General features: G+C 67.8%; 101 protein-coding genes, 1 tRNA gene and 1 pseudogene (1 of these 103 running past the window's edge). 69 read left to right on the top strand and 34 right to left on the bottom strand.

The window, feature by feature from the left end:
• The 6 genes from ABID97_RS00515 to ABID97_RS00490 all read right to left on the bottom strand — a co-directional run.
• On the bottom strand, positions 1-900 hold the 5' portion of the coding sequence (locus ABID97_RS00515; protein ID WP_354396650.1) for an SLC13 family permease. 231 nt of this gene lie to the left of the window's left edge; only the first 900 of its 1,131 coding nucleotides appear in the window; it begins with the start codon at positions 898-900; its stop codon lies off the left edge, out of view.
• The gene (locus tag ABID97_RS00510) at positions 881-2,413 is read right to left on the bottom strand and encodes a class I adenylate-forming enzyme family protein (RefSeq protein WP_354401631.1); all 1,533 of its coding nucleotides are present in this window, start codon (positions 2,411-2,413) and stop codon (positions 881-883) included. The genes ABID97_RS00515 and ABID97_RS00510 overlap by 20 nt, the downstream gene beginning before the upstream one ends.
• A 128-nt stretch (positions 2,414-2,541) precedes the next feature.
• The gene (gene lipA / locus ABID97_RS00505) at positions 2,542-3,522 is read right to left on the bottom strand and encodes a lipoyl synthase (RefSeq protein ID WP_354396649.1); all 981 of its coding nucleotides are present in this window, start codon (positions 3,520-3,522) and stop codon (positions 2,542-2,544) included.
• Positions 3,523-3,528: 6 nt separating this feature from the next.
• Positions 3,529-4,230: a lipoyl(octanoyl) transferase LipB gene (gene lipB / locus ABID97_RS00500; protein ID WP_503012732.1), complete on the bottom strand. Its 702-nt coding sequence runs from the start codon at positions 4,228-4,230 to the stop codon at positions 3,529-3,531.
• A gap of 10 nt (positions 4,231-4,240) precedes the next feature.
• The gene (locus ABID97_RS00495) at positions 4,241-4,549 is read right to left on the bottom strand and encodes a YbeD family protein (protein WP_354396648.1); all 309 of its coding nucleotides are present in this window, start codon (positions 4,547-4,549) and stop codon (positions 4,241-4,243) included.
• The gene (locus tag ABID97_RS00490) at positions 4,546-5,439 is read right to left on the bottom strand and encodes a D-amino acid aminotransferase (RefSeq protein ID WP_354396647.1); all 894 of its coding nucleotides are present in this window, start codon (positions 5,437-5,439) and stop codon (positions 4,546-4,548) included. Before ABID97_RS00490 ends, ABID97_RS00495 begins: the two co-directional genes overlap by 4 nt.
• 157 nt (positions 5,440-5,596) lie before the next feature.
• On the opposite strand from ABID97_RS00490, the gene ABID97_RS00485 reads away from it, so the two are divergent.
• From ABID97_RS00485 to ABID97_RS00385, 21 genes and pseudogenes are all read left to right on the top strand, one after another.
• On the top strand, positions 5,597-6,082 hold the full coding sequence (locus ABID97_RS00485) for an ATP synthase subunit I (RefSeq protein WP_354396646.1): 486 nt from the start codon (positions 5,597-5,599) through the stop codon (positions 6,080-6,082).
• A gap of 4 nt (positions 6,083-6,086) precedes the next feature.
• The gene (gene atpB / locus ABID97_RS00480) at positions 6,087-6,956 is read left to right on the top strand and encodes a F0F1 ATP synthase subunit A (RefSeq protein WP_354396645.1); all 870 of its coding nucleotides are present in this window, start codon (positions 6,087-6,089) and stop codon (positions 6,954-6,956) included.
• Between the two features lie 60 nt (positions 6,957-7,016).
• Positions 7,017-7,281: pseudogene (gene atpE, locus ABID97_RS00475) on the top strand (F0F1 ATP synthase subunit C).
• Positions 7,282-7,358: 77 nt separating this feature from the next.
• Positions 7,359-7,829: a F0F1 ATP synthase subunit B gene (locus ABID97_RS00470; protein WP_007830193.1), complete on the top strand. Its 471-nt coding sequence runs from the start codon at positions 7,359-7,361 to the stop codon at positions 7,827-7,829.
• Positions 7,830-7,837: 8 nt separating this feature from the next.
• The gene (locus ABID97_RS00465; protein WP_354396644.1) at positions 7,838-8,368 is read left to right on the top strand and encodes a F0F1 ATP synthase subunit delta; all 531 of its coding nucleotides are present in this window, start codon (positions 7,838-7,840) and stop codon (positions 8,366-8,368) included.
• A gap of 48 nt (positions 8,369-8,416) precedes the next feature.
• Positions 8,417-10,030 (top strand): F0F1 ATP synthase subunit alpha, encoded by a 1,614-nt coding sequence (gene atpA / locus ABID97_RS00460; protein ID WP_354396643.1) that lies wholly within the window; start codon positions 8,417-8,419, stop codon positions 10,028-10,030.
• Between the two features lie 33 nt (positions 10,031-10,063).
• Positions 10,064-10,939 carry a F0F1 ATP synthase subunit gamma gene (atpG, locus tag ABID97_RS00455; protein ID WP_354396642.1) on the top strand — a complete coding sequence of 292 codons (876 nt, stop codon included), beginning with the start codon at positions 10,064-10,066 and terminating at the stop codon, positions 10,937-10,939.
• Between the two features lie 48 nt (positions 10,940-10,987).
• Entirely contained in the window at positions 10,988-12,403 is a 1,416-nt protein-coding gene (gene atpD / locus ABID97_RS00450) for a F0F1 ATP synthase subunit beta (RefSeq protein WP_354396641.1), read from the top strand.
• A 129-nt stretch (positions 12,404-12,532) separates the two neighbouring features.
• Positions 12,533-12,952, top strand: a complete 420-nt coding sequence (locus ABID97_RS00445) for a F0F1 ATP synthase subunit epsilon (protein ID WP_354396640.1) — start codon at positions 12,533-12,535, stop codon at positions 12,950-12,952.
• A 240-nt stretch (positions 12,953-13,192) separates the two neighbouring features.
• The gene (locus ABID97_RS00440; RefSeq protein WP_354401629.1) at positions 13,193-14,362 is read left to right on the top strand and encodes an ROK family protein; all 1,170 of its coding nucleotides are present in this window, start codon (positions 13,193-13,195) and stop codon (positions 14,360-14,362) included.
• Complete coding sequence (locus tag ABID97_RS00435; protein ID WP_354396639.1) at positions 14,359-15,897, top strand: sugar ABC transporter ATP-binding protein; 1,539 nt, start codon at positions 14,359-14,361, stop codon at positions 15,895-15,897. The genes ABID97_RS00440 and ABID97_RS00435 overlap by 4 nt, the downstream gene beginning before the upstream one ends.
• Entirely contained in the window at positions 15,860-16,885 is a 1,026-nt protein-coding gene (locus ABID97_RS00430; RefSeq protein WP_354396638.1) for an ABC transporter permease, read from the top strand. The genes ABID97_RS00435 and ABID97_RS00430 overlap by 38 nt, the downstream gene beginning before the upstream one ends.
• Before the next feature lie 44 nt (positions 16,886-16,929).
• The gene (locus tag ABID97_RS00425; RefSeq protein ID WP_354396637.1) at positions 16,930-17,892 is read left to right on the top strand and encodes a substrate-binding domain-containing protein; all 963 of its coding nucleotides are present in this window, start codon (positions 16,930-16,932) and stop codon (positions 17,890-17,892) included.
• Between the two features lie 72 nt (positions 17,893-17,964).
• Positions 17,965-19,128, top strand: coding sequence for a Gfo/Idh/MocA family protein (locus ABID97_RS00420; protein WP_354396636.1), 1,164 nt, complete (start codon positions 17,965-17,967; stop codon positions 19,126-19,128).
• 180 nt (positions 19,129-19,308) lie between these two features.
• Positions 19,309-19,902: a hypothetical protein gene (locus ABID97_RS00415; RefSeq protein WP_354396635.1), complete on the top strand. Its 594-nt coding sequence runs from the start codon at positions 19,309-19,311 to the stop codon at positions 19,900-19,902.
• On the top strand, positions 19,899-20,318 hold the full coding sequence (locus tag ABID97_RS00410; RefSeq protein WP_354396634.1) for a hypothetical protein: 420 nt from the start codon (positions 19,899-19,901) through the stop codon (positions 20,316-20,318). Before ABID97_RS00415 ends, ABID97_RS00410 begins: the two co-directional genes overlap by 4 nt.
• A 96-nt stretch (positions 20,319-20,414) precedes the next feature.
• Complete coding sequence (locus ABID97_RS00405; protein ID WP_354396633.1) at positions 20,415-22,499, top strand: NAD(+) synthase; 2,085 nt, start codon at positions 20,415-20,417, stop codon at positions 22,497-22,499.
• A gap of 13 nt (positions 22,500-22,512) precedes the next feature.
• Positions 22,513-23,040, top strand: a complete 528-nt coding sequence (locus ABID97_RS00400; RefSeq protein WP_354396632.1) for a DUF3617 domain-containing protein — start codon at positions 22,513-22,515, stop codon at positions 23,038-23,040.
• A 68-nt stretch (positions 23,041-23,108) separates the two neighbouring features.
• Positions 23,109-24,161 carry a ligase-associated DNA damage response exonuclease gene (locus ABID97_RS00395; protein ID WP_354396631.1) on the top strand — a complete coding sequence of 351 codons (1,053 nt, stop codon included), beginning with the start codon at positions 23,109-23,111 and terminating at the stop codon, positions 24,159-24,161.
• Complete coding sequence (locus ABID97_RS00390) at positions 24,158-25,813, top strand: ATP-dependent DNA ligase (protein ID WP_354396630.1); 1,656 nt, start codon at positions 24,158-24,160, stop codon at positions 25,811-25,813. The genes ABID97_RS00395 and ABID97_RS00390 overlap by 4 nt, the downstream gene beginning before the upstream one ends.
• Complete coding sequence (locus tag ABID97_RS00385; RefSeq protein ID WP_503012731.1) at positions 25,810-28,719, top strand: ligase-associated DNA damage response DEXH box helicase; 2,910 nt, start codon at positions 25,810-25,812, stop codon at positions 28,717-28,719. Before ABID97_RS00390 ends, ABID97_RS00385 begins: the two co-directional genes overlap by 4 nt.
• Before the next feature lie 10 nt (positions 28,720-28,729).
• On the opposite strand, the gene trxC is transcribed toward ABID97_RS00385, so the two are convergent.
• On the bottom strand, positions 28,730-29,179 hold the full coding sequence (trxC, locus tag ABID97_RS00380) for a thioredoxin TrxC (RefSeq protein WP_354396629.1): 450 nt from the start codon (positions 29,177-29,179) through the stop codon (positions 28,730-28,732).
• Between the two features lie 77 nt (positions 29,180-29,256).
• Between trxC and pdeM the strand changes: the two genes are divergently transcribed.
• The gene (pdeM, locus tag ABID97_RS00375; RefSeq protein WP_354396628.1) at positions 29,257-29,943 is read left to right on the top strand and encodes a ligase-associated DNA damage response endonuclease PdeM; all 687 of its coding nucleotides are present in this window, start codon (positions 29,257-29,259) and stop codon (positions 29,941-29,943) included.
• A 37-nt stretch (positions 29,944-29,980) separates the two neighbouring features.
• Here the strand turns inward: pdeM and ABID97_RS00370 are convergent, their stop codons facing one another.
• Genes ABID97_RS00370 through ABID97_RS00360 form a run of 3 tightly spaced genes read right to left on the bottom strand, consistent with a single transcriptional unit; the run spans position 29,981 to position 32,046 of the window.
• Positions 29,981-30,499 (bottom strand): TPM domain-containing protein, encoded by a 519-nt coding sequence (locus tag ABID97_RS00370; RefSeq protein WP_354396627.1) that lies wholly within the window; start codon positions 30,497-30,499, stop codon positions 29,981-29,983.
• Between the two features lie 2 nt (positions 30,500-30,501).
• A complete protein-coding gene (locus ABID97_RS00365; RefSeq protein WP_354396626.1) occupies positions 30,502-31,431 on the bottom strand; it encodes a TPM domain-containing protein in 930 nt (309 codons plus the stop codon).
• Positions 31,432-31,443: 12 nt separating this feature from the next.
• On the bottom strand, positions 31,444-32,046 hold the full coding sequence (locus ABID97_RS00360; protein ID WP_354396625.1) for a LemA family protein: 603 nt from the start codon (positions 32,044-32,046) through the stop codon (positions 31,444-31,446).
• 46 nt (positions 32,047-32,092) lie between these two features.
• Here ABID97_RS00360 and ABID97_RS00355 point away from each other — a divergent pair, with 46 nt between their 5' ends.
• Genes ABID97_RS00355 through ABID97_RS00340 form a run of 4 tightly spaced genes read left to right on the top strand, consistent with a single transcriptional unit; the run spans position 32,093 to position 34,954 of the window.
• The gene (locus ABID97_RS00355) at positions 32,093-32,869 is read left to right on the top strand and encodes a hypothetical protein (protein WP_354396624.1); all 777 of its coding nucleotides are present in this window, start codon (positions 32,093-32,095) and stop codon (positions 32,867-32,869) included.
• A 46-nt stretch (positions 32,870-32,915) separates the two neighbouring features.
• Complete coding sequence (locus ABID97_RS00350; RefSeq protein WP_354396623.1) at positions 32,916-33,368, top strand: YybH family protein; 453 nt, start codon at positions 32,916-32,918, stop codon at positions 33,366-33,368.
• A 21-nt stretch (positions 33,369-33,389) separates the two neighbouring features.
• Positions 33,390-34,400 carry a YheT family hydrolase gene (locus tag ABID97_RS00345; RefSeq protein ID WP_354401627.1) on the top strand — a complete coding sequence of 337 codons (1,011 nt, stop codon included), beginning with the start codon at positions 33,390-33,392 and terminating at the stop codon, positions 34,398-34,400.
• Positions 34,401-34,405: 5 nt separating this feature from the next.
• Positions 34,406-34,954, top strand: coding sequence for a DUF2946 family protein (locus tag ABID97_RS00340; RefSeq protein ID WP_354396622.1), 549 nt, complete (start codon positions 34,406-34,408; stop codon positions 34,952-34,954).
• 70 nt (positions 34,955-35,024) lie between these two features.
• Here ABID97_RS00340 and ABID97_RS00335 read toward each other — a convergent pair whose 3' ends face one another.
• The 4 genes from ABID97_RS00335 to ABID97_RS00320 form a co-directional block, all read right to left on the bottom strand.
• Positions 35,025-35,651, bottom strand: coding sequence for a c-type cytochrome (locus ABID97_RS00335; protein ID WP_354396621.1), 627 nt, complete (start codon positions 35,649-35,651; stop codon positions 35,025-35,027).
• Between the two features lie 115 nt (positions 35,652-35,766).
• Positions 35,767-37,191, bottom strand: coding sequence for an efflux transporter outer membrane subunit (locus ABID97_RS00330; protein ID WP_354396620.1), 1,425 nt, complete (start codon positions 37,189-37,191; stop codon positions 35,767-35,769).
• The gene (locus tag ABID97_RS00325) at positions 37,188-40,349 is read right to left on the bottom strand and encodes an efflux RND transporter permease subunit (RefSeq protein ID WP_354396619.1); all 3,162 of its coding nucleotides are present in this window, start codon (positions 40,347-40,349) and stop codon (positions 37,188-37,190) included. Before ABID97_RS00325 ends, ABID97_RS00330 begins: the two co-directional genes overlap by 4 nt.
• A 16-nt stretch (positions 40,350-40,365) precedes the next feature.
• A complete protein-coding gene (locus tag ABID97_RS00320; protein WP_354396618.1) occupies positions 40,366-41,655 on the bottom strand; it encodes an efflux RND transporter periplasmic adaptor subunit in 1,290 nt (429 codons plus the stop codon).
• A gap of 176 nt (positions 41,656-41,831) precedes the next feature.
• Between ABID97_RS00320 and ABID97_RS00315 the strand changes: the two genes are divergently transcribed.
• The 3 genes from ABID97_RS00315 (at position 41,832) to ABID97_RS00305 (ending at position 46,749) form a co-directional block, all read left to right on the top strand.
• Entirely contained in the window at positions 41,832-42,506 is a 675-nt protein-coding gene (locus ABID97_RS00315; RefSeq protein WP_354396617.1) for a TetR family transcriptional regulator, read from the top strand.
• A 43-nt stretch (positions 42,507-42,549) separates the two neighbouring features.
• Positions 42,550-42,624 (top strand) — tRNA-Arg (locus tag ABID97_RS00310).
• A gap of 300 nt (positions 42,625-42,924) precedes the next feature.
• Complete coding sequence (locus ABID97_RS00305; protein WP_354396616.1) at positions 42,925-46,749, top strand: RNA-directed DNA polymerase; 3,825 nt, start codon at positions 42,925-42,927, stop codon at positions 46,747-46,749.
• A gap of 224 nt (positions 46,750-46,973) precedes the next feature.
• Here ABID97_RS00305 and ABID97_RS00300 read toward each other — a convergent pair whose 3' ends face one another.
• The gene (locus ABID97_RS00300) at positions 46,974-47,216 is read right to left on the bottom strand and encodes a helix-turn-helix domain-containing protein (protein WP_354396615.1); all 243 of its coding nucleotides are present in this window, start codon (positions 47,214-47,216) and stop codon (positions 46,974-46,976) included.
• Between the two features lie 286 nt (positions 47,217-47,502).
• On the opposite strand from ABID97_RS00300, the gene ABID97_RS00295 reads away from it, so the two are divergent.
• A complete protein-coding gene (locus ABID97_RS00295; protein ID WP_354396614.1) occupies positions 47,503-47,871 on the top strand; it encodes a hypothetical protein in 369 nt (122 codons plus the stop codon).
• 95 nt (positions 47,872-47,966) lie between these two features.
• Positions 47,967-48,707, top strand: coding sequence for a glutathione S-transferase (locus ABID97_RS00290; RefSeq protein WP_354396613.1), 741 nt, complete (start codon positions 47,967-47,969; stop codon positions 48,705-48,707).
• Positions 48,708-48,709: 2 nt separating this feature from the next.
• On the opposite strand, the gene rsmI is transcribed toward ABID97_RS00290, so the two are convergent.
• A complete protein-coding gene (gene rsmI / locus ABID97_RS00285; RefSeq protein ID WP_354396612.1) occupies positions 48,710-49,663 on the bottom strand; it encodes a 16S rRNA (cytidine(1402)-2'-O)-methyltransferase in 954 nt (317 codons plus the stop codon).
• Positions 49,664-49,708: 45 nt separating this feature from the next.
• Between rsmI and ABID97_RS00280 the strand changes: the two genes are divergently transcribed.
• The 3 genes from ABID97_RS00280 to ABID97_RS00270 all read left to right on the top strand — a co-directional run bounded on the left by ABID97_RS00280 (position 49,709) and on the right by ABID97_RS00270 (position 51,551).
• Complete coding sequence (locus ABID97_RS00280; RefSeq protein ID WP_354396611.1) at positions 49,709-50,086, top strand: YraN family protein; 378 nt, start codon at positions 49,709-49,711, stop codon at positions 50,084-50,086.
• A gap of 65 nt (positions 50,087-50,151) precedes the next feature.
• Complete coding sequence (locus ABID97_RS00275; protein WP_354396610.1) at positions 50,152-50,796, top strand: SIS domain-containing protein; 645 nt, start codon at positions 50,152-50,154, stop codon at positions 50,794-50,796.
• Positions 50,793-51,551, top strand: a complete 759-nt coding sequence (locus tag ABID97_RS00270; RefSeq protein WP_354396609.1) for a BON domain-containing protein — start codon at positions 50,793-50,795, stop codon at positions 51,549-51,551. Before ABID97_RS00275 ends, ABID97_RS00270 begins: the two co-directional genes overlap by 4 nt.
• Before the next feature lie 48 nt (positions 51,552-51,599).
• Here ABID97_RS00270 and ABID97_RS00265 read toward each other — a convergent pair whose 3' ends face one another.
• Genes ABID97_RS00265 through ABID97_RS00255 form a run of 3 tightly spaced genes read right to left on the bottom strand, consistent with a single transcriptional unit; the run spans position 51,600 to position 54,757 of the window.
• Complete coding sequence (locus tag ABID97_RS00265; protein WP_354396608.1) at positions 51,600-52,508, bottom strand: NAD(P)-dependent oxidoreductase; 909 nt, start codon at positions 52,506-52,508, stop codon at positions 51,600-51,602.
• 41 nt (positions 52,509-52,549) lie between these two features.
• Positions 52,550-53,686, bottom strand: a complete 1,137-nt coding sequence (locus ABID97_RS00260; RefSeq protein ID WP_354396607.1) for a PilT/PilU family type 4a pilus ATPase — start codon at positions 53,684-53,686, stop codon at positions 52,550-52,552.
• Positions 53,687-53,713: 27 nt separating this feature from the next.
• Entirely contained in the window at positions 53,714-54,757 is a 1,044-nt protein-coding gene (locus ABID97_RS00255) for a type IV pilus twitching motility protein PilT (protein WP_354396606.1), read from the bottom strand.
• 51 nt (positions 54,758-54,808) lie between these two features.
• On the opposite strand from ABID97_RS00255, the gene ABID97_RS00250 reads away from it, so the two are divergent.
• Positions 54,809-55,495, top strand: coding sequence for a YggS family pyridoxal phosphate-dependent enzyme (locus tag ABID97_RS00250; protein ID WP_354396605.1), 687 nt, complete (start codon positions 54,809-54,811; stop codon positions 55,493-55,495).
• Here the strand turns inward: ABID97_RS00250 and ABID97_RS00245 are convergent.
• Entirely contained in the window at positions 55,492-55,965 is a 474-nt protein-coding gene (locus ABID97_RS00245; protein WP_354396604.1) for an Lrp/AsnC ligand binding domain-containing protein, read from the bottom strand. The genes ABID97_RS00250 and ABID97_RS00245 overlap by 4 nt on opposite strands.
• Positions 55,966-56,053: 88 nt before the next feature.
• On the opposite strand from ABID97_RS00245, the gene ABID97_RS00240 reads away from it, so the two are divergent.
• The 14 genes from ABID97_RS00240 to ABID97_RS00175 all read left to right on the top strand — a co-directional run bounded on the left by ABID97_RS00240 (position 56,054) and on the right by ABID97_RS00175 (position 70,623).
• On the top strand, positions 56,054-59,026 hold the full coding sequence (locus ABID97_RS00240) for an L-glutamate gamma-semialdehyde dehydrogenase (RefSeq protein ID WP_354396603.1): 2,973 nt from the start codon (positions 56,054-56,056) through the stop codon (positions 59,024-59,026).
• Between the two features lie 138 nt (positions 59,027-59,164).
• Positions 59,165-60,439, top strand: coding sequence for a Glu/Leu/Phe/Val family dehydrogenase (locus tag ABID97_RS00235; protein WP_354396602.1), 1,275 nt, complete (start codon positions 59,165-59,167; stop codon positions 60,437-60,439).
• Between the two features lie 33 nt (positions 60,440-60,472).
• Positions 60,473-61,126, top strand: a complete 654-nt coding sequence (locus tag ABID97_RS00230; RefSeq protein WP_354396601.1) for a nucleoside/nucleotide kinase family protein — start codon at positions 60,473-60,475, stop codon at positions 61,124-61,126.
• Positions 61,127-61,214: 88 nt separating this feature from the next.
• Positions 61,215-61,943 carry a DUF2242 domain-containing protein gene (locus tag ABID97_RS00225; RefSeq protein ID WP_354396600.1) on the top strand — a complete coding sequence of 243 codons (729 nt, stop codon included), beginning with the start codon at positions 61,215-61,217 and terminating at the stop codon, positions 61,941-61,943.
• Between the two features lie 132 nt (positions 61,944-62,075).
• Entirely contained in the window at positions 62,076-62,591 is a 516-nt protein-coding gene (locus tag ABID97_RS00220; RefSeq protein WP_354396599.1) for an RDD family protein, read from the top strand.
• Between the two features lie 21 nt (positions 62,592-62,612).
• The gene (locus ABID97_RS00215; protein ID WP_354396598.1) at positions 62,613-63,335 is read left to right on the top strand and encodes an RDD family protein; all 723 of its coding nucleotides are present in this window, start codon (positions 62,613-62,615) and stop codon (positions 63,333-63,335) included.
• Positions 63,332-64,324, top strand: coding sequence for a stage II sporulation protein M (locus tag ABID97_RS00210; RefSeq protein ID WP_354396597.1), 993 nt, complete (start codon positions 63,332-63,334; stop codon positions 64,322-64,324). The genes ABID97_RS00215 and ABID97_RS00210 overlap by 4 nt, the downstream gene beginning before the upstream one ends.
• A complete protein-coding gene (locus ABID97_RS00205; protein WP_354396596.1) occupies positions 64,314-65,045 on the top strand; it encodes a hypothetical protein in 732 nt (243 codons plus the stop codon). Before ABID97_RS00210 ends, ABID97_RS00205 begins: the two co-directional genes overlap by 11 nt.
• Positions 65,032-65,814: a DUF4129 domain-containing protein gene (locus ABID97_RS00200; RefSeq protein WP_354396595.1), complete on the top strand. Its 783-nt coding sequence runs from the start codon at positions 65,032-65,034 to the stop codon at positions 65,812-65,814. Before ABID97_RS00205 ends, ABID97_RS00200 begins: the two co-directional genes overlap by 14 nt.
• Positions 65,811-67,064, top strand: a complete 1,254-nt coding sequence (locus tag ABID97_RS00195; RefSeq protein ID WP_354396594.1) for a DUF4350 domain-containing protein — start codon at positions 65,811-65,813, stop codon at positions 67,062-67,064. Before ABID97_RS00200 ends, ABID97_RS00195 begins: the two co-directional genes overlap by 4 nt.
• Positions 67,065-67,077: 13 nt before the next feature.
• Complete coding sequence (locus ABID97_RS00190) at positions 67,078-68,073, top strand: AAA family ATPase (RefSeq protein WP_354396593.1); 996 nt, start codon at positions 67,078-67,080, stop codon at positions 68,071-68,073.
• Positions 68,074-68,098: 25 nt separating this feature from the next.
• Positions 68,099-69,460 carry a DUF58 domain-containing protein gene (locus tag ABID97_RS00185; protein ID WP_354396592.1) on the top strand — a complete coding sequence of 454 codons (1,362 nt, stop codon included), beginning with the start codon at positions 68,099-68,101 and terminating at the stop codon, positions 69,458-69,460.
• Between the two features lie 47 nt (positions 69,461-69,507).
• Positions 69,508-70,062: a DUF805 domain-containing protein gene (locus tag ABID97_RS00180; protein WP_354396591.1), complete on the top strand. Its 555-nt coding sequence runs from the start codon at positions 69,508-69,510 to the stop codon at positions 70,060-70,062.
• 18 nt (positions 70,063-70,080) lie between these two features.
• Positions 70,081-70,623 (top strand): DUF805 domain-containing protein, encoded by a 543-nt coding sequence (locus ABID97_RS00175; RefSeq protein WP_354396590.1) that lies wholly within the window; start codon positions 70,081-70,083, stop codon positions 70,621-70,623.
• On the opposite strand, the gene rocF is transcribed toward ABID97_RS00175, so the two are convergent.
• Together rocF and ABID97_RS00165 are read right to left on the bottom strand one after the other, a co-directional pair.
• Positions 70,620-71,543 (bottom strand): arginase, encoded by a 924-nt coding sequence (rocF, locus tag ABID97_RS00170; RefSeq protein WP_354396589.1) that lies wholly within the window; start codon positions 71,541-71,543, stop codon positions 70,620-70,622. The genes ABID97_RS00175 and rocF overlap by 4 nt on opposite strands.
• The gene (locus ABID97_RS00165) at positions 71,540-73,597 is read right to left on the bottom strand and encodes a prolyl oligopeptidase family serine peptidase (RefSeq protein WP_354396588.1); all 2,058 of its coding nucleotides are present in this window, start codon (positions 73,595-73,597) and stop codon (positions 71,540-71,542) included. Before ABID97_RS00165 ends, rocF begins: the two co-directional genes overlap by 4 nt.
• Before the next feature lie 174 nt (positions 73,598-73,771).
• Between ABID97_RS00165 and ABID97_RS00160 the strand changes: the two genes are divergently transcribed.
• The 5 genes from ABID97_RS00160 to ABID97_RS00140 all read left to right on the top strand — a co-directional run bounded on the left by ABID97_RS00160 (position 73,772) and on the right by ABID97_RS00140 (position 78,227).
• Positions 73,772-75,466, top strand: coding sequence for a WS/DGAT/MGAT family O-acyltransferase (locus tag ABID97_RS00160; RefSeq protein ID WP_354396587.1), 1,695 nt, complete (start codon positions 73,772-73,774; stop codon positions 75,464-75,466).
• A gap of 133 nt (positions 75,467-75,599) precedes the next feature.
• Positions 75,600-76,151, top strand: a complete 552-nt coding sequence (locus ABID97_RS00155) for a hypothetical protein (RefSeq protein WP_354396586.1) — start codon at positions 75,600-75,602, stop codon at positions 76,149-76,151.
• Positions 76,152-76,168: 17 nt separating this feature from the next.
• Positions 76,169-76,690, top strand: a complete 522-nt coding sequence (locus ABID97_RS00150; RefSeq protein ID WP_354396585.1) for a phasin family protein — start codon at positions 76,169-76,171, stop codon at positions 76,688-76,690.
• Positions 76,691-76,731: 41 nt separating this feature from the next.
• Positions 76,732-77,367 (top strand): TetR/AcrR family transcriptional regulator, encoded by a 636-nt coding sequence (locus ABID97_RS00145; RefSeq protein WP_354396584.1) that lies wholly within the window; start codon positions 76,732-76,734, stop codon positions 77,365-77,367.
• A gap of 86 nt (positions 77,368-77,453) precedes the next feature.
• Complete coding sequence (locus ABID97_RS00140; RefSeq protein ID WP_354396583.1) at positions 77,454-78,227, top strand: esterase/lipase family protein; 774 nt, start codon at positions 77,454-77,456, stop codon at positions 78,225-78,227.
• Positions 78,228-78,246: 19 nt separating this feature from the next.
• On the opposite strand, the gene ABID97_RS00135 is transcribed toward ABID97_RS00140, so the two are convergent.
• From ABID97_RS00135 to ABID97_RS00125, 3 genes are all read right to left on the bottom strand, one after another.
• A complete protein-coding gene (locus ABID97_RS00135) occupies positions 78,247-81,471 on the bottom strand; it encodes a bifunctional cytochrome P450/NADPH--P450 reductase (RefSeq protein WP_354396582.1) in 3,225 nt (1,074 codons plus the stop codon).
• A gap of 120 nt (positions 81,472-81,591) precedes the next feature.
• On the bottom strand, positions 81,592-82,857 hold the full coding sequence (locus tag ABID97_RS00130) for a branched-chain amino acid ABC transporter substrate-binding protein (protein ID WP_354396581.1): 1,266 nt from the start codon (positions 82,855-82,857) through the stop codon (positions 81,592-81,594).
• A gap of 62 nt (positions 82,858-82,919) precedes the next feature.
• The gene (locus ABID97_RS00125; RefSeq protein WP_354396580.1) at positions 82,920-83,606 is read right to left on the bottom strand and encodes a TetR/AcrR family transcriptional regulator; all 687 of its coding nucleotides are present in this window, start codon (positions 83,604-83,606) and stop codon (positions 82,920-82,922) included.
• 86 nt (positions 83,607-83,692) lie between these two features.
• Here ABID97_RS00125 and ABID97_RS00120 point away from each other — a divergent pair, with 86 nt between their 5' ends.
• From ABID97_RS00120 to ABID97_RS00105, 4 genes are all read left to right on the top strand, one after another.
• Entirely contained in the window at positions 83,693-85,306 is a 1,614-nt protein-coding gene (locus ABID97_RS00120) for an AMP-binding protein (RefSeq protein ID WP_354396579.1), read from the top strand.
• Between the two features lie 11 nt (positions 85,307-85,317).
• A complete protein-coding gene (locus ABID97_RS00115) occupies positions 85,318-88,623 on the top strand; it encodes a carboxyl transferase domain-containing protein (protein ID WP_354396578.1) in 3,306 nt (1,101 codons plus the stop codon).
• Positions 88,624-88,688: 65 nt separating this feature from the next.
• A complete protein-coding gene (locus ABID97_RS00110; protein WP_354396577.1) occupies positions 88,689-90,011 on the top strand; it encodes an SGNH/GDSL hydrolase family protein in 1,323 nt (440 codons plus the stop codon).
• A gap of 119 nt (positions 90,012-90,130) precedes the next feature.
• Positions 90,131-90,508 (top strand): YXWGXW repeat-containing protein, encoded by a 378-nt coding sequence (locus ABID97_RS00105; RefSeq protein WP_354396576.1) that lies wholly within the window; start codon positions 90,131-90,133, stop codon positions 90,506-90,508.
• Between the two features lie 18 nt (positions 90,509-90,526).
• On the opposite strand, the gene purU is transcribed toward ABID97_RS00105, so the two are convergent.
• A complete protein-coding gene (gene purU, locus ABID97_RS00100) occupies positions 90,527-91,384 on the bottom strand; it encodes a formyltetrahydrofolate deformylase (RefSeq protein ID WP_354396575.1) in 858 nt (285 codons plus the stop codon).
• A 68-nt stretch (positions 91,385-91,452) separates the two neighbouring features.
• On the opposite strand from purU, the gene aptA reads away from it, so the two are divergent.
• The gene (aptA, locus tag ABID97_RS00095; protein ID WP_354396574.1) at positions 91,453-92,787 is read left to right on the top strand and encodes an omega-aminotransferase AptA; all 1,335 of its coding nucleotides are present in this window, start codon (positions 91,453-91,455) and stop codon (positions 92,785-92,787) included.
• A 16-nt stretch (positions 92,788-92,803) separates the two neighbouring features.
• Here the strand turns inward: aptA and ABID97_RS00090 are convergent, their stop codons facing one another.
• Positions 92,804-93,649, bottom strand: coding sequence for a ChaN family lipoprotein (locus ABID97_RS00090; RefSeq protein ID WP_354396573.1), 846 nt, complete (start codon positions 93,647-93,649; stop codon positions 92,804-92,806).
• 60 nt (positions 93,650-93,709) lie between these two features.
• Between ABID97_RS00090 and ABID97_RS00085 the strand changes: the two genes are divergently transcribed.
• Positions 93,710-94,771 carry an AbrB family transcriptional regulator gene (locus ABID97_RS00085; RefSeq protein ID WP_354396572.1) on the top strand — a complete coding sequence of 354 codons (1,062 nt, stop codon included), beginning with the start codon at positions 93,710-93,712 and terminating at the stop codon, positions 94,769-94,771.
• Between the two features lie 67 nt (positions 94,772-94,838).
• Here ABID97_RS00085 and ABID97_RS00080 read toward each other — a convergent pair whose 3' ends face one another.
• Positions 94,839-95,150 carry a BTH_I0359 family protein gene (locus ABID97_RS00080; RefSeq protein WP_354396571.1) on the bottom strand — a complete coding sequence of 104 codons (312 nt, stop codon included), beginning with the start codon at positions 95,148-95,150 and terminating at the stop codon, positions 94,839-94,841.
• Positions 95,151-95,238: 88 nt separating this feature from the next.
• Positions 95,239-96,444: a DUF3108 domain-containing protein gene (locus tag ABID97_RS00075; RefSeq protein ID WP_354396570.1), complete on the bottom strand. Its 1,206-nt coding sequence runs from the start codon at positions 96,442-96,444 to the stop codon at positions 95,239-95,241.
• 134 nt (positions 96,445-96,578) lie between these two features.
• On the opposite strand from ABID97_RS00075, the gene ABID97_RS00070 reads away from it, so the two are divergent.
• Positions 96,579-97,652, top strand: a complete 1,074-nt coding sequence (locus ABID97_RS00070) for a fumarylacetoacetate hydrolase family protein (RefSeq protein ID WP_354396569.1) — start codon at positions 96,579-96,581, stop codon at positions 97,650-97,652.
• Positions 97,653-97,790: 138 nt separating this feature from the next.
• Positions 97,791-98,555, top strand: coding sequence for a M48 family metalloprotease (locus ABID97_RS00065; RefSeq protein WP_354396568.1), 765 nt, complete (start codon positions 97,791-97,793; stop codon positions 98,553-98,555).
• 13 nt (positions 98,556-98,568) lie between these two features.
• Here ABID97_RS00065 and ABID97_RS00060 read toward each other — a convergent pair whose 3' ends face one another.
• Complete coding sequence (locus ABID97_RS00060) at positions 98,569-99,330, bottom strand: helix-turn-helix transcriptional regulator (RefSeq protein WP_354396567.1); 762 nt, start codon at positions 99,328-99,330, stop codon at positions 98,569-98,571.
• 108 nt (positions 99,331-99,438) lie between these two features.
• On the opposite strand from ABID97_RS00060, the gene ABID97_RS00055 reads away from it, so the two are divergent.
• From ABID97_RS00055 to ABID97_RS00045, 3 genes are read left to right on the top strand one after another with little or no spacing between them, the layout of a single operon-like run.
• The gene (locus tag ABID97_RS00055; protein WP_354396566.1) at positions 99,439-101,229 is read left to right on the top strand and encodes an FAD-dependent monooxygenase; all 1,791 of its coding nucleotides are present in this window, start codon (positions 99,439-99,441) and stop codon (positions 101,227-101,229) included.
• The gene (locus tag ABID97_RS00050) at positions 101,226-101,438 is read left to right on the top strand and encodes a hypothetical protein (protein ID WP_354396565.1); all 213 of its coding nucleotides are present in this window, start codon (positions 101,226-101,228) and stop codon (positions 101,436-101,438) included. The genes ABID97_RS00055 and ABID97_RS00050 overlap by 4 nt, the downstream gene beginning before the upstream one ends.
• A gap of 23 nt (positions 101,439-101,461) precedes the next feature.
• Complete coding sequence (locus ABID97_RS00045; RefSeq protein WP_354396564.1) at positions 101,462-102,436, top strand: Bug family tripartite tricarboxylate transporter substrate binding protein; 975 nt, start codon at positions 101,462-101,464, stop codon at positions 102,434-102,436.
• Between the two features lie 22 nt (positions 102,437-102,458).
• Here ABID97_RS00045 and ABID97_RS00040 read toward each other — a convergent pair whose 3' ends face one another.
• The gene (locus tag ABID97_RS00040) at positions 102,459-103,637 is read right to left on the bottom strand and encodes a toxin-antitoxin system YwqK family antitoxin (protein WP_354396563.1); all 1,179 of its coding nucleotides are present in this window, start codon (positions 103,635-103,637) and stop codon (positions 102,459-102,461) included.
• Entirely contained in the window at positions 103,634-104,047 is a 414-nt protein-coding gene (locus tag ABID97_RS00035; protein WP_354396562.1) for a VOC family protein, read from the bottom strand. Before ABID97_RS00035 ends, ABID97_RS00040 begins: the two co-directional genes overlap by 4 nt.
• Positions 104,048-104,111: 64 nt before the next feature.
• On the opposite strand from ABID97_RS00035, the gene ABID97_RS00030 reads away from it, so the two are divergent.
• The 4 genes from ABID97_RS00030 (at position 104,112) to ABID97_RS00015 (ending at position 109,049) form a co-directional block, all read left to right on the top strand.
• On the top strand, positions 104,112-105,308 hold the full coding sequence (locus ABID97_RS00030) for a TraB/GumN family protein (protein ID WP_354396561.1): 1,197 nt from the start codon (positions 104,112-104,114) through the stop codon (positions 105,306-105,308).
• 11 nt (positions 105,309-105,319) lie between these two features.
• Positions 105,320-105,691 (top strand): DUF2946 family protein, encoded by a 372-nt coding sequence (locus ABID97_RS00025; RefSeq protein ID WP_354396560.1) that lies wholly within the window; start codon positions 105,320-105,322, stop codon positions 105,689-105,691.
• Between the two features lie 115 nt (positions 105,692-105,806).
• Complete coding sequence (locus ABID97_RS00020; RefSeq protein ID WP_354396559.1) at positions 105,807-108,098, top strand: TonB-dependent receptor; 2,292 nt, start codon at positions 105,807-105,809, stop codon at positions 108,096-108,098.
• A 42-nt stretch (positions 108,099-108,140) separates the two neighbouring features.
• A complete protein-coding gene (locus tag ABID97_RS00015; protein WP_354396558.1) occupies positions 108,141-109,049 on the top strand; it encodes a copper chaperone PCu(A)C domain-containing protein in 909 nt (302 codons plus the stop codon).
• A gap of 49 nt (positions 109,050-109,098) precedes the next feature.
• On the opposite strand, the gene ABID97_RS00010 is transcribed toward ABID97_RS00015, so the two are convergent.
• Positions 109,099-110,844, bottom strand: coding sequence for a phospholipase D family protein (locus tag ABID97_RS00010; RefSeq protein WP_354396557.1), 1,746 nt, complete (start codon positions 110,842-110,844; stop codon positions 109,099-109,101).
• 93 nt (positions 110,845-110,937) lie between these two features.
• Positions 110,938-112,842 (bottom strand): ATP-binding cassette domain-containing protein, encoded by a 1,905-nt coding sequence (locus ABID97_RS00005; RefSeq protein ID WP_354396556.1) that lies wholly within the window; start codon positions 112,840-112,842, stop codon positions 110,938-110,940.
• Positions 112,843-113,051: the final 209 nt, after the last annotated feature.

The raw sequence follows: 113,051 nt of genomic DNA, 5'->3' as shown, positions 1-113,051 counted from the left end.
TTGCGAGGCCACGATGGCGGCCAGGTAGGCGCGCCATCCCTCGGTGATCGGCCAATGGTTCAGCAGCGCCACGATGGCGGGCAGTTCGGCCAGCTGCCGCAGGTCCACGAACATCAGCGCGATGATCGCGAGCAGGGCCCAGTCGATGCCGCGCAGCACGCGCGGATAGGTCACGAGGAACACGGCCAATACCACGCCCAGGCCCGCCAGCAGCCAGTGCCGGTCGAGCGCGACCACGAAGCCGATGAACAGCACGCCCGCCAGCGCCAGCAGGCGCGGCTGCACCGGTGAGGTTTCGGCCTCGGGCTTGAGCGCGATCGGCGTGCGCGGCACCAGCAGCCAGGCCGCCGCGAAGAGCCAGAACAGCATCACCGCGACGGTCGGCAACATCATCCCCATGAAGGCGGCAAAGCTCTCGCCTGAACGGTGCCAGAGATACAGGTTCTGCGGATTGCCGATGGGCGTGAGGGCGGAGCCCGCGTTGACGGCCAGCGCCTCGAGCACCACGAGCCGCGCGAGCGGCAGGTGCGCCTGGTTGGCGAGCACGCGCGTGAGTGGCACCAGCAGGAACAGGCTCACGTCGTTGGTCACCAGCGCGGAGAGCAGCGCGGCACACGCGGTCAGCAGCAGCGCGAGGCTGCGCTGGCTGTGCGTGCGCGCGAGCAGGCGCTGCGCCGCGGCCTGCAGCATGCCGCTTTTTTCCACGCCCTGGGTGATGGCGAGCAGGCCCGTGAGGGCGCCCACCGTTTGCCAGTCGACCAACTGGAGCCAGTCCATGGGCGCGCGCGGGCGCAGGAAGGCGAACACCACCGCGACGGCGGCCAGCAGCCACAGCAACCCGTTGCCTCCGCCCTCTTCGGACGGCGCTGCGGCCGATGGTTCAGCGGCCGACGAGGTCACGCAGCTCGCGCTTCAGGACCTTGCCGATCGCGCTGCGTGGCAGCTCGTCGATGAAGTGCAGGCGCGCGAGGCGCTGCGTCTTGCCGAGCTGCGCGTTGGTCCATTGCAGCAGGGCCTCTTCGGTGGTGCCGTCGCCTTCGCGCCGCACCACGAAGGCCACCGGCGTCTCGCCCCATTGCTCCGAGGGCACGCCGACCACCGCGACATCGGCCACGGCGGCATGGCCCCGCAGCACGGTCTCCAGGTCGCTCGGATAGATGTTGAAGCCGCCGCTGATGATCATGTCCTTCTTGCGGTCGAACAGGGTCAGGAAGCCGTCGGCATCGAAGCGGCCGACGTCCCCGGTGCGGATGAAGCGCTTGCCGCTCGCATCGAACCATTCGGCCTCGCGTGTCTTGGCGGGCTGGCGGTGGTAGCCGGTCATCATGCCGGCCGAATGGCCCACCACCTCGCCCGCCTGCTCGGTGTCGCCGCGCGGAATCTCGCGGCCTTCCTCGTCGATGAGCCGGATGTCGCTGCCCTCGGCCGGGCTGCCCACCGTGTGCAGCTTGCCGGGATGCAGGTGGGCTTCGAGGATGCAGGTTCCGCCGCCTTCCGTCATGCCGTAGAACTCGATCAGCCCGCCGGGCCAGCGCGCGAGCACGTCGGCCTTGAGCGCGGCATTGAAGGGCGCGCTGGTGCTGAACTTGAAGCGGGACGACGAGAGGTCGTGCGCATCGAAGCGCGGATGCGCCATCAGGCGCTGGTACTGCACCGGCACCAGCATGGTGTGCGTCACGCGGTGCCGCTCGGCCAGTTGCAGGTAGCCCAGCGCGTCGAACTTCGGCATCAGCACCACGCAGCCGCCGAAGGCGATGGTGGGGAAGAACACCACCAGCGTGGTGTTCGAATACAGCGGCGTCGACAGCAGCGTGACGGTGTCGGGGCCGTAGCCGTACTTGGCGCCGCGCTGCACATGGGCCCAGCGCATGCCGTGCCCCTGCACGATGCCCTTGGGCTCGCCGGTGGTGCCCGAGGAATAGATGATGTTGAAGGGCCACGAAGGCTGCGTGTCGACGGCGCGGGGCTGCGCGCCCACGGGCGCCAGCCAGTCCTCGAGGCTCTGCCCGGCGGCGGAGCCGTCGAGCGCCACGCGCGCAATGCCGCCTTCCTTTGCGGGGCCGACAACCTCGGCCGCCGAAGCGTCGGTGAAGAGAATGCGCGCGTCGGCATCCTCGATCATGCGGGCCAGACTGGCGGGCGTGGAGCCGGGCGCGAGCGGCGCGACCGCGAGGCCGGCGCGCAGGGCGCCCAGGAACACCGCCGCGTAGTTCACCGAGGACGACGCGCAAACCGCAATGGCGTCGCCGGGCCCGAGCCCGTCCCGCTGCAGGCTGGCCGCGATGCGGTCCATCAGCGCGTCGAGCGCGCGGTAGGTCAAGGTGTGATGCGCATCCGCGAGCGCGGCGCGATCGGGCGTGTGTTGCGCATGGAGGCGAACCAGATCGGCAATGGCGCCGAACTCGCTTTCCATCGCGGCTTGGATGGCAGGGTGCGTTTGCAAAATCGATCCTTCGTCTTGGCCAGCCGAAAGGATAGCGAAGAAGGGCCGCACCGGGTGAGCTGCACGCGACGGCCCGGCGGCGGCCGCGGCCCCGCGGCTCAGACGCCGGCGGCGTGCGCCTGCTGGTCGGCGTGGTAGCTGGAGCGCACCATCGCGCCCACGGCGGCGTGGCTGAAGCCCATCTTGTAGGCCTCTTCCTCGAACATCTTGAAGGTGTCGGGGTGAACGTAGCGGCGCACAGGCAGGTGCGAGCCCGACGGCGACAGGTACTGGCCGATGGTCAGCATGTCGATGCCGTGCGCGCGCATGTCGCGCATCACCTGCAGGATCTCTTCGTCGGTTTCGCCCAGGCCCACCATGATGCCGCTCTTGGTCGGCACGGCGGGGTGCAGCGCCTTGAACTTCTTCAGCAGGTTGAGGCTGAACTGGTAGTCGCTGCCGGGGCGCGCTTCCTTGTACAGGCGCGGCGCGGTTTCCAGGTTGTGGTTCATCACGTCGGGCGGCGCGGCCTTGAGGATCTCGAGCGCGCGGTCGTCGCGGCCGCGGAAGTCGGGCACCAGGATCTCGATCTGCGTCATCGGCGAGAGCTCGCGGATGTGGGTGATGCAGTCGACGAAATGCTGGCTGCCGCCATCGCGCAGGTCGTCGCGGTCGACGCTGGTGATCACCACGTACTTCAGGCGCAGCTTGGCGATGGTCTTGGCCAGGTTCAGCGGCTCGTCCTTGTCGAGCGGGTCGGGGCGGCCATGGCCCACGTCGCAGAACGGGCAGCGCCGCGTGCACTTGTCGCCCATGATCATGAAGGTGGCCGTGCCGTTGCCGAAGCACTCGCCGATGTTCGGGCACGAGGCTTCCTCGCAGACCGTGTGCAGGTTGCTCTCGCGCAGGATCTGCTTGATCTCGTAGAAGCGGGTGGTGGGGCTGCCGGCCTTCACGCGGATCCACTCGGGCTTCTTGAGCACCTCGCCCTGAACCACCTTGACGGGGATGCGCGACAGCTTGGCCGCGGCCTTCTGCTTGGCCAGCGGATTGTAGTTTTCGGCGCTTTGTGCGTCCCGGACGACTTCGGTAGAGCTCATTGGATGCTAAGGCGCCAGGTAGGTGGTGAGCTTCTGGCTCAGGACCCGGGCAGCGTCTTCCCATGTGGTTTGGACCCCGATTGTAGAAAGATCGACCGTTTGCAGCCCCGCATACCCACATGGGTTGATTCGCGAGAAGGGTTCGAGGTCCATCGCGACGTTGAGGGCCACGCCGTGGTAGGTGGCGTGGCGGCTCACCTTGATGCCCAGTGCGGCGATCTTGCCGAGCCCGCGGAACGGGTCGCCGGCGGGCAGCGGGCCGGTCAGCGCGGCATGCGAGAACGGATCGTCCAGCCGCACGTAGATGCCCGGCGCGCCTGGCACGCGATGGCCCGTCACGCCGAAGTGCGCGAGCGTGCGCAGCACCGATTCCTCGATCCGGTAGACGTATTCCTTCACGTAGTAGCCGGCCCGTCGCAGGTCGACCAGCGGATAGCCGACCGCCTGGCCGGGGCCGTGGAAGGTGACCTGCCCGCCGCGGTCGGTCTGCACCACGGGAATGTCGCCGGGGTTCAGGATGTGGTCCTGCTTGCCCGCGAGCCCTTGGGTGAACACGGGCGCGTGCTCGCACATCCATAGCGCGTCGGGCGTTTCCGGCAGCCGGTCGAGCGTGAACTGCTTCATGGCCGCAAAGGTCTCGGCATAGCCGACGCGGCCCAGCCAGCGCAGTTCCATGGCGGTGCCCGTCGGTTGCTCGGCCACGGTCATCGGGGCTCGCTCAGAGCACCACCTTGACCGACGGGTGGGCCGACAGGGCGCGATAGAGATCGTCGAGCTGCTCGCGGCTGGTGGCCGTCACCGTGATGGTCACGCCCAGGTAGTTGCCGGCCTTGCTGTCGCGCAGCTCGACCGTGGTCGCGTCGAAGGCGGGATCGAAGCGCTCGGCGATCTGCGTGATCGCATGCACGAAGCCGTCGGCCTTCACGCCCATGACCTTGATCGGGAACTGCGAGGGATATTCGATCAGCGATTCCTTGCGCGGATCGGGAATGGGCGTGGTGACGGGGTCGGTGGTGTTCTCGGTCATGCCGGGGCTCCTTGCTTCTCAGCGTTGCGTTGCTTGGCCTCCTGATAGGCCGCATACAAGCTCTCGTAGATGGGGCCGGGCCGGCCATTCCCAATGGCCTTGCCGTCGAGCGTGGCGACGGGCAGCACTTCCTTGCTGGCCGAGGACAGGATCAGTTCGTCGGCGCCGAACACTTCGTCGCGCGACACGCGCCGCAGCGCAAACGGAATGCCGCGCTCCTGGCACAGGCGCTCGAGCAGGCCGTAGCGGATGCCGGTGAGCACCAGGTTGTCCTTGGGCGGGCCGATCAGTACGCCGTCCTTCACGATCCACACATTGCTCGACGAAGCCTCGCTGAGCCAGTCGCCGCGGAACATCACGGTCTCGGCTGCGCCGGCCTCGACACTGATCTGCCGCGCAAGCACGGCGCCCAGCAGGCTGGTGCTCTTGATGTGGGCCTTCTGCCAGCGGAAGTCGTCTGCCGTCACGCAGCCCACGCCCTGGGCGCGCACCGCATCGGCCACCGGCGGCAGCGGATTCACCATCACGAAGACGGTGGGCCGGAGCCCCTTGACCATCGCGTGGTCGCGCGGCGCAACGCCGCGCGTCACCTGGAAGTAGACCGCCTGCGGTGCAGCGCCGCCCGGCCCGATCAAACGCATCACGATGCCCCGCCACTCGTCGAGCGTGAGCGGATTGGCGATCTGCAGCTCGGCCAGCGATCGATCGAGCCGCGCCATGTGTTCTTCGAAGCAGAAGGGCTGGCCGCCATAGGCGGGGACGACCTCGTAGACGCCGTCGCCGAAAATGAAGCCACGGTCGAGCACGCTGACCTTGGCGTCCTTGACGGCGGTGTATTCGCCGTCGAGATAGCAGGGTGTGGAGGGAAGTGCGGCAGTGAGAGGGTGCATGCCGGAATTATGGTTGTGCGCGCCGAGTCGGGTTCTCGTCAGCCCGCGCGGCCCCGATTTGCAACGGTGACAGTGCAAGTGGCCGGACGGGCTGGGTTTTTACTTATAATCCAATGGCTTTGTAGAAATTCTGGGTCGTCACCGGGCTTCATTCGAAATGAAAACAATCGCCCGAAAAGATGAGAGGGTCGCGGAGGACCTCGACACGGAATTCAAGCCGTTGACCGCCGATGAGGCGAGTGAACTGCGTGCAAGGCATCCCTCGATTTCCCCTTGGCGGGTCATCGCGGGGCAGTTGGTTGTCGGTCTGCTGGTGGCTTTGGCCGCCTGGGGACTGACGGGGAGGCAAAATCTGGGTTGGTCCGCCGCTTACGGTGCGATCGCGGTGGTCATTCCTGCCGCGGTATTCGCACGGGGGTTGACCGGCCGGTTTTCTTCCTTGAATCCGGGCACTGCGGTGGTCGGGTTCTTCCTCTGGGAAATGGTCAAGATGGCGTTGTCGCTCGCGATGTTGTTCGCGGCGCCAATGCTGATAACGGCGCTGAGCTGGCCCGCAATGCTGGTCGGCTTGGTGGTGACAATGAAGGCGGCCTGGTTGGCGGTGATGTTCTCGCCCCGGCGCCGGCAACATAGAGACGAGTAACTGAATGGCTGCTGAAAACGCTGCGGAACATGGTCAGACCGCGGGTGAATACATCATTCACCACTTGACGCACCTGCAAAGCTCCAAGCCCGCAGGTGTTGCCGACTTTTCGGTTTTCAATTTCGACTCGCTCTTCTTCTCGATAGCACTCGGCGCCCTGGGTTGCTGGCTGCTCTGGCTGGCGGCCCGCAAGGCGACCGCGGGCGTTCCGGGACGTTTCCAGGCGGCCGTCGAGCTGCTGGTCGAAATGGTCGACCAGCAAGCCAAGGGCATCGTGCACAACGCCACCAGCCGCAAGTTCGTCGCTCCGCTCGCGCTCACCATCTTCGTGTGGATCTTCCTGCTGAACGCAATGGACCTGTTCCCGGTCGACCTGTTCCCGGCCATCTGGGCCAAGATCTTCGGCATCGCCGGCGCAGACCCGCACCACGCCTACCTGCGCGTCGTGCCGACGGCCGACCTCTCGGTGACCATGGGCATGTCGGTTGCCGTGCTGCTGGTGTGCCTGTACTACAACATCAAGATCAAGGGTTTCGGCGGCTGGGTGCACGAGCTCTTCACCGCGCCGTTCGGCAATCACTGGGCGCTGTATCCGTTCAACTTCGCCATGCAGATGATCGAGTTCGTCGCCAAGACCGTCTCGCACGGCATGCGGCTGTTCGGCAACATGTATGCCGGCGAACTGATCTTCCTGCTGATCGCCCTCATGGGCGGTGCCTGGTCGCTGTCGGCCACCGGCATCGGCCTGGCCATCGGCCACATCGTCGCGGGCACGGCCTGGGCCATCTTCCACATCCTGATCATCACGCTGCAAGCCTTCGTGTTCATGATGCTGGCGCTGGTCTACATCGGCCAGGCTCACGATCACCACTGATCGTTCGGTTTCGTTTTTGTTTTTTGTTTTCTCTTCAACCAAAGTCCTCTAGGAGTCATCATGGAAGTTATTAGCTTTGTTGCACTGGCCGCCGTGCCTGATCATCGGTCTGGGCGCTGTGGGCGCATGTATCGGCATCGGCATCATGGGCAGCAAGTACCTCGAGTCGGCCGCACGTCAGCCCGAACTCATGGGTGAACTTCAAACCAAGATGTTCCTGCTGGCCGGTCTGATCGACGCCGCTTTCATTATCGGCACCGGTATCGCGCTGTGGTTCGCAACGGCCAACCCGTTCCTGGCGCAGATCGCCAACCTGCCGAAGTAAGTCTTTCTCGTCGGACCCGTGACGTCGTTCCCCTTCGCGGAATGGTGTCGCATTCAATCCCAAAGAGAGGGTGAAAAGTGAGCATTACCGGTACCCTGATCGTTCAGATGATCGTGTTCCTGATCCTGGTCGGGTTCACGATGAAGTTCGTGTGGCCGCCGATCGCCAAGGCGCTGGACGACCGCGCCGCGAAGATCGCCGAAGGCCTCGCTGCAGCCGACAAGGCCAAGTCCGAGCTGTCCGCCGCCAACAAGCGCGTGGAAGCCGAACTCGGCCAGGCACGCAACGAGTCCGCGCAACGTCTTGCCGACGCCGAACGTCGCGCCCAGGCCATCGTTGAAGAGGCCAAGGCCCGCGCGACCGAAGAAGGCAACAAGATCGTTGCTGCGGCACGCGTCGAAGCCGACCAGCAGGCACTGAAGGCGCGCGAAGCATTGCGCGAACAGGTTGCCGCACTGGCCGTCAAGGGCGCAGAGCAGATCCTGCGCAAGGAAGTGAATGCGGGCGTCCACGCCGATTTGCTCGCCCGCCTGCAGACCGAACTCTGATAGAAGCCATGGCAGAACTCGCCACCATCGCACGTCCCTACGCCGAGGCGCTTTTCAAGGCGTCGTCGTCCGACGTCGCCGGAACCAGCGCCTGGCTCGACCAGGTGGCCGCCATCGCGGCCAGTCCGGAGCTCCGGCAATTCGCCGACAACCCCAAGGCCACGGCCGAACAGGTTCTCGGCGTGATCGCCGGTGCATTCGGTGCACCGCTGACCGCCCACGCCCAGAACTTCCTGGGTGCGCTCCTGGACAACGGACGTTTCACGGTGCTGCCGGAAATTGCGAAGCAGTTCCGGGCACTGGCCAACGCGAAGAGCGGCTCGTCCGACGCCGTGGTCTACAGCGCCTTTCCCATCGATGCCGCGGCCCTGGCCAATGTGGCTGCCGCGCTCGAAAAGCGTTTCGGCCGCAAGCTGCAGGTCACGGTCCAGCAAGAGCCGGATCTGATCGGCGGCATCCGTGTGGTGGTCGGTGACGAGGTGCTCGACACCTCCGTCAAAGCGCGCCTCGAACAAATGAAAGTTGCGCTGGCGGCCTGACGGTCTTCAGCCCTCTACTTGTAGCCTCAAAGAAAGAAGGAAAGAGTCATGCAACTCAATCCCGCAGAAATTTCCGAACTGATCAAGAGCCGCATCGAGGGCCTCGGGGTCAGCGCCAACATCCGCAACGAGGGCACCGTGGTCTCGGTGACCGACGGCATCGTGCGCGTGCACGGCCTGTCCGATGCAATGCAGGGCGAAATGCTCGAGTTCCCGCCCACGGCTGACGGCACGCCGTCGTTCGGCCTCGCGCTGAACCTCGAGCGCGACTCCGTCGGCGCCGTGATTCTGGGCGAGTACGAGCACATCTCCGAAGGCGACACCGTGAAGTGCACGGGCCGCATCCTGGAAGTGCCCGTCGGTCCCGAGCTCATCGGCCGCGTGGTGAACGCCCTGGGCCAGCCGATCGACGGCAAGGGCCCCATCAACGCCAAGATGACCGACGTGATCGAGAAGGTCGCTCCCGGCGTGATCGCACGGAAGTCCGTCGACCAGCCGATGCAGACCGGCCTCAAGTCCATCGACTCGATGGTGCCGATCGGCCGTGGCCAGCGCGAGCTGATCATCGGCGACCGCCAGACCGGCAAGACCGCCGTGGCGATCGACGCGATCATCAACCAGAAGGGTCAGAACATGACCTGCGTCTACGTTGCGATCGGCCAGAAGGCTTCGTCGATCAAGAACGTGGTGCGCTCGCTCGAACAAGCCGGCGCGATGGACTACACCATCGTCGTGGCGGCATCGGCCTCCGAATCGGCGGCCATGCAGTACGTGTCGGCCTACTCGGGCTGCACGATGGGCGAATACTTCCGCGACCGCGGCGAAGACGCGCTCATCGTCTATGACGACCTGTCCAAGCAAGCCGTGGCCTACCGCCAGGTCTCGCTGCTGCTGCGCCGCCCGCCAGGCCGCGAAGCCTACCCCGGCGACGTGTTCTATCTCCACAGCCGCCTGCTCGAACGCGCAGCCCGCGTGAACGCCGACTATGTCGAAGCCTTCACCAAAGGCGCCGTCAAGGGCAAGACCGGTTCGCTTACCGCGCTGCCGATCATCGAAACGCAAGCCGGCGACGTGTCCGCCTTCGTTCCGACCAACGTGATCTCGATCACCGACGGCCAGATCTTCCTGGAAACCAGCCTGTTCAACGCCGGCATCCGCCCCGCCATCAACGCCGGTATTTCGGTGTCGCGCGTGGGTTCGTCGGCGCAGACCAACCTGATCAAGAACCAGTCGGGCGGTATCCGTACCGACCTGGCCCAGTACCGTGAACTGGCTGCGTTCGCGCAGTTCGCTTCCGACCTGGACGAAGCGACCCGCAAGCAACTCGACCGTGGCGCGCGCGTGACGGAACTGCTCAAGCAGACCCAGTACAGCCCGCTGCCGATCTCGCTGATGAATGCCACGCTGTTCGCAGTGAACAAGGGCTTCATGGACGACATCGAGGTCAAGAAGGTGCTCGCGTTCGAACACGGCTTCCACCAGCTGCTGAAGTCGAGCCACGCTGCCCTGCTCGAGACCATGGAAAAAAATGGCGCCAAGTGGGACGTGAAGCCCGCCAAGCCGGACGACAGCGCCGAGAAGCAAGCCTTCAAGAAGGTTTGCCAGGACGCCGAAGCCGAACTGCTGGCAGCCGCCACCTCGTTCAAGAAGTCGTTCGCCTGATCGACCCCTTGACCGACGCAAGAAGGAGTTCATATGGCAGCTGGTAAGGAAATCCGCGGCAAGATCAAATCGGTGGAAAACACCAAGAAGATCACCAAGGCCATGGAAATGGTCTCGGTTTCCAAGATGCGCAAGGCGCAAGAGCGCATGCGTGCCGCCCGCCCCTACAGCGAGAAGATCCGCAACATTGCGGCCAACCTCGGCAAGGCGAACCCCGAGTACACCCACGCGTTCATGAAGAAGAACGATGCCAAGGCCATCGGCTTCATCATCGTCACGAGCGACAAGGGCCTGTGCGGCGGCTTGAACACCAACCTGCTGCGCGCCGTCACCGGCAAGCTGCGGGAGGCGCAGAACGCGGGCATCGCCATCGAATCGGTCGCCATCGGCAACAAGGGCTTCGGGTTCCTGAACCGCATCGGCGCACGCGTGGTGGCGCACGTCACCCACCTGGGCGACACGCCGCACCTGGACAAGCTCATCGGGCCGGTCAAGACGCTGCTCGACGCCTATGCCGAAGGCAAGCTCTCGGCCGTGTACCTGTGCTACACCAAGTTCATCAACACGATCAAGCAGGAGCCGCTCGTCGAGCAGCTGCTGCCGCTGGCCGCGGACTCGCTGCAGGTCGAGGAAGGCCATCATTCGTGGGACTACATCTACGAACCCGATGCGCAGAGCGTGATCGACGAACTGCTGGTGCGCTACGTGGAGTCGCTGGTCTACCAGGCCGTGGCCGAGAACATGGCGTCCGAGCACTCGGCGCGCATGGTGGCCATGAAGGCGGCAACGGACAACGCGGGCAACGTGATCAACGAGCTCAAGCTGGTCTACAACAAGACCCGCCAGGCAGGCATCACCAAGGAACTCTCCGAGATCGTCTCGGGCGCGGCGGCAGCCGCGGGCGTGTAAGCCAGTTTCACGGTCTTCCCCCTACAAACAATTTTTATCGGAGCAGACATGGCTCAAGCAAACGCAGCGCAAGGCAAGATCGTCCAATGTATCGGCGCCGTGGTCGACGTGGAGTTCCCGCGTGACCAGATGCCCAAGGTGTATGACGCCTTGAAATTCGAAGGCGGCGGGCTGACCCTCGAAGTCCAGCAGCAGCTTGGCGACGGCGTGGTGCGCACCATTGCACTCGGCTCGTCCGACGGCCTGCGCCGCGGACTCATCGTGACGAACACCGGCGCGCCCATCACGGTGCCCGTCGGCAAGGCCACGCTCGGCCGCATCATGGACGTGCTCGGCCGTCCGATCGACGAGCGCGGCGAAGTGAGCCAGGACCTCACCGCATCGATCCACCGCAAGGCCCCCGCGTACGACGAACTGTCGCCTTCGCAAGACCTGCTGGAAACCGGCATCAAGGTGATCGACCTGGTGTGCCCGTTCGCCAAGGGCGGCAAGGTGGGCCTGTTCGGCGGCGCCGGCGTGGGCAAGACCGTGAACATGATGGAACTCATCAACAACATCGCCAAGGCTCACTCGGGCCTGTCGGTGTTCGCCGGTGTGGGTGAACGTACCCGCGAAGGCAACGACTTCTATCACGAGATGGCCGATTCCGGCGTGGTGAACCTGGACAACCTCCCCGAGTCGAAGGTGGCCATGGTCTACGGCCAGATGAACGAACCCCCGGGCAACCGCCTGCGCGTGGCGCTCACGGGCCTGACCATCGCCGAGTCGTTCCGCGACGAAGGCCGCGACGTGCTGTTCTTCGTGGACAACATCTACCGCTACACGCTGGCCGGTACCGAAGTGTCGGCGCTGCTGGGCCGCATGCCTTCCGCCGTGGGCTACCAGCCGACGCTGGCCGAGGAAATGGGCCGCCTGCAAGAGCGGATCACGTCGACCAAGGTCGGCTCGATCACCTCGATCCAGGCCGTATACGTGCCGGCCGACGACTTGACCGACCCGTCGCCCGCCACCACCTTCGCCCACCTGGACTCCACCGTGGTGCTGTCGCGCGACATCGCTTCGCTCGGTATCTACCCCGCCGTGGACCCGCTCGACTCGACCTCGCGTCAGCTCGACCCCAACGTGGTCGGCGAAGAGCACTACAACGTGGCCCGCGCCGTGCAAGGCACGCTGCAGCGCTACAAGGAACTGCGCGACATCATCGCGATTCTGGGCATGGACGAACTCGCACCGGAAGACAAGCTGGCCGTGGCCCGCGCCCGCAAGATCCAGCGCTTCCTGTCGCAGCCGTTCCACGTGGCCGAAGTGTTCACGGGTTCGCCCGGCAAGTACGTGCCGCTGTCCGAAACCATCCGCGGTTTCAAGATGATCGTGAACGGCGAAGCCGACCACCTGCCGGAACAAGCGTTCTACATGGTGGGCAGCATCGACGAAGCGTTCGAAAAGGCCAAGAAGGTCGCGTAAAGCGGCGCGGCCGACCGCCTGGCTTGGTTGCCGTGCTCGCCGTACTTCTGTACGGCTGCGCGCGGCGCCTCACCAGACGCCCGGCTGCTTGCTTTCCGATGTTCTCCATAGAACGGCAAAGGAAAAAAGATGGCAAACACCATTCATGTGGACGTGGTCAGCGCGGAAGAGTCGATCTTCTCGGGCGAAGCCAGGTTCGTCGCGCTGCCCGGTGAAGCCGGTGAGCTCGGCATCTATCCGCGCCACACCCCGCTGATCACGCGCATCCGTCCCGGTGCGGTGCGCATCGAGACGGCCGACGGCGGCGAAGAGTTCGTCTTCGTGGCCGGCGGCATCCTCGAAGTGCAGCCCAACGCCGTCACCGTGCTGTCCGACACCGCCATCCGCGGCAAGGACCTCGACGACGAGAAGGCCGCCAAGGCCAAGGCGGCTGCCGAGGAAGCGCTCAAGAACGCCAAGAGCGACATCGACATCGCCATGGCGCAATCCGAGCTGGCCGTCATGGCCGCCCAGATCGCGGCACTGCGCAAGTACCGCCAGAAGAAGTAAGCGCAAGAGCCCCAGCGCTCTCGCAACAGAAAGGCCGCCCGAGGGCGGCTTTTTTGCGTCCGGACTCCGCACGGCAGCAAGGCTTTGAACTGAACTTGGTCGAAGTTCGGCCTTGTCCGGCTGAAGCTGCGCACCTAGTATTCGCATTCCGCCACGATAGGCACCGTGGCAGGTGGCGGACACAAAAGAATATCGGAGACAAGGCGCGTGGCACCCTGGAGTGGCATCACTGCGGACGAAATGCGGTTGCTGGAGACCACCTTCTGGTCGGCCGGCGGATCGCGCCATGCCATGGCCGAGCAGCTCGGCTTTTCCAAGAGCAAGGCCAATGCGCTGATCGCCGGCCTTGTCGACCAGGGCCTGCTGGCCGAAGCCGGGCTGCAGCGCTCATCGGGCGGACGGCGCGCAGAAAACCTCCAGTTCCATGCCGGCCTCGGCGTGCTCGTGGGCATCGACATCGGCGCCACCAGCCTCGATGTCGCAGTGATGCGGCCCGACCTCACGGTGCTCGCCCAGCACGAGGAACCCGCCGACGTGCGCGAGGGCCCGGCGGTGGTGCTGGCCCGCGTGCGCGTGCTGATGCGCGAATTGCTCGGGCGCTGCCAGAGCGGCGCCAGGCAGGTGCTCGGCATCGGCATCGGCGTGCCGGGCCCGGTCAACTTCGAGATCGGCCAGCTCGTGAATCCGCCGCTGATGCCGGCCTGGGACAGCTTCTCGATCCGCGACTACCTCCGCGAAGACTATGCCGCGCCGGTGTTCGTCGACAACGACGTGAACCTGATGGCGCTCGGCGAGCTCTGGCGGCTGAAGCGCTCGCTCAACAACTTCCTGGTGATCAAGATCGGCACCGGCATCGGCTGCGGCATCGTGTGCCATGGCGAGGTCTACCGCGGTGCGGCCGGTTCGGCCGGCGACGTGGGCCACATCTGCGTCGACCAGGAAGGCCCGCGCTGCCATTGCGGCAATGTCGGCTGCGTGGAGGCCATGGCCGCGGGGCCGGCCATCACGCGCATGGCGGTGCAGGCGGCCGAGGCCGGCGAAAGCGCCATGCTCGCCGAATGCCTGCGCGTGCACGGCCGCATCGATGCCGTCGACGTGGGCCAGGCGAGCCGCGCCGGCGACACGGCGGCCAACGGCATCATCCAGCGCGCCGGCAACCTCATCGGCCAGATGCTCGCCTCGGTGGTGAATTTCTTCAATCCGTCGCACGTGTTCATCGGCGGCGGCATCACGCGCATCGGTCCGCTCTTTCTTGCGGCCGTGCGGCAGAGCGTCTACCAGCGCTCGCTCGCGCTCTCCACGCGGCACCTGGAAATCCAGTACACGCCGCTGGGCGTGCAGGGCGGGCTGATCGGCGCCGGCGTGCTCGCGATGCACGAAACACTCAAAGTCCGCGGGGTCGCGCCATGACGGCACAAGCAGCAACCAAGGGAAGCGTCGCAGTCGAATTCGACGGCGTGGTGAAGGCCTTCGGCCCGGTGCAGGTGCTGCACGGCGTGAGCTTCGCGCTGGCGCCGGGCCGCGTCTATGGCCTGCTCGGCGAGAACGGCGCGGGCAAGTCGACGCTGATGAAGATCCTTGCAGGCTACGAATCGCTCACCGGCGGCACGCTGCGCATCAACGGCCAGCCGCAGCAGTTCGCGAGCTCGCGCGACGCCGAGGCATTGGGCATCGTGCTGATCCACCAGGAATTCAATCTTGCCGAAGACCTGAGCGTGGCGCAGAACATCTTCCTCGGCCACGAGAAGAAGAAAGGCTGGCTGCTCGACGATGCGTCGATGGAGCGCGATGCCGCGGCTGCGCTCGCCGCCGTCGGACTGCAGGTCGATCCGCGCACCAAGGTGCGGCGGCTCATCGTCGCCGAGAAGCAGCTGGTCGAAATCGCCAAGGCCATTGCACGCAACGCGCGCCTGCTCATCATGGACGAGCCCACCGCCACGCTCACGCCAGGCGAGACCGAGCGGCTCTTCAAGCTCATCGCGCAGCTGCGCGCCGACGGCGTGACCATCGTCTACATCTCGCACAAGCTCGACGAGGTGGAGCAGGTGACCGACGAGGTGATCGTGATGCGCGACGGCCGCTTCGTGGCGCGTGCCCCCACGCCCGAGGTCACGCGCCACCAGATGGCCAACCTCATGGTCGGCCGCGAGCTGGCCGACCTGTACCCGCCGCGCGACGTGGTGGTGGCCGCCGATGCGCCCGCCATGCGCGTGCGCAACTTCAGCGTGCCCGGATGGGCGCACGACGTCGGCTTCGAGGTGCGCCCCGGTGAGATCCTCGGCTTCGCGGGCCTCGTCGGCGCGGGCCGCACCGAACTGTTCGAAGGGCTCCTGGGCCTCAGGCCCGCCAGCGGCCAGGTCGAGATGCTCGGCAAGGCGGTGCCGCACCAGACCGGTTGGCGCAATCCGCGCGATGCCGCGAAGCACGGCCTCACCTACCTCAGCGAAGACCGCAAGGGCAAGGGCCTGCACGTGGACTTCGGGCTGCGGCAGAACCTCACGCTGATGGCGCTCGAGCGCTATGCGAAGCCCTGGCTCCAACCCGAGGCCGAACGCGGCGCGCTGGCCGAGGCCGTGAAGGACTACGGCATCCGCACCGGCTCGCTCGACGTCAGGGCCTCGTCTCTCTCGGGCGGCAACCAGCAGAAGCTCGCGCTCGCCAAGGTGCTGCAGCCCACGCCGAAGGTGGTGGTGCTCGACGAACCCACGCGCGGCGTCGACATCGGCGCCAAGCGCGACATCTATTTCCTGATCCAGCGACTCGCCCGCGAAGGGCTCGCGGTGATCGTCGTCTCATCGGAGCTGATGGAACTCATCGGCCTTTGCCACCGCGTGGCGGTCATGCGTGCGGGACGCCTCGTCGCCACGCTCAACGCCGACCACTTGACTGAAGAGGAGCTGATCGCTCATGCCACCGGAACAGCAGACACCCGCGCCGCAGCCTGAAGGCGCGCAACACCGCGGCGAGAACAAGCCGCGCTGGACCGAGCGCCTGCACGGCCTCGGACCCGTGATCGGCCTCGTGCTGCTGTGCATCGCAGGCACGCTGCTGAACAGCGACTTCGCCACCGTCGACAACGCGATGAACGTGCTCACGCGCACCGCGTTCATCGGCATCATCGCGGTCGGCATGTGCTTCGTCATCATCTCGGGCGGCATCGACCTGTCGGTGGGCTCGATGGCGGCGCTGATCGCGGGCAGCGTGATCATGTTCATCAACTGGGCGGGGCCCGCCTCGGGTTCGCCGCTGATGGCGGTGGTGATGGGCGCGGTGCTCGCGGTGGTGCTGGGCGCGCTGTTCGGGCTGGCGCACGGCCTCCTGATCACCAAGGGGCGCATCGAGCCCTTCATCGTGACGCTGGGCACGCTCGGCATCTTCCGCGCCTACCTCACGTACTTTGCCGACGGCGGCGCGCTCACGCTCGACAACGATTTGTCCGACCTCTATGCGCCGGTCTACTACGCGAGCCTTGCCGGCATTCCGGTGCCGGTGTGGGTGTTCGTGATCGTCGCGATCATCGGCGGCGTCATCCTGAACCGCACGGCCTACGGGCGCTACGTGCAGGCCATCGGATCGAACGAGCAGGTGGCGCGCTACGCCGCCGTGGACGTCGATCGCGTGAAGATCCTCACCTACGTGCTGCTCGGCGTGTGCGTGGGCATTGCCACGCTGCTCTACGTGCCGCGCCTCGGCTCGGCCTCGCCCACCACCGGCCTGCTGTGGGAGCTGGAGGCCATTGCCGCGGTGATCGTCGGCGGCACGGCACTGAAGGGCGGCGCGGGCAGCATCACCGGCACCGTGGTGGGCGCGATCCTGCTCTCGGTCATCAGCAACATCCTGAACCTCACCAGCATCATCAGCGTGTACCTCAACGCCGCGGTGCAGGGCTTCGTGATCATCATCGTCGCGTTCCTCCAGCGAGGGCGGCGCTAGTGCGTTCCCGTTTTCGTTCCATCAACCACAAGGAGACATCCAGCATGACCAGCTTCACACGTCGCATCGCACTCACGGCCGTGGCGGCCGCGGCGTTCGCGAGCCTGCCGGCCTTCGCGGCCGAGAAGGTGAACCTCGGCGTTTCGATTCCCGCGGCCACGCACAGCTTCATGGGCGGCATCAACTACTGGGCCAACCAGGCGAAGAAGGACCTGGAGAAGGAACACAAGGACCTGAAGATCACGATCAAGACCGCAGCCAACGCGCCCGAGCAGGCGAACCAGCTGCAGGACCTCTCGACCGTCACCAAGATCAACGCGCTGGTCGTGTTTCCGTTCGAATCGGCCGCGCTGACCAAGCCGGTGGCGCAGGTGAAAGCCAAGGGCGCCTACGTGACCGTGGTCGACCGCGGCCTCACCGACACCAGCGCGCAGGATGCCTACGTGGCCGGCGACAACACCGCATTCGGCCGCATCCCGGCCGAGTACATCGCCAAGCAGCTCGGCGGCAAGGGCAACGTGGTCGCGCTGCGCGGCATCGCCACCACGCTGGACAACGAGCGCATGGACGCCTTCAACGCCGTGCTCAAGAACCACCCGGACATCAAGCTGCTCGACGCCAAGTACGCCAACTGGAACCGCGACGACGCCTTCAAGGTCACGCAGGACTACCTCACGCGCTTCAAGAACATCGACGCCATCTGGGCCGCCGACGACGACATGGCCGTGGGCGTGCTCAAGGCCATCGAGCAGGCCAAGCGCGACGACATCAAGATCGTCTTCGGCGGCGCGGGCGCCAAGGGGATGGTCAAGAGCATCATGGACGGCAAGGACAAGCGCATCGGCGCCGACGTGAGCTACTCGCCCAAGTTCATCTACGACGCGATCAAGCTCACGGCCGAGGCACGCCTGAAGGGCGAGAAGCTGCCCGCGACCACGATCATTCCGTCGGTGCTGATCACCAAGGAGAACGCGAAGGATTTCTACCACCCGAACTCGCCGTTCTGAGCTGTCTTGCTCCCTCTCCCCTTGGGGAGAGGGGGCAGTTTCCAGGAGACAGTTTCCAGGAATTTTTTATCGATGACTGATCACCCTCTTCGCAAGCTCCGCTGCGCCATGGTCGGCGGCGGGCGCGACGCCTTCATCGGCGCCGTGCACCGCAAGGCCATGGCGCTCGACGGGCAGATCGAACTCGTGGCCGGCGCGCTGTCGTCGAGCCCCGGGAAGGCGCGTGCCTCGGGCCGCGACCTCGGGATGGCGGACGACCGCAACCATGGCGACTGGCAGTCGCTCCTCGCCGACGAGCTGAAGCGCCCGGCCGAAGAGCGCATCGACTTCGTCTCGATCGTCACGCCCAACCATGTGCACTTTCCGGTCGCCCAGGCGTTTGCCGAGGCGGGCTTCCACGTCGTGTGCGACAAGCCGCTGGTGCACACCCGCGCGCAGGCCGAGGCGCTGGTGGCCACCGTGGCAAGGCAGGGCACGGTGTTCGGCGTCACCTACAACTACACCGGCTACCCGATGGTGCGGCAGGCGCGCGAGATGGTCCGCTCGGGCCAGCTCGGCGAGCTGCGCAAGGTGGTGGTCGAATACAACCAGGGCTGGCTCGCGAGCCAGCTCGAGGACGCCGGCAACAAGCAGGCCGACTGGCGCACCGACCCCGCGCGCAGCGGCGCGGCCGGCGCCATCGGCGACATCGGCTCGCATGCCGAGAACCTCGTCGCGAGCGTCACCGGCCTGGAGATCGAAAGCCTCTGCGCCGACCTGAGCGCACTGGTGCCGGGCCGCATGCTCGACGACGACGGCAGCCTGCTCCTGCGCTTCAGGGGCGGTGCGCGCGGCGTGCTGATCGCCTCGCAGATCAATACCGGGCTGGAGAACGACCTGCGCCTGCGCATCTCCGGCGCGCTGGGCACGCTCGAATGGCGCCAGGAGCGGCCGAGCGAGCTGCTGCACCTGCCGCACGACGGACCCAAGCGCATCCTCACCCGCGGCTCGCCATGGCTGTGCGAATCGGCGCAGCGCGCGAGCCGGCTGCCCGCGGGGCACCCCGAAGGCTTCATCGAGGCCTTTGCCAACATCTACGGCGGCGTGGCGGCCGACATCCGCGCGCGCCTCGCGGGCCTTGCAGCCAATGCGCTCGAAGCCGACTACCCGGGCGTGGAAGACGGCGCGCGGGGCGTGCGTTTCATCGAGCGCACGGTGGCCTCCGCGGCCAGCGAAGCCAAGTGGACGGCCTGGTGAACGGCTGAGCCGGCGCGCGGGCAGCCGTGCGCGCAAGCAATGTAGGTTGCCTCCCACAGCTGAATCTCCCTTCCACGACTGGCCTGGCGCGCGCGCCGGAACAGCATTCCTTCAGAGCCACCCGCGATGCCCCGCCGACCGCGGCGGACCACGGGTGCGTTCGATCGAAGGGAAACGCGTATGGATGCCGTCAACACGCAGACTTTGATGGTCCTGGCGGTGGTCGTGATCCTCGTGCTGGTCGCGCTGGCCGTCGTCCTGGCTCAGCGAAAACGACAGTCCCGGCAACTCGAGGAGCGCTTCGGCCCGGAGTACGGCCGCCTCGTCAAGGAGCTGGGCAACCGCTCGAAGGCCGAGGCCGAACTCAAGCGGCGCCAGCAGCGCGTCGAGGGCCTGCGCATCGTGCCGCTCGCACCGGGCGAAGGCGCCCGATTCAGCAAGGCCTGGAACAGCCTGCAGGCCGAGTTCGTCGACAACCCCCAGGGGGCGGTGGCACAGGCGGACGAGCTGGTGCGCGAGCTGATGCAGAAGCGCGGCTACCCGATGGGCGACTTCGAGCGCCGGGCGGCCGACATCTCCGTGGACCATCCCGCCGTGGTGAGCAACTACCGCGCGGCACAGCAGATCCGATCGCGCAACCTGCGCGGCGAAGCCGATACCGAGGAATTGCGCAAGGCGCTGGTGCACTACCGCGCCCTGTTCGATGACCTGCTCGAGGTGAGGGAAGGCCAAAGGGAAAGAATGCCGGCACGGCCGGTGGAGGTCCGATCATGAATCTGAATCGCGAATCGACCCGGGACCGTGCCATGGCGCCGGACGACCTGGACCCACGCCCCATGCCCGAGACGAGGTCGCCGGAGGCGCTGGACCAGCGTCCCATGTCCGAGGCAAGGGCGCCGGCCAGGAGTGAAGACGAGTCCCTGGAGCCGCTTTTCTCGCACGATGCGGCGCGGGACTTCCGCGCCAGCTGGGATGCCGTGCAGATCGGCTTCGTCGACGATCCGAAGCAGGCGGTGCGGCAGGCCGACCAACTGGTCCGCCAGGTCCTGGACGACCTGTCCAAGACCTTTTCGAGCGAACGCAATGCGCTCGATGGTGGTACGGACGGCGGCGACCAGGCCTCGACCGAGAACCTGCGCCTGGCCTTGCGACGCTATCGCTCGTTCTTCCAGCGCCTGCTGTCGCTCTAGCGGCATGCGCGCCGGCCGCGGCCAAGGCCGCTGGCCTGAGCGCCGCGGCGCCACGCGGCCATGACCGCTGGCGCCGGCTGCTCCACAATCCGGTTCATGACCGAGCACGAGTTCCTCAACCCCTACACCCACGGATTCGCGCGGCTGGCCGTGGCGGTGCCGCGCAACCGCGTGGCCGATCCGGTATTCAACGTCGCCGAAACCATCCGCATGTACCGCGAGGCGGCGGCCGATGGCGCGATGCTGGTCGCCTTTCCCGAGCTGGGCCTCTCGGCTTACACCTGCGACGACCTGTTCCATCAGGCCGCGCTGCTCGACGCCTGCGAGCGCGCGCTGCTCGACGTTGCCGCGGCCTCGCAGGACACCGGTGCCGTGGCCATCGTGGGCCTGCCGCTGCGCGTGGACCACCGCCTCTTCAACTGCGCCGCCGTGGTCGCGGGCGGCCGCGTGCTGGGCGTGCTGCCCAAGACCTACCTGCCCAACTACGGCGAGTTCTACGAAGGCCGCCAGTTCAACGGTGCCGACACCGCGCTCTCCACCGAGATCGAGATTGGCGGCGAGCGCGTGCCCTTCGGCGCCGAGCTCCTGTTCCAGTCGCGGCAGATGCCCCTGTTCAAGCTGCACGTGGAAATCTGCGAAGACGTGTGGGTGCCGATTCCGCCTTCGAGCTACGCCGCGCTGGCCGGCGCCACGGTGCTGGTCAATCTCTCGGCCTCCAACATCACGATCGGCAAGGCGGACTACCGGCATCGGCTGGTCAGCCTGCAGTCGGCGCGCTGCCTCGCGGCCTATCTCTATTCGTCGGCCGGCATCGGCGAATCGACCACCGACCTGGCCTGGGACGGGCAGGCGCTGATCTGCGAGAGCGGCGACATGCTGGCCGAGAGCGAACGCTTCAGCAACCGCTCGCACGTGATCGCGGCCGATGTCGACCTGGAGCGCCTGTCGCGCGAGCGCATGCGGCAGAACAGCTTCGGCACCTCTGTGCAGAAGCACAAGAGCGTGCTGGCGAGCTGGCGCACCGTCGAGTTCGACCTGGCGCCGCCGCGCCAGGTGCCTCGCGGCCTGCTGCGCACGGTGGAGCGCTTTCCCTATGTGCCGTCGGACCCGGCGCGGCGCGACGAGCGCTGCGGCGAGGTGTTCAACATCCAGGTGCAGTCGCTGGTGCAGCGGCTCGAGGCCAGCCGCATCGACAAGCTGGTGATCGGCGTCTCGGGCGGGCTCGATTCGACGCACGCGCTGCTGGTCTGCGCGCAGGCCATGGACCGCCTCGGCCTGCCGCGCGCCAACATCCTCGGCTTCACGATGCCGGGCTTCGCGACCAGCGGACGGACCCTGGCGCAGGCACACCGGCTCATGACCAGCATCGGCTGCACGGCGCGCGAGATCGACATCCGTCCGAGCTGCCGCCAGATGCTCGAAGACCTCGGCCATCCGTTCGGCCAGGGCGTGCCGCAGTACGACATCACCTTCGAGAACGTGCAGGCCGGCGAGCGCACCAGCCACCTGTTCCGGCTTGCGAACCATCACAACGGCATCGTGGTCGGCACCGGCGACCTGAGCGAACTGGCGCTGGGCTGGTGCACCTACGGCGTCGGCGACCACATGTCGCACTACAACGTGAATGCGAGCGTGCCCAAGACGCTGATCAAGCACCTGGTGCATTGGGTCGCCGCCACTGAGGTGCTGGGCGCCGACGGCAGCGCGGTGCTGCGCGACATTCTCCAGACCGAGGTCAGCCCCGAGCTGATCCCCGACGACGCGAAGAAGGATGACGCCGCCGTCGAATCGTCGAAGCAGCCTGGCCAGCGGACCGAGGACGTGATCGGCCCCTACGAACTGCAGGACTTCCATCTCTACTACATCCTGCGCTATGGGTTCCGGCCGACCAAGGTGGCGTTCCTCGCGCATGCGGCCTGGGGCGACCGCACGCGCGGACGCTGGCCCGAGAACGACCTGCAGCCCGCGCGCAACGAGTACGCGGTGGCCGACATCAAGCGCCATCTCGGCACCTTCCTCTACCGCTTCTTCAAGATCAGCCAGTTCAAGCGGTCCTGCGTGCCGAACGCGCCCAAGGTGGGCTCGGGCGGTTCGCTGTCTCCGCGCGGCGACTGGCGCGCGCCGAGCGACTCGGAAGCGGAAGTCTGGCTCGAAGACCTGAAGCGCGTACCGGAGCGCTGAACTGGAGTACATGATGAATTTCCACCCGCGCCTCGGGGTCGCCGCCGCGACCTGCCTCCTGTTGGCTGCCGGCGCGGCGCACGCGCTCGACTATCCGCCGCGCAAGCCGGGGCTCTGGGAGCTGTCGATCCAATCGGAAGACGGCGCCCCCAAGGCCCCTGCCATGCAGACCCAGCAATGCATCGATGCCGCCACGGACAAGGCGATGCGCGAGATGGGCAGCAGCTCCGGCCAGCAAGCCTGCTCGAAGCAGGACATGCGCAACGAGGGCGGCAAGATCGTGGTCGATTCGGTGTGCCAGATCGGCAACACCACCGCCACCACCCATTCGGTGATCACGGGCGACTTCGCAACCGCCTACCGCATGGAAAGCCGCTCCAGCTACAGCCCGCCGATGATGGGCCGCAAGGAAGGCACGGCCTTCGTCGAGGCCAAATGGGTCGGGCCCTGCAAGCCCGGCCAGAAACCGGGCGACATGATGATGCCCCACGGCATGAAGATGAACGTGCTGGAAATGCCGGGCGGCGCCAGGAAGAAGTAGGCCCCTGCCGACACGGGTTCGCGTCGGCCCATCCGGGCGAAACGCCATGCGCCGGCCTACGATGCGGCATGCCCGACGACCTGGTCATCGCGCGCCCCGAAGGCCTCTATTGCCCGCCGGGCGATTTCTACATCGATCCCTGGCGGCCGGTGGCGCGCGCCGTCATCACGCACGCGCACTCGGACCACGCGCGCATCGGCCATGCGCACTACCTCGCGCACGCCGACAGCGCGGGCACCTTGCGCGTGCGCCTGGGCAGCGACATCGCATTGCAGACGCTCGGCTACGGTGAAGCCATCACGCACCACGGCGTGCGCGTCTCGCTGCATCCGGCCGGCCATGTGCTGGGCTCGGCGCAAGTCCGGCTCGAACACGGCGGGCGCGTGTGGGTCGCCTCGGGTGACTACAAGACCGAGCCCGACGGCACCTGCACGCCCTTCGAGCCCGTGCCCTGCGACACCTTCATCACCGAATCGACCTTCGGCCTGCCGATCTACCGCTGGCCCACGCAGGCCGCACTGTTCGCCGAGATCGACGCGTGGTGGCGCGCGAATGCGGAGGCCGGCCGCGCATCGGTGCTGTTCTGCTACGCCTTCGGCAAGGCGCAGCGCATCCTGCATGGCGTGGACGCCTCCATCGGGCCGATCGTGGTGCACGGCGCCGTCGAGCCGCTCAATGCGGTGTACCGCGCCGCGGGCGTGGCCCTGCCCGGCACGCTGCGCGTGACCGACCCGGGTGTCGATGCCGCGCTGCTCAAGCGCGCGTTGGTGCTGGCGCCGCCTTCGGCGCAGGGCACGCCATGGATGCGCCGCTTCGGCAACTACGCCGACGCTTTTGCAAGCGGCTGGATGCAGCTGCGCGGCACGCGACGGCGGCGTGGTGTGGACCGCGGCTTCGTCATGTCGGACCATGCCGATTGGCCCGGTCTTCAGCAGGCCATTGCGGGCACGGGCGCGAGCCGCGTGTTCGTCACCCACGGGAGCGTGGCGGTGATGGTGCGCTGGCTCACCGAGAACGGGCTCGAGGCGCAGGGCTTCAAGACCGAATACGGCGATGAGGACGACCAGGAAGCTCCCTCCGCCGCTGGCCTTCCCCCGGAAGGGGAAGGAACAAAGGCATGAAGGACTTCGCCGCGCTCTACCGCGAGCTCGACGCCAGCACATCGAGCCTTGCCAAGCAGGCCGCGCTGCAGCGCTACCTGCGCGAAGCCGATCCCGCCGACGCCGCGTGGGCCGTGTACTTCCTGGCCGGCGGCAAGCCGCGGCAGCTGGTGCCCACCAAGCTGCTGCGCCTGCTCGCGCAGGAAGCCGCGGGCCTGCCCGAATGGCTGTTCGACGAAAGCTACGAAGCCGTGGGCGATCTCGCGGAAACCATCGCGCTGCTGTTGCCGGCGCCCACCGAGGCGCACGATCTCGGCCTTGCGCGCTGGGTCGAGGAGCACCTGCTGCCGCTGCGAGAAGCCGGCAAGTCGGCGCCCGACCAGCTGCCCGAGCGGCTGCGCGCGCAATGGCGCCAGCTCGCGGCCGAGGAGCGGCTGGTGTACTTCAAGCTCATCACCGGTGCGTTCCGCGTCGGCGTGTCGAAGCTGCAGGTCACGCAGGCGCTCGCGGCCGTGGGCGGCATCGATCCCAAGCGCGTGGCGCAGCGGCTCATGGGCTACACCCACATCGGCGGGCGCCCGCGCGCGGAAGACTACCGCGCACTGATCGCACCGGAGTCTGGCGCGGAGCAGGTGCAGAAGACCAGCGGCCAGCCGTACCCGTTTTTTCTCGCGCATGCGTTCAACCTGCCGCTCGAACAGTTCGATGCCGTGCTCGGGCCGCCGGCCGACTGGATCGTCGAATGGAAGTGGGACGGCATTCGCGCGCAGCTGGTGAAGCGCGCCGGCGCGGTCTGGCTCTGGTCGCGCGGTGAAGAACTGGTGACCGAGCGCTTTCCCGAGCTTGCCGTGCTGGGCGAGGCGCTGCCCGACGGCACGGTGCTCGACGGAGAAATCGCGGTCTGGCGCGACGACAGGGTGCAGCCCTTTGCGGAGCTGCAGAAGCGCATCGGCCGCAAGACCCTGGGTGCGAAACTGCTGCGCGAGATTCCCGTGGTGCTGCTGGCCTACGACATGCTCGAATGGGAAGGGCGCGACCTGCGTGCGCTGCCGCAGTCGGAGCGCCGCGCGTTGCTCGACGAGCTCGTCACCCGCGTGCAGCACCCCGCGTTGCTGCCCAGTCCGATGCTCACCGGCGTCGAATGGACCGACCTGGCGCGCCAGCGCGAAGCGGCGCGCAGCATGGGCGTGGAAGGCATGATGCTCAAGCGCCGCGACGCGCAGTACGGTGTGGGCCGCACCAAGGACGTGGGCGTGTGGTGGAAGTGGAAGATCGATCCGCTCAGCATCGACGCGGTGCTGATCTATGCGCAGCGCGGCCACGGCCGCCGCGCGAGCCTCTACAGCGACTACACCTTCGCCGTGTGGGACGGCCCGCCCGGGCAGGACGACCGCAAGCTCGTGCCCTTCGCCAAGGCCTATTCGGGCCTCACCGATGCCGAGATGGCGCGCGTGGACGCCATCGTCCGCAAGACCACGGTCGAGAGTTTCGGCCCGGTGCGCAGCGTGGAGCCCACGCTGGTGTTCGAGCTGGGCTTCGAGGGCATCGCGCGCAGCGCGCGCCACAAGAGCGGCATCGCGGTGCGCTTTCCGCGCATGCTGCGCTGGCGCGAGGACAAGCCGGTGGCGGAAGCCGATACGCTGCAGACGCTTGCTGCGTTGTTGCCGTCATGACCGATCCCGTTGATCCCGAATTTCTCCCTCCCCCTCCGGGGGAGGGCAGGGGTGGGGGCAAGCGGCGCATCAAGGACCAGCCGCCTCTCGAACGCCGCGAGCCCCCATCCCAGCCTTCCCCCGGAAGGGGAAGGAGCAAGGCAGAAGACGCTCCCACTGAGCCGCCCGGTCCCGAATTTCTCCCTCCCCCTCCGGGGGAGGGCAGGGGTGGGGGCAAGCGGCGTATCAAGGACCAGCTGCATCTCGAAGGCCGCGAGCCCCCATCCCAGCCTTCCCCCAAAGGGGGAAGGAGCAAGACCATCGTCAAGCCGGCGCTCGACACGTGGTTCGCCGCACGCGGCTGGAAGCCTTTCAAGTTCCAGCGCGAGGTGTGGAAAGCCATCGCCGAAGGCCGCTCCGGCATGCTGCATGCCACGACCGGCGCGGGCAAGACCTATGCGGTGTGGCTCGGTGCGCTGCAGGTCTTCTCGAAAGCCCGCAAGGAAACCGGGCGACCGGCCGCGCCGCCCCTCACCGTGCTGTGGCTCACCCCCATGCGCGCGCTCGCGGCCGACACGCTGCGCGCGATCAGGCAACCGCTCGAAGCGCTGGGCGGCGAGGTGCATCCCTGGAGCGCCGGCGCGCGCAGTGGCGACACCTCGTCGGCCGAGCGCGCCGCGCAGAACGAGCGCCTGCCGACGGCGCTCGTCACCACGCCCGAGAGCCTCTCGCTGCTGCTCGCGCGCGCCGATGCGAGCCAGGTGCTGGGGCGCGTGCGGATGGTCGTGGTCGACGAGTGGCACGAGCTGCTCGGCAACAAGCGCGGCGTGCAGGTTCAGCTCGCGCTCGCGCGGCTCCGGCGCTGGAACCCGGGGCTCATGGTCTGGGGCATGTCGGCCACGCTGGGCAACCTGCACGAGGCCATGCATGCGTTGCTCGGCGATGAAGAGGGTGTGCTGGTGCAGGGCCAGGTGCCCAAGAAGCTGGTGGTCGATTCGCTGCTGCCCGGCCGCGCCGAGCGCTTTCCGTGGGGCGGCCACCTGGGCCTCACGATGCTGCCGCAGGTGCTCGACGAGATTGCCTCCAGCAGCACCACGCTGGTCTTCACCAACACGCGGTCGCAATCGGAGATCTGGTACCAGGCGATGCTCGAGGCGCGGCCCGAATGGGCGGGGCTCATTGCGCTGCACCACGGCTCGCTCGACCGCGCGGTGCGCGAGTGGGTCGAGCTCGGCCTCAAGAGCGGCGAGCTCAAGGCGGTGGTCTGCACATCGAGCCTGGACCTGGGCGTCGACTTCTTGCCGGTGGAGCGCGTGCTGCAGATCGGCTCGCCCAAGGGCGTGGCGCGGCTGCTGCAGCGCGCGGGGCGCTCGGGCCATGCGCCGGGCCGGCCGTCGCGCGTCACGCTGGTGCCCACGCACAGCATCGAGATGGTCGAGGGCGCCGCGGCGCGCGCGGCCATCGCGGCCGGGCACATCGAGGCGCGCCACACGCCGGCGCAGCCGCTCGACGTGCTGGTGCAGCACCTTGTCACGGTGGCGCTGGGCGGCGGTTTCGTGCCCAACGACCTGTACGCCGAAGTGCGGGGCACCGCCGCCTATGCAAGCCTCTCGCGCGAGAGCTGGGAGTGGTGCCTGTCCTTCGTCTCGCAGGGCGGACCGTCACTCGCGGCCTACCCGGACTACCGCCGCGCCGTGCCCGATGCCGAAGGCGTCTGGCGCGTGCCGGACGCGCGGCTCGCGCGGCGCCATCGCATGAACATCGGCACCATCGTGAGCGACGCCAGCATGGCGGTGCAGTACATGGGCGGCGCGAAGATCGGCAGCGTCGAAGAAGGCTTTGTCGCGCGCATGAAACCCGGCGATTGCTTTCTCTTCGGCGGCCGGCTGCTCGAGCTCGTGCGCATCCACGACATGACGGCCTGGGTGCGGCGTGCCGCCGGCAAGCGCGCGGCGGTGCCGCGCTGGAACGGCGGGCGCATGCCGCTGTCGACCACGCTGGCCGATGCCGTGGTGCAGCAGCTCGCGCTGGCCGGTGAAGGGCGCTACGACTCGCCCGAGCTGCAATGCGTGCGGCACTTGCTCGAGATCCAGCAGCAGTGGTCGGCCCTGCCCACGCCGCAGACCCTGCTCGCCGAAACGCTCACGACGCGCGAAGGCTCGCACCTGTTCCTCTACCCGTTTGCGGGGCGCCACGTGCACATGGGGCTCGCCAGCCTGCTGGCGTGGCGCGTGGCGCAGCACGAGGCGCGCACTTTTTCCATCGCGGTGAACGACTACGGCTTCGAGCTGCTCAGCGCCGTGCCGGTCGACTGGCCCGCGCTGTTGCCGCAGGTGCTGCGCCTGCCCGAAGGCGAGGACGCGCACGCCCGGTTGCTGCACGAGGTGCTGGCCTCGCTCAACGCGGGCGAGCTTGCGCAGCGCCGCTTCCGCGAGATCGCGCGCGTCTCGGGGCTGATCTTCCAGGGCTACCCTGGTGAGAAGCGCAGCAGCAGGCAGCTGCAAGCCTCGTCGTCGCTGTTCTGGGAGGTGTTCCGCAAGTACGACCCGTCCAACAAGCTGCTGCTGCAGGCCGAGCAGGAATTGCTCGCGCAGGAGCTCGAGATCGGCCGCCTGCGCGCCAGCCTTGCACGCATGGCAACCCAGCAGCTGGTGCTGAAGCCGCTGGAGCGGCCCACGCCGTTCTCGTTTCCGCTCATGGTCGAGCTGTTCCGCGAAAAGCTGTCGAACGAGAACGTGGCCGACCGCATCGCGCGCATGGTCGAGCAGCTCGAAAAAGCCGCGGGCGGCGTGGTCACCGCCGGGGGCGTGGAGCGCGTGAAGAGCACGCTGGCGTTCGGACAGGAAGGGCCCGGCAAGCCACCGGGCGCGCCGCGTGCAGGGCGCCGGCCGCCGTCGCGCCGGTCACGTCCCTTGCCGCCGCTCTGAGCCGCCCGGCTCAGCCCGCGCCGTGTGCCTTGACCCAGCGCACGATGTCCGCCGCGCCCATGGCGCCGGCCTGCCGCGCCACTTCGCGGCCGCCGCGGAACAGCGCCAGCGTCGGAATGCTGCGGATGTTGAAGCGCGCGCCCAGGTTGGGAACTGCCTCGGTGTCGACCTTGGCCAGCCGCACGTGCGGCTCGAGCTGGGCCGCCGCCTGCTCGTAGGCCGGCGCCATCTGGCGGCACGGGCCGCACCAAGGCGCCCAGAAATCCACCAGCACCGGAATCTCGTTGCGCGCGATGTGGCGGTCGAAGGTTTTTTCGTCGGGCAGCGCCGTGGAATGGCCGACGAACAAGGGGCGGTGGCAACTGCCGCAGTCGGGCGCGCTGCCCAGCTGCGCCGCGCGCACGCGGTTGGTCGTGTGGCAGTGCGGGCAGACGATGTGCAGCGGAGGCGATTCGGTCATCTCCAAAAACTGGGGCCCGCGGGGGTGAATTGCAAGACGCCCGCGCGCCCGGGCATCTTTTGCGACACTTGTTGCCCGTGGCTGCACCGCACCTTTCGTCCGCCCCCGCGCTCGCTGTCCATTGGGCCGGCGAGCTGCTGCACCTGCTGCCCGAGCGCGCGCTCTGGTGGCCCGCCGGCCGCGTGCTCTTCATTGCCGACCTGCACATCGGCAAGGCCGCCACCTACCGCGCGCTGGGCCAGCCGGTGCCGGGCGGCACCACGCAGCAGAACCTGGCGCGGCTCGACGGGCTGGTTGCGAGCCACGCGCCCGAGCGGATCGTGTTTCTCGGCGACTTCCTGCATGCGGCGCAGGCGCGCACGCCGCAGGTGCTCGAAGCACTCGCCGCGTGGCGCGCGGTGCACCGGGACATCGGCATGACGCTGGTGCGCGGCAACCACGACAGCCGCGCGGGGGACCCGCCCGACACCTTGCGCATCGAGGTGGTCGACGAGCCTTGCCTGATCGGCCCCTTCGCCTGCTGCCACCATCCGCAAACGCATGCCACGCATTTCGTGCTGGCCGGGCATTTGCATCCCGTGTGCCGGCTCTACGGGCCAGGGCGCGACAGCGTGCGGCTGCCGTGTTTCGCGAGCGACGCGCGGCAAGCCGTGCTGCCGGCCTTCGGCGAGTTCACCGGCGGATGGCTGATGGAAAGGGCGCCCGGGCAGCGTTTCTATGCGGTGGGGGGCCAGACTGTATGGGCCCTGCCTGAATCGCCCTGAAGGGTTTTGCTCCTTCCCCCAGCGGGGAGGGACAAACTCAAAGCACCACAGGCGCGTCGGGCAGCTCGTTCGTGTCCGGCTGGTTCTCCGCCAGCGGAAAGTGCGCCACCAGCAAGGCCGACATTTCTTCCAGCGCCTGCGTGACGCCGTCTTCGAAGCGGCCTTCGCGGAAAGCCGCGCCCATGCGCTGCGCCATGGCGGCCCACTCGGCATCGTCGACATGCGCATCGATGCCGCGGTCGGCCACGATCTCGATCGCGTGCTCGGCCAGCAGCAGGTAGATGAGCACGCCGTTGTTGTGCTCGGTGTCCCACACGCGCAGCTTGCCGAAGAGCGTCACGGCACGCTCGCGCGCCGTGGCGTTGCGCCGCAGGTAGGACCAGGGCAGGCCCGCCTCCACGCAGATGCGGATCTCGCCGCTGTGGCGGCGTTCGCTCGCGGCCACGCGCGCCGCCAGGCGCTCCATGGCGGCATCGGGCAGCACGCGCCGCACGTCGGCCTCGTCGGTCCACTGGTGGCGCCAGATGCGGCCGAGCCTGGAGAAAAGCGTTGCCATGCCTACCAGTCCCCCGAGGCGCCGCCGCCCCCGAAATCGCCGCCGCCGCCGGAGCTGAAGCCACCGCCTCCGCTGCTGCTGCCGCTGCTCCAGCCGCCGCCGCCACCGCCGCCGGTCCAACCCCCGAAACCGCCACCGCCGCCGCCGCGCCGCCCGGGGCTCGAGGCCGCCACGGCCGAGAACAGCGACACCATGAGCGCCGCAAGGCCCGCCAGCACCGCGATGACCACGCTGGTCGTGATGAAGAAGGCCACCACGCCGATGCCGCCGCCCATGACGACCGAGCCCAGCTTCTTGCCGACGATCGAACGCACGATCGGCGCGGCGATGAAGACGCCGATGAACAGGAAGATTGCGAGGTTCTCCCAGTCGATGCCATCGCCGGAACCTTCGCTGCTGCCGCTGGAGGGCGCAGGCAGCGCCTCGCCATCGACCAGCCCGATGAGCCGCGCCACCGCCGCATTCAGCCCGCCCGCAAAGTCGTTGTTGCGAAAGCGCGGCTTCATCTCCTCGTCGATGATGCGGATCGCGGCCAGGTCGGGCACCGCGCCTTCGAGCGTCTTGGCGACCTCGATGCGCATCTTGCGATCGTTCTTGGCCACGATCACCAGGATGCCGTCGCCGACCTCCTTGCGCCCGATGCGCCACGCATTGCCGACGCGGTTGGCAAAGCTCGCAATGTCCTCCGGCTGCGTGGTGGCCACCATCAGCACCACGATCTGCGAACCCTTGCGCTGCTCGAAGGCAGCCAGCTTGGCCTCGATGTCGGCGCGGTCGGACTCAGCCAGCGTCCCGGTCTGGTCGATCACCCGCGAGGTGAGCGTGGGCACCGGCAGCAGCTCTTGCGCCCAGGCCGTGGCCGCCAGGCCGGCCCACGCGGCCGCGGCCAGCAGCACGGCGCCCAGCGCACGGCGGATCAGGGCAAGTGCCATCGGGCCCGCGTCTTACTTCTTGGGTGCACTGAAATCGACCGTGGGAGGCGTCGAGATCTGCGCCTCGTTCTGCACCGAGAAGTTCGGCTTCGGGTCGTAGCTGAAGATCTTGGCCGTGATGTTGGTCGGGAAGCTGCGCGCCAGCACGTTGTACTTCTGCACCGTCTCGATGTAGCGGTTGCGCGCCACGGTGATGCGGTTCTCGGTGCCTTCGAGCGTCACGCGCAGGTCGCGGAAGGCCTGGTTCGCCTTCAGCTCCGGGTAGCGCTCCGACACCACCATGAGCCGCGACAGCGCCGAGGAGAGCTCGCCCTGCGCCTGCTGGAACTTGTTGAAGGTCTCGGGGTTGTTGAGCGTCTCGGGCGTGACCTGGATCGACGTGGCCTTGGCGCGCGCCTCGATCACCTTGGTGAGCGTGTCCTGCTCGAAGCTGGCCTCGCCCTTCACGGTGGCCACGATGTTCGGCACCAGGTCGGCGCGGCGCTGGTACTGGTTGAGCACCTCGCTCCAGGCTGACTTGCTGGCCTCGTCGAGCGACTGGAAGTCGTTGTAGCCGCAGCCGGTCAAGGACAGGGCCGCGGCCAGAATCAGGAACCAGCGTTTCACGATCGACATTTGCATTACCTCCGCAGAATTGCCGGAAGGTAGCATAGATGTCTCCATGGCCATCGATCCCCTTCAGGCACTGCAGGCCGCCAACCGCCCCGGCATGCCCGCGGCTGCCGCCACCCTTGGCGCCGGCACGCTGCTGATTGCCGGCGCCACCGGCGCGCTGGGGCAGGAGCTGCTGCGCCGGCTCGCGGGCAGCCACCGCTACGCCCATGCGCGCGTTCTGGCGCGCGAGCCGATCCGGGACGGCATGCGGGGTGTAGAAAGCTGCCTGACCTCCGGCCTGCCGATCGCGCAATGGCCGCCCACCTCGGCCGGCACCGCGGTGATCGCCTTCGATCCGCCGCGCCTGTACCACGACCGCGAACGCGCGCTCTGGGTGCCGCAGCCTTCCGATTTGCCCGAGCTTTCGCGCTGGCTGCGCGCCTGCGGCGTGCACACGCTGGCCATCGTGCAGCCGCATGACCAGGGCAAGCTGCCCGAGGCGCTCAAGCGCGGGCTCGCGAGCCTGGACGAGCAGGCGGTGGTCGCCAATGGCTTCGACCGCGTGATCCTCGTGCGCTCGGCGCGCAAGCCGCAGAACGCGAAGTTCGCCAACCCCGCCGAAAGGCTCGCGGCCTGGATGCTGTCGATCGTGCGCTTCATGGTGCCCAGCAGCGAACAGCCGGTGCGCGCCGCCAAGGTGGCCGAACTGGTCGACCTGGCATTGCGCATCGCGCCGCCGGGCGTCCACGTGGCGGCGCCCGAGACGGTGTGGGAGGCCGCCCAGGGCGGCATGGACACCGTGGCCCGGCGCTGGCTGGGAACGGAGCCGGCGCAGGGCGATTGATTCCCCGGCAACCCCCATCCAACCGATCGCGCGGCAGAATCACGCCATGCCCAAGACTCCACTGCGCGCCGCCGCGGCCCTCGGCGGCACTGCCGACGACATCGAAGCTGCCTTCTACGAAGCGCTGCAGCGCGGCGACATCGATGCCCTGATGGCCTGCTGGGCCGACGAGGACGAGGTGTTCTGCGTCCATCCCGGCGGACCGCGGCTGGTGGGCGCCACGGCCATCCGCGCGGCCTTCGAGCAGATGTTCGGCAACGGCGCCATCCACGCCACCCCGGCGCGCGTGCGCAAGATCGAGTCGCTTGCGAGCGCGGTGCACAACGTGCTCGAACGCATCGAGGTGCTCACCGCCGAGGGCCCCAAGCACGCCTTCGTGCTGGCCACCAACGTCTATCACAAGACCGTGGAAGGCTGGCGCCTGGTGGCCCATCATGCAAGCCCCGGCAGCGCGCGCGAGCCCAGCGACTCGAACGACACGCCCCAGACCCTGCACTGAGCGATGGCCGGCAACCCGACAATGGGCTACTCGGCGCCCTGGTGGCTGCCCGGCGGCAACCTGCAGACCATCTGGCCGGCGCTGTATGCGCGGCGCTTCGAGGGGCCGGCGCCGCAATACCGGCGCGAGCGCTGGACCGCCCCCGACGGCGACTTCATCGACGTCGATTTCGTCGATGCCGCCTTGCCCGGGCCGCAGCCCCTGCTGGTGCTGTTCCATGGCCTCGAGGGGTCCTCCCGCAGCCACTATGCAGAGGCCTTCGCGGCCTTTGCGGCCGAGCGCGGCATGGCCTTCGCGGTGCCGCATTTCAGGGGCTGCAGCGGCGAGCTCAACCTGGCGCCGCGTGCCTACCATTCGGGCGACTACGAAGAGATCGGCTGGATCCTGGGGCGCATGCGCCACCAGCACGCGCTGCGCGGCGGCGGCCCGGTGTTGGCGGCGGGCGTCTCGCTTGGCGGCAACGCGCTGCTGCGCTGGGCCTGCGAGGCCGGCGAGACGGCCCGCGCCTCGGTCGAGGCGGTGGCCTCGGTGTGTGCGCCGCTCGACCTTGCGGCCGGCGGCGATGCCATCGGCCGCGGCTTCAACCGGCTGGTCTACACGCGCATGTTCCTTGCCACCATGAAGCCCAAGGCGCTGGCCAAGCTGGCGCAGTTTCCGGGGCTGTTCGACCGCGAGCGGCTGCTTGCGGCGCGCGACCTGTATGCCTTCGACGACGTGTTCACCGCGCCGCTGCACGGCTTTCGCAACACCGACGACTACTGGATGCGCGGCTCGTCCAAGCCGCACCTGAACCAGATCCGCGTGCCCACGCTGGTGGTGAACGCGCTCAACGACCCGTTCATTCCGGCCCGCAGCCTGCCCGGACCCGGCGAGGTCGGGCCGCATGTGACCCTGTGGCAGCCCGCGCACGGCGGCCATGTCGGCTTTCCCATGGGGGTGCCGCCGGGGCACGTGCGCGGCATGCCGGAGCGCGTGGGCGGCTGGCTCGCCCGGTTCGCCCCTCCCATTCCGCCGCGCGGACGCGCAAAATAGCCGCCATGGACGACATCGTCAAACAGGCCCTCGCCAAGTGGCCCAACGTGCCCCACTGCTACGGCTGGCTCGGTCTGGACGCGCGCGGCAACTGGTACATGCGCGACGACCGCACGCAGGCCCAGGGCTCCTTTGCGGCCGCCAAGGGGTCGATGCTGCGGCACGAGAAGCTGATCGACTTCATCCAGCGCAACTACGACCACGACGATGAAGGCCAGTGGTTCTTCCAGAACGGCCCGCAGCGCGTCTACGTGGAACTGGAGGCCGCGCCCTTCGTCTGGCGCATTGCCGACGACAAGGACTTTGCCGTCACGGCCCACACTGGCCAGGCGCCCGGCGGGATCACGGGCTGCCTGCTCGACGAGAACGGACGGCTCTATCTTTCAACGCCCCTGGGGCTCGGACTGGTCCACACGCAGGACGTGGCACTGGCGGCCGAGGCGGTGGAGCAAGGGCTGTGGACCCCGCAGGCCGTGCATGCCGATGAACTGCCGCAGCGCTTCGGCCATGTGCTGAGCCCCGCGGAACGCCGCCTCGCCTCGCTATCGAAATAAGAGCCTCGCAGCGTCCGCCCAATAAAAAAGCCGGCTCGAAGCCGGCTTTTTTGCGGGGGAAGGGATGCGCTTACTTGCTTGCGCTGGCGGCCGGTGCGGCCGCCGAGGCAGCGCCGTCGGCCGGAGCCGCGCCTGCTGCTCCCGCCGCCGCCGGACGCTCGGGGATCGGGAACTTGGCGCCGCCGGCATTGGCCATGTAGACCACGGCACGGCCGATTTCGGCGTCTTCGAAGTCGCCGCCGCCCTGGGGAGGCATCGCGCCCTTGCCGTGCAGCGCGTGGTCGAGCAGCGTTTCGTAGCCCTGGCCGATGCGGGGGCCCCAGGCCGCGGCGTCGTTCAGGTGGGGCGCGCCGGGAATGCCGGGGGCGCCGTGGCAGGCCGCGCATTGCGCCTTGAAGACGGCGTCGCCGGCTGCCAGGGGGCGGTTGGCATCGCGGATCTCGATGGCGCCGACCTTCTTCAGGCGTTCGGCCAGTTCGCGGTCGCGCGCATCCTTCGACACGCCGTACAGCGACATGTTGTCGCCCTCGGCCGTGCCCGCGGGCTTGTTGCCCGAAACCACATAGGCCACAAGGCCCACGATGATCAGGATAGGGACCAGGAAGGAGAAAAATACCGCCAGCAGCAGTTGCTTCGGGTTCTTGATCGGGCCGGTGTGGGCGTCTTCTGTGGCCTGGTAGTGCGGGTCTGCGCTCATTGGCGTCCTCAATAACGGGGGCTCGTCGGGGGGCTTTTTCGAATCAACCGGCGATTATAGAGAGGCCCTCCGCCCAAACGACGGAAGGCCGCTCCCAAGGCGTCGCGCGAAAGCCTCAGCCCTTGCTGTCCCGGGTCGCCCAGCCGCCGCCCAGCGTCTTGTAGAGCGTGACCTGGTTCTGCAGCTGCAGGAGCCGCGTGGTCACGGCCGATTGCTGCGCCGTGTAGAGCGAACGCTGCGCATCCAGCAGGTCGAGCGCGCTCGCAATGCCGTTGCGGTAGCGCATGTCCGAAAGCCGGAAGCGCACCGCCTCGGCCTCGGCCTGAGCGCGCTGCGCACGCACCTGCTCGCCCAGCGTGGCGCGGCCGGCCAGCGCGTCGGCCACTTCGCGGAACGCGGTCTGGATCGACTTCTCGTACTGCGCCACGGCAATCTCGCGCCCGGCCCTGGCCGAGTCGAGCGTGGCCCTGTTGCGGCCCGCATCGAAGATCGGCAACGTGATCGACGGCGCGAACGACCAGGCCTTGGAGCCGCTGTCGAACAGGCCAGAGAACTCGCTGCTCACGGTGCCCAGCGTGGTGGTCAGCGACACGCGCGGGAAGAAGTTGGCGCGCGCGGCGCCGATGTTGGCGTTGGCGCCGATGAGCTGCTGCTCGGCCGCGCGGATGTCGGGCCGCTCGGCCAGCAGGTCGGACGGCAGGCCGGCCGGCACGTCGGGCATCGGCTGCACGCTGTCCAGGCCCTTGACGCCGCCCGCGGTGGCGCTGGCCGGCACCGGCGCGCCCAGCAGCAGGGCGAGCGCGTTCTCGTCCTGCATGCGCGCGCGCTGCTGCTGCGCATACGAGGCACGCGCGGTCTCGGCGAGCGAGTTGGCGGCCTGGAAGTCGAGCTCCGACGACACGCCGTTGTCGAAGCGCAGCTTGGTGAGGCGCACCGATTCTTCGCGCGTGACCAGCGTCTGGCGCGTGAGCTCGAGCAGCTCGTCGTCGGCAATCAGCGTGAGCCAGCCCGTGGCCACTGCCGCGATCAGGCTCACCTGCGCGGCCTTGCGCGATTCCTCGGTGGCCAGGTATTGCGCCAGCGCCTGGTCCTTCAGCGCGCGGATGCGGCCGAAGAAGTCGATCTCCCAGGCCGTGATGCCCAGGTTGACGCTGTACTGCTGCGACACGCTGCCCACGCTGCTGTCGAAGGCCTGGTAAGGGTTGGGGCTGGAGCGCGATCCGCTGCCCGTGACGCCCACCGCCGGGAACAGCGACGAGCGCTGGATCTGGAACTGCGCGCGCGCCTGCTCGATGTTGAGCACCGAGACGCGCAGGTCGCGGTTGTTTTCCAGCGCGGTGCGGATCAGGCCGTTCAGCCGCGCATCGGTGAAGAAGTCTTCCCACGGCACGGCCGCCGCGGCCGGGCCGGCCGGCTGCGCCGGGTCGCCCGGGAAGGTGGTCGGCACCGGCGGGGCCGGGCGCTCGTAGGTAGGAATCAGCGAACAGCCGGCCAGCAGCATGGCCGCGGCCAGGGCGGTGGGAATCAGTTTCTTGGTCATGTTGCTTTTTCTTCCATGATGCCGGCCGCCTCTGCATGCCGCTTGTCGGCTTCATGCTGTCGTGCGCTGCCCTTGAACAGGGTGCGCACCACCACGAAGAACACCGGCACGAAGATCACCGCCAGCGCCGTGCCCGTCACCATGCCGCCCAGCACGCCGGTGCCGATGGCGCGCTGGCTGGCCGACCCGGCCCCCGAGGCGAGCACCAGCGGCACCACGCCCAGGCCGAAGGCCAGCGAGGTCATCACGATGGGCCGGAACCGCAGGTGGGCCGCGGCCAGCGCCGATTCGATGATGCCCTTGCCCTGCGCCTGCAGGTCCTTGGCAAACTCGATGATCAGGATCGCGTTCTTTGCCGAGAGGCCGATGATGGTGATCAGCCCCACCTGGAAGTACACGTCGTTGGAGTAGGCCCGCAGCATCGTTGCCAGCAGCACGCCCAGCACGCCCAGCGGCACCACCAGGATCACCGCCAGCGGGATCGTCCAGCTCTCGTACAGCGCGGCCAGGCACAGGAACACCGCGAGGATCGCGAAGCCGTAGAGCACGATGGCCTGCGAACCTGCGAGCTTTTCTTCACGCGACTGTCCGGTCCATTCGAAACCGAAGCCTTGCGGCAGCTGGCGTGCGAGCTTTTCCATCTCGGCCATGGCCGCGCCCGTGCTGAAGCCCGGTGCCGCGTCGCCGCTGATGCGGATGGCGGGGTAGCCGTTGTAGCGCACCGTCTGCGTCGCGCCCTTGACCCACCTGGTGGTGGCAAATGCCGACAGCGGCACCGGCTGGCCCTGCGAGTTGCTGGCGTTCAACCGCAGCAGGTCGTCGGGCTGCATGCGGGCCGGCGCATCGGCCTGCACCATCACGCGCTGCAAGCGGCCGCGGTTCGGAAAGTCGTTGATGTAGCTCGAGCCCAGACCGGTCGACAGCGTCGCGTTGATCGCGTCGAAGCTCACGCCCAGCGCGTTCGCCTTGTCGCGGTCGATGTCGATCTGCAGCTGCGGCGCGTCTTCCAGGCCGTCCGGCCGCACCTGCGCCAGGATCTTGCTCTGCCCGGCCATGCCCAGCAGCTGGTTGCGCGCGTTGATGAGCGCCTCGTGGCCCGCGCCCGAGCGGTCCTGCAGCCGGAAGCTGAAGCCGCTGGCGTTGCCCAGCTCAGGAATCGGCGGCGGGCTCAGCGGGTAGATGAAAGCGTCGCGAATGCCCGAGAGCGCACCGAAGGCGCGGCCCGCGAGCGCGCTGGCCGAATGGGCCGGGTCCTTGCGTTCTTCCCAGTCTTTCAGCGTGACGAAGGCAAGGCCTGCGTTCTGGCCCTGGCCCGAGAAGCTGAAGCCCATTACGCCGACCATGCTCTGCACTTCGGGCTGCTTCAGGATGAAGCCTTCGACCTGCTGCATGACCGACAGCGCGCGCTCTTGCGTGGCGCCCGGGGGCAGCTGCACGTTGACGATGATGTTGCCCTGGTCTTCCGCCGGCAGGAACGAGCTTGGCAGCCGCATGTAGGTGAACACCACCGCGCCGATGATGACCGCGTAGATGACCAGGTAGCGCGCGGCGCGCTTCAAGATGCGCGCGACAACGCTCTCGTAGCCCTTGGCCGTGCGCGTGAAGCCCCGGTTGAACCAGCCGAAGAAGCCGCGCTTCTCGTGGTGGTGGCCGGCTTCCACTGGCTTGAGCAGCGTGGCGCACAGCGCAGGCGTGAGCGACAGCGCCATGAAGGCCGAGAAGGCGATCGAGGTCACCATCACCGCCGAGAACTGGCGGTAGATGTTGCCGGTGGAGCCCGCAAAGAACGCCAGCGGCACAAACACCGAGATCAGCACCACGGTCACGCCGATGATGGCGCCCGAGATCTGCTTCATGGCCTTGCGCGTGGCTTCGAGCGGCGAGAGCCCCTCTTCGCTCATGATGCGCTCGACGTTCTCGACCACCACGATGGCGTCGTCCACCACGATGCCGATCACCAGCACCATGCCGAACATGGTCAGCACGTTGATCGAGAAGCCCAGCGCCAGCAGCGAGGCAAACGTGCCCAAGAGCGCAATCGGCACCACGATGGTCGGAATGATCGTGTAGCGCCAGTTCTGCAGGAACAGGAACATCACCACGAACACCAGCGCGACGGCTTCGAGCAGCGTCTTGACCACTTCGGTGATGGAGATCTGCACGAAGCGCGAGCTGTCGTACGGAATGTCCCACTTCACGCCCGGCGGGAAGAAGCGCTCCAGCTCGGCCATCTTGGCGCGGATCGCCTTGGCCGATTGCAGCGCGTTGCCGTTGGGCGTGGGCTGCACGCCGATGCCCACCGCGGGCACGCCGTTCAGCCGCGCCGACGTGGCGTAGGACTGCCCGCCCAGCTCGACCCGCGCGACGTCTTTCAGCCGCACGGTCGAGCCGTTGGTATTGGCGCGCAGCACGATGTTCTTGAACTGCTCCACGTTGGCGAGCTGGCCGTTCACCACCACCGTGGCCGCAATGGCCTGGCCCGGAATGTTGGGCAGGTCGCCCAGCGTGCCCGAAGACACCTGCGCGTTCTGCGCGCGAATGGCATTGTTCACGTCGGTGGCCGACAGCGCATAGCCCTGCAGCTTGGCCGGGTCGATCCAGATGCGCATCGCGTTCTCGGAGCCGAAAAGCTGCGCCTGGCCCACGCCGATCACGCGCTGCAGCTCGGGCACGATGTTGCGCGCCGTGTAGTCGCCCAGCGCCACCGGGTCGAATGCGGGGTTGTCCGAAGACAGCATCACGAACATCAGGAAGTTGTTGCGCGCCTTGTCCACGCGAACGCCCTGCTGCGTGACCGCGGCTGGCAGGCGCGGCGTTGCGCGCGAGAGCCGGTTCTGCACGTCCACCTGCGCCAGGTCGTCGTTGGTGCCGGCCTCGAAGCTGATGGTGATGGTGCCGCTGCCGTCGGCCTGCGCCACCGATTCCATGTAGATCAGGCCCGGCGAACCGTTCATTTCGCGCTCGATGACGGACAGCACGCTGTCCTCCAGCGTCTGCGCCGAGGCGCCGGGGTACGCCACGTTGATCACGATGGCAGGCGGTGCCACCGGCGGATATTGCGAGATCGGCAGCTGGGTGATTGCCACGCCGCCCATCACCAGGACGAACAGTGCGATCACCCAGGCGAAGATCGGGCGGTCGATAAAGAATTTGGCCATGCGGGCGCGCTCCTGATTACTTCTTCTCGGCGGTGGCAGGCGCCGGGCCGCTCGCTGGCGCCGCCGCGGCGGAGGCCGCCGGCGCCGCCGGTTGTGCCGCGCCGTTGGGCGCGGACTTTTGCCAGGGCACCGCCTTCACCGGCGTGCCGGGCGGCATCATCTGCAGCTTCTGGAAGCCGTCGACCATCACCTGCTCGCCCGCCTTCAGGCCGTCGAGCACCACCCACTGGTTGTCCTTGGCAGCACTGATCTTCACCGTGCGCTGGCTGATCTTGCCGTCGGCGCTCACCACCGACACCGTGTCGCCCTGCTGCGTGCGCGTGACGGCCTGCTGGGGAATGGTGATCGCGTTGGTGGCCTGCGCCTGCTCCAGCCGCACCCGCACATACAGGCCCGGCAGCAGCTCGCCCTTGGGGTTGGGCACCTCGGCGCGCAGCGTGACCTGGCCGGTGGTCGAATCCACCGTCAGGTCGGAGAACAGCAGCTTGCCGGGCATCGCGTATTCGGTGCCGTCTTCCAGCACCACGGTGACCGCCGCGGCTTCTTCGCCGTTGGCACGCTTGTACTGGCCCGCGGCCAGCGCGCGGCGCAGCTTGAGCACGTCGGACGCCGACTGCGTGAAGTTCACATACATCGGGTTGATCTGCTGCACCACGGCCAGCTCGGTCGCGTCGCCCTGGCCCACCAGCGCGCCTTCGGTCACCAGCGCACGGCCGATGCGGCCCGCGATGGGCGAGGTCACGTCGGCGTAGCCCTGATTGATCTTGGCCGTTTGCACCGCTGCGCGGCCCGAGGCCACGTCGGCTTCGGCCGTCTTCTGCGCGGCCACCGCGTTCGCGTATTCCTGCTTGCTCACCGCGTTGGCCTCGACCAGCGGCTTGTAGCGCTCGGCCAGGGCCCGGGCCTGCACCGCGTTGGCCTGGGCGCGCGCCAGCGTGGCCTGTGCGTTTTGCGATGCGGCCACCAGCGGCGCCGGATCGATGCGGAACAGCAGCTGGCCGGCCTTCACGTCGCTGCCTTCGCGGAACTCACGTTTCAGCAGGATGCCCGAGGCGCGGGCGCGAACCTGCGCCACGCGCGAAGCCTCCAGCCGTCCCGGCAGCTCCGTCACCAGGCCCACGTCGCCCGGCGCCGCCACCACCACGCCCACTTCAGGCGCGGGCCGCGGCCCGCCGGCACCCGGGCCGCCCGGTCCGGCCGGCGCATCCCCCTTGGAACAGGCCGCGAGCGCCAAAACCACGGCAGCGGCCACGATCGCGAGGCGCGGCGAAAACGACGAATGACGCGAAACATGCAGGAGAGGCATGCGAATCCTTTGAAGCAAAGACGGGAGATGGCCAGTTCGCGAAGCGAACAGAAAACCAGCGTAAACAGCCGGGCCATCGGGGAAGCCCGCTAGTTTACATACATTCATGGATGTATAGTGACACCTTCGAATGGCCTCACGATACCGAAAGGGCTTCGCTTTACAAAACAGGAGACTTGGTGGCACGTCGTACGAAGGAAGAAGCACTGGCCACGCGGCACCGCTTGCTCGATGCCGCGGAGCTGCTGTTCCAGGCGCAAGGCGTCTCGCAGACCTCGCTGCAGCAGATTGCGCAGCAGGCCGGCGCCACGCGTGGCGCCATCTATTGGCACTTCAAGGACAAGGCCGACCTCTTCAACGCGATGATGGAGCGCGTCATCCTCCCGCTGGAGGCCGGCCCCCGGGCGGCAGCCGCCGCCAGCAACAACGATCCGCTGGCCGAGATCGAAGAGGGCATGGTCCACGCCCTCACCCTCATGGCCACCGACCCCCAGGTGCGCCGCGTGTTCGACGTGGCCACCCACAAGGTCGAATACACCCACGACATGGCCTCCGTGCAGCAGCGCCACCTCGACGCCCGCAACGCCTGCGTGACCGATTTCGAAAAAGCCCTGCGCCTGGCCGCCCGGCGCGACCGCATCAAGCTCCCCGTGCCCGGCCACGCCGCGGCGCAGGGCCTGCACGCCCTCATCAGCGGACTCATCCAGAACTGGCTGCTCGACCCCGCCGCCTTCGACCTGGTGCCCACCGGCCGCCGCACCTTCCGCGTCTACCTGGCCGGCCTGGGCTTTGCATCACGGAACTCGAAAGCCGGTATCGGGAACGAAGCGGATGAAGAAGTCGCCCTCTGATGGGCGATAATGTGGGGCTCCGGTACTGCCGGAGCCCAGATTCCTCGCTGTATTTCAACGGATAGAATTCGGCCCTCCGAAGGCTGAGATCCAGGTTCGATTCCTGGCGGCGGGACCAGATGCAAAAGCCGGACACTTTCATGGGTGTCCGGCTTTTTTGTTCTCCTTAGGGCAATGCTCTTCCGACTTCCGATTTAGTCAAAAGAACGTCTCCCGAATCAGTTGTAGGGGATATCAAACTGACGGGGAAGGCTCTGCACGCTTTCATCTTGATTGCCGTCAGATGCCGGGCGTTTAGCGAACTCTCCTGAGCCACTATCGTCGGTCACCGACGGCTTAGCTTTACGCCTGAGAGGAATGGATCGGTGTTGTGACAAGATGTATAACTCCCACAGTCCTCCATTCTTAAGGGTTGTAAATGAGCGTTGTGGATTTACGGTACGACAAGCTACACCCGCGAGCAAAAATTCTTCAAGATGAGGTCGTTCTTGCGCAAGCTTGGAAGAAGACGCACACATTTATTCGCCGCTACAACTGGTACGCGGATGTGCTGGAGCTGGACGCATCAGGGGTCTGTCTGTCGCAAAACCTAGCTGAATGGTCCCACGACCTTGCAAGCGGTGACTACGTGACGGCTCCTGCTTGGTTGGTTCCGGCGCCAAAGAACGGGTTGTGGTGTTTCCGTTCGGAATCCGAGGGCGGTTGGCAGCCGCGACGAACCGAGGGAGATCAGACGCCGGTGCTGCGCCCCCTCGCGCACATCGGAGTGCGGGAACAAACGGTTGCGACCGCCATCATGCTTTGCTTGGCAGATTGCATTGAATCGGCTCAGGGCGACACCTCACTTCCTGCGGAGAAGGCAGCGGAGAATAGCGTCTTCAGCTATGGCAATAGGCTGTTTTGCAACTGGTCGAAGAATCACACCGCTGCCTCGTTCGCATGGGGGAACTCAAACACGTACAGCAGATACTTCCAGGACTACCAGAAGTACGTCGAGCGTCCGCTGGCAATCGCCAAAAACTTGAATATTGGCGCGGACAGTATAGTGTTCATCGTCAGCTTGGATCTAAGCGCCTTTTTTGACAACATCGATATCCCGCTACTCGTGGAGAAATTGAAGGGCGAATACCAAAATTTTTATGATGCTTCCGAGAATGAATTGCAGCCTGCGGACAAGGCGTTCTGGGATATTGCGCGGCGGGCTTTGAGTTTCAAATGGCGCGATTCAGATTTAGCTCTTAGAGCATTGTTCCGCGATGGTGAGTTGCCACTGGGGCTTCCCCAAGGATTGGTCGCGAGTGGGTTCTTTGCAAATGCTTACTTGCTCGAATTTGACCGAGAATTGGGCTCTTTCATAGATCGAAAGCCGAGGGGGAAGAGATTCCGTGTTCACGACTATTGCCGTTACGTAGATGACCTGAAGTTGGTCATCTCCGTAGACCACGACGAGGAGACGCCTCACAGCGTAGCCGAGCTGCGCGACGAAATTAGTGCATGGGTTCAAGGCGTGCTTAAAAAACACACCACATCATCCAAGCAGGATGGTACCCATTTATGGCTTAACGCAAAGAAGACTCAGCTGGAAGCGCTTGTCGAGGTTGGAACCGAATCTAGTACTGGGGCGCGGATGAAGGCGCTCCAGCAGCAGCTAAGTGGTCCCTTTGACCTAGACTCGTTACGTCAGGCCGAAACCGGGCTCAATGGCCTTTTGTCTTTAGCAGAGCTCGGACTAATCGAGGAAATCAAGCCCGCACAGGGGATCCTTCGCCTTGCGAGCGTTGCATCGTTAAAGCATGAGGTAAGGGATGACACACTAACTCGTTTCTCCGCATATCGGCTTGTCCGATCTTTGCGCCAGCGCAGAAGGATGACCGATCTGACGCAGGCCAACGATGGCGAAAGCGCAATTGATGCGTTGCGGCATGACTATCAAGCTGCTGCACGGCGCTTAGTCTCTGCATGGGCACTGAACCCTTCCCTCGTACAGGTGCTCCGATATGCGCTGGACCTCTGGCCGAGCGCCGAGCTGCTAGAAACAGTTGAACAGGCGCTAATGAGCAAGTTGAACAATGCTTACCCGGATTCGGAATTCGGGCGAAGAGTGGGCTTCTATGTCCTCGCGGACCTATTCAAAGCGGGTGCGACCGAAACTGGACGAGAGGCTGAGCAAGACTTGAGTTTTGACCTCGCTGACTTGGAAGCCTACCGCGCTGCGCTCGCGGACCTTGCACTCCGAATCTTAGATACGAGGGAAGCACCTTGGTACGTCCAACAACAGGCAAGCCTCCTGCTGGCTTCAGTGGGGCAGAGAGCAACGCTGCCGCAGGAGCCTTTCGAACTTCGATTCCATAGAGCCCTCCATTTATTTGCTCGGGCGAAGTCACCTGCGCCGGACATATCCTTTGAAGAAGAAGTTGTGATATCGCTTGTCGGTCACCAGCTTTTGAGGGACGACGGACACTATGTGCGATGGTTCATCAACTTTGGCGATGGGAGAAACAGGAAGCAAGTCGCAAGAGCTTGGCAAATTGTGGCTGAAGCTTCTCCTGAACTGTTGAAGAATCTTCTGAGTTCGAAACGAAATGCTATGTCGCCGTTGATTGAGTGGGCACCTAAGCATTTGACCCGATTTGAAGAGAAGCGATGGCATGGCGGAATGGGACCCTTACCAGTTAAAAAGTGGCTACCACTTCTGACCGCCATAACCCATCCATTGCCGTTGTTCGGTCAAGAGAATGCGCTGCTGAAGCTTGCGGAAGCACTGAGCAAGTCGAAAACAGTACGAGCGTTTGCCCCCGAACTCCTGACACTCCTGAATGTGGAGGTCAGGTCTGACGACTGGGGGCAACTGAATAACCCAAGCTTTGCTACTCTCGAGGCACAGGCGGTCGTTTCGCTCAAAACGACGGATGGCACGTATGACACACCTTCTTGGTGTCGGCCTGAAGATGCTTGGATGTATGCGTTTGGACGCCTGCTGCGCGCTGCCGCCACGGGAGAGTCCGACTTCACCGCTCGTCACTGGCTTAGCAGAGAAGACACTGGGTGGTACAGCGGTCTTAAGAGTACTTGGCACAAGCGCCGCATGGGGATGCTCCATTCTGCTGGAGGACTGAGGGGCACAACCACCGCAGTCACGCCGTGGTTTTCGGACCTGCTATTTCACCTATTGAGATGGCCAGGCGTTACTGAACGACAGAGTCAAGAGGCGGCCACCATCTTGACACGGCGCGATTTCGATGATGCCGTCAAGAGGCGACTTGAATTTCAAAAGGAGCTTTATGGCGCTAGCAGCCGCTTGCCCATTTACCGTTATCCGGTCGAATGGCCATTGAACGAAACTCGTGGGCTGCGGGTTGCCATGGTCCAAGGCCTCATGCCGCTGCATCATCATTTTGACAGCGGGCTGACCGGCCTCGATGTTCCTGGCTATCGGGAGAAGCATCGGAACCACACTGCGGCGCTACTGCATCTCACGCACAAACATCTAGTTGCGCGGGACTACGTCTTAGGACGTTCAGAGAAGCCGCATTTCGATCTCGTTGTGTTCCCCGAACTCAGTATCCACGTGGATGACCAAGACCTCATGCGGGCGTTCTCAGACGCGACTGGCGCGATGTTGTTCTACGGGCTCTTGGGCGCAACAGAACCCACCAGCAGCGAGCCTATCAATGCGGCTCGATGGCTGGTCCCGCAGCGACGCGCTGGACGCCGATCTTGGGTCGATGTGGATCAAGGAAAGTTCAACCTTACCCCTGAAGAACACAACCTAGGAATAAAGCCATGGCGACCGTATCAAGTTGTCATCGAACTTGTTGACTCTACCAAGCCGACCAAAAAACCTTACCGGCTGACAGGCTCAATTTGCTTCGACGCGACCGACATCTCGCTAGCCGCCGACCTGCGCAACGAAAGCCATATGTACGTGGTCGCGGCTATGAATAAGGACGTTAAGACGTTTGATAGCATGGTTGCAGCGCTTCGCTACCACATGTACCAGCACATTCTGATTGCTAACGTCGGCGAGTTCGGCGGCTCCACTGCTCAGGCACCTTACGACAAAGAGCATCGACGACTCATATCGCATTCCCATGGCGGCAATCAACTGGCTATATCAGTCTTTGATGTGCGTGCGGAAGATTTCGGCCCTGAACTTAAGGCGGCAGAGTCAGGAGTGAAGAAGTGGAAAGAAGTAAGTGAGCGCATCGGCAAAGCGCCGCCAGCCGGTTTAGACCGCGCTTAAGGGGTCGACTGCAGACGTGGCGGAAGAGTGCTCACCCTGCTAGTAAGCCAAAAATGTTGGCTGGGGGACTTGCAAGCGAACCCAACGCTTAATCTTATTTTCAGGTTTCATCACGACGAGTCGTTGGCCAAAGACGCAACCGCCTCGGATGAGGCACTCTATCGCAGAGAAACGATGCAGCCTCGAGAGACTCGACGGAGGGCTCCCGCGAGCGGATGGGACCGCTAGACCTGCGTTCCTATTAACTTGTCCAGAGTCTTGCCCGGCTTGACCCCGCAGACCGAACACCACCGGGCAAATAGCAGCACGTCGACGAAGTTCTCGCCCCGTTCAAGCTTGGAAACGTAGGACTGCCCCACGCCGAGGGCTTCGGCCATCTGCACCTGCGTTAGCCCAGCTTTCACACGAACGCTGCGCATCAGGTTGCGCAGCGCCTCGTACTCGGCGTGATAGAGGGACACGGACATGCGCTCATCGTCTAGTCCGTTTCGGAATAGTCGTAACACGACTTTTCAAGCTACGATCCCGCACGCGAAGGCGAAGACCTGAGCGTCGTCAAAAAATCAATCAGGGATCGGATCAACATGAACAACGGTATGTTTCCCATGGGCGCAGCCTTGGTGCTCTCGGCTCGCAGTGCAAGCGGCGGAATGCCTAGCGCCGCTTCCAATTCGCTGAGCCGCTGACGGCCATTTCCATGAAGCGGCCTGAAGGCAGCCTCAACCCTCTCTCTTGCCTCTCTCCGGATACGCGGTGATCGAAGAGGCGCGGTGCGAGGAGGTTCCGCGTCACTCGGTGTGGACGCTCGGCTCCAGGCTCCGGCATCTGCGAGTGCCAGAGGAAAGCACCGCCACCGCATCGAGCCGCACGCTCAAGCTGATGGCTATGGGCGGCGAACTGATCCGCCGCAGCCTGACGGATGCCGAGGACGCAGAGCCGCTGATCTCCGCATTCGCGCAAGGCGTGGTGCTGGGCTTCTACCGCCTCGCGCAGATCGACGCTTGCTACTCGCTGGAGGGCGTGGGTTTCTGGCGTCGCTGCGAATTGGCCAGCATCCACCAGGTGGGCGTCGACGGCGGGCAGCGGATTCGTGCGCAGCATGAGCGAAGCCCGACCCGATAACGGCTCTCGCACGGCGAGGCCGGCGTTCCGAGTGGCACTGTAGGGTCTGTGCGCAGACGGTTGCAGGGCAACGCTGCCCCTGACACCATGGCCGCATGACCACCACCACTACCTATCAACTCCACTACTGGCCCACGATCCAGGGCCGCGGGGAATTCGTGCGGCTCGCGCTCGAAGCGGCGGGCGCCAACTATGTCGATGTGGCGCGCATGCCTGAATCGAAGGGCGGCGGGGAGTCGGCGTTGGGCGGCCGGCTCGACGATCCCGGCATCGCGCGGCCGTCCTTCGCGCCGCCGTTCCTGGTCGACGGCGACATCGTCGTCGGGCAGACGGCGGCCATCCTGCTGTACCTGGGGCCGCGGCTCGGCCTTGCGGGCGTGGGCGAATCCGATGGCCTGTGGACGCACCAGCTGCAGCTCACCATCGCCGACGCGGTGGCAGAGGCGCACGACACGCACCACCCCATCTCCACCGGCGCCTACTACGAAGACCAGCGCGACGCGGCCGTGCAGCGCGCGCGGGCCTTTCGCGAGGAGCGGATTCCGAAGTTCCTGAACTGGTTCGAGCGGGTGCTGCAACGCAATCCGGCGGGGCCGTCGCACCTTGTGGGCGATGTGCTCACCTACGCCGACCTGTCGCTGTTCCAGCTGGTGGAAGGCTTGCGCTATGCGTTCCCCAAGGCCGCGGGCCGGGCGCTGGCCAAGACGCCCCTGGTCGAGAAGCTGCACGACAACGTGAGGCGCCGGCAGCGCGTGCACGACTACCTGCAGAGCCCGCGCCGCATCGCGTTCAATGAAGACGGGATCTTCAGGCGCTATGCGGAGCTGGACGCCTGAGCCTACTCGTCGTCGTCGGCCGGGCCCGCATCATTGCGGATGCGCAGCGCCGTTTCATACAGCGCATTGCGCGGCGCGCCGCTGATCTCGGCGGCAAGGCGCACGGCCGTCTTCACGGGCAGCTCGGCCATCAGGAGGCGCAGCACGCGCTCGCCTTCGGCGCCATCGTCAACAGTGGATGCGGCCACGGGGTGCAGCACCAGCGCGAATTCGCCGCGCGTGCGGTCGCGGCCGGCGGCAAACCAGGCGGGCAACTCTGCAGTGGCAACGGTCACAATCTCCTCGAACTGCTTGGTGAGCTCGCGCCCCACGGTGATGCGGCGCTCGCCCAGCACGGCCAGCGCGCGGGCGACGGCCTCGATGCGATGCGGGGCCTCCAGCAGCACGACGGCGCGCCGCTCCTGTGCAAGGGCCTGCACGGCGGCGTCGCGCTCGCCGGCCTTGGTCGGCAAAAAGCCCGCAAACACGAAGGCGCTGCTCTCGTCGCCGGCCGCCACGAGGCCGGCCGCGCCGACCAGCGTGGTGACGCTGCTCGCGCCCGGCAGCGGCAGCACGCGCTGGCCGGCCGCGCGCACGGCGGCCACCAGCCGCGCGCCGGGGTCGCTCACGCCGGGCGTGCCGGCGTCGCTCACGTAGGCAATGCGCTCACCCTGCGCGAGGCGCGCCACCACGGCCTGCGCGGCCTCGGCCTCGTTGTGCTGGTGCACGGCCAGCAGCTGGCCGCCGGGCCGGTCGATGCCGTAGGCGCGCAGCAGGCTCTGGGTGTGGCGCGTGTCCTCGCAGGCGACGGCGTCCACCAGCTGCAGCACATGCAGCGCGCGCAGCGTGATATCCGCCAGGTTGCCGATGGGCGTGGCCACCACGTAGAGCGTGCCCTGCGGATAATGCTGTGCACCCGAGGCGTCGCGCGCGGCCGCAAGGGCGGCGCCGAAAGAAGCGGGTGCTAGTGAAGCCAATGGGTTTCTCCGAAGACACAAAAAAGATAACGGCAGGGAGCACGCATGAAAACCATCACGACGACGACCAAGCGTCGCGGCGATGCGGCGGAAGACGCCGCGCTCGACCATCTGCACGATGCCGGCCTGGTGCTGGTTGCGCGCAATTATCGAACGCCCGGGCGGGGCGGCGGCGAGATCGACCTGATCATGCGCGATCCGCGCGACGCCACGCTGGTGTTCGTCGAGGTGCGGCAGCGCAGCACCAGCACGCACGGCGGGGCGGGCGGCAGCATCACGGGGGTCAAGCAGGGGCGCATCGTCTTTGCGGCGCGCCACTACCTGAACGGCCTGCGCACGCTGCCGCCGTGCCGCTTCGACGTGGTGCTGGTCGAGGAGCGCATCACCTGGCTCAAGGGCGCTTTCGACGCGGGCGGGAACTGAACGCGCCGCACAGGCTCCACCCAGCACACGTCTTGTTTCACAGCCCCCCGGTATCATCGCGCCCCATGCTCGAGCAACGGATTCAGCAACACTTCATCGATAGCGCCGACCTCAAGTACCAGGCCGGCCCAGTCCTCAGCAAACCGATTTCGCAAGCCATGCAGGCCCTCTTGGCCTGCGTGACCAGCGGCGGCAAGGTGCTGGCCTGCGGTGCGGGCGTGTCGGGCCTGCTCGCGGCCCAGTTCGCGGCGCATTTTGTCGGCCGCTTCGAGCGCGAGCGGCCCGAGCTGGCGGCCATTGCGCTGCCCGGCGACAGCACCGATCCCACGGCCGACAGCGCCAATGCGATGGACGCCGACCGCTTTGCGCGCCAGGTGCGCGCGCTCGGCCAGGCCGGCGACGTGCTGCTGGCCCTGAGCGCCAGCGGGCAGTCGGCCGCCGTGCTGGCGGCGGTGCTGGCCGCGCACGAGCGCGACATGACCGTGGTCGCGCTGCTCGGCAATGCCAGCGCCGGCCAGCCGGCCACGCCCGGCGCGGGCAGCACCGGAACCGGCGGCGCCATCGGCCGCGCGCTGCGCGAAACCGATGTACAGATTGGCGTGTCGCACGAACGTGCGGCGCGCATCCACGAAGTCCACCTGCTCGCACTGCATTGCCTGTGCGACGGCGTGGATGCCCAGTTACTCGGAGAACAGGAAGCTTCCACATGACGACGACACCGTTCCAACGCCTCGCCATTGCAATTGCCTCGGGCGCCGTGCTGGTGGCCGGGCTTTCGGCCTGCGTGCCGCTGGTGGTCGGAGGGGCCGCCGCGGTAGGCATGGGCATGGTGGCAACCGACCGCCGCAGCTCGGGCGCCCAGCTCGACGACCAGGGCATCGAGCTGCGGGCCGCCGCCCGTGTGCGCGAGATTGCCAACGACAACATGTACGTGAGCGTCACCAGCTACAACCGCCAGGTGCTGCTGACCGGCGCCGTGGGCAGCGAGGGCGACCGCCGCCGCGTCGAAGACCTGATTCAGCGCGTGGACAACGTGCGCTCCGTGGTCAACGAGCTCACCATCGGCGCGCCGAGCACCTTCCAGGAGCGCTCGAACGACGTGTTCATCAGCGGCAAGGTGAAGGCCTCGCTGCTCGACGCCAAGGACATCTTCGCCAATTCGTTCAAGGTGGTGACGGAGCGCGGCGTGGTCTACCTGATGGGCATCGCCACGCGGCGCGAAACCGACCGCGCGACCGACATCGCACGCGGCGTTTCCGGCGTGCTGAAAGTGGTGCGGGTGGTCGAGGTGGTGAGCGAGGCCGAACTGGCGAGCCAGGCGCAGCGCGGCGGTACGGGGGCGCCGCCTCCTGCGTCCATGCAATCGTCGCCGCCGCCATCGTCGGGTTCGCGCGTGCCGCTGCCGCCGATGGAACCGCTGGCGCCGGCCCAGCCCGGCGGTGCGACGACTACGCCGGTGCGCTGACCCCCTGACCCCGGTCCCCAGTAAGAAGCCCGCTTGCGCGGGCTTCTTTTACTTCAGCCGGGTGATCAGGCTCGAAGTGTCCCAGCGCTTGCCGCCGGTCTGCTGCACGTCGGCATAGAACTGGTCGACCAGGGCGGTCACGGGCAGCCGCGCGCCGTTGCGCTTGGCCTCGTCGAGCACCAGGCCCAGGTCCTTGCGCATCCAGTCCACGGCAAAGCCGTAGTCGAACTTGCCTTCGATCATGGTCTTGCCGCGGTTGTCCATCTGCCAGCTCTGGGCCGCGCCCTTGCCGATCACCTCGAGCACCATCTTCATGTCCAGGCCCGCGCGCTGCCCGAAGGCAATGGCTTCGGAGAGGCCCTGCACCAGCCCGGCAATGGCGATCTGGTTGACCATTTTTGCGAGCTGGCCGGCGCCGCTCGCGCCCAGCAGCGTCACGGCGCGCGCAAAGGCGTCGATCACGGGCTTGACCTGGTCGAAGCTCTTCTTGTCGCCACCGCACATGACGGTGAGCGCGCCGTTCTGCGCACCGGCCTGGCCGCCGGACACCGGCGCGTCGATGAACTGCAGGCCGGCCGCCTGCGCCGCGTTCGCCAGCTCGCGCGCCACGTCGGCCGAGGCGGTGGTGTGGTCGACGAAGACGCTGCCCTTCTTCATGCCCGCAAAGGCGCCGTTCGGGCCCAGCACCACGGCGCGCAGGTCGTCGTCGTTGCCGACGCAGCTGAACACGATGTCGGCGCCGGTGGCGGCTTCGCGCGGCGTGGCGGCATGCCGTCCGGGCGCGCCGAATTCGGCCACCCAGGCCTCCGATTTCGCCGGCGTGCGGTTGTAGACGGTGACCGTGTGGCCGGCCTTGGCCAGGTGCCCGGCCATGGGGCCGCCCATGACGCCAAGGCCCAAAAACGCCACGTTGCGGGCGGGTGCGGATTCGTAGGTGCGGGAGTTGATGCTGCTCATGGGCGAGAGCTTAAGCCCAACGCGGCGCCCGCGTCACGCGCCTAGACGATGGCGAAGTGCTCGGTGCCGGCAGCCAGGTCGGTGCTGCGCGCACGCTGGCTGTTGAGCTTGATCTGAAGGCGCAGGTCGTTGGCCGAGTCGGCGTTGCGGATCGCATCTTCGAAGGTGATCGAATGGCTTTCGAACAGGTCGAACAGCGCCTGGTCGAAGGTCTGCATGCCCAGGTTGCGGCTCTTGCGCATGATCTCCTTGATCTCGCCCACTTCGCCCTTGAAGATCAGGTCGGAGATGAGCGGCGTGTTCAGCAGCACCTCGACCGCCGCCACGCGGCCAAGGCCGTCTTCGGTGGGAATCAGGCGTTGCGAAACCAGCGAGCGCAGGTTCAGAGACAGGTCCATCAGCAGCTGGGCGCGGCGCTCTTCGGGAAAGAAGTTGATGATCCGGTCCAGCGCCTGGTTGGCGCTGTTGGCGTGCAGCGTGGCCATGCAGAGGTGGCCGGTTTCGGCAAAGGCCACCGCGTGCTCCATGGTCTCGCGGTCGCGGATTTCACCCATCAATATGACGTCGGGCGCCTGGCGCAGCGTGTTCTTGAGCGCGGCTTCCCAGCTGTCGGTGTCGATGCCCACTTCGCGCTGCGTCACCACGCAGTTCTTGTGCGGGTGCACAAATTCCACCGGGTCTTCCACCGTCACGATGTGGCCGTAGGAGTTTTCGTTGCGCCAGTCGATCATGGCCGCCAGCGTGGTCGACTTGCCCGAGCCCGTGGCGCCCACCATGATGGTGAGGCCGCGCTTGGTCATCGACACGTCCTTCAGCACCTGCGGCATGCCCAGCCCGTCGATGGTCGGCAGCTTGGCCGGAATGGTCCGCAGCACCATGCCGACCTTGCCCTGCTGCACGAACGCGTTCACGCGGAAGCGGCCGATGCCGGTCGGCGAGATCGCGAAGTTGCACTCCTTGGTGCGCTCGAACTCCGCCGTCTGGCGGTCGTTCATGACCGAGCGCGTGAGCGCCAGCGTGTGCTGCGCGCCCAGCGCCTGCTGCGACACCTTGGTGACCTTGCCGTCCACCTTGATGGCGGGCGGAAAGTCCGCGGTAATGAACAAGTCGCTGCCGTTGCGGCTCACCATGAGCTTGAGCAGGTCGTTGATGAACTGGCTGGCTTGATCGCGTTCCATGATGTCGGTGCTCCGAAGGGCTGGGGATCAGCCTGGGAAATTCTCGGGGATCTTGGCCTTGCCGCGCGCTTCCGCGGCAGAAATGGCACTGCGGCGGACGAGCTCGGTCAGGTTCTGGTCCAGCGTCTGCATGCCGGCGCCCTGGCCGGTCTGGATGGCCGAATACATCTGCGCCACCTTGGCCTCGCGGATCAGGTTGCGGATGGCCGGTGTGCCCAGCATGATCTCGTGCGCCGCCACGCGGCCCTGGCCGTCCTTGGTCTTGCACAGCGTCTGCGAGATCACGGCCTGGAGCGACTCGGACAGCATGGCGCGGATCATTTCCTTTTCCTCGCCCGGGAACACGTCGATGATCCGGTCGATGGTCTTGGCGGCCGACGAGGTGTGCAGCGTGCCGAACACCAGGTGGCCGGTTTCGGCCGCGGTCATCGCGAGGCGAATGGTTTCCAGGTCGCGCAGCTCGCCCACCAAAATGGCGTCGGGGTCTTCGCGCAGCGCAGAGCGCAGGGCGTTGGAGAACGAGAGCGTCATCGGCCCGACCTCGCGCTGGTTGATGAGGCACTTCTTCGACTCGTGCACGAATTCGATCGGGTCTTCCACCGTGAGGATGTGGCCGTACTCGTTTTCGTTCAGGTAGTTGACCATGGCGGCCAGCGTGGTCGACTTGCCCGAGCCCGTAGGCCCGGTCACCAGCACCAGCCCGCGCGGCTTGAGCGCCAGTTCCGCAAAGATCTTGGGCGCGTTGAGCTGCTCCAGCGTCAGGATCTTCGAGGGGATGGTCCGGAACACCGCGGCCGCGCCGCGCGCCTGGTTGAAGGCGTTGACCCGAAAGCGCGCCAGCCCGTCGATCTCGAACGAGAAGTCGACCTCCAGAAACTCTTCGTAGTGCTTGCGGTGCGTGTCGCTCATGATGTCGTACACCATGGCGTGCACCGCCTTGTGGTCGAGCGCATCGACGTTGATGCGCCGCACGTCGCCGTGAACGCGGATCATGGGCGGCAGCCCGGCCGACAAGTGCAGGTCGGAGGCTTTGTTCTTGACGCTGAATGCCAGCAGTTGGGTAATGTCCACGGGGATCCTCGGCTCGAGTTCAGTGACGTTTTGATACGATTTTGGAAGATTATGACGATGATTGGCGACGACCTCCAGCAAGTAAAGAGCCGGATCGCAAAGGCTTGTGTCCAGGAGGGCCGCGACCCGGCCCAAGTCCGGCTGCTGGCGGTGTCCAAGACCTTCGGCCCGGAGGCCGTGCGCGAGGCCCATGAAGCCGGCCAGCGGGCCTTCGGCGAGAACTACGTGCAAGAGGGGCTGGACAAGATCGAGGCGCTGGCCGACCTGCGCGCGGAACTCGAGTGGCACTGCATCGGCCCTCTGCAAAGCAACAAGACGCGGCCCGTGGCCGAGCATTTCGACTGGGTGCACGGCATCGACCGGCTGAAGATCGCGGAGCGGCTTTCGGCCCAACGGCCGGCGCATCTGCCGCCGCTGAAGGTGTGCCTGCAGGTCAATGTGGACGGCGGCGCCAACAAGTCCGGCGTGCCGCCCGAAGAGGCTTTGCCGCTGGCGCGCGCTGTGGCGGCTTTGCCACATCTGACGCTGCGCGGGATCATGGCCATCCCGGAACCGGCGCCCGATTTCGCCGCGCAGCGCGAACTCTGCCTCCGGGCCCGCGCGGTCTACGACGCGATTCGCGCCGACGGCATCGCGCTCGACACGCTGTCGCTGGGCATGAGCGCCGACCTCGAAGCGGCCGTGAGCGCGGGCAGCACGATGGTGCGCATCGGCACCGCGATCTTCGGCCGCCGCTAGATGTCGAGCGGCAGGCGCGCGCTGCTTTTCACTTCTTCCATCACCGCGTAGGTGCGTGTTTCGCGCACGCCGGGCAACTGCCAAAGCACCGTGCCTGCAAAGTTGCGGTAGGCGGCCATGTCGGCCATGCGGGTCTTGAGCAGGTAGTCGAAGCCGCCCGCGACCATGTGGCATTCCATGATTTCGTCGCGCACCTGCACGGCCGCCCTGAACTGGTCGAACACATTGGCGGTGGTGCGGTCGAGCAGTATCTCGACGAACACCGTGAGCCCGCGGCCCAGCTTGAGCGGATTGAGCCGCGCCTCGTAGCCCAGGATGAAACCCTCGCGCGTGAGCCGCTGCACCCGCGCCAGCACCGCGGTGGGCGAGAGCGCCACCGCCTCGGCCAACTTGAGGTTGGTGATGCGGCCGTCTTCCTGAAGAATCTTCAGCAGGCGGAGATCGATCCGATCCAGGTCCAAGTCTGACATCGGTGAATTATCCGGTGGACGCCTCGTTTTTTGGCAAAAGATTCGGTCTATATCCAAAGACCATAGGGGATAGAACCAAGGAACTGCCATGCACCTGCCCATCCCTTACCGGCCCGAAGCCGAAGTCGTCTCGCACCGCCTCGCCTCCCTCGAAGGCGCGCTCGACTGGAGCGCCGCGGCCGCCACCGCGCGGCCCTGGGTGGAGGCGGTGCGCCGCCATCCGCCGCCCTTCTGGGCCATGGAAAGCCTGCTGCGCGAATACCCGATCTCCAGCGCCGAGGGCTTGGCATTGATGCGGCTGGCCGAAGCGCTGCTGCGCGTGCCCGACGCCGCCACGGCCATCGCGCTCACGGCCGACCAGCTGGGCCGTGCCGATTTCGACGGCGCGGCCGATTCCACGCTGTCGCGGCTTTCTTCGGCGGCCATCGCGATGTCGAAGAAGTTCTTGCCCGAGGGCGACCACCCGCCCGGCCTCATGGCCAAGCTCGGCGCGCGCACAGTTGTCGCCGCCACGCTGCGCGCGGTGCAGTTGCTCGGGCGCCAGTTCGTGCTGGGCCAGACCATCGCCGAAGCCATGGACGAGGCGCGCTCGGCACACCGCCGGCACGATGCGCTGCGCTTCAGCTACGACATGCTCGGCGAGGGCGCACGCACCGACGCCGACGCGCTGCGCTACCTGGACAGCTACACGCACGCCATCCGCGCCATTGCCACCGGCGCCGATGCGGCGCGCGCGCCCGAGCACAACGACGGCATCTCCATCAAGCTCAGCGCGCTGCATCCGCGCTATGAAGAGGCGCAGCGCGAGCGCGTGATGCGCGAACTGGTGCCGCGCGTGTGGCAGCTGTGCGAGCTGGCGGCGGCGGCCAACCTCAACCTCACCATCGATGCCGAGGAAGTCGACCGGCTCGAACTCTCGCTCGACGTGTTCGAGGCGCTGGCCGCGCGCGTGGCCGCCGGGCAGCCGCAGTGGCGCGGCTTCGGCCTGGCGCTGCAGGCCTACCAGACGCGTTCGCTCGAACTCATCGTCCATGTCACGGCGGTCGCGCGCAGGCACGGGCTGCGGCTGATGTGCCGCCTGGTCAAGGGCGCCTACTGGGACGCCGAGATCAAGCGCGCGCAGGAACTCGGGCTGCCGCACTACCCGGTGTTCACGCACAAGCACCACAGCGACATCAGCTACCTGGCGTGCGCGCGTGCGCTGCTTTCGGCGCCCGACGCGGTCTATCCGCAATTCGCCACGCACAACGCGGGCACCATCGCAGCCATCCTGCAGATGGCCGAAGCGGCGGGCGCGCCGTTCGAGCTGCAGCGCCTGCACGGCATGGGCGAGGGCGTGTACCGCGAAGTGATGAAGCGCACCGCCGCCCCGGTGCGCGTGTATGCGCCCGTGGGCCAGCACAAGGACCTGCTGGCCTACCTCGTGCGCAGGCTGCTCGAGAACGGCGCCAATTCGTCGTTCGTGAACCAGCTCGGCGACGATTCGGTGGACATCGAGGAACTGCTCACGTCGCCGCTGTGGCTCGAACCCACGAACCCGGCCTTGCCGCTGCCGCCGGAGCTCTTCGGGCCCGCGCCCGCGCGGCGCAACAGCGAAGGCGTGGACCTGGCGGTCGAATCGATGCGGGCGCCGCTGCTGGGGGCCCTCGCGACCACCCACGTTCCGGCGGTCGAAGAATTCAAGGCGGGCGAAGCGTTGAAGGCCGTGGCCGCCAGCGCCGCCGCCTTCCGCAGCTGGCGCAAGACGCCGGTCGAAACACGCGCCGCCATGCTGCGCCAGGCGGCCGATGCGCTCCAGCGCGAACTGCCGCGCTTCTGCGCACTGCTGGTGAAGGAGGCCTTCAAGACCTGGGGCGACGCGGTGGCCGAAGTGCGCGAAGCCATCGACTTCTTGCGCTACTACGCCGACGAGGCCGAACGCATCATGCAGCCCGTGGCACTGCCCGGTCCCACGGGCGAGAGCAACGAACTGCGGCTCACTGCGCGCGGACCCTGGGTCTGCATCAGCCCGTGGAATTTTCCGCTGGCGATCTTCATGGGCCAGGTGGCGGCGGCGCTGGCCACGGGCAACACCGTGCTCGCCAAGCCGGCCGAGCAGACGCCCGCCGTCGCACTCGAAGCCGTGAAGCTGCTGCATGCGGCGGGCGTGCCGGCCGATGCGGTGCAGCTGCTGCATGGGCCGGGCGACACGGTGGGCGCGGCGCTGGTGGCGGCGCCCGGCGTGGCCGGCGTGGTGTTCACCGGCTCGACGCAGGTGGCACGCATCATCCATCGCGCGCTGGCCGCCAAGGACGGCCCCATCGTGCCGCTGATCGCAGAGACCGGCGGCATCAACGCGATGCTGGTCGATTCGAGCGCGCTGCCCGAGCAGGTGGTCGATGCGGTGGTGCAGAGTGCGTTCCGCTCGGCCGGCCAGCGCTGCTCGGCGCTGCGCCTGCTGGTGCTGCACGACAGCATCGCCGATGCGGTGATCGAGATGATCCGCGGCGCGGCCGGTGAGCTGGCTGCGGGCGACCCCGCACTGCTCTCGACCGACGTGGGGCCGGTGATCGACAGCGAGGCCGCGGGCAACATCCGGCGCGAGCTGGCGCGGCTCGATGCGGAGGCGAAGCCGCTGCTTCCATCGGCGGCTTCTCCGGCCGGGGGCAACCTGCTTGCGCCCCAGGCCTACGAGGTGCGGTCCATCGACGGCGTGACGAGCGAGATCTTCGGCCCGGTGCTGCAGATCGTGCGCTGGGGCCATGGCGCGCTGGTCGACCCCGCGGACGTGATCGATCGCATCAATGCGCTCGGCTACGGCCTCACGCTCGGCATCCAGACCCGCATCGATTCGCGCGCCCAGGCGCTGGCCACGCGTGCGCACGTGGGCAACATCTACATCAACCGCAACATCATCGGTGCGGTGGTCGGCGTGCAGCCCTTCGGCGGCGAGGGCCTGAGCGGCACAGGGCCCAAGGCCGGCGGGCCGCACTACTTGTACCGGTTCTGTGCCGAGCAGACGGTCACGGTCAACACCACGGCGGCCGGGGGCAATGCGGCGCTGCTGAGCGCGGTGGCGTAGGCCTCTTCGCCGGACCCGGGCGGGTCGGCCGGTCAAGCCGCTCTTGCATAACCCGACAGCGCGGCGCGCATAAGCCATGGCGCAGCGGACGGGAGAGGTCTATTGTTGCGGCCATCCGTTCAAACCAAGGGATCTCCCATGAGTGAAAAGCTCTCCTTCGTCAATCCGACCGCCAACAGCCCCTGGGGCACCTACCTCTCGCAGGTCGACCGCGTGGTGCCCTACCTGGGCCCGCTGGCCCGCTGGGTCGAGACGCTCAAGCGCCCCAAGCGCGCGCTGATCGTCGACGTGCCGATCGAGATGGACGACGGCACCATCGCCCACTTCGAGGGCTACCGCGTGCAGCACAACATGAGCCGCGGCCCGGGCAAGGGCGGCGTGCGCTTCCACCCCGACGTCACGCTGGAAGAAGTGATGGCGCTGTCGGCCTGGATGACCATCAAGACCGCGGCCGTCAACCTGCCCTACGGCGGCGCCAAGGGCGGCATCCGCGTCGATCCCAAGAAGCTGTCGCTGCAAGAGCTCGAGAAGGTCACGCGCCGCTACACCAGCGAGATCGGCATCATCATCGGCCCGCACACCGACATTCCCGCGCCCGACGTGAACACCAACGCGCAGATCATGGCGTGGATGATGGACACCTACTCCATGAACGTCGGCGGCACCGCCACCGGCGTGGTCACCGGCAAGCCGCTGCACCTGGGCGGTTCGCTCGGCCGCGTCAAGGCCACGGGCCGCGGCGTGTTCGTTACCGGCCGCGAGGCGGCGCGCCGCCTGGGCATGGACCTGCGTGGTGCGCGCATCGCGGTGCAGGGCTTCGGCAACGTGGGCTCGGTCGCGGCCGAACTCTTTGCCGAGGCGGGCGCCAAGATCGTCGCGGTGCAGGACCACACCGGCACCATCGTCAACCCCAACGGCCTCGACCTGGCCAAGCTGGTGCCCATCTCACGCACCGACGGCGTGGTCGGCTTCAAGGCCGGCGGCGACATCGTGCCGAACGAGGACTTCTGGAACGCGGCCTGCGACATCCTGATTCCCGCCGCGCTCGAAGGCCAGATCACCGCCGAGCGTGCGCAGAAAACCACCGCCAAGCTGGTGCTCGAAGGCGCCAACGGCCCGACGGTGCCGGTGGCCGACGACATCCTGGCCGAACGCGGCGTGCTGGTGGTGCCCGACGTGATCTGCAATGCCGGCGGCGTGACGGTGAGCTACTTCGAATGGGTGCAGGACTTCTCGTCCTTCTTCTGGGACGAGGACGAGATCAATGTGCGCCTGGACCGCATCATGATGAACGCGCTGAACCAGATCTGGGACACGGCCGACAAGCACAAGATCTCGCTGCGCACCGCTACCTACGCGGTGGCCTGCGAGCGGATCCTCACGGCCCGCCAGGAACGCGGCCTGTATCCCTGATATCGGAGCAAAGGAGGGTTGTACGCTCGGGGGATGAGCACCGTTCCCGCGCAACAACTTCCTTCCATTCCCGCCGATAGCCTGGCCCGCCTGCAGGCCCTCCTGGCCAGCGGGCAGCGCAAGCTGCTCGGGCTGGTCGGCGCGCCGGGCGCGGGCAAGTCCACGCTCGCGATGGCGCTGCTTCAAGCGGCGGGCGTGGGGCGCGCACAGGTGGTGCCGATGGACGGCTTTCACCTGGCCAACGTCGAGCTGCAACGGCTCGGCCGCGCGCACCGCAAGGGCGCTCCCGACACCTTCGACAGCGCCGGCTACGTGGCGCTTCTGCAGCGGCTGCGCGAACAGGGGGCGGACGACCCCATCGTCTACGCGCCCGAGTTCCGCCGCGAGATCGAGGAGCCGATCGCCGGCGCCATCGCGATGCTGCCCGGGACCCAGCTGGTCATCACCGAAGGCAACTACCTGCTGCACGCCGACGGCCCCTGGGCCGGCGCGGCAGCCCTGCTCGACGAGACCTGGTACGTGGACATCGACGATGCCGTGCGCGAAGCGCGCCTGCTGAAGCGCCACCAGCAGTTCGGCCGCAGCGCCGAGGCCGCGCGCGAATGGGTCGACCGCACCGATGCGCCCAATGCCCGGCTGATTGCCGCGACGCGCGGGCGCGCGCACCACGTGCTGCACTGGTCCTGAAAATTCTTGCGGCAGGGCGGGGAACGCCGGCCGCGCGCACGGCTCGAAGCTTCGCCGGCGCGAGACGCCGGTTAGGATTCGCCGCTCCATGACCATGCCCCTTCGCTTCTCATCTTCTTCTACCGCTTTCGCCCCTGACGCAGCTTCCGCGTTTTCCGTTCTCCGCACGCCGGTCCTGGTCCTCGGCCTGTTGTCGGCCCTGCTGCTCACCGCTTGCGCCGGCAGCCCGCGCCGGGTGTCGTACGAGACCGAGGAGTTCGACTCCACCACCACCCACACGCGCACCTATGGCGCCACCGAGGCCCAGACCTGCGAAGCCGCGCGCCGCGCGCTGCTGAGCCAGGGCTACATGATCAGCGCGGCCAATGCCGACCTGGTGACGGGGCGCAAGAGCTTCCAGCCGGCCTCCGAGGTGCATGTGGAGGTCGAGTTCCGCGTGGTGTGCGCGCGCGAAGGCGGCAAGGCCGGCAAGCGCAGCACCGTGGCGTTCGCGACCGCGCTGCAGGACCGCTACGGCATCAAGAAGGTCAACAGCTCGGCCAGCGTGGGCGTCGGCGCCTTCGGCTCTCTCTCGCTGCCTTTTGCCGGCAGCGACGACGCGATGGTCAAGGTGGCCAGCGAGACGCTGACCGACGAGCTCTTCTACGACCGCTTCTTTGCGCTGCTCGACCGCTTCCTCGAAGGGCAGGGCGGCGTGGAGCCCGACGTGCCCAGCGTCGCGCCCGAGGCGCCGCGGATTTCTGCGCCCCCTGCGCCCGCTGCGCTGCCCGCGCCGGCCACGGCCTATCCGGTGAAGCCGGTTCCCAACCCTGACTGAACGGCCGCCCGGCCTTCGGCTTGCGTATCCGCAACACCTGCAGCGCGCCACTGCGCGCGCTGTTCCATAAAAACGCTATTGAAAGAAGCTGCCTACTAGAATCTCGGAAAAATCAATTCTCAGGGGGGAATCATGGACGAACAGTCGCAGGATGCGCGCTACGCACCGCCTCGGTCTCATGTGGAGGATGTGCGCCAGGAGGGCGCGCAGCCCGGCCAGCTCGCGTCGCGCGGCAAGCGCCTTTTAGCCTCCATAGTCGATGGGCTCATCGCCGCCGGGACGCTGTGGCTGATTGCAAAGAACACACCCTTCAATCCCTGGCGTGACGCCGGCCTGAGCCTCTGGGCGCCGCAGTTCGTGAGCCTCGCTATCGGTTTCGCCGTCTTCCTGGCGCTGCATGGCTACCTGCTCGCCACCCGCGGGCAGACCATCGGCAAGGCACTCTTCAAGCTGCGGATCGTTCGGCCCGACGGCTCACGCGCCTCCGTCGGCCGCGTCATTGGCCTGCGCTATGCCGCGCCCTCGCTGCTGCACGTGGTGCCTGTCATCGGGCAGGTGTTCGCGCTGGCAGATGCCCTGTTCATCTTTCGCGAATCGCGCCGCTGCCTGCACGACCAGATCGCGGACACCATCGTCGTGCAGGCCTGAGCTCGCAAGAGTGCCGCCCCGGTGCGCCTCGACACGCTCCACACCGCAGAGACTCCCGAAGGCATTGCGCTTTCGCTGCGCCCTGCCGGCATCGTCGCGCGCGGGCTGGCCTACCTGATCGACTTCGCGATCCGGCTCTGCATCTTCTTCGGCCTTGCCATGCTCTTCGGCGCACTGGGCAAGCTCGGAGGCGCCGTGCTGTTGATCAGCTACTTTTGCCTCGAGTGGCTGTATCCCGTGGTGTTCGAACTCACCCGGGCCGCCGCGACGCCGGGCAAGCGCGCGATGGGCCTGCGCGTGGTGATGGATTCGGGCCTGCCGGTCACGCCCGCCGCGGCGTTCACCCGCAACCTGCTGCGCGCGGCGGACTTCATGCCTTCGTTCTACTTCGCGGGCCTGGTGTCGATGCTCTGGCGCTGCGACAGCAAGCGGCTGGGCGACCTTGCGGCCGGCACGCTGGTGGTGTTCAGCGACCAAGTGAACCTGCACGGCGACGTGCCCGCGGCCGAGCCCCAGGCGCCGGCGCGCCCGCTGTCGGCGCAGGAGCAGCTGGCCGTGGTGTCCTGGGCCGGGCGCGCGACGCGGCTCACACCCGAGCGCTTCGACGAACTCGCGCGCATCGCCGAGCCGGTGCTGGCCCCCGGTGCCATCGGCGCCGGCGCCTCGCAGCGCCTGCTCGAGGTGGCGCAGTGGGTGCTGGGCCGGCGTGCCGTCGCAGAGGCCAGGGAAGGACGCAAGCAATGACCCCGCTGGATTTCGAGGCGGCCTACGCGCCGATTTGGGCCGAACTTGAACAGGTGATCGGCGTGGCCGAGAGCAAGCGCAAGTTCGACGGCGCCCGCCTCGCGACGCTCTATCGCCGTGTCTGCGAGCACCTGGCGCTGGCGCAGGCGCGGGCCTATCCGATCCACCTGACGCAACGGCTCGAGGCACTGACGCAGAACGCCCACCGGCTGGTCTACCGGCGCCACGACTACGGCATGGCCCGGTTCGCCCGGCTCGCGCTGGTCGATTTTCCCGAGGCGGTGCGGGCGCACCGCGCATTCCTGTGGGCGGCGGCCTTGATGTTCCTGCTGCCGCTGGTGGCGGCGGGCTGGGCGGCGTATCGGGACCCCGGCTTCATCCTGCACCTGCTCGACGCCGGCGACGTGCAGCAGTTCGACGCCATGTACGGCGACGGCGCCGAAGCGCTCGGGCGCAAGCGCGAAGCCGACGACGACTGGGAGATGTTCGGCTACTACGTGATGCACAACATCGGCATCGGCTTCCGCTGCTTCGCGGCCGGCATCTTCGCCGGCGTGGGCAGCGCCGCGGTGCTGGTGTTCAACGGGATCCAGATCGGCGCGGTCGGCGGCTACCTGGTCGCGGCGGGACACGCCGGGAACTTCCTCTCCTTCGTCGTCACCCATTCGGCTTTCGAGCTCACGGCCATCGTGCTGGCCGGCGCGGCTGGCTTGCGCCTCGGCTACGCCTGGCTTGCGCCCGGCCGCCACACGCGGCTCGAGGCGCTCAGGCTCGCGGCGCGGCACGCGGTGGTGATCGTCTACGGCGTCGTCGGGCTGCTGCTCGTCGCGGCGGCCGTCGAGGCCTTCTGGTCTTCGGCGCGCTGGGTGCCGCCGGCCGTCAAGTACGGCGTGGGCGGCGCCTGCTGGCTGATGGTGCTGGCGTACCTGGGCTGGCAGGGACGGCCGCGTGCCGGCACCTCCGCCATGAAGGAGCGCCATGCAGGTTGACGGCCTCGCGATCGCGCTGCGGCCCCGCACCATGGCGGAGGCGGCCGACCTGGGCGCCGCCCTCGTGCGCAAGCACGCGCGCTCGATCTGGGCGACCTTTCTGCCGGTCTACCTGGTGGTGGTGTTCCTGGCGCTGTGCAGCATCGAGATCGCCAACTGGCTGCCGCCGGTGGTGATCTTCTGCCTCAAGCCCTGGCTGGACCGCAGCCTGCTGTTCGTTCTTTCGCGGGCGGTGTTCGGGCAGGGCACGCGCTGGGCCGACCTCTGGCGCGAGCGCCGGTCCGTCTGGGGCGGGGAGTTGCTGCGGTCGCTGCTGTGGCGGCGCCTGTCGCCATGGCGTTCGTTCACCCAGGCCATCGACCAGCTCGAAGGCCAGCGCGGCAGTGCGCGGCGCAAGCGGCGCGCCCAGTTGCTGCGCGGGCGGCGCGGTGCGGCCATGGGCACGCAGCTGGTGTTCGGCAATGTGGAGGTGGCGCTTCAGATCGGCGTGCTGTCGCTGCTGCTCTGGTTCGCGCCCGAGGGCAGCTTCAGCGGTGCCTATGCCTGGCTCACGGAATCCGAAAGCACGCTCAACGGCATCGTGTTTGCCCTGGTCGGCGCCGCGGTGGTCGGGGTGCTGGAGCCGTTCTTCGTGGCGGCGGGCTTCGCGATGTACCTGAACCGGCGCGTCGAACTCGAAGCCTGGGACATCGAGCAGGAGTTCCGGCATGCGTTCCGCTAGAACCCGGCTGCGCTTGCTGGCCTGGGCGTTCGCCATCGCCGGTGCGGCTGGTGCGACCGGTGCCGCGAGCGCTGCCGCGCCCGCGCCGGCGCAGGCGCTGACACGGGAACAGGTCAACGCGGCGGTCGAACGGCTGCGCGCCGATCCCAACCTGCCGGGCACCAGGACCGAACGGAAGCTGCGCTTCAAGGACAGCGACGCGAAGGAAGAAGAGACCAAGAAGAAAGAGGGCAGCGTCGGCTGGCTGCGCGACATGGTCAAGGCCGTGGCCGAAGGCGCGCGCTGGCTCGTGTGGGGGCTCGCCGCCTTGCTGCTCGCGTGGGTGCTGCTGCGCATCCAGGGCTGGGTACGGGTCCGCGCCGAACGCGGCCGGCCGGCGCACGGACCCTTGCCGAGCCATGTCGGGAGCCTCGACATCCGGCCCGAGAGCCTGCCCGACGACATCGGCCTGGGTGCCGCCGAACTCTGGCGGCGCGGCCAGCAGCGGGCGGCGTTGTCGCTGCTGTACCGCGGCGCCCTGTCGCGCCTCGTGCACGTGCATGCGGTGCCGGTGCGCGCCGCCAGCACCGAGGGCGAATGCGTGGCACTGGCGTCGGGCCGGCTCGCTCCGGCCGCGCAGGGCTTCTTCGTGGCCCTGGTCGATGCCTGGCAGCTGGCGGCCTACAGCGGCCGGCTGCCGTCCACGGCCGAGGTTCTGGCGGTCTGCGGCGAGTTCGACCGGCATCTCTCGCCGGCTGCGGCACCGGTCGCGGCGGAGGCAACCCGGTGAGCCCGTGGCTGGCCCGGACCGTGGTGGCGCTGGCGCTGGCCGGCGTGGGCGCGTGGCTGGTTTCCGCCACCGAGTGGGCCGACACGGAGGTGTCGACGCCGGCGAGCGGCCAGGCCAGGACCGACCCGTTCTATGCATTGCAGGTGCTGCTGCGCGAACTCGGCGTGGCCGTGGTCCGGCGCGACGCCCTCGACGCCCTGCCGCCGCCGCAGGCGAGGCTGGTGCTGGCCTCCAACTACTGGGACCTGTTCCCCGAGCGCACGCAGCGCCTGCGCCTCTGGGTGGAGCAGGGTGGCCATCTGGTGCTGCCGAATCACCTGGTCGACAACGAGCAACTGAAAGGCTGGCTGCCGCTGGTGGCCGAGACGCCCGACGAGGCCGATGAAGACGACGAGGACGACACGCCCCCGCCCGTGAAACCGGCCAGCCGCGCGCGCAAACCCGGCGCCCACGCGCTGAAAGATGCCAATTGCCGCGACGTGGCCGAGCCCCAGGCGGTGCCGGCGAGCTTTGGGGGCGGCCGCGGTTTCACGCTCTGCGGCGTGGGCTCCGATGTCCGCTATCGCCCGTCGGACGAGCGGGCAGCGGCGCTGTGGTCGGTCGAGGACGCCGGCGACCTCGCGGCCGTCCGGGTCCGCGTCGGCCGCGGCACGGTCACGGTCGTGCCCTGGGGCTTGCAGACCAATGCCAACCTGGGCCGCGCCGACAACGCGCTGTTCATGGCCGCTGCGTTCCAGCTGCGCACCGGCACCGAAGTCTGGCTCGTCGCCGAGGAAAAACGCGAGCCCTTCATGCAATGGCTGTGGCATCGGGGCTGGGCCGCCTTGCTGCTGGGCATGCTGGCGCTGGCCGCCGCGCTGTGGCGCGCCGCGGTGCGCTTCGGGCCGCTCGAACTGCCGGCGGGCGCGCACCGCCGCTCCATGGCCGAGCAGGTGCGCGGCACCGCGAGCTTCCTGCACATGCATGGCGCCGATGCGCTGCACACCGCGCAGTTGCGCGCACTCCAGGAGTGCGCCCGCCGGCAGGTGCACCGGTACGTCCAGCTGAACCCGGCCGCGCGCGCCGCAAGCATCGCCCGCGCCACGGGGCTGGATGCGGCGGCGCTCGAACGGGCCATGGCCACGCGCAAGCGCAGCACCGGCACGATGGCGCTCGATCTCGAATTGCTCGAGACCGCGCGCCGGCGGCTCGATGCCGCGGCGCCCGTGGCGGCCACTGATGCTTCCTTCCCTCCCTCCTCAACCCCTTGAACGCGAGACGCCCATGCAAGCCATCCACCCCGAAGAACTGACGCGTGCGGCCGAGTGGCTGCAGGCGCTGCGCGCCGAGATCGGCCGGGCCGTGGTCGGCCAGCTGGAGGCCGTCGACCAGACGCTGGTTGCGCTGGTGGCCTCCGGCCATGTGCTGATCGAAGGCGTGCCGGGGCTCGGCAAGACCCTGCTCGCGCGGGCGCTGGCGCAGGCCATGACCCTGCGCTATGCGCGCGTGCAGTTCACGCCCGACCTCATGCCGTCGGACATCACGGGCCATTCGGTGCTCGATCCTTCGGTGCGCGGCGAAAGCGGCATCGGTGCGCTGCGCGTGTACCAGGGGCCGGTGTTCACCAACCTGCTGCTGGCCGACGAGATCAACCGCGCGCCGGCCAAGACCCAGAGCGCCCTGCTCGAGGTGATGCAGGAGTACCAGGTCACGCTCGAAGGCAAGGCCATGCCGCTGCCCAAGCCCTTCATGGTGATGGCCACGCAGAACCCCATCGACACCGAGGGCACCTATCCGTTGCCCGAGGCGCAGCTCGACCGTTTCCTGCTGAAGATCGACATCGGCTATCCGAGCCACGGCGAAGAGAACGCCATCGTGCAGCTGACCACGCAGCAACGCGCCGGCAACCAGTTTCCGCTCGAGGCCGTGCGCGCCTGCCTCGACGAGACGCAGGTGGCCGAGCTGCAGCGGCTGGCCTGCATGGTGCAGGTCGACGAGCGGGTGATCGACTATGCGGTGCGCATCGCACGGGCCACGCGCGATTGGCCCGGCCTGTCGTCGGGTGCCGGACCGCGGGGTGCGATGGCGCTGGTGCGTGCGGCCCGCGCGGCCGCGCTCATGGCGGGCCGCGATTTCGTCACGCCTGACGATGTGGCGCGGCAGGCATTGCCGGCGCTGCGGCACCGCGTGATGATCTCGCCGGATGCGCAGCTCGAAGGCGTGAGCGTGGACGGCCTGCTGCGCGCCGCGCGCGACAGCGTCGAGGCACCCCGGCTGTGAGGCCTGGCGGGCAGGAAGAACGGTGATGCGCGTCGTTCCGATCCCCGGGCGGCTGCTGGTGCTGGCGCTGGCGGGCGCCGCCGTGCTGGCGTGCGCGGCGTTGCTGGCCGGCGCGCCGGTGGGCCGCGTGGCCGCGGTTGCCGGCGTGCTGCTGGGGCTCGGCGCCATCGGCGTGGGGGTGGATCTCTGGCGCAGCTGCCAGCTGTGGCGCGCGGCGCCGCTGCGCATCGAACGCAGCCTGCCGGGCGCGTTCTCGCTCGGCGTGCCGACCGTGCTGACGCTGACGCTGGTGAACGAAGGCCCGCTCGCATGGCGGGTGTCGGTGTTCGACGAACTCGATCCGCGCGTGGCCTTCGAGGGGCTGCCGCAGACGGTGACGGTCCCGCCCGCCGCGCGGCTCGAGCTGCGCTACACCGCGACCGCCATGCAGCGCGGGGTGGCGCAGTTCGGCGCCACGCAGCTGCGCTGGCGCACCCGCGCCGGCTGCTTCGAGATGCGCCAGACGCTGGGCGAGCCGCGCCGGCTGCGCGTGTACCCCAACTTTGCGGCGCTGTCGCGCTATGCCTGGCTCTCCGGCGACCGGCGGCTGGCGCAGATCGGCATCAAGACCTATGCGCAGCGCGGGCTCGGCACCGATTTTCGCCAGCTTGCCGACTACAAGACCGGCGACTCGCTGCGCCACATCGACTGGAAGGCCACGCTGCGCCATCGCCGTCCGATCGTGCGCGAGTTCCAGGACGACCGCGACCAGTGCGTGTTCTTCCTGCTCGACTGCGGCCGCCGCATGCGAGCCGACGAAGGCGGACTGGCGCAGCAGGCGGGCAGCCACTTCGACGAAGCCCTGAACGCATTGATGCTGCTCAGCTACGTGGCGCTGAAAGAGGGCGACGAAGTCGGCGCCATGACCTTCGGCAGCCCCAAGGAAGAGCGGCGCGACTTCGCTCCGCGCAAGGGCATGGCCACGCTCAATGCACTGATGAACCGGCTGCACGACATCCAGCCCGGTGCCACGCACTCGGACTACCTCGTGGCCGCGCAGCAGCTGCTGCGCGTGCAGCACCGGCGTGCACTGGTCATCGTGCTCACCAACTTCCGCGACGAAGACGCGGCCGAGCTGCGCCCGGCGATCAAGCTGCTGCGCCGCAACCACCTGGTGCTGGTCGCGAGCCTGCGCGAGCGTGTGCTCGGGCGCATTGCCAACCAGCCGATGGCCCAGGCGCGCGATGCGGTCGACGTGGCCGCGGCGCACCTGTTCGAGCAGTCGCGCAGGGATGCCTTTGCGCGCGTCGTCGGCAACGATCCGCTGTCGATCGACGTCGAGCCGGCCGATCTTGCCGTGGCGTTGGTGAATCGCTACCACGCGGTCAAAAGGGCTGGCCTTTTGTAGCGAGGCCTGCCCACAATGTTTGTTCAACAACAAAAGAGGAGAAGCGCATGTCGGAGATGGTGAATCCCTATGCCGCGCCGAGGGCGGAAGTGGCGGATGTGAATGTGCACGGCGGCGATGACCGCGTGCAGCCCGTGAAGCTGTGGTCCGCCAGGGGCCGGATCGGGCGCGCGCGCTTCCTGGCGTACATGCTTTATTCGTACCTGCTGTGCATTCTTGCGGCCACGCTGCTCGGCGGCGTCATCGGTTTTGCCGGCATGGGCTCGAAGACCGGCATTGCGGTCGTGACCGCCATCGCCGTGATTCCCTATTTCATCTTCTATGTGCTGGCGGGTATCCAGCGGTCGCACGACATGGACTGGTCGGGCTGGACGCTGTTGCTGGCGCTGATTCCGCTGGTGGCGTTCATCTGGGTCTTCAAGTCCGGCACGCAGGGCCGCAACCGCTTCGGCGCACCGCCGCCGCCGAACGGCCTTGGCGTGCTCATCGGCGCCTGGTTGCTTCCCCTCATCGCGGTCGTCGGCATCCTTGCCGCCATCGCGCTGCCGGCCTACCAGCAGTACACGGTCAAGGCCAAGGCCGCGCAGGCTGCAAGACCCTGAGGCAAGAGAGAAGTGAACATGCAGGCGACCAATCCCTATGCCGCGCCCGGGGTCGAGGTGGCGGACGTGCATCCGGGCCAGGCGGAAGTGCAGCCCGTCAGCTTCTGGTCTTACAGGGGCCGGATCGGCCGGCTGCGCTACCTGTCGTACAACGTGCTGGGCTACTTGCTGATCTCGATCGTGGTGGGCCTCATCCTCGCGGCTGCAGCAGGCATCTTTCGCTCGCATGACGTGATGGCGATGCTGCCATTGCTGCTCTTCATTTCGTACTCCGGGTTCTTCGTCCTGCTCTCCGTCCGGCGCAGCCATGACATGGGATGGACCGGCTGGAGCGCGCTGCTGTGCCTGATCCCGTTCGTGAGCCTCATCTGGGTGTTCTATCCGGGCACGAAGGGAGTGAACCGCTTCGGCGCACCGCCGCAGCCGAACGGCACCGGCGTCGTGATCGGTGCCGTGGTGGTGCCGATCATTGCAGTGGGCGGCCTCCTCGCGGCCATCGCGCTGCCGGCCTACCACGACTACACCGTCAAGGCCAAGGCCGCGCAGGCTGCCAGGCCCTAGCGCACCAGCGTCGACTTTCCGAACAGGCTCTCGATGAGTTCCACCGCCACCTCGGCGGTCTGGTTGCGCACGTCGAGCGCCGGGTTGAGTTCCACCACGTCGACCGAGCCGAGACGGCCGGTGTCGGCGATCATCTCCATGCACAGCTGCATTTCGCGGTAGGTCGGTCCGCCGCGCACGCCGGTGCCCACCCCGGGCGCGATGTTCGGGTCCAGGCAATCGAGGTCGAAGCTCACGTGCAGGTGGGTGTCTTCGTCCACGTCCTGCAGCGCCTCGGTCATGGTGGTGCGCATGCCGTGCTCGTCGATGTGGCGCATGTCGAACACATGCAGGCCGAGAGTGCGAATGGCTTCCTTCTCGTCCGCATCGACGCTGCGGATGCCGATGAAGCGGATCGCGTCGTGCTCGATGGCCGCGCGTTCGCCGCTCCAGCCGGTGAGCACGGCGGGCCCGTGGCCCAGCAGGCAGGACACCGGCATGCCATGCAGGTTGCCGCTCGGGCTGGTGGTTTCGGTGTTGACGTCGGAGTGCGCATCGAGCCACACCACGCGCAGCTTCTTGCCGCGCTTGCGCGCATGCCAGGCCACGGCGCTGATCGAGCCGATGGCCAGGCAATGGTCGCCGCCCAACATGAGCGGCACATGGCCGATGCCCATCGCGGTGTCGACCGCCGCATAGACGGAGCGGTTCCACGCGATCACCTCGTCGAGATGGCGCAGGCCATTGGCCGGTGCGGTCCAGGGCGTGGCCGGCCCGGCGAGATTGCCGCGGTCGAGCACGGTGAAGCCCTGCCGCGCGAGCGCTTCGGGCAGGCCCGCCACGCGCAGCGCATCTGGGCCCATGCCGGCACCGCGCACGCTCGCGCCGACGTCGGTGGGCGCGCCGATCAGTTCGAGGGTGGTGCCGTTGACGTTGCTCATGCCGTTGTCCGTCCGATGTGCTTCCAGAGATAGGCGTAGCCCAGGGCGTCCATGAAAGCCGACTCCTTGTTGTCCGACGCCGCACTGTGGCCGCCTTCGATGTTCTCGTAGAAGCTGGTGTCGTAGCCCATGGCCGCCAGCTTCGCGTGCATCTTGCGGGCATGCACGGGGCCCACGCGGTCGTCGCGCGTCGAGGTGGTGAACAGCGCCGGCGGGTAGGGCTGACCGGGCCTGGCATTCTCGTAGGGCGAGAAGGCCTGGATCCACGCCCATTCCTCGGGATCTTCGGGGTCGCCGTATTCGGCGATCCACGAGGCGCCGGCCGACAGCTGGGTGTAGCGCTTCATGTCGAGCAGCGCCACCTCGCTCACGATGGCGCCGTAGAGCGCGGGATACAGCGTCAGCATGTTGCCCATCAGCAGGCCGCCGTTGCTGCCGCCCATGGCGCCCAGGTGGTGCGGCGAGGTGATGTTGCGCGCAATGAGGTGCTGCGACACGGCCGCAAAGTCTTCGCAGGTGCGCAGCCGGTTTTCCTGCAGCGCGGCCTGGTGCCAGCGCGGCCCGTACTCGCCGCCGCCGCGGATGTTGGCGACCACGTAGACGCCGCCCTGCTCCAGCCAGGCGCGGCCGATGCTCCCGCTGTAGCTTGGCTGCAGCGAGATCTCGAAGCCGCCGTAGGCGTACTGCAGTGTGGGATTCTTTCCGTCGGCCTGCAGGTTCTTCGGCGCAATCTCGAAATAGGGCACGCGCGTGCCGTCCTTCGAGGTGGCGAAATGCTGGCTCACGCGATAGCGCGAGGCATCGAAGAACGCGGGGCTGTCCTTCAGCGGCTCGGGCTCGCCCTGGCCGATGGTGCCGATGTAGAGCGTGGTCGGCTGGAGGAAGCCGCTCACGGTCAGGAAATAGTCGTCGTTCTCGTCTTCGTCGATGGCGCCGGCCGCGATGGTCGAGAGTTCGGGCGCGCCGCCCAGGCTCTCGCGCTTCCATTCGCGCGATCCGGGCTGCGGGGTGAGCACCTCGAGCTTGTTCACCACGTCGTGCATCACATTGAGGATCAGGTGGTGGCGGGTCCACGAATGGTCGTCGAGCGCGGTGCTTTCGTCGGGCTCGAACAGCACCGTGATCTCGCGCTTGCCGGCCATGTAGTCGTCGAACCGGGTCGCCAGCAGCGAGCCCGGCTTGTAGGTGGTGCCGGCCACGGTCCACGGGCTGCGCGGCTCGACCAGCATCCACTCGCGCGTGATGTCGGCGTTGGCATCGTCGGGCACGTCGATCTTCGCGAGCCGGCCGTCGCTGCCGCGCAGCCAGGTCTCGCTGTCGTAGAAGTCCATCTGGCGCGACACGAAGTCGCGCTCGAAGCCCGGCGTGTTGTCGCGCCAGGCGCTGACCGTCATGTCGTCCATGCCGCCTTCGTACACCACCTGCGCGCTTTCGAGCGGCGTGCCGCGCTTCCACTCCTTCACGATGCGCGGATAGCTGGAACTGGTCATCGAGCCGGGCCCGAAGTCGGTTGCGACGTAGAGATGATCGATGTCTTTCCAGGCCACGCTGCTCTTGGCTTCAGGCAGCGTGAATCCGCCGGTGACGAACTGCCTGAGCTCGAGGTCGAACTCGCGCACCACGTCGGCATCGGCACCGCCGCGCGAGAGCGAGACCAGGCAGCGCTTGTAGCCGGGCTGCAGGGCCTGTGCGCCATGCCAGACCCAGTTCTCCTTCTCGGCCTCCGCCAGGGCGTCGAGGTCGATGACGGTTTCCCAGGCGGGCTGCGGCTCGCGATATCCAGCCAGCGTGGTGCGGCGCCACAGGCCCTTGGGGTTCTTCTTGTCGCGCCAGAAGTTGTAGAAGAACGGCCCGATCTTGCGCACCATCGGAATGCGCGCATCGGAATCGAGCACTTCGAGGATGCCTTGCTCCATGCGTTCGAAGGCGGGCGACCGTGCGTAGCGCTGCACCGTCTTGTCGTTCTGCTGGCGCGCCCATGCGAGCTGTTCGGCGCCGTCGATGTCTTCGAGCCACAGGAACTCGTCGGTCTGCGTGGAAGCGTTGGAAGTCATGGGCCCAGTGTACGAATCCCGCGTGAAGGCGGCATGCCGGCGCGAGCTATTGAATTCATAGCGACACGCGCGGGTCTCGGGACAAACCCGCGTTCAATGCTTCGGGCCCGGTTCGCGGGGCCGTGCACGGGTATCCTGCCGGACGGCGCCTGCGCACACAAGGAGACACGACACATGAAACACCTGAGCGGTCTTGATGCCACCTTCCTGCACCTGGAGACCCCCGAGATGCCGATGCACGTGGGCTCGCTCAACGTGCTGGACCTGCCCAAGGGCTACAAGGGCGACTTCTACGAAGACGCCAAGCAGTTCATGGCCAGCCGCATCCACCTGGCCGACGTGTTCACGCGCAAGCTCGCACTGATGCCCTTCGACATGACCAACCCGGTGTGGGTGGACGACGGCGACATCGACATCGACTACCACGTGCGCCACATCACGCTGCCCAAGCCCGGCACCAACCGGCAGCTGCAGCAGTACGTGGCGCGGCTGCATTCCACGCTGATCGACCGCAGCCGGCCGATGTGGGAGTTCTTCATCATCGACGGCCTCAAGAGCGGGCAGGTGGCGCTCTACACCAAGGTGCACCATGCGGGCATCGACGGGCAGGCCGGCGTGGCGCTCGGCAAGGCGATCTTCGATCTGGAGCCCGCGGGCCGCGTGGTCAAGCCGCCGCGGGCGCGTCCGCGCAGCAGCGGCTACCAGTTGGGCATGGCCGAGCTCGCGACCGCGGCGCTGCGCAACACGGCGCAGCAGTACGTCAAGCTGTTCAAGATGGCGCCGGCCATTGCGCGCGCCATCGGCGGGCTCGCCAAGCCCGACGAGAAGGCGGCCGAGAAGAACGCCGCCACAGCGCCCAAGAAGTTCAACCTCTTTGCGCCGCGCACCTCGCTCAACGTGTCGATCACCAACCAGCGCACCTTTGCGGGCCGCACCATCTCGCTGGCCGAGACCAAGCACATCGCCAAGCACTTCGGCGTGTCGCTCAACGACGTGGTGATGGCCACGGTGGCCGGCGCGCTGCGCCACTACCTGGCCGACAACAACGAGCTGCCGGCCAAGCCGCTGGTGGCCGGCGTGCCCGTGAGCCTGCGCGAAGCGGGCGACGAGACGGCCAACAACCAGGCCAGCATGATCCTCGTGAGCCTGGCGACCGACATCACCGACCCGGTGCAGCGGTTAAAGGCCATCAACGCCTCTTCGACAAGCTCCAAGTCGACCATGAACCGCTTCAAGGCGGTGATCCTCGACGACTTTCCCACCTTTGCCGCGCCCTGGCTGGTGTCGGGCATCGCCTCGATGGTCGGCCGCTCGGGGCTCGTGAACCTGCTGCCGCCGGCGGCCAACGTGGCCATCTCCAACGTGGCGGGCGCGCCGTTCCCGATGTACTTTGCGGGGGCGCTGGTCACCAGCTACTACCCGGTGTCCATCGCGAGCCACGGCACGGCGCTCAACGTCACGGTGCAGAGCTACAACGGCCGCATGGACTACGGCCTCATCGCCTGCCGCCGCGCGGTGCCCGACATCACGGAGATCGGCGACTACCTGCTGGCCGAGCACCAGCTGCTGATGAGCCTCACGCAGACCCAACCCGCGGCCGCGGGCACGGCCCCTGCGAAGGCGGCCGCCGCGCCGGAGCCGGCACCTGCCGTGAAGGCGGCGGCCAAGCCGGCCCCCAAGACTGCGGCGAAAAAGGCGCCCGCGAAGAAGGCCGCCGCAGCGAAAACGCCCGCGGCCAAGGCGCCGGTCTCCAGGACGGCCGCCGCAAAAACGCCCATCAAGACGCCCGCCAAGACCCCTGCGCGCAAGGCGCCGCCGCGCAAACCGGCCGTGCCGGCCAAGCGCGCCCGTGCGGCAGCTGCGGCATGATTGCGAGGCCGGGGCCAGAAAATTGGGGCAGTTGGACTAGTTTTCCGACCGTTCTAGTTTTCCAGGCCTAGGCACTCCGGAAGAAGATCACCCCATCGCAAATCCGCGACCGATCAACTTCCAGGAAATCCACATGACCACGCAAGCTTCTTTCTCTTCCGCCGCCATCCACGTCGTCGGCCAGTACAACGACGCCGGCAAGACGCTGGTGGGTGCCTACCGCGCCGGCGTGCATCGCCTGCTCGGCGGTGCATCGTCGCGCTACACCGAATTCCTCGGCAGCCGCCAGATTCCGCTGGTGAGCGAGCAGGTCAAGGCCAACCTGATCGGCGCGCAGGAAAAGATCAACGGCTTCCTGGCCAACCGCCTGGACATCGACACCGGCCGCATCGTCTCGGTGATGGACCGCATGGCCGCGGGCACCACCAGCGGCATCGAAGCCGTGGCCGGCCGCGTGGCGGGTGTCGAATCGCCCATCGTCACCACGGTGGTCAAGACCCTGAACGCGCTGAACCAGCCGATCGCCAACGTCTCGGTGCAGATCGCCGACAGGATCGCAGCCGGCGCCAAGCAGATCGAAGTGCGCGTGGGCGGCACCGAGGAAGCCCAGCCCGTGCGCACCGTGAAGGCCAAGGCCGCCGCGGCCAAGAAGCCGGTTCGCCGCGCCGCCCGCAAGGCAGCCTGACCCTGGAGCAAGAACGCATGGCGACCCGCCCCGACGCGACCGCAAGCCTGAAAAAGAAGAAGGCGGCGGCGCCTGCGAAGAAAGCTCCCCCGGCCAAAAAGGCCCCCGCAGCCCGGAAGACGGTTGCGGCGGCAAAGAAGAAAACTGCTGCTGTCACACCCGATGCACCGGCGGGCCCGAAGGCCGTCGGTGAAGGCCTGCTGCGCGCAGGCCTCAAGGTGCTGGGCAACGTGCGCGACGACGTCGCCAAGCGCCAGGCCAACGTGATCGAGGGGCTGCTGGGCATCGGCCAGGGCAAGCCCGAGGCCGGCGGCGCCGCCAAGGCGGCTCCGCGCGGCTTTCCGGGGCTGGACAGCTTCGGCCTTCGCAAATTCGAGGACGTGTTCGACCAGCGCGTTGCCACCGCCTTGCAGCGCCTGGGCATGCCGAGCGCCGAAGAAGTGCAGGCCCTGCGCGAAGAAGTGGCCCGGCTGCGCGAGCGGCTGGCGCAACTCGAGCCCAGGAACGCCAGCCCGCGCGGCGGCAGCGGCAAACGCTGAGCACCGGCCCAGCGAAGCACCGACGCACGCAGCAGCCGGTTGTGGCCAGTTCCAACACCACGCGCGATCGCATCCTGCAGGCCAGCCTCGCGCTGTTCAACGCGGAAGGCCTTGCGGCAGTGTCCACGCACAAGATCGCGGCCGAGCTCGGCATGAGCCCGGGCAACCTGCACTACCACTTCAAGGCCAAGCAACTGATCGTCGAGTGGCTGTTCCGGCGCTTCGAGCAGCGGCTCGAGGTGCTCGACGGCTCCTCCGGTGCCATCACCGCCATCGACGACCTCTGGCTGGCGCTGCACCTGCGCTTCGAAGCCATCGACCAGTACCGGTTCATCTACCGCGACATGGCCTTCCTGGCCGGCGAATACCCCACGCTCGGCCAGCGCGCGCAGGCGCTCACCGCACAGAACCTGCTGGCGGCCCAGGCGCTGTGCGAAGGGCTGGTGGCTTCGGGCGTCATCGAGACCAGCACCGAGCAGGCGCGCATTCTTGCGCTGCAGATGGTCTTCACCACCACCTGCTGGCTTTCGTTCGAGCGCCTGGTGCCGGGGCGCGATGCGCTGGCACAGGCCGACCCCGGATTGGCCGCTTTCTACACCCTGACCCTCATTTCTCCGTATGTTTCGAGCGAATCGAGGGCTTATCTTGATTACCTGCGGGGCAAATACCTCGGATAAAGATCGCTGTTGTCCGACGAAGCGGTGAAACTTTGGTTCGCCATGCTCGTCCCATAGAACGAATCCCACAAAGGAAAGCTGCCCTCATGACCACTGCCACCCGAGACCACATCGCACCGCCGTCGCGCCTCCTGCTGCTGGCCGAAGCGCGCGCACTCTGGGAAACGGGCGCCGGCCTCGCCATGTGGCCGCTGCTGCAACTCACGCCGCGCGGCGACGGACACCCGGTGCTGGTACTGCCCGGCCTCGTGGCGGGCGACGGCTCCACGCTGGTGCTGCGCCGCTACCTGTGCAGCCGGGGCTACGACGCCCACGGCTGGGGCCTGGGCCGCAACCTCGGCCCGCGCGAGGGCGTGGAAGACGGCATGGTCGCACTGCTCAGGTCCCTGCACGAGAAAAGCGGGCAGAAGGTCAGCGTGATCGGCTGGAGCCTGGGCGGCGTGTATGCGCGCCTGCTGGCGTCCGCGCAGCCCGATCTCGTGCGCAACGTCATCACCCTGGGCAGCCCGTTCTCCGGCAGCCCGCGCGCCACCAACGCCTGGCGCGTGTACGAGGGCGTGAGCGGCCAGAGCGCGCACGACCCGCGCCGGATGAAGGTCGTGCAGCCCACGCCGCCGGTGCCCACGACCTCGATCTTCAGCCGCACGGACGGCGTCGTCGCATGGCGCTGCAGCATCGAGAAGCCGGGCCCGCGGGCTGAAAACATCGAGGTGGTGGCCAGCCACATGGGGCTCGGCGCGCATCCCGCGGTGCTGTATGCGCTGGCCGACCGGCTGGCCCAGCCCGAGGGCGAGTGGAAGCCGTTCAACCGCGGCCTCCTCGGGCCGCTGGTCTACCCCGATCCGGGCCGCAAGGCCTGAGTCGCGCGGCAAGGCGGGGCTATGCCCCGGCCCAGACGTCCAGCACGTAGCGCTGGTCGGCAATCATCTGGTCCATCCATGCCTGGCTGTCGTGGCCGTGCTCGCGCGCCAGGTCGGCCAGCGTGCGCCGCACATCGGGCTCCATGCGCGAACCGTCACCGCACACGTAGATGATGGCGCCGGCTTCGAGCAGCTTCCACACCGCCGCGCCCTGTTCGCGGATCAGGTCCTGCACATAGACCTTGCGCTCGCCGGCGCGCGAGAACGCTGTGTGCAGCGTCATGAGCCCGCGGTGGGACCAGGCCTCGAGCTCCTCGGCGTAGATGAAATCCTGCTCCGGGTGCCGGCAGCCGAAGAAGAGCATCGCCTCACCCAGCGCTTCGCCGCGGCCGGCCTGCGCCGCGCGCTCCTGCAGGAAGCCGCGGAACGGTGCCAGCCCGGTACCGGGGCCGACCATGACGAGCGGCCGCAGCGGATCTTCCGGCAGCCGAAAACCTTCGGCCGTGGTCTCGCGGATCACGCCGTGCACCGTGTCGCCGGCTTCCGCGCGCGCGAGGTAGTTGGAGCACACGCCCTCGAAGGTGCCGCCATTGCCCGAAAGCGCCGGCGCGCGCACCACGCCCACGGTCACGCTGCACCGACCCGGCGTCATGCCCGGCGACGACGAGATCGAGTAGTAGCGCGGCGACAGCGGCGAGAGCATTTCGAGGAACACCGCGAACGGCACCTGGCAGGCCCGGTGCTCTTCGAGCAGGTCGAGCAGCGACCTGCGCTTGTGCAGCACCTCGGCCTTGTAGGCGGCTTGCGAGGCATCGTCGCTGCCCGACAGCGCCACCAGCTTGGGCTTGGTGAACGGGCACTCGGTGTGCGCCGCCAGCGTGGCGATCTGCTTGCGCGTGGCCACGTCCTGCAGCTCGACGTAGTCGCCGAGCAGGCGGTCGACCGCCATCACCTGGTCGACCGGCAGCGCCGTCTTGCGGCCTGAAGCGGCATGCAGCCGCACATGCGCGGAACGGTCGAAGCCGAAGCGCGCCATGGCGCGCTCCACCTGGGCCGGGCTGTTGCGCGGCACCACGCTCAGGTGGTCGCCGGGCACGTAGTTCACGCCCTCGGGCAGCATCAGCTCGACATGCCGCGTGGAGCGGCCTTCCTCGGCCGATCCGGCGGGGGTCTTCTGCAGTTCGCGGTTCTCGATCACGCGCAGCGCCACCGCGCCCAGCGCATCGACCAGCGCGTTCTTCTGGGGCGGCGGCAGTTCCTCCAGCGTGTAGAGCGGCTCGGCCTCGGTCGGCGTGTCGGCGCCCGACTGGATGCCGAAGGCCGTCACCAGCTGCGGCCAGAGCGCATCGCTCCAGTCCTGGAAGGCGCCGTCCATGTCCTCGCGCGCATCGCCCTCGCCGCGCGGATGCACGCGCGTGGCGCCGAGCCCTTCGAGCCGCTCGTCGATGCGGCGCGGCACCGCCTGGTAGGTGGCGGCCCAGTCGGTGTTGCCGCAGCCGAAGACGCTGAAGCGCACGCCGTTGAGCGCATCGTCGGCCTTGTCGAGCCAGCGATGGAACTCGGCGGCGTTGTCGGGCGCCACGCCGTTGTACGAGGCGCAGACGATGGCGACGGCGCCGCTCGCGGGCAGCCGCTCGGCGTAGTCGTCGAGCGAGGCCACCTGGGTCGAGAAGCCGCGCAGTTCGCCGGCCTCGGCCAGCTGGCGCGCCAGGTCTTCGGCCGTGCCGAGGTTGGAGCCCTGCAGCACCAGCAGCGAGGTGCCGTGGCGCGCGGCCTGCGGCTTGCGTGCAGCGGGCTGGACGGGTGCCGAAGGCGTGGCGGCCGCTTCGCCGTTGCCGCGCGGCCGCGTGGCCGGGTCGCGCAGCAGCGCCTTGATCCTGAAGTTCTCCGGCTTGATCGTGAGCGCTTCCTTGATCTTGAGCTTGTAGTCCGTGTGATCGACCAGGGTGAAGCGCTGCAGGATCATGCCCAGCGTGAGCACCGCTTCCTGCAATGCGAACTGCCGCCCGATGCAGGCGCGTTGCCCGTTGCCGAAGGGCTTGAAGGCATTGGCCGGACGCTCGCGCTCGGCTTCGCGGCTGAAGTGGTCGGGGTCGAACTGGTCGGCGTTCTCGCCCCAGATGCCCTTGTCGCGATGCAGCGCCAGCGCATGCATGATGATCATGTTGTTCTTCTTGATCGTGTACTGCCCGCCGATGGTCGTGTCCTCTTTCGCGCGCATCGAGATCGCGGGCGCGGTCGGGTACAGGCGCAACGCTTCCTTCAGCACCTGCATCACGTACTGCAGGCGGTTGACCTGCGCATAGGTGGGCTTTTGCGAGGGGTCGGGGCCGAACACGCTGTCGACCTCGGCCTGGGCCTTGGCCAGCGCCCCGGGGTTCTTCAGCAGGAAGTAGATCGCGAACGAGAGCAGGCCGCTCGTGGTCTCGTGGCCGGCGATGAGGAACTCGATGCACTCGTCGCGGATCATCTTGTCACTGAGCTTCTCGCCGCTCTTCTTGTCGACGCCCGCGATCATGTAGCTCAGCAGGTCGGGCTTGGTCGCGATGTCGGCCCCGCTCGCACGGCGCTCCTCGATGATGTCTTCCACCATCTTGTGCATGTAGCGGATGTCCTTGCGCTGCTGGGCGAGCTCCTTCTTGAGCATCAGCTCTTCGAGCGGCAGGCCGCGGCGGTTCTGCACCGTCTCGAGCGTGCGCACCATCGCATCGACGAAGGGATGGAAGCCCTCGCGGTAGAACGAATTGAAGCGATAGCCGAAGCCGCACAGGCCGATGGTGTCCAGCGTAAGCGCCGTCATGTCGCGCACCACGTCCACCTCTTCGTCGAAGTTCAGCCGCTCCCACTTGGTGACCAGCTGGTCCGCGATGTCCAGCATCATCGGGTGGTAGGCCTGCATGGCGCGCTGGCTGAAGTTGGCCAGGAGGATGTTGTGCGGCTTCGACCAGGTCTCCTCGTGCGTGTCCGAGGTGAAGAGCCCGTGCGACGCGGCGCGCAGCCGGCGCAGCGCGCCGCGCGTGCTCTTGTCGAAGCGCGCCTCTTCGCAGAGCTCGTCGACCAGCGCGGGCGACGACACCACGACCACCGGCATGCCCGGCATGTCGAGCCAGTAGATGCCGCCGAGTTCCTGCGCGATCCTCCACATGTCCAGCACGGGAGAGTCCGACCCGATCGACAGCAGGTTGCCGACGAACGGCTTCTTTGCGGGATGCGGGATCGGATGGAGCGAGTTCTTGCCTGCCATGGGTTCTTGCGCCTTTGGTGTGACCCGCTGCGGAAATCCGGGGTATGCCCCGGAGTATCTCGACCGCGCGGGTGCGCGGCAGGACGGGGTTTCCCTTAGGAGCGCCCGATCGCTCGCGCCTCAGCTGCCGGGCCGGACCATCTTGCAGTCGGTGCCCTGGGCCAGTTCGTTCCCGGTATAGACCGCGTCGGTCCGGAAGCCGTAGTCGGTGCCCTCCCAGCCCGTCTTGACGCTCTTGCCATCGACCGGCGCAATGGTGTTGACCACCTGCGGCAGCAGCAGCTGGTGGTCCTCGGCGCGCATGCGGATGGGGCCGACCACCGAATCGAAGCTCATGTCTTCGAGGGCATGGGCCACCTTCACCGTGTCGATGCTGCCGGCCTTGTCGATGGCGGCGGCCAGCAGGCGCGGCGTGAAGTCGATGCGCGGCGCGAGAAAGTCCTTGCCGGTCTTGGCCTTGTAGGCCTTGGCGAGCGCATCGACCCGCGGCGTGCCGGCCTGGCCCGGGTGCCATTCGGCGACCCAGGTCAGCTGCCCCAGCTTGGCCTGCGACACCGCCAGTACCGTGCCGGGCACCGAGCCGGCGCTGTGATTGAAGTAGCGCAGGTTGTAGCCCGCGTCGCCCGCGGCCTTCAGCAGCAGGGTCATGTCCTGGCCCCAGTTGCCGGTGATGACCGAATCGGCGCCGCTTTGCTTGATGTTCGCGATGTAGGGCGAAAAGTCCTTCACGCGGCCGATGGGGTGCAGCGTCTCGCCGACGAACTGCACGTCGGGCCGCGCCAGGCCAACGAGCTGGCGGCCGTAGCTCGCCCATTGCTTGCCGTGCGCATAGTCCTGGTTCAGCAGGTACACCTTCTTCACGTCGGGCGTCTTCTTGATGTAGTTGGCCAGCGCCTTCATCTTCATCGCGGTGTTGGCCTCGGTCTGGAAGTGCCAGAAGCTGCAGGTCTTGCCGGTCATCTCGGGGTCGATCGACGAATGGTTCAGCACGATCAGCTCCTTGCCCGGATTGCGCTGGTTCCAGCGCACCACCGACTGCACGAGCGCCGTGACCACCGAGGAGCCCGAGCCGCCGGTGACGATGGCCCTGGCGCCCTGGTCGATGGCCGCCTGCAGCGCGCTCTGGCTTTCCTGCGCCGAGAGCTTGCTGTCGAACTGCAGCAGCTGCAGCTTGGTGCCGCCGAGCACGCCGCCCTTGGCATTGATCTCCTCGATGGCGTATTGGGTGTGCATCAGCATCAGCTCGCCCACGTTGGCGAACGGGCCCGAGAGCGGATCGATGTAGGCGATCTTGTAGGTGGGCTGTTGGGCCTGCGCTGCGCCCGATAGGGCCAGCAGCGATGCGAGGGCGATGGGCGCCAGGGGCGCGCGGGTGAAATTCGGCATGTCCGTGTGTCTCCGATGTCGTGGGTGAAACTTCCGCGGAGGGCGCGCGAGCGCCTTTCGCTTCAACGCGGTTCTTTGGTGCGCAGCCCGATCACGCGGCTCGCGAGCTTCGTGAGCTCGGCCGTCACTTCCTCGGGCGAGAGCCGGCCGCCTGGGCGGTACCAGCTGTAGAGAAAGCCCGGCAGGCTGCAGGCGGCCAGCGCGGTGATGCGGGTCTCGGTGAAATCCAGGTCGCCGTCGCGGCGCGCTTCTTCGAGCAGCGGGCAGAGCAGGTCGTAGAAATGGTGCGCAAGCTTCTTCTGCGCGGCGATGTATTCGGGCCGGTACACCTGCGGCTCGCGGTAGGCGAAGAAGGCGCAGGGGTGGTGCGCAATGGTGGCGCGTATCAGCCGTTCGATGCCTTCGAGCACCTTCTCGCTTGCGCGGCGCGGATCGCCCGCCGCGAAGTCGAGCGCGGTGAAGCAGTCGACCGTGGGTCGCCAGGAGAGCGTCTCGAAGATCTCCTGCTTGTCGCGGAAGTAGTAATACACGAAGGGCTTGGTCACGCCCAGCGCGCGCACGATCTGCGCCATGGTGGTGTTGGCGTAGCCCTGCTCGGCAAAGAGCTGCGCCGCCGCCTCCAGGATGCGCTCGCGCTGCAGGTCGGTGCCCTGCGTGGCCGCGCGCTGGCGGCCCGTGCCCTGGGGCAGGTGCGCCTGCGCCGAGCCCTTGCCAGAGGGTTTTTGCCGTGTCGCCGAAGTTATACCCATGGGTAGGATTGTTGGTGCACCATGCGCTCGTTGGCAAGCGGCTGCCCCGCGCGGGCGGCTATCGATAACCCTGAGGAAGTGACACCATGGAGACATTGCCCGACCGCCCCCTGAAGCCCCTGCACGAGTACCTACGCGCCCATGCGCGAGAGCGCGGCGACCGCGCCGCCTGCATCTGGTACGGGCATGCGATGACATGGGCGGAGCTCGACCGCGCCAGCGATGCGTTCGCGGCCCGGCTGCAGGCCATCGGCGTCAGGAAGGGCGAGCCGGTGGTGCTGTTCCTCAACAATTGCCCGCAGTACCTGGTCGCGCATTTCGGCATCCAGAAGATCGGCGCCATCGTCTGCCCGTGCAGTCCGCTCAACAAGGAGCATGAGCTGGGCTACCAGGTCAACGACCTCGCTGCGCGCGTGATCGTCGCCGCCGCGCCGCTGCTGCCGGTGGTGCGCAAGGTGCAGCCGGAGAGCGCCCTCGCGCACGTTTTCGTGGTGCACTACGCCGACCTGCTGCCCGGGCAGCCCACGCTCGACCTGCCCGCCGAACTGGCGGCCGAGCGCAGTGCCGCGCGCGTCGTGCCTTCGGATTGCGAAGATTTTCTTGCCGTGATGCAAAGCGGCGCCGTGCCGCAGCCCGTGGCCATCGACCTGGACGACGTGGCGCTCATGACCTACACCTCGGGCACCACGGGGCTTCCCAAGGGCGCCATGCTGAGTTATGGCAACGCGCTCTTCAAGACGCGTGCGGCGTCCGACTGCAACAGCGTGGCAAGCAGTGACGTGCTGCTGTCGATTCCGCCGCTCTATCACATCGCCGGCATGCTGATGGGCGTCAACGTGCCCGTGCTCAGCGGCGCGGCCTCGGTGCTGCTGCACCGCTTCGACCCGCGGGCCGTGCTGCAGGCCATCGCGCAGTACAAGGTCACGTGGTGGTACAGCATCGCGCCGATGAACGTGGCGTGCATGCAGGTGCCCGACATCGCGAACTTCGATCTCTCGAGCCTCAGGCGCAATCCGGTCACGAGCTTCGGCATCACCTTCACCGAATCGCTGGCGGCGCAGTGGCGCTCGCATGCGCCCAGCTGCACCTCGTTCGAAGCCGCGTACGGGCTCAGCGAAACCCACACCTGCGACACCTACACGCCGCACCATTCGCCGCGCTGGGGCACCCAGGGCATTGCGGTGCCGGGCGTGACCATCCGCATCGTCGATACCGAGACCCAGGCCGATGTGCCCACGGGCGAGGTCGGCGAAATCGTGCTGACCAGCCCGGGCTGCTTCAAGGGCTACTGGAACAAGCCCGAGGCGACGGCCGCCACGCTGCGCGATGGCTGGGTGCACACCGGCGACATCGGCAAGCTCGACGCGGACGGCTATCTCACCTTCATGGGCCGCATCAAGGAGATGATCAAGGTCTCCGGCTACAGCGTGTTTCCGGAGCAGGTCGAGACCATCCTCGTCAAGCATCCGGACGTGGCGCAGGCAGCCGTCATTGCGCAGCCCGACCCCGAGAAGGGCGAGGTGGTCAAGGCCTTCATCGTGCGCAAGCCCGGCGCCACGCTCGACGCCGAGACGCTCATGGCCTGGTCGCGCGACAACATGGCGAGCTACAAGGTGCCGCGCGCCGTGAGCTTCATCGACGCGTTGCCCACCACCGGCGCGGGCAAGGTGCTGCGCCGGCTGCTCAAAGACAAGACCTGAAAGGCGCTCTCTTGTTCTCCAAGATCCTGATTGCCAACCGCGGCGAGATCGCCGTGCGGCTGGTGCGCGCGCTGCGCGACCTGGGCATTGCCAGCGTGGCGGTGCATGCGCGCGACGACGCGGCTGCGCTGCATGCGCAGCTGGCCGATACGGCGGTGGCGCTCGATGCGACGGGCCCCTCGGCATACCTCGACATCGCGGCCCTGGTCGGCATTGCGCGCGCGCAGGGCTGCGACGCGGTGCATCCCGGCTACGGCTTCCTGAGCGAGCGCGCCGATTTTGCGCAGGCTTGCGCCGGCGCCGGCCTGGTCTTCATCGGCCCGACGGCCGAGCAGCTCGCGCTGTTCGGCGACAAGGCGCGCGCGCGGGCACTCGCCATGCAATGCGACGTGCCGGTGATGCCCGGCAGTGCGGGCGCGGTGACGCTCGCAGAGGCGCAGGCTTTTTTTGCCGAACAGGAGGCGGAGGGCGCGGGCGTGATGATCAAGGCGATCGGCGGCGGCGGCGGGCGCGGCATGCGCGCGGTGCTGCAGGCGGGCGAGCTGCCTGAGGCGCATGCGCGCTGCATGTCGGAAGCGCGGGCTGCCTTCGGGGTCGAGGGCGTGTATGTCGAGCGCCTGATGCGCAATGCGCGCCATATCGAGGTCCAGGTGCTGGGCGACGGACAGGCGGTGGCCAGCCTGGGCGAACGCGAGTGCACCTTGCAGCGCCGCTTCCAGAAGCTGGTGGAGATTGCGCCCAGCCCTTCGTTGCCCGAGGCACTGCGCGCGCGGGTCACGCAGGCGGCGCTGCGCATGGCCAAGGCCGTCGGCTATCGCAGCCTGGGCACGTTCGAATTCCTCGTCGATGCGGCGTCGCCCACGCTTCCCTTCGTTTTCATCGAAGCCAACCCGCGGCTGCAGGTGGAGCACACCGTGACCGAAGCCGTGACCGGGCTCGACCTGGTTCAGCTGCAGATCGCCGTGGCCGCGGGACAGACCCTGTCGGGTTTGGGCGTGGAGGCGGATCGCACGGCGCCGCAGCGCGGCTTCGCGCTGCAATGGCGCATCAATGCGGAGACGCTCGATGCAGAGGGCAATGCCCGGCCTTCGGGCGGCGCCCTCGCGCGCTTCGATCTGCCGTCGGGACCGGGCGTGCGCGTCGACACGCATGGCTATGCGGGGCTTGCGCCTTCGCCGCACTACGACACCTTGCTGGCCAAGCTGATCGTGCATTCGCCCTCGCCCCACTTTGCCGATGCATTGCGCCGCGCGCTGCGGGCGCTGGACGAGTGCCACATCGACGGCATCGCCACCAACCTGGCGCTGCTGCGTGCCATTGCGGCGCGGCCCGAATTCGCGAGCCAGGCGGTGCACACGCGCTTCGTCGAGGCGCACCTGGCCGATCTGCTGGCCGCGGCGGCCGCGTTGGAAAGCAGGCGGCCGAAAAAGATCGCGCCGGTTCCCGATGCAGGCGCACAGGCGCCGGGCGCCTCCGAAGAGATGGACGGCGACCTCGTCGTCAAGGCACCCATGCCGGCCAGGCTGGTGCAGTTCGAAGTGTCGGTGGGCGACGTGCTGCCGGCCGGTGCGCAGCTCGGCGTGCTCGAGGCCATGAAGATGGAGCACCTGCTGCACGCGCCCACGGCCGGCAGGGTGGTCGCGCTGCTGGCCGAGCCGGGCGACTACCTCGTGGAGGGCCAGTCGCTGGTGCGCCTGGCGCCCGTCGACGCGCAGGCGGTGCAAGCCGAGGCGCGCGCCGAGCACGACCTCGACACTGTCCGCCCCGACCTGCAGAAGGTGATCGACCGCCATGCCTTCACGCTCGATGACAACCGCGGCGCGGCCGTGGCCAAGCGGCACGGGCAGGGCGGGCGCACCGCGCGCGAGAACATCGCCGACCTGTGCGACACCGCATCGGACCCGGGCAACTTCATCGAGTACGGCGCGCTGGCCATTGCGGCGCAGACGCGGCGCCGCACGCTCGAGGACCTGATCGCCAACACGCCGGCCGACGGCATGGTCACGGGCCTCGGCAGCATCAACGCGAAAGAGTTCGGCCCCGAGGTGTCGCGCTGCGCCGTGCTGGCCTACGACTACACCGTGCTGGCCGGTACGCAGGGCATGCGCAACCACCACAAGACCGACCGGCTGCTGGCGGTGGCGCACCAGCTGAAGCTGCCGGTGGTGCTGTTCGCCGAGGGTGGCGGCGGGCGGCCGGGCGACACCGACATGCCGATCGTCGCGGGGCTCAACAACCACACCTTCAGCCAGTTTGCCGCGCTGTCGGGCAAGGTGCCGGTGGTGGGCATCGTGCATGGCCGCTGCTTCGCGGGCAACGCGGCGCTGCTGGGCTGCGCCGACGTGATCATCGCCACCCGGGGCAGCAACATCGGCATGAGCGGGCCCGCGATGATCGAGGGCGGCGGGCTCGGCACCTTCGCGCCCGAGCAGATCGGGCCGAGCAGCGTGCAGTCGCGCAACGGCGTGATCGACATCCTGGTCGAGGACGAAGCCGCCGCGGTGGCTGCCGCGAAGCAATACCTGTCGTACTTCCAGGGGCCGGTTTCCGATTGGGAGTGCGCCGACCCGCGCAAGCTGCGCCATGTGGTGCCGGAGAACCGGCTGCGCGTGTACGACGTGCGCGCCGCGATGCGCGGCGTGGCCGACACCGGCTCGATGCTCGAACTGCGCGCCGGCTTCGGCGCCGGCATCGTCACGGCGCTGGCGCGCATCGAGGGCAAGCCGGTGGGGCTGATGGCCAGCAACCCGCATCACCTGGGCGGCGCGATCGACGTGGATGCCGCCGACAAGGCCGCGCGCTTCATGCAGCTGTGCAATGCGCACGCGCTGCCGATCGTCTCGCTGTGCGACACGCCGGGCTTCATGGTGGGGCCGGAGATCGAAGCCGAGGCGCAGGTGCGCCATGTGTGCCGCATGTTCATGGTGGCCTCTCATCTGCGCGTGCCCTTCTTTGCCGTGGTGCTGCGCAAGGGCTACGGCCTGGGGGCGCAGGCCATGACGGCCGGCGGCTTCGATGCACCGGTCTTCACCGTGGCCTGGCCCACGGGTGAATTCGGCGCCATGGGACTCGAGGGCGCGGTGCGCCTGGGCTATCGCAAGGAGCTGGCCGCCGTGCCCGAAGGCGCCGAGCGCGATGCGTTGTTCAAGGCGCTCGTGGCGCAGCAGTACGCCAACGGCGAGGCGATCCACATGGCACAGACGCTCGAGATCGATGCAGTGATCGATCCCGCCGACACGCGCACCTGGCTGGTGCGCGGGCTCGCGTCCGCGGCGCGCCCGGCGCAAGCGGCCTTGCCCTATGTAGACACTTGGTAACCACGCCGTAGACCTCGCAACGTGCGAGGGCAAGGCGGCTCCGTAAACTGGACCGCTTTGCGCGCATGAATCTGGGTTCGCATTGGGTGTCCGTTTTCCGCCGGGTCGTGTTGCGGCATGGCGTGGCCGCGGTGGGCTTGCTGCTGCTGGCCGCCGCGGTTGCGGTGCAGGCCGTCCAGCCCACGCGTGCGCGCCAGCCTGCCGAGGCGCGATGGGTTGCAGGGTGGGCCGCCGCGCCGGTGGACTTCCGCGAGCTGAGTGCGAATCCGCTTCTCAAGGCCGCGGCGCCCCGGCCCGGCGGTGACGCCTTTCGCGGCCAGACGGTGCGCCAGCAATTCGAGCCCGCGCTCGGCGGTGAGCGGGTGCGCATCCGCTTCTCCAACCGCTTCGGCAAGACGCCGCTGCGCGTTGCCGCCGCGAGCGTGGCGCACGCCACCGGCGGCGGCGCGATCTCTCCGTCGACGCTGCGCGTGCTGCGCTTCGGCGGGCGCGCGAGCGCGGTGGTGGCGCCGGGTGCGGAAGTCTGGAGCGACGGCGCCGACCTGAAGGTCGAGCCGGGGCAGGCCGTGGCGGTGAGCGCCTTCTTCGATCGGCCGGTGCCTTTTGCCACCGTTCACCTGCAGGCACCCGACGCGACCTGGCTCGCCGGCGGCAACGCCGTTGCCGCCGGCACGCTGCCGGGTGCCGAGCCGCTGGCGCTGAATCACGTCGTGACGGGCCTGGACGTGATGACCTCGCAGCCGACGCGTGCGGTGGTCGCGTTCGGCGATTCGATCACCGCGGGCGGCGGCGAAGCGGGCGACGGTTCGTACCCCGATCTGCTTGCCACGCGGCTGCGCAACAGTCCCGCGGCGAAGCCGGTGTCGGTGCTCAACGCGGGCATCGGCGGCAACCGGCTGCTGGTCGATGGCATCGGTCCCAACGGCCTCTCGCGCTTCGCACGCGATGCGCTGGGGCAATCGGGCGTGACGCACGTGATCGTGCTGCTCGGCACCAACGACATCGGCCGCAACGTGTTCGTCGGCCTGCCGGGACGTCCCACGCCGGAACACGAGGTGGCGACCGCGCAGCGCATCACCGAAGGCCTGCAGCAGCTGGTCAAGCAGGCCCGTGCCAAGGGCGTGAAAGTGCTGCTCGGCACCGTGCCGCCGTTCAAGGACACGCCGTACTGGAACGAAGCCTCCGAAACCATGCGCGGCGAGGTCAACCGCTGGATCCGCAGCCGGCAGGACGTGGATGGCGTGATCGATTTCGACGCCGTGCTGCGCAACCCGGCCGATCCCGCGGCGCTGAACCCGCTGTACGACAACGGCGACCACCTGCACCCCAACAAGGCGGGCCATGCCGCCATGGCTTCGGCCGTCGATCTGCGCGAGTTGCAAGAGTGAGTGCTGACAAAGTTGTCGTTTGGGCGAAACACCTCTACACAAAGTCCCGCTAAGTGCTTACAGGCGCTTCACATGGGCCCGGCAGCATGAAGGCTCCAACCACTCATGAGGGGACACCCATGAAAAAAGTCGCAATCACCTTGGCCATCGGCGCAGCTTCGCTGCTTTCCGTGGGCGGCGCACTCACGCTGCCGACCACCGCGCATGCACAGCGCGCCGTGATCGTCGAGACGCCGCCGCCGCCCCCGCGTTCGGAGCGTGTGCCGCCGCCGCGCCGGGGCTACGTCTGGGCGCCGGGCCACTATGAATGGCGTGGTGGGCGCCACGTGTGGGTCAGGGGCATGTATGTGCGTGCCCGCCCGGGCTATGCCTACCGTGCGCCCGAATGGCGCGAACGCGACGGCCGCTGGGAATACCGCCGCGGCGAATGGGACCGTGACCGCGACGGCGTGCCGAACCGCTACGACCGCCGCCCGGACAATCCCAACCGCAACTGATTGAGAGAGGGCGCCGCGCTATCGGAACACGACGGTGCGGTGCCCGTTCAGCAACACGCGGTGCTCGCTGTGCCACTTCACGGCACGCGCGAGCACCTGGCTTTCGGTGTCGCGGCCGCGGGCCGTGAGGTCTTCGACCGTGTCGGTATGGTCTGCGCGCGCCACGTCCTGCTCGATGATCGGGCCTTCGTCCAGGTCCGCCGTGACGTAGTGCGCGGTGGCGCCGATCAGCTTCACGCCGCGGTCGTGCGCCTGGTAATAGGGCTTCGCGCCCTTGAAGCTCGGCAGGAACGAATGATGGATGTTGATCGCGCGGCCTGACAGGCTCTTGCACAGGTCGTTGCTCAGGATCTGCATGTAGCGCGCGAGCACCACGAGCTCGGCGCCCTCGGCCTCGATGATCTCCAGCTGCTTTGCTTCGGCCTGCGCCTTGGTGGCCGCCGTCACGGGAATGTGATGGAAAGGCACGTTGTAGCTCGCCGCCAGCTGGTAGAAATCGCGGTGGTTCGAGATGATGGCGCGCACGTCGATGGCCAGCAGCCCGCTCTTCCAGCGGAACAGCAGGTCGTTGAGGCAATGGCCTTCCTTGCTGACCAGGATCACGGTCTTCATCGGCTCGGCCGCGGCGTGCAGCTGCAGGTTCATGCCGAATCCGGCGCCGAAGGCCGCGAGCTGCTCGCGCAGCGCCGCCTCGGTGTGGTCGCTGCAGGCAAAGCGCACGCGCATGAAGAACAGGCCCGTGTCGTGGTCGTTGTACTGGGCGGCTTCCTCGATGTTGCCGCCGCGTTCGAGCAGGAAGCCCGAGACGGCATGCACGATGCCCGTCCGGTCGGGGCAGGAGAGGGTCAGGATGTAGGCGGGCGTAGTGGTCGTCATGAGGGGCACGATTGTCGCAGGGGTGCCAGAATGCCGTTTTTCCAGTGCGCGTTAAGCAGGAGCAATCGATGGCTTATCAGGACTTCAACATGGGCAACCAGTGGTTGCCCTTTACCCCCAACCGCCACTTCCAGAAAGACCCGCGCGTCTTCGTGGCGGCCGACGGCATGGAGTTCACCACGCACGACGGCAAGAAGGTGATCGACGGCATTTCGTCGCTCTGGTGCGTGGGCGCGGGCCACAACAGGAAGCCGATCAACGAGGCCATCAAGAAGCAGCTCGACACGCTCGACTACGCCACCGCGTTCCAGGTCAGCAACGACAAGGCCTTCAAGGCGGCCGAGATGATCGCGTCCCTGGCGCCCGGCGACCTGAACAAGGTGCTGTTCTGCAATTCGGGCAGCGAGGCGGCCGACACCTCGATGAAGGTGGCGCTGGCCTACCACCGCGCGCGCGGCGAGGGGCACCGCAATGTGTTCATCGGGCGCGAGAAGGGCTACCACGGCGTGGGCTTCGGGGGCATGTCGGTGGGCGGCATCCCGGGCAACCGCAAGGTGTTCGGCTCGGCCTTCCTGCCGCGGGTGGACCACATGCGCTTCATCCACGATCCGGTGAACCACGCCTACGTCCACAACGAGGAGCCGGTGTGGGCCGAAGACCCGCTGGTGGAGCTCGAGACCCGCATCCTGCCGCTGCACGACCCGAGCAACGTGGCGGCCATCATCGTCGAGCCGGTGGCCGGTTCGGCCGGCTGGTACCTGCCGCCCAAGGGCTACCTGCAGAAGCTGCGCGCCATCTGCGACAAGCACGGCATCCTGCTGATCTTCGACGAGGTGATCACCGGCTTCGGCCGCATGGGCACCAACTTCGCGTCGGATTATTTCGGCGTGGTGCCCGACATGCTGAACTTTGCCAAGTGCGTGACCAACGGGGTCATTCCGCTGGGCGGCGTGATCTGCCGCGACAAGCTCTACGACGCGATGATGAAGACCGACGCGCCCGAGCACGTGGTCGAGTTCTTCCACGGCTACACCTATTCCGGCCATCCGGTGGCCTGCGCCGCGGCCATCGCCACGCTCGATCTCTTCAAGGAAGAGAAGCTCTTCGCCCGCGCCGGCGAGATGGGCAAGCTGCTGGGCGATGCGTTCCACAGCACCTTCAAGGGCCTGCCGAACGTGGTCAGCATCCGCAGCCTCGGCCTCGCCGCGGCGGTGGAGCTCGCGCCCATCGCCGGCACGCCGGGCAAGCGCGCCTACGACATCTTCCTGGACTGCTTCCACAAGGGCGCGCTGGTGCGGCCCGCGGGCGAGGTGCTGGTGATCGCGCCGCCCTACATCGTCGAGAAGCAGCACATCGACACGCTGGTCAACACGCTGGCCGACTCGATCCGCAAGTTCGCCTGAGCCGCGGCGGGGGAGGCTACCTGGTGCGCATGTCCGCGCAATAGTCCTTCGGCGGCAGCGGGGGCGTGCGCCACACGGCGTCGTACGCACGCCTGTTTTCTGCTTTCTCGTCCGGTGATTCGCCGGCCTGCAGCCGCACGGCCTTGACCGACACGTCGGTGGGCAGGTGCTGCGGCACGCCCAGCACCTTGGTGGCATGGCCTGCGCCAGTGACCAGCAGCACCGTCTTGCCCGGCTGGCGCGCCTTGACGATGGCCTGCGCCATGGCGCGGTCGCGCCCCACCTGGATGCGTGTCATCGGCACGATCTGGGGTTCGGGCAAGAGCTTGCAGTGGCCCTCCCGCACGGCGTCCTGCTGCGCGGTGTAGGCCTCGCCATTGAGCTGCACGTCGAGCGAGACGTCGGTCATGGCGTTCTTCATCCGTGCGCGCGGCAGGTTGGCGCCGATCACCGGCACGCCGGCGCGCACCGCGGCCATCACGACCGGCCCGTAGCTTTGCCAAGGCCAGGCCTTGTCGTTCCAGCCGAGCGCGGCCTGGACCTGGGCGTCGGTGGCGGCGCTGTCGAGGCGGGCGGTGCTGTGGCCTTCCTCGGCCATCTCGAGCAGCAGGGCCGCCAGCTTGCCCTTGGCGGCGAGCGCCTCGACGGTTTCCCGCTCCAGGGCCTGGTGCTCCGGGGCGTCGTGCTGCTCGCCGAGGAGCAGTGCATCCGCGGGCAGCAGCCTCGCGGCACGGCGCGCCACGGGGGCGTCGGGGCCGTCGAGGAAGGCGGAGCAACCCGCCAGGGCAATGGCCGTGGCCACGACCGCGAACAGGGACAACGGCAAACGGGTGGCCCGCGCGGGGGTGGGGTGGCATCGCATCGCGCCATACTATGCGTTGGCGCCCGCACGCCGTGCCGTCCATTTCCGCTTTTTCCTGTGGTGTCTTTCCGCTTTCCGGTTCGCGTGCTGGCCACGCTGTTGCTTGCACTCGCCGCCGCATCGCTCTGCCTTGCGCTGCGCACGCCCCTGCCGTGGATGATCGGTCCGCTGCTCGCGGTCTCGCTGGCGTCGATCGCGGGCGCGCCGACGGCCAGCCACACGCCGCTGCGCAACGCCGGCCAATGGACCATCGGCACAGCCCTCGGCCTTTATTTCACGCCGCAGGTGGTCGCGCTGGTGGCCGGCGTCTGGTGGGCGATTGCAATCGCCATTGCCTGGGCCCTGCTGCTGGGCTGCGGCTTCGGGCGCTGGCTGCACCGGCTGCACGCCAGGCGCATGCCGCATGTGCCGGCAAGGTCCATGAGGGCGACGACTTACTTCGCAGGCGCCATCGGCGGCGCTTCCGAGATGACGCTGCTGTCCGAATCGGCCGGTGCGCGCACCGACCTGGTGGCTGCGGCGCACAGCCTGCGGCTGGTGGTGGTCACTATCGCCATTCCGTTCGCCATGCAGTGGAGCGGCCTGCACGGGATCGAAATCAACCCGCCCATGGTGCGCGAGGTGAATGCGGGCGGGCTCTTGCTGCTGGCGCTGGCCACGGGCGCCGGCGGCCTGGCGATGCGTGCGCTGGGCCGCACCAACCCCTGGTTCATGGGGCCGCTGGTGGTGGCGATGGGGTTCACCATCGCTGGCCAGCCGCTCTCGGCCGTGCCGACCTGGATGTCGAACGCCGCGCAGCTGGTGATTGCCGTGAGCCTGGGCGTGCGCTTCAGCCGCGAATTCCTGCACACGGCGCCGCGCTGGCTGGCCTCGGTGGCGCTGGGCACCGCCGTCATGCTGGTGCTGTGCGCGAGCGCCGCCTGGCTGCTGGCCCGGGCGGCCGGCCTGCATCCCGCCACGATGATCCTGGCCACTTCGCCGGGTGGCATCGCGGAAATGTCGATCACGGCCAAGGTGCTGCAGCTGGGCGTGCCCGTGGTGACGGCGTTCCAGGTCTGCCGCCTGGTGGCGGTGCTGTTGCTGGTCGGGCCGATGTACCGCTGGATCTACGGACGGAAATGACCCGCCGCGCCTGAAAAGACACAAAAAAAGCGCCCCTCAGGCGCTTTTTGCGGCGCTCGGCGCGTCTTCAGTGCACCAGAACGGGCGTGTGGGCCAGCTCGGCATAGCCCTCGAGCGTGTCCTCGACTTCTTCCTGCGTGGGCGTGTTGAGCTGCCAGGCGGCAATCTGCTGCTGGAACAGCTCGGCCCAGGAGCCGTCGAGGTAGACCTCCTTGCCGGAGCGCTTGTCGACGATCTCGAAGCCGTGGCGTTCCAGAATCGGCACATTGGGTTGCGCGGGTGTGTCGCTTTCGTTGGGCTGCACGTGCACGACGACGAAGGACTCCGAGTCATAGAGCATGTTCATTGCGGGGCCTGTGAGGATGTCGATGGCGTTCATGGGGCTTAGATAGCAATCAACGCGCCAGTTTCAAGAAGGGTTGTCGCATCGCTGTCACACCGGTGTTTATTTACTTGAATGTGTACCCTCAGCTGCCCGGGCCCGCGGGAAGGGATTCACGCAACTGCATGTCGGCGAAGTCGCCGTTGGGCTGTGTCAGTTTCATCCGTACCGGGAGGTACCCCATGGCCGGTGCGAGCCAGATTTCGACCTTGTCGTCGAACTCGCGCCGCGGGCTGCGCGTGAGCTTGCGCACCGCGTAGTCGCCGGCCGGCACGGTCAGCCGTTCCTCGCCCTCGATGTTGAACACCCAGACGCCGGCGTCGCGCGGCCCGACCGTCTGGACGGAAATGCGGCTTCCGGCCGGGTAGCGCGCCGGATCGCCGGCCAGCATGCCGCCGAGCTGCATGATGACGCTGAGCCGGTCTTGCGCCCCCGGAAGCAGGGGCACGCTCGGGGCGTTGTTACTGAACATCACCTGTCCCTGGTCGCGCAGGAAATGCGACGCCACCTCGCCCTTGCGGCTCTCGGAAAAGCGCGACGGCTCGATGCCGGTGGCGCCGATCTGGCCGGTGCTGTGCTGGCTGCGGATCGTCTTGAACAGGAATTTGAGCGACAGCCGCGCGTCATAGCTGGCGCCGTCCTGCAGCCAGACCAGGTCGCCGAAGACGCCCTGCATCGGGGAGGCGCCCTGCTGGCCCGTGACCGCGAAGGCCAGCTTTACCGAACCAGGGATGCGCAAGGACTCGGGTCCGACCACGTTGCCGGCCGCGGCGGCGGTGTCGCCCGGTGTGGCGTTGCCGTTGCCGACGCCCGCATTGGCGGAGCTGCCGGCGCCTCCCGGTGCCCCGCTGGCCGGGGCGCTCGCGGCCTGTTCGGGGGCGGTTGCTCCTGGATCGATAGCATTTTGGGCCGTGAGTTCGGGCGTTTGCGGCGGAGCTTGTTCCGAAGCCTGGGCTGCCGGCGCCGGTTCGGGCGCCGCGGCTGGCGGTTTGGGCCTGGACGGCTCGCGCGGCCGCCGTGGCTTGGGGGGCGGCGGCGGCTTCGCTTCGGCCGGCGGCCCCGCGGCGGCCGGGGCGGCGGCGGGCGCGGCAGCCGGCGGCGCGATCACGATGGTCCGGGTGATGAACTTGTTCGCGAGCGGCGAAGGCTCCGGCCCGAGGGCGGTCGGCGCCAGTCCCAGCAGCAGGACGTGGGCCAGAGCCACGGCCAGCGTCAGCCCGGCCAGCACGCGCCATGGCGGGCGCCCGGAAGGAACGATGGAGGGGGGCAGGGGAGCGACGAGCGTCGGCATGAATGGGTGGAGTGGGTGCCAGCGCCGAGGTTCACCAGGAGCACCTCGGTACACTGCCGCCCGTCCAACCAGTTTAGTGGGCGCGGCGCCCGGACTCGTGTTCGCGCCGTGTCCTTCATCACGCATCCACCATCATGAAACTCGCCACCCTGAAGGACGGCTCGCGCGACGGGCAGCTCGCCGTGGTCTCGCGCGACCTCGCGCTCGCCCACTACGCCACCGGCATTGCCAGCCGGCTGCAGCAGGTGCTGGACGACTGGGGCTTCATGAGCCCGCAGCTGCAGGACCTGTACGACGCCGTGAACACGGGCCGCGCGCGCCACGCCTTTCCCTTCGATCCCTCGATGTGCATGGCGCCGCTGCCGCGCGCCTACCAGTGGGCCGATGGCTCGGCCTACCTGAACCACGTCGAGCTGGTGCGCAAGGCGCGCAACGCCGAGGTGCCCGAGAGCTTCTACACCGACCCCCTGATGTACCAGGGCGCGAGCGACGACTTCCTCGGTCCGGCCGACGACGTGGTCGTGCCCAGCGAAGCCATGGGAATCGACTTCGAGGCCGAGATCGCCGTGATCACCGGCGACGTGAAGATGGGCGCGACGCCCGACCAGGCGCTGGACGGCATCCGCCTGGTGATGCTGGCCAACGACGTGAGCCTGCGCAACCTGATCCCGGCCGAGCTGGGCAAGGGGTTCGGCTTCTTCCAGAGCAAGCCGGCGACCGCCTTCAGCCCCGTGGCGGTGACGCTCGACGAGCTCGGCGAAGCCTGGCAGGACGGTCGCGTGCACCTCACGCTGCAAAGCAGCTGGAACGGCCGCAAGGTCGGCCTGTGCGACGCCGGGCCCGAGATGACCTTTCACTTCGGCCAGCTCATCGCCCACATCGCCAAGACGCGCAATGTGCGTGCCGGCAGCATCGTCGGCAGCGGGACCGTGAGCAACAAGGGCATCGAGAAGAACGGCCAGATGGAATGGCCCAAGGGCTACTCGTGCATCGCCGAGAAGCGCTGCATCGAGACCATTCAGGGCGGCGAGCCCGTGACCGGATTCATGAAGTTCGGCGACACCATCCGCATCGAGATGAAGGGGCTGGACGGCCGCTCGATGTTCGGCGCGATCGACCAGGAGATCGTGGCGCCCGGCGGACGGCCCAAGGCGGCGCCGGTGTCGCTGGCGGACCCGCAAGCCGAGGCGGCCGCCGGCGACGACTGAAGCCGCCGCGTTTCGCGGGCTCCCTCCCGCCATGGCTATGATCCTGCCGCTGCCGTCGTCCGGAACCATCCGTGCACGGCAGTGGGCCGGCGGCTGCATCCGCGGTTGCCATTCATACTAAAAAAGGGAGTTTTCAAAATGCGCTATTTGCCAGTTGCCGCCGCCGTTGTCGCGGTGTCCGCCCTCGTTGCCTGCGGGGGCTCGAAGAGAGCCGATTCCGGGGCGCTCGCCTCGGCCGGCGGCTCGGCCTACAAGGCCATGTCGCTGACCGATGGCGAGATCGCCACGATGTCCGACCAGTCGTGTACCGCCATGGACAGGAAGAACCACATCGCGCCGCCGGGCAGCCGCTACGCCGCCCGCCTGAACCAGGTCATCCGGCGGATGCCCGCCTCGGTGAACGGCAGGACGGCCAACTACAAGGTCTACATGACGAAGGACGTGAATGCCTGGGCCATGGCCAACGGCTGCATCCGCGTCTACAGCGGCCTCATGGACCTGATGAACGACGACGAACTGCGCGGGGTCATCGGCCATGAGATCGGCCACGTGGCGCTGGGTCATTCCAAGTCGCGCATGCAGACCGCATACGCCGCCTCGGCGGTGCGCGAACTGGCGGGCGCCAGCGGCGGGGTTGCCGCCAGGCTCTCGCAGTCGGAGGCCGGCGACCTGGGCGAGAAGTTCATCAACGCGCAGTTCTCGCAAGCGAACGAAAGCGCGGCCGACAACTATTCCTTCGACCTGCTCACCGAGCGCAGGCTCGAGCGCAGGGGCCTGGTCAGTGCCTTCGACAAACTCGCCCGGCTGGACGGCGGAGGCTCGGGCAGCTCGCTCCTGAGTTCGCATCCGCCTTCGGCCGACCGCTCGTCGCGCATGCAGAGCCGCCTGGACGCCTCCAGGTAGGCGCCAGGCCGGGCTAAGGCGCTTCCCGGGCCCCGCGCAGCAGCAGTTCCTTCTGCGTACGTATGCCCAGGCGCCGAAACGCCCGGTACTGGTGGGTGCGCACCGTGGTCAGCTCGATGCCCACGGCGCGCGCCACCTGCTTGGCGGTCTTGCCGTCCAGCAGGTGCCCGATGACCTCGCGTTCGCGCAGGCTCAGGGTCAGGAGGCGCGATGCGAAAGCGGGCGCCACCGCCTCGCGCGTGGCCATCGCGCTGCGTCCATGGGCCAGCGTGGCATCCGCCAGCAGCGTGGCATGGCCTTCGATGGCGGCGAAGTCGCCGGCATCGAATTCGGGTTGTGCAAGGCTGCGGTAGAAGCTCACCGCCACGCGCTGGCCCGCGGGCGTCAACAGCAGCACCGACGCACGTTCCCTGATCCCCACGTCCCCATAGCAGGCCGCCCGGTAGGCGGGGTCGGCCACCTCGTCGGCGCGCTGGTGGCCGAGCCAGAGTTGCGCGCGTTGGGGCAGCTTGCGCGCGGCCAGCCAGGTCATGTTGGGGTCGAGCAGGTCGAAGCGTTGTGCCACGTAGCGCTCGGCCGTGCGCTCCGCGGTGGTGCCGTAGCTGCTGGCGGCCGAGACAGCCTCGATGCGTCCGGCGGCATCGACTGCGAACACGGTGCAGAAGGTCACTGGCGTCACGCGGTGCATGGCCGCAAGGCAACTGGCCGCCAGGTGCGGCGTGGCGATGCCCGCCAGCACGTCGCCCACGACGGCAGGCGACAACGCGGTGTCCACGGCAGGTTGAATGCGCCAGCGCCTCATGAGAAAAGAACAGCCAAGGGTAATTACTTCGTACGAAGTTATGACAATGGCCGGCGCCTCGCATCGGGACAATCCCGCTGCATGACGAACCCCACCATGGCGGCTGGCCGAGCGGCACCCGGCACCCGCACCGCAGACGCCGCGAGCGGCCCGGTGCCGCCAACGGCGAGCGCCACCGGACTGCCGCCCTCCGTCGGCGCTTTTCACTACACGCGCTACAAGCCCTGGACGCCGCCGCTCGAACCGGACGGCATGGAGCCGGGCCGCCATCCGGTGGTGATTGCCGGCGGCGGGCCCGTGGGCATGGCGCTCGCGCTCGGGCTCGCCAACCACGGCGTGCGCTGCGTGGTGCTGGAAGCCGACGACACGGTGTGCGTGGGCAGCCGGGCGGCCTGCGTCTCGCGCCGCAGCCTCGAGATCATGGATCGCCTCGGCGTGCTGCCGGCCTTCATGGCCAAGGGGCTGCCGTGGACGGGCGGACGCAGCTTCTACAAGACCGCGGAGGTTTTTCGCTTCGAGATGCCGCACGACGAGTGGCAGAAGCTGCCGCCGATGATCAACCTCGAGCAGTACTACATCGAGCAATACCTGCTCGAGGAAATCTTTCGCCGCAACGAAGCGACGCCGGGGCTCGTGGACATCCGCTGGGGCACCGAGCTCACCGGCATCGCGCAGGACGACGAAGCCGGCGTGACCCTCGAAGTGCGCAATCCCGAGGGCGCCTACCGGCTGCAGGGACAGTGGCTCGCGGCCTGCGACGGCGGCCAGAGCTTCGTGCGCAAGGCGCTGGGGCTGGCGCTCGAGGGCACGGGCTACGAAGGCCGCTACGTGATCATCGACATCGAGCTGCACAGCAAGCACCCGACCGAGCGCCGCGCCTGGTTCGATCCGCCATGGAACCCCGGGTCGACCGTGCTGATGCACCGCCAGCCCGACGACATCTGGCGCATCGACTACCAGCTGCGCGCGGGACAAGGCACGGAAGAAGCGCTGCAGCCGGCCGCGGTGGCCGAGTTCGTGCAGCGCCATCTCGACGCCATCGGCGAAGGCCACCTGCCGTGGAAGACGGTATGGACTTCGGTCTACCGCGCGGGCGCCATGACGCTCGCCAGCTACAGGCACGGCCGGGTTCTCTTTGCCGGCAATGCGGCGCACGCGATGCCGATCTTCGGCGTGCGCGGCCTCAACTCGGGCTTCGACGATGCGGACAACCTGGCCTGGAAGCTGGCCTTCGTGGCGCGCGGCCTGTCGGAGCCGGCGCTGCTCGATTCGTACTCGCAGGAGCGCATCGCGGCCTTCCATGTGAATGCCGAGAACGCGATGCGCAGTACCGAGTTCATGTCGCCGCCTTCGCGCGGCTTCGACCTGCTGCGCGAGGCCGCGCTCTCGCTGTCCGAAACCCATCGCGGCATTGCCCAGCTGATCAACCCGCGCCAGACCCAGGCCGTGCGCTACGAGGATTCGACGCTCTCCAGCGAGGGCGATGCGCTGCCGGCGGGGCCGCTGCCCGGCGAGGTCGTGGCCGAGCAACAGCTCGAGCGCGGCCACCTGACCGACTGGGTCGGGCCGTCGTTCACGCTGCTGGTGCTGCAACCGGGCGCCGATGCCGTTCCGCTGCCCGGCGACGAGGTGGCAGAGGCCTGCGGCGGGCCCCTGCCGTTCGTGGTTCGCACCATTGCCGCTCCGGGCGCCGAACAGGCCGATGCGCATGCCGCGCCCCCCGTGTTCGAAGCGCTTGGCGCGCGCGGCGGCGCCGTCTACCTGCTGCGCCCGGACGGCCATGTCGCCGCGCGCTGGCACCGCCTGCCGCGCGGTGCGCTGCCACGCGCACTGGCCCGCGCCGCCGCTGCTTTCAAGGAGACCGCCGCATGACCCCATCGCTGCACCCCGACGCGCGCGACCGCCTCTATGCCGAGTGCGCGCGCGCCATCAGCGAAGCCGGAACGGAGCGCGAATCGCTGTTTTTCTCGCGGCTTGCGCTGCTGCTGTTCGAGCAGGTTGGCGACGAGGCGCTCTGCCGCCGTGCGTTGGCCGACGCGCTCGACGCGCTGCCCGTACCATCGCTGTCCGCATCCCAATGACTACAAACCGGAGACCGATCCCCATGGACCGCCGCACACTTCTTGCCACGCTCGCCTCGGGCGCCGCCGTGGCCGCCACGCCCTTCGCACGCGCGCAGGACTATCCCTCGCAGATCATCAAGTGGATCGTGCCGTATCCCGCGGGCGGCGGCACCGACGTGATCGCGCGCACCCTGGCCGAAGCCATGCGCCAGACGCTCGGCCAGCAGATCGTCATCGACAACCGGCCCGGGGCCTCCACCAACATCGGTGCCGACCTGGTCGCCAAGAGCAAGCCCGACGGCTATACCGTGATGTCGGCGGACAACGCCGTGCTGGCCTTCAACGAGCACCTGTTCACCAAGTTGCCGTTCAATCCGCAAAAGGACTTCACCTACATCGGCGCCATCGGCAAGTTTCCGCTCGCGCTGGTGGTCCACCCCGATTTCCCGGCCAAGAACTTCAAGGAGTTCCTGGCCTATGCGAAGGCCAATCCGGGCAAGGTCAACTATGCGTCGCCGGGCAACGGCTCGCCGCATCACCTGGCCATGGAAATGTTCAAGGCGCGCACCGGCACCTTCATCACGCACATCCCCTACCGCGGGGCGGCACCGGCCATGGCCGACGTGATGGGCGGGCAGGTGCCATGCATGTTCCTCGACCTGGCCTCGGGCCTGTCGATCATGCAGGGCAACAAGGTCCGCGTGCTCGCCATCGGCTCGGGCGCCCGCAGCAAGCTGCTGCCCAACGTGCCCACGCTGGCCGAAGTGGGCGTGCCCAATACCGAGGTGTTCGCGTTCCAGGGCGTGCTCGGCCCGGCCGGCCTGCCGCCCGCGGTGGTCGCCAGGCTCAATGGCGACCTGAACCGCGCGTTCAGCGCACCCGCGGTGCAGAAGCGCTTCGAGGATTTCGGCATGGAAGCCATGCCCGGCACGCCGGCGCAGTTCGCGGCACTGTCGCGCGCCGAGTCGCAGCGCTGGGGCCCGATCATCAAGCAGGCGGGCGTGAAGCTGGACTGAAGCTCGCGACGCCGGGACGCAGCTATTTCTTGTCGTCCGGAACCTGGTCGTCGCGTTCCAGCACGCCGTTCTCGTCCCAGCTGCGCTCGCGGGTCACGCGGCCCTTGGCGTCGAAGATCGACTCTGCGAGCAGCGTTCCTTTTTCGCTGAAGCGCTGGTGCCTGCCGATCGGCATCTGGCGGCCGCGTCCCACCACGAGGAAGCGGCCGTGGGCGGCACGCTGCCCGCTCTCGTAGAACTCGGTGATCTCGACCGTGCGCGCATCGCCCGAGCCGCGGTAGACGGACTTGCTCCGGGCCTGGCCATTGAGGTAATAGCTGTCGTCGCCGATGGGATCCCCGGCGGGGTTCCAGCGCTGGTCGCGGATGAGCGCACCCTTCTCGGAGAACTCCTGCTCGCGCTGCCGCACCGCGCTGCGCTCGTGCAGCCGCCAGACGGTTTCGCGGCGCTTCACGCCTTCGGATGAAAACTGACGTTCGGTGCGCTGGTTGCCGACGATCTCGTCCTGCACCGAGGGCTTTCCGTTGTCGTAGAAATTCTGCGACCGCAAGCGCTTCCCCGCCTTGTAGGAAAGCTGTGAGCGCAAGATGCCGCGCTCGTCGAAAAGCTCGACCTGCGAGGGGCCTCCTGTGAACCCGCACAGCTTGGCGTCGTCGGCCGCGGGGGCGAGCATGGGCGTTTCGCCGCAGCGCAGTGCGGAGAGCTTGCCGCTCTGGGTGAACTCCACGAACGCGCGGTCCGTTCCGACGTCGGGATAGAACGTGACGCGGCGCAATGGTCCGCCGGGATAGAAGCTGCGCACCAGCCCGCGCTCCCGGCCGTCGTCGTAGACGGCCTCGCGCAGGACCTGCCCGTTGGGCGCGAACTCACGCGCGAGGCCGTGGATGTTGCCCTTGGCATTGAGGGTGTGCTCCTTGGCGAGCTTGCCTTTCTCGTAGAAGCGCGCAAGGCCCATGAAGACCCCGTTCTGCAACTGCTGTTCGCGCTGGAGTTCGCCGGTCCCGCGTTCCTTGCAGCGCACCAGCCCTGTCTTGCCCGCGATGCTGCCGGCATCCGAGAGGTTGACGCTGCGGCCGTTGAGTTCGCATTCGAGTGCGGCGTGCGCGGGGCCGGCTGCCAGAAGCCAGAGCGCAGCAATTGCTGCGCTGACTCGCGCAGAAGCTGCGAGCCGGCTGTGAGCGGCCCGGCGCAGGTGGCTCATTTGTCGTAGAGCGCCGCCAGGGAGCGAAAGCCCTTGACCTCGATAGGGTTGCCGAACGGGTCACAGAAGAACATGGTCCATTGCTCTCCCGGCTCGCCTTCGAAGCGCACCTGGGGTTCGAGCACGAACTCCGTGCCGGCGGCCTTCAGCCGCTCGGCGAGTGCCTGCCAGTCGGGAAGCGCGAGCACGATGCCGAAATGCGGCATGGGGACCAGCGCGTCGCCGACCCGCCCGGTGCGCGTGGTGGCGAAGGGTTCGCCCAGGTGCAGCGAGATCTGGTGGCCGAAGAAGTCGAAATCGACCCAGGTGGCGGTGCTGCGGCCTTCGGCGCAACCCAGGACATTGCCATAGAAGCGGCGGGCCGCGTCGAGATCGCGCACGTGAAAGGCAAGGTGGAAGATGCTCTGCATGGTTTCGGATTATGGGCAGCGGTGCTGTGAGAATGCCGGACTTTCTTTCATCGTGGAGCAAGCCTTGCGGATACTCCGGGCCCTGATTGCGCCATGGCGCAGCACCGATCTGAAGGCGCCGTCGCGCCTGTCCCTTTTTTCACGCCTGTCGCGGCTGGCGCTGGCCGGCGCCTGTTGCGTCCTGGCCTTTGCGGCCCATGCCGCGTGCCCGCCCTCCGCCATTGCGAGCCTGGGAAAACCCGGCGCCGCGGTCGGGCAATGGAACGCCGCCGACCGCGGCCTGCTCTGGCGCGCCGACAGGGACGGGCGGACCGCCTGGCTCTACGGAACCATCCACCTCGGCCGGGCCGAATGGGTGCGGCCGGGGCCGACCGTGCAGAAGGCGCTGGAGCAGAGCGATGCGCTGGCCCTGGAACTCGACACGCGCGACCAGGCCACCATGCGTGCCTTGACCCAGCCGGCCGATCCGGAAGTGGTGGCGCGGCTGCTCAGCGGCGAACGTGCGAAGCGGCTGGCGCGCCAGCGGGACGCGGCCTGTGTGCCGCCTGACGCCACGGCGGGGCTGCAGCCCATCCTGCAGGTGATGGCGCTGACCGGCCTGGTGGCACGGGCCGACGGCCTGTATCCGGAGTTCGGCGCGGACGAGGCGCTGGCCGTCTCGGCGCGCAACAACAACAAGCCGGTGTTCGCGCTGGAGAACGCGGCCTCGCAACTGAAGATGCTGACCGGCGATTCCGAAGCCGAAGAGGCCGAGCAGATCGATGCGGCCCTGGACGAACTCGAGTCGGGCCAGCTGCGAACGCAAATGAAAGAGCTGGCCGACATCTGGGCCCGCGGCGACGCCGACAAGCTGGGCCGGTACCCCGAGTGGTGCAATTGCCTCAACACCCCGGCCGAGCGGCGGCTGATGAAGCGCCTGCTCGACGATCGCAATCCCGGCCTGGCGGACGGCATCGAGCGCATGCACGCGGGTGGCAAGCGGGTCTTCGCTGCCGTTGGCGCCTTGCACATGGTCGGGCCGCAAGGCTTGCCCGCGTTGCTGGCGGCGCGCGGATTCACCGTCTCCGCGGTACCGCTGTCCGCACAGCCGCCGGTCGCGGTGCCGACGGCGCCTGAGCCGAAGGCCGCCACGCGCGGTGGCCGCAGCAATGCCAAGGGTGCGGCCAAGGGTTCCGCCGCCAAGGGCACGGGCAAGCGCGCGGGCAATGCCAAGCCGGCCCCGCGCGGCGCGCCGGCACCCAAGGACAAACAGCGCCGATAATCTCCAGCGAAATGCGCCTCTTGCGAAACCACCCCCGCTTCCTCGGCCTCGTCGGCCGATGGGCGCTGCTGTGGTTCATGCTTTCGCTCGGCGTGGCGGGCGCATCGCCCCTGGTGCATCCGCAGGCGGTGGAGCTGGTGTGCTCCAGCGCCGGTTCGGTCAAGGTCGTGGTCCATACCGAGGACGGCGTCCAGGAGATGGGTGCCTCGCACCTGGACTGCCCGCTGTGCGTGCTGACCGGTGCACCGCCCCCGGCGCGGGCCGCCGCGAATTTCGATCTTCCCCTGCCGCTGGGCCGCGTGGTCCAGCCCATTCCCGCCGCACGACTTGCCGCGGCCACCGCCGCGCCCCTGCCGGCGCGCGGACCGCCGGCCTTCTCCTGAACCTTTCAAAACCGTAGCCGCAGGCGCCCGATCGAGGGCGCAAGCGGCCTGTGTGGCTTGAAGTTCGTGGAGCAGGTTCCCAGTGAGAAAGCATTCCCGCGCCTTGGCGATCGCCATGGCATTTCCCCTCGGCGCGCCCGCATGGGCGCAAGAGGCGCCCGATACCCCGGCGGACAGGTCCGGCGCCGGCGCGCGCACCTTGAGCACCGTCACGGTGACCGACGGCCGCCCGACCTCGCTGCCGGCGCAGATTCCGACCACCATCGAAGGCGTGACGCGCGCGCAGATCGTGGAGACCGTCAACGCGACCGACAGCGAGGACGCGCTCAAATACCTGCCGAGCCTGGTGGTGCGCAAGCGCTACATCGGCGATTTCAACCACGCGGTGCTTGCCACGCGGGCGTCCGGCACGGGCAACAGCGCGCGCTCCCTGGTGTACGCCGACGGCATCATGCTGTCGAACCCCCTGGGCAACGGCGCCACCTTCGCGCCGCGCTGGGGCATGGTCTCGCCCGAGGAGATCGAGCGGGTCGACGTGCTCTACGGGCCGTTTTCGGCCGCCTACCCGGGCAACTCGGCCGGCGCCGTCGTCGACTACGTGACGCGCATGCCCACCCAGCTCGAAGCGCACGTGAAGCTCAACTGCTTTGCCTCCGGCTTCGACCTGTACAACAGCCATTCCTCGCCCGCAGGCCAGCAGATCGACCTCTCGCTGGGCAGCCGCAGCGGCGACTGGTCGTGGTGGCTCAGTGCCTCGCGCACCCACAGCAAGGGACAGGCGCTGGTGTTCGGCAACCGGCTCATGAGCGCCGGCACCGTGGGCAGTGCGGGCACGCCGGTGACCGGCGCGGTGCCGGGGCTGAACCCGTCCAACCAGCCCTGGTGGCTGGTGGGCGGCGCCACGATCTACGACACCACGCAGGCGCAGGCCAAGCTGAAGGTGGCCTACGACTTTTCGCCCACGGTGCGCGCAACGTACACGCTGGGCGCATGGAACAACAGCACGCAGGGCGGCGTCGACACCTACCTGCGCGATGCGCTCGGGCGGCCGGTGTATTCGGGACGGGTGAACATCGCCGGGCGCACCTACAACCTCGATTCGCCGAGCGCCGCACTGGCGCCGACGGAGACCGCGCTCACGCACTACATGCACGGCCTCACCGTGAAGAGCCACACCGGCGGCGTGTTCGACTGGGAGGTGGCCGCCAGCCTGTTCGACTATGCGAGGGACACCTCGCGCACGCCGACCACGCCCTTGCCCGGTGCTTTCGACGGTGGTGCCGGCCGCACCACCGACATGGGCGGCTCGGGCTGGCACACCTTCAAGGCGGCCGGCACCTGGCGGCCCACCGGAACGGCCGAGGGCGTGGGTGCGCACGTGGTCGACTTCGGCTTCCAGCAGGACACGGCGCGGCTGCGCACCAGCGTCGGCAACACGCTCGACTGGATGGGCGGGCCCGCCGTGGCGCCGTTCTCGGCCTTCAACGGCAACACCCGGCTGCAGTCGCTCTACGTTCAGGACACCTGGCGCTTCGCCGAGAACTGGAAGACCACGCTGGGCTTGCGCCACGAGCGATGGGAGGCCTATGGCGGCCAGCTCGGCAATGCGACGAGGCTGCTGGACTTTGCACCGCGCAAGAACAGCTACGACTCGCCCAAGGCCGCGATCGCCTGGCAAGCCACGCCCGATTGGTCGCTCAAGGCCTCGGCCGGCCGCGCCGTGCGCATGCCGACCGTGAGCGAGCTCTACCAAGGTTCGATCGACGGCAACCGCATCGTCAACACGAATCCGAACCTGCGGCCGGAGCGCTCGTGGACCACGGAGCTCAGCGCCGAGCGCGACCTCCGAACCTGGGGGCTCGACGGCGTGCTGCGCACCACGGTGTTCCTGGAGAACACCAAGGATGCGCTCTACAGCCAGGCGCTGACCAACCTGGTGAGCACGGTGCAAAACGTCGATGCCATCCGCACCCGGGGGCTCGAGGTGGCGCTGAACGCCGTCGACGTGGGCATGAAGGGCCTGGACCTGAGCGGCAGCCTGACGCTGACCCGATCGAAGATCGCCGCCAACAGCGGGTTTGCCGCCAGCGTGGGCCACGAGCAACCGCGCGTGCCGAAGGTCAGGGCGACGCTGCTCGCGACCTACCGGCCCGATGCGAGATGGAGCTACACCGTCGGCGCGCGCTACAGCGGCAAGCAATACGGCACGCTCGACAACAGCGACACGAATGGCGCGGCGTACACGGGCTTCTCGAAGTTCTTCGTCGTCGATGCGCGCGTGCGCTATCGCATCGACCGGCAATGGAGCGCCGCGGTGGGCATCGACAACCTGAACAACAACAAGTACTGGGCCTTCCATCCCTATACGCAACGTACCTATGTGGCCGAACTCAAGTTCGACCTCTGAGCCGTCTCTTTCCTTTCACCGATTTCTTCAAGGAGTTCCAACATGAACCACCCGTGCGCCACCCTCAAGACCATTGCCGCCTGCGCCCTGCTGGCGGGCACCGCGGCCGCCTTTGCCCACGTCACCCTGCCGCGGGGCGGTGTCACCGTGGGCAGCGACTACGACGCCGCCTTCCGCGTGGGCCATGCCTGCGAAGGCGCCAAGGCCACCACCGGCCTGGCCGTTCGCCTCCCAAAGGGCTTCATCCTGAGCGATGCGCAGGCCCGCAAGGGCTGGAAGCTCGATGTGCAAAAGAACGCCGGCGACGGCGAGGTGCGCTGGACGGCGGAAAGCGCGCAAACGGCACTGCCTGCCAGCGAACGCGCGGAGTTCGTGCTGCGCGGCAAGGTGCCCGGCACGCCGGGGCCGTTGTGGTTCAAGGTGCTGCAGACCTGCGACGTGGGCCAGGTCGACTGGGCCGAGGTGCCGGCGCCGGGCAGCTCCACCGCGGGGCTCAAGACCCCTGCCGCCAGGCTCGATGTGGTTGCGCAGGGCGTGGCCACCGTCGATGTGCGCGACGGCTGGGTGCGCCAGTCGGTGCCGGGCCAGAGCGGCACCGGCGCCTTCATGAAGCTCACCGCGCCCACCGGCACCCGGCTGGTCGGCATCTCGACGCCAGCCGCAGGCGTGGCCGAAGTGCACGAGATGAAGATGGAAGGCGACACCATGAAAATGCGTGAACTTCCGGGCGGGCTCGACCTGCCCGCGGGGCAGACCGTGGAACTCAAGCCCGGCGGCTACCACGTGATGATGATGGACCTGAAGCAGGCGCTGGCCAAGGGTTCGACCGTGCCGATGACGCTGCGCTTCGAGGACGCCAAGGGCCAGAAGACCTCGCTCGACCTCAAGCTGCCGGTGGGCACGCCGGAAGGCGCCGATGCGGCTGCGCCGGCCCACCAGCACAAGCACTGAGCGGGTAGCGGGACACGCGGGAGCGGGCAATTGCCGGCGCCCCGCGGTCCTACAGCAACTGGTCGGGCGCCAGCGGGCCGAAGAGCTTGAGCATCAGCCGCAGCGTCAGGCTGGCGTCGGGCTCGGTCGACGTGTCCTTCAACCCGCTGCCTTCGGGCGCGCGCCAGACCAGCGAGCCGTCATTCAGTTCGACGCGCCAAGAGCCCTCGCGCATGCCGCGTTCGATCTGCTCGGACGCCGAGCGGGAGAGTTCGGCGCTTCGCACGAGCAGGGCGATTTCGGTGTTCTGCAGCTGCGAACGCAGGTCGAGGTTCATCGAGCCGACCACCAGCAGCCGGCCGTCCATCACCAGCACCTTCGAGTGCAGCATGGAGCGGGATGCACCGGCGCTTCCGTTGCCGGACGATCCGAACGCATTGCCGACGCCGGCTTGCTCGCTGCGCAGCTCGTAGAGTTCCACGCCCATCTTGAGCAGGTCCTCGCGATGCCGGGAATAGCCGACGTGTGCCACCGGTGCGTCGTTGGACGCCAGCGAATTGGTCAGCACGCGGATGCGCACCCCACGGCCTCGCGCCGACGCAAAGGCCTGCTTCATGTCCGCACCGGGCACGAAGTAGGGCGAGATGATGAGGAGGTCGCTGCGCGCCTGCCCGATCAGCTGCAGCAAGCCTTCGACCACCGTGTCGCTGCCGGCGGCGAGGTCGGAAGCGGTCTGGAGCGATGCGGCGCGGCGCGACGGACTGGCGCCGTCACGGGGCTGGCTCACCACGAGGCCGGGCTCTTTCGTCTGGTTGGCTCCCTTGTCTGCTGGAATCTTGCCGGGCTCGTCGGCCAGCATCACCGCGGGCGCCCAGACGAAGGCGGCGGTGCGCAGGTCCAGCGGCTTTTCGTCCCAGGCGCGGGCCCGTTGGGCCGGAGTGGGCGGCGCGCCGGGCCTCGGTTCGCTTTCCGGAGGCGCCGTCTGGCCTTCGGGCTGCGCGTTCAGGGCCCGTGCCGATTCGTCGGCCAGTTCGCGGTCGGCCTCCTCCGCGCGTTCGCGGATGGCCTTGAGTTCTTCGCGCTTGACCAGCGACTGCACGGGGTAGGCCCGCTCGTTGTTCCAGTAGCTGTCGAAGCTGCGCGACAGGTCCTGCACGATCGGCCCGGCCGCGAGGATGTCGACGTCGATGAAGTTGCCCTTCAGCGCATTGCCGAAGTACGCATCACCCAGGTTGCGGCCGCCGGTCACCCCGAGCACGTTGTCGGCCAGAAAAAGCTTGTTGTGCATCCGCTGCTGGATCCGCGAGGCATCGCCGATCGAATTGAACATGCGGGCCAGCGAAGAGCCGCGCGCGCCGGCCAGCGGGTTGAACAGGCGCATCTCGATGTTGGGCACGAAGGCCAGGCCCAGGACCAGCGCGTCGCGCCCGGTGCTGTGAAGGTCGTCGATCAGGATGCGCACGCGCACGCCGCGTCCGGCCGCCGCCCGGACCCCCCGCAAGAGCCGGCCGGTGCTCGCGTCGGCGTGAATCGCGTAGTACTGCAGGTCCAGTGTTTTCTGGGCGCCTTCGATCAGCGCCAGCCGGCTGCCGTAGGCGGCGGGCGGCCCGCCGAGCAACACGAAGCCGGAGTCGAAGCGCGCCGAATCGGCCTTGCGCCTCTGCTGGACCAATGCTTCGAGTGCGGTGCCGTTGGGCGCGGGAAGTGCGGCCGATACCGGGCGATCGACATGCTCGGGGAGCTGCGCGCAGGCGCCCTGCAGGACGATGGCCAGGAGTGCAACGGAGCGGCCAAAGAGCGCGTAGAAGGAAGACATGCGGCGTTCCGGAAGCTTTGAAGCCGCATATATAGCCTAGTCGGCGCCCTTCGCGCGTGGGACGGCGGGACAGCCCGATGCAGAACCAAGGCGCTAACGTCCGGCAGTCAATTCCTCCTGGCGCTCCAGGGCCGACAGCAACTCGTCGTCGATCTGGGCGTGGCGCTGGCTCAGTTCGGCCGCCCGCGAGGCGTCGGTGGCATAAATGGCGCCGCCATCGAGCGCGAGCAATTCGGCGATGCGCTTCTGCTCCGCTTCGAGCGCTTCGATCAGGGCGGGAAGCGCCTCGAGTTCGCGCTGCTCCTTGTAGCTGAGCTTCTTGCGCACGGTGGCCGGCCGGGCAGCCGTCGCCTCGGATGCGGCCGGTGCTGGCGTGGGCGCCGGGGACGGCGCAGGGCTGGCGGCCTGGCGTTGCTCCGCGATCTCGCGGGCGCGCTTGGACTGGATCAGCCAGTCCTGCACGCTGCCTTCGTATTCGCGCCAATGCCCGTCACCCTCGAAGGCGATCGTGCTGGTCACCACGTTGTCGAGAAAGGTGCGGTCGTGGCTGACCAGGAACACGGTCCCGTCGTAGTCCTGCAGCAGGCCTTCCAGCAGCTCCAGCGTGTCGATGTCCAGGTCGTTGGTCGGCTCGTCGAGCACCAGCACATTGGCCGGGCGCGCGAACAGGCGCGCCAGCAGCAGCCGGTTGCGCTCTCCGCCGCTGAGCGAGCGCACAGGAGAATTGGCGCGCGCGGGAGAAAAGAGAAAGTCGGAAAGATAGCTCTTCACGTGCTTGCGCTGGCTGCCGATCTCGATCCATTCGCTGCCGGGGCTGATGAAGTCTTCCAGCGTGGCGTCCAGGTCGAGCTTGTCGCGCATCTGGTCGAAATACGCGACCTGCAGGTTGGTGCCGCGGCGGATCTTGCCGCTGTCCGGTTCGAGCTCGCCCAGGATGAGCTTGAGCAGTGTGGTCTTGCCGGCGCCATTGGGGCCGAGCAGGCCGACCTTGTCGCCGCGCAGGATCGTGCCCGTGAAATTGCGGATGACGGTCTTTTCGCCGAAGGACTTGGTCGCGCCCGTGAGCTCGGCGACGATCTTGCCGCTCGACTGGCCGGAGGCCACGTCCATGTTGACGCTGCCTTGCACCTCCCGGCGCGCCGTTCGGCTCGCCCGCAGGGCTTCGAGCCGGCTGATGCGGCTCTGGCTGCGGGTACGGCGCGCCTCCACGCCCTTGCGGATCCAGATCTCTTCCTGGGCCAGGAGCTTGTCGGCCTTGGCGCTGATCACGGCCTCCTGGGCGAGCTGCTCTTCCTTCTGGAAGAGATACTGCTCGAAGTTGCCTGGATAGGAGTTGAGCTTGCCCCGGTCCAGCTCCACGATGCGGGTGGCGACGCGGTTCAGGAAGCTCCGGTCATGCGTGACAGTGACCACGCTGCCCTTGAAGTCGATCAGCAACTGCTCCAGCCACTCGATGGAATCCAGGTCCAGGTGATTGGTGGGCTCGTCCAATAGAAGGACATCCGGGGCGGCCACCAGCGCCTGGGCCAATGCCACACGCTTGCGGGTACCGCCCGAGAGAGAGCCGATGCGGGCATTGCGGTCCAGATGGAGGCGGTGCAGCGTCTCTTCGACGCGCTGCTCCCAGTTCCAGGCATCGAACGCTTCGATCTGCGATTGAAGGGCGTCCAGGTCCAGCCCTTCGGCACCGGAGAGATAGAGATCCCGCACGGCGATGACGCTGCCCAGGCCTTCGCTGGCTGCGGTGAAGACATCCGCATCCATGTCGAGCACGGGCTCCTGCGCAACATAGGCGACGCGGAGGTTCTGCTGCATCTGCAGGGTCCCGTCGTCTGTCTTCTCCAGGCCTCCCAATATCTTGAGCATCGAAGACTTGCCCGCGCCGTTGCGGCCGATCAGGCCGATGCGCTCAGATTCAAGAAGAGAGAAGTCCGCATGATCGAGCAGCGGGACGTGACCGAACGCGAGTTGGGCGTCGAGGAGTGTGATGAGTGCCATGTGACTCCGATTATCGGAGGAGCCTCCTTTGCATCCGGGGCCGGCGCGAAGCGCCGGCCCCGGATGCAAAGGTTCAGCGTTCGATTTTGTTGGCGGCAGTCTTGCAGTGATCTGGATTTGGCATATACTCGTGGGCTCGGCTGACAACGCTCGCAAGGCGCTTCAGGCAACAGTTCCAAAGGAGCTGCAGCAAGAAGATGAAAGTCGAA

The organism is Variovorax sp. OAS795 (genome assembly GCF_040546685.1).
In the GTDB taxonomy this organism is placed as follows: domain Bacteria; phylum Pseudomonadota; class Gammaproteobacteria; order Burkholderiales; family Burkholderiaceae_C; genus Variovorax.
Note: the sequence above shows the minus strand (reverse complement) of the source record. Positions and strands in the feature narration are given on the sequence as shown.

Excerpts from the sequence above, each read along its gene's own strand:
- ABID97_RS00510 (WP_354401631.1), bottom strand. The coding sequence starts at position 2,413 with ATGGAAAGCGAGTTCGGCGCCATTGCCGATCTGGTTCGCCTCCATGCG.
- lipA (WP_354396649.1), bottom strand. The coding sequence starts at position 3,522 with ATGAGCTCTACCGAAGTCGTCCGGGACGCACAAAGCGCCGAAAACTAC.
- lipB (WP_503012732.1), bottom strand. The coding sequence starts at position 4,230 with ATGACCGTGGCCGAGCAACCGACGGGCACCGCCATGGAACTGCGCTGG.
- ABID97_RS00495 (WP_354396648.1), bottom strand. The coding sequence starts at position 4,549 with ATGACCGAGAACACCACCGACCCCGTCACCACGCCCATTCCCGATCCG.
- ABID97_RS00490 (WP_354396647.1), bottom strand. The coding sequence starts at position 5,439 with ATGCACCCTCTCACTGCCGCACTTCCCTCCACACCCTGCTATCTCGAC.
- ABID97_RS00485 (WP_354396646.1), top strand. The coding sequence starts at position 5,597 with ATGAAAACAATCGCCCGAAAAGATGAGAGGGTCGCGGAGGACCTCGAC.
- atpB (WP_354396645.1), top strand. The coding sequence starts at position 6,087 with ATGGCTGCTGAAAACGCTGCGGAACATGGTCAGACCGCGGGTGAATAC.
- ABID97_RS00465 (WP_354396644.1), top strand. The coding sequence starts at position 7,838 with ATGGCAGAACTCGCCACCATCGCACGTCCCTACGCCGAGGCGCTTTTC.
- atpA (WP_354396643.1), top strand. The coding sequence starts at position 8,417 with ATGCAACTCAATCCCGCAGAAATTTCCGAACTGATCAAGAGCCGCATC.
- atpG (WP_354396642.1), top strand. The coding sequence starts at position 10,064 with ATGGCAGCTGGTAAGGAAATCCGCGGCAAGATCAAATCGGTGGAAAAC.
- atpD (WP_354396641.1), top strand. The coding sequence starts at position 10,988 with ATGGCTCAAGCAAACGCAGCGCAAGGCAAGATCGTCCAATGTATCGGC.
- ABID97_RS00445 (WP_354396640.1), top strand. The coding sequence starts at position 12,533 with ATGGCAAACACCATTCATGTGGACGTGGTCAGCGCGGAAGAGTCGATC.
- ABID97_RS00440 (WP_354401629.1), top strand. The coding sequence starts at position 13,193 with ATGCGGTTGCTGGAGACCACCTTCTGGTCGGCCGGCGGATCGCGCCAT.
- ABID97_RS00435 (WP_354396639.1), top strand. The coding sequence starts at position 14,359 with ATGACGGCACAAGCAGCAACCAAGGGAAGCGTCGCAGTCGAATTCGAC.
- ABID97_RS00430 (WP_354396638.1), top strand. The coding sequence starts at position 15,860 with ATGCCACCGGAACAGCAGACACCCGCGCCGCAGCCTGAAGGCGCGCAA.
- ABID97_RS00425 (WP_354396637.1), top strand. The coding sequence starts at position 16,930 with ATGACCAGCTTCACACGTCGCATCGCACTCACGGCCGTGGCGGCCGCG.
- ABID97_RS00420 (WP_354396636.1), top strand. The coding sequence starts at position 17,965 with ATGACTGATCACCCTCTTCGCAAGCTCCGCTGCGCCATGGTCGGCGGC.
- ABID97_RS00415 (WP_354396635.1), top strand. The coding sequence starts at position 19,309 with ATGGATGCCGTCAACACGCAGACTTTGATGGTCCTGGCGGTGGTCGTG.
- ABID97_RS00410 (WP_354396634.1), top strand. The coding sequence starts at position 19,899 with ATGAATCTGAATCGCGAATCGACCCGGGACCGTGCCATGGCGCCGGAC.
- ABID97_RS00405 (WP_354396633.1), top strand. The coding sequence starts at position 20,415 with ATGACCGAGCACGAGTTCCTCAACCCCTACACCCACGGATTCGCGCGG.
- ABID97_RS00400 (WP_354396632.1), top strand. The coding sequence starts at position 22,513 with ATGAATTTCCACCCGCGCCTCGGGGTCGCCGCCGCGACCTGCCTCCTG.
- ABID97_RS00395 (WP_354396631.1), top strand. The coding sequence starts at position 23,109 with ATGCCCGACGACCTGGTCATCGCGCGCCCCGAAGGCCTCTATTGCCCG.
- ABID97_RS00390 (WP_354396630.1), top strand. The coding sequence starts at position 24,158 with ATGAAGGACTTCGCCGCGCTCTACCGCGAGCTCGACGCCAGCACATCG.
- ABID97_RS00385 (WP_503012731.1), top strand. The coding sequence starts at position 25,810 with ATGACCGATCCCGTTGATCCCGAATTTCTCCCTCCCCCTCCGGGGGAG.
- trxC (WP_354396629.1), bottom strand. The coding sequence starts at position 29,179 with ATGACCGAATCGCCTCCGCTGCACATCGTCTGCCCGCACTGCCACACG.
- ABID97_RS00370 (WP_354396627.1), bottom strand. The coding sequence starts at position 30,499 with ATGGCAACGCTTTTCTCCAGGCTCGGCCGCATCTGGCGCCACCAGTGG.
- ABID97_RS00365 (WP_354396626.1), bottom strand. The coding sequence starts at position 31,431 with ATGGCACTTGCCCTGATCCGCCGTGCGCTGGGCGCCGTGCTGCTGGCC.
- ABID97_RS00360 (WP_354396625.1), bottom strand. The coding sequence starts at position 32,046 with ATGTCGATCGTGAAACGCTGGTTCCTGATTCTGGCCGCGGCCCTGTCC.
- ABID97_RS00355 (WP_354396624.1), top strand. The coding sequence starts at position 32,093 with ATGGCCATCGATCCCCTTCAGGCACTGCAGGCCGCCAACCGCCCCGGC.
- ABID97_RS00350 (WP_354396623.1), top strand. The coding sequence starts at position 32,916 with ATGCCCAAGACTCCACTGCGCGCCGCCGCGGCCCTCGGCGGCACTGCC.
- ABID97_RS00345 (WP_354401627.1), top strand. The coding sequence starts at position 33,390 with ATGGGCTACTCGGCGCCCTGGTGGCTGCCCGGCGGCAACCTGCAGACC.
- ABID97_RS00340 (WP_354396622.1), top strand. The coding sequence starts at position 34,406 with ATGGACGACATCGTCAAACAGGCCCTCGCCAAGTGGCCCAACGTGCCC.
- ABID97_RS00335 (WP_354396621.1), bottom strand. The coding sequence starts at position 35,651 with ATGAGCGCAGACCCGCACTACCAGGCCACAGAAGACGCCCACACCGGC.
- ABID97_RS00330 (WP_354396620.1), bottom strand. The coding sequence starts at position 37,191 with ATGACCAAGAAACTGATTCCCACCGCCCTGGCCGCGGCCATGCTGCTG.
- ABID97_RS00325 (WP_354396619.1), bottom strand. The coding sequence starts at position 40,349 with ATGGCCAAATTCTTTATCGACCGCCCGATCTTCGCCTGGGTGATCGCA.
- ABID97_RS00320 (WP_354396618.1), bottom strand. The coding sequence starts at position 41,655 with ATGCCTCTCCTGCATGTTTCGCGTCATTCGTCGTTTTCGCCGCGCCTC.
- ABID97_RS00305 (WP_354396616.1), top strand. The coding sequence starts at position 42,925 with ATGAGCGTTGTGGATTTACGGTACGACAAGCTACACCCGCGAGCAAAA.
- ABID97_RS00300 (WP_354396615.1), bottom strand. The coding sequence starts at position 47,216 with ATGTCCGTGTCCCTCTATCACGCCGAGTACGAGGCGCTGCGCAACCTG.
- ABID97_RS00290 (WP_354396613.1), top strand. The coding sequence starts at position 47,967 with ATGACCACCACCACTACCTATCAACTCCACTACTGGCCCACGATCCAG.
- ABID97_RS00280 (WP_354396611.1), top strand. The coding sequence starts at position 49,709 with ATGAAAACCATCACGACGACGACCAAGCGTCGCGGCGATGCGGCGGAA.
- ABID97_RS00275 (WP_354396610.1), top strand. The coding sequence starts at position 50,152 with ATGCTCGAGCAACGGATTCAGCAACACTTCATCGATAGCGCCGACCTC.
- ABID97_RS00270 (WP_354396609.1), top strand. The coding sequence starts at position 50,793 with ATGACGACGACACCGTTCCAACGCCTCGCCATTGCAATTGCCTCGGGC.
- ABID97_RS00265 (WP_354396608.1), bottom strand. The coding sequence starts at position 52,508 with ATGAGCAGCATCAACTCCCGCACCTACGAATCCGCACCCGCCCGCAAC.
- ABID97_RS00260 (WP_354396607.1), bottom strand. The coding sequence starts at position 53,686 with ATGGAACGCGATCAAGCCAGCCAGTTCATCAACGACCTGCTCAAGCTC.
- ABID97_RS00250 (WP_354396605.1), top strand. The coding sequence starts at position 54,809 with ATGACGATGATTGGCGACGACCTCCAGCAAGTAAAGAGCCGGATCGCA.
- ABID97_RS00245 (WP_354396604.1), bottom strand. The coding sequence starts at position 55,965 with ATGTCAGACTTGGACCTGGATCGGATCGATCTCCGCCTGCTGAAGATT.
- ABID97_RS00240 (WP_354396603.1), top strand. The coding sequence starts at position 56,054 with ATGCACCTGCCCATCCCTTACCGGCCCGAAGCCGAAGTCGTCTCGCAC.
- ABID97_RS00235 (WP_354396602.1), top strand. The coding sequence starts at position 59,165 with ATGAGTGAAAAGCTCTCCTTCGTCAATCCGACCGCCAACAGCCCCTGG.
- ABID97_RS00230 (WP_354396601.1), top strand. The coding sequence starts at position 60,473 with ATGAGCACCGTTCCCGCGCAACAACTTCCTTCCATTCCCGCCGATAGC.
- ABID97_RS00225 (WP_354396600.1), top strand. The coding sequence starts at position 61,215 with ATGACCATGCCCCTTCGCTTCTCATCTTCTTCTACCGCTTTCGCCCCT.
- ABID97_RS00220 (WP_354396599.1), top strand. The coding sequence starts at position 62,076 with ATGGACGAACAGTCGCAGGATGCGCGCTACGCACCGCCTCGGTCTCAT.
- ABID97_RS00210 (WP_354396597.1), top strand. The coding sequence starts at position 63,332 with ATGACCCCGCTGGATTTCGAGGCGGCCTACGCGCCGATTTGGGCCGAA.
- ABID97_RS00205 (WP_354396596.1), top strand. The coding sequence starts at position 64,314 with ATGCAGGTTGACGGCCTCGCGATCGCGCTGCGGCCCCGCACCATGGCG.
- ABID97_RS00200 (WP_354396595.1), top strand. The coding sequence starts at position 65,032 with ATGCGTTCCGCTAGAACCCGGCTGCGCTTGCTGGCCTGGGCGTTCGCC.
- ABID97_RS00190 (WP_354396593.1), top strand. The coding sequence starts at position 67,078 with ATGCAAGCCATCCACCCCGAAGAACTGACGCGTGCGGCCGAGTGGCTG.
- ABID97_RS00185 (WP_354396592.1), top strand. The coding sequence starts at position 68,099 with ATGCGCGTCGTTCCGATCCCCGGGCGGCTGCTGGTGCTGGCGCTGGCG.
- ABID97_RS00180 (WP_354396591.1), top strand. The coding sequence starts at position 69,508 with ATGTCGGAGATGGTGAATCCCTATGCCGCGCCGAGGGCGGAAGTGGCG.
- ABID97_RS00175 (WP_354396590.1), top strand. The coding sequence starts at position 70,081 with ATGCAGGCGACCAATCCCTATGCCGCGCCCGGGGTCGAGGTGGCGGAC.
- rocF (WP_354396589.1), bottom strand. The coding sequence starts at position 71,543 with ATGAGCAACGTCAACGGCACCACCCTCGAACTGATCGGCGCGCCCACC.
- ABID97_RS00165 (WP_354396588.1), bottom strand. The coding sequence starts at position 73,597 with ATGACTTCCAACGCTTCCACGCAGACCGACGAGTTCCTGTGGCTCGAA.
- ABID97_RS00160 (WP_354396587.1), top strand. The coding sequence starts at position 73,772 with ATGAAACACCTGAGCGGTCTTGATGCCACCTTCCTGCACCTGGAGACC.
- ABID97_RS00155 (WP_354396586.1), top strand. The coding sequence starts at position 75,600 with ATGACCACGCAAGCTTCTTTCTCTTCCGCCGCCATCCACGTCGTCGGC.
- ABID97_RS00150 (WP_354396585.1), top strand. The coding sequence starts at position 76,169 with ATGGCGACCCGCCCCGACGCGACCGCAAGCCTGAAAAAGAAGAAGGCG.
- ABID97_RS00140 (WP_354396583.1), top strand. The coding sequence starts at position 77,454 with ATGACCACTGCCACCCGAGACCACATCGCACCGCCGTCGCGCCTCCTG.
- ABID97_RS00135 (WP_354396582.1), bottom strand. The coding sequence starts at position 81,471 with ATGGCAGGCAAGAACTCGCTCCATCCGATCCCGCATCCCGCAAAGAAG.
- ABID97_RS00130 (WP_354396581.1), bottom strand. The coding sequence starts at position 82,857 with ATGCCGAATTTCACCCGCGCGCCCCTGGCGCCCATCGCCCTCGCATCG.
- ABID97_RS00125 (WP_354396580.1), bottom strand. The coding sequence starts at position 83,606 with ATGGGTATAACTTCGGCGACACGGCAAAAACCCTCTGGCAAGGGCTCG.
- ABID97_RS00120 (WP_354396579.1), top strand. The coding sequence starts at position 83,693 with ATGGAGACATTGCCCGACCGCCCCCTGAAGCCCCTGCACGAGTACCTA.
- ABID97_RS00110 (WP_354396577.1), top strand. The coding sequence starts at position 88,689 with ATGAATCTGGGTTCGCATTGGGTGTCCGTTTTCCGCCGGGTCGTGTTG.
- ABID97_RS00105 (WP_354396576.1), top strand. The coding sequence starts at position 90,131 with ATGAAAAAAGTCGCAATCACCTTGGCCATCGGCGCAGCTTCGCTGCTT.
- purU (WP_354396575.1), bottom strand. The coding sequence starts at position 91,384 with ATGACGACCACTACGCCCGCCTACATCCTGACCCTCTCCTGCCCCGAC.
- aptA (WP_354396574.1), top strand. The coding sequence starts at position 91,453 with ATGGCTTATCAGGACTTCAACATGGGCAACCAGTGGTTGCCCTTTACC.
- ABID97_RS00090 (WP_354396573.1), bottom strand. The coding sequence starts at position 93,649 with ATGCGATGCCACCCCACCCCCGCGCGGGCCACCCGTTTGCCGTTGTCC.
- ABID97_RS00080 (WP_354396571.1), bottom strand. The coding sequence starts at position 95,150 with ATGAACGCCATCGACATCCTCACAGGCCCCGCAATGAACATGCTCTAT.
- ABID97_RS00075 (WP_354396570.1), bottom strand. The coding sequence starts at position 96,444 with ATGCCGACGCTCGTCGCTCCCCTGCCCCCCTCCATCGTTCCTTCCGGG.
- ABID97_RS00070 (WP_354396569.1), top strand. The coding sequence starts at position 96,579 with ATGAAACTCGCCACCCTGAAGGACGGCTCGCGCGACGGGCAGCTCGCC.
- ABID97_RS00065 (WP_354396568.1), top strand. The coding sequence starts at position 97,791 with ATGCGCTATTTGCCAGTTGCCGCCGCCGTTGTCGCGGTGTCCGCCCTC.
- ABID97_RS00055 (WP_354396566.1), top strand. The coding sequence starts at position 99,439 with ATGACGAACCCCACCATGGCGGCTGGCCGAGCGGCACCCGGCACCCGC.
- ABID97_RS00050 (WP_354396565.1), top strand. The coding sequence starts at position 101,226 with ATGACCCCATCGCTGCACCCCGACGCGCGCGACCGCCTCTATGCCGAG.
- ABID97_RS00045 (WP_354396564.1), top strand. The coding sequence starts at position 101,462 with ATGGACCGCCGCACACTTCTTGCCACGCTCGCCTCGGGCGCCGCCGTG.
- ABID97_RS00040 (WP_354396563.1), bottom strand. The coding sequence starts at position 103,637 with ATGAGCCACCTGCGCCGGGCCGCTCACAGCCGGCTCGCAGCTTCTGCG.
- ABID97_RS00035 (WP_354396562.1), bottom strand. The coding sequence starts at position 104,047 with ATGCAGAGCATCTTCCACCTTGCCTTTCACGTGCGCGATCTCGACGCG.
- ABID97_RS00025 (WP_354396560.1), top strand. The coding sequence starts at position 105,320 with ATGCGCCTCTTGCGAAACCACCCCCGCTTCCTCGGCCTCGTCGGCCGA.
- ABID97_RS00020 (WP_354396559.1), top strand. The coding sequence starts at position 105,807 with ATGGCATTTCCCCTCGGCGCGCCCGCATGGGCGCAAGAGGCGCCCGAT.
- ABID97_RS00015 (WP_354396558.1), top strand. The coding sequence starts at position 108,141 with ATGAACCACCCGTGCGCCACCCTCAAGACCATTGCCGCCTGCGCCCTG.
- ABID97_RS00010 (WP_354396557.1), bottom strand. The coding sequence starts at position 110,844 with ATGTCTTCCTTCTACGCGCTCTTTGGCCGCTCCGTTGCACTCCTGGCC.
- ABID97_RS00005 (WP_354396556.1), bottom strand. The coding sequence starts at position 112,842 with ATGGCACTCATCACACTCCTCGACGCCCAACTCGCGTTCGGTCACGTC.